The organism is Micromonospora sp. NPDC005237 (assembly GCF_040607775.1).
Lineage (GTDB): Bacteria > Actinomycetota > Actinomycetes > Mycobacteriales > Micromonosporaceae > Micromonospora.
Genome location: NZ_JBEXHJ010000011.1, coordinates 56977 through 166022 on the forward strand (window position 1 = coordinate 56977; position 109046 = coordinate 166022).

At 71.9% G+C, this 109046-nt stretch carries 94 protein-coding genes and 2 pseudogenes (1 of these 96 running past the window's edge); 54 read left to right on the top strand and 42 right to left on the bottom strand.

Annotation, left to right across the window (positions count from 1 at the left end):
* The 4 genes from ABZT87_RS27365 to ABZT87_RS27380 form a co-directional block, all read right to left on the bottom strand.
* Positions 1 to 153, bottom strand: the 5' portion of a protein-coding gene (locus ABZT87_RS27365) for a hypothetical protein (protein WP_355139117.1). It extends 2880 nt beyond the left edge of the window; only the first 153 of its 3033 coding nucleotides appear in the window; it begins with the start codon at positions 151 to 153; its stop codon lies beyond the left edge, outside the window.
* 77 nt (positions 154 to 230) lie between these two features.
* Positions 231 to 539: a cupin gene (locus tag ABZT87_RS27370; RefSeq protein ID WP_266246239.1), complete on the bottom strand. Its 309-nt coding sequence runs from the start codon at positions 537 to 539 to the stop codon at positions 231 to 233.
* Positions 536 to 1486 carry an LLM class F420-dependent oxidoreductase gene (locus ABZT87_RS27375; RefSeq protein ID WP_355139188.1) on the bottom strand — a complete coding sequence of 317 codons (951 nt, stop codon included), beginning with the start codon at positions 1484 to 1486 and terminating at the stop codon, positions 536 to 538. Before ABZT87_RS27375 ends, ABZT87_RS27370 begins: the two co-directional genes overlap by 4 nt.
* A gap of 2 nt (positions 1487 to 1488) precedes the next feature.
* Positions 1489 to 2274, bottom strand: coding sequence for an ABC transporter ATP-binding protein (locus tag ABZT87_RS27380; protein ID WP_354863214.1), 786 nt, complete (start codon positions 2272 to 2274; stop codon positions 1489 to 1491).
* A 269-nt stretch (positions 2275 to 2543) separates the two neighbouring features.
* Between ABZT87_RS27380 and ABZT87_RS27385 the strand changes: the two genes are divergently transcribed.
* Together ABZT87_RS27385 and ABZT87_RS27390 are read left to right on the top strand one after the other, a co-directional pair.
* On the top strand, positions 2544 to 3575 hold the full coding sequence (locus ABZT87_RS27385) for an ABC transporter substrate-binding protein (protein ID WP_355139119.1): 1032 nt from the start codon (positions 2544 to 2546) through the stop codon (positions 3573 to 3575).
* A gap of 100 nt (positions 3576 to 3675) precedes the next feature.
* Positions 3676 to 4536: an ABC transporter permease gene (locus ABZT87_RS27390; RefSeq protein ID WP_354863212.1), complete on the top strand. Its 861-nt coding sequence runs from the start codon at positions 3676 to 3678 to the stop codon at positions 4534 to 4536.
* A 126-nt stretch (positions 4537 to 4662) separates the two neighbouring features.
* Here the strand turns inward: ABZT87_RS27390 and ABZT87_RS27395 are convergent, their stop codons facing one another.
* A complete protein-coding gene (locus ABZT87_RS27395) occupies positions 4663 to 5844 on the bottom strand; it encodes an ABC transporter substrate-binding protein (protein WP_355139121.1) in 1182 nt (393 codons plus the stop codon).
* A 444-nt stretch (positions 5845 to 6288) separates the two neighbouring features.
* On the opposite strand from ABZT87_RS27395, the gene ABZT87_RS27400 reads away from it, so the two are divergent.
* The 4 genes from ABZT87_RS27400 (at position 6289) to ABZT87_RS27415 (ending at position 10963) form a co-directional block, all read left to right on the top strand.
* Positions 6289 to 9495: a sensor histidine kinase gene (locus tag ABZT87_RS27400; protein WP_355139123.1), complete on the top strand. Its 3207-nt coding sequence runs from the start codon at positions 6289 to 6291 to the stop codon at positions 9493 to 9495.
* Entirely contained in the window at positions 9492 to 9899 is a 408-nt protein-coding gene (locus ABZT87_RS27405) for a roadblock/LC7 domain-containing protein (protein WP_007465177.1), read from the top strand. The genes ABZT87_RS27400 and ABZT87_RS27405 overlap by 4 nt, the downstream gene beginning before the upstream one ends.
* 91 nt (positions 9900 to 9990) lie before the next feature.
* Positions 9991 to 10356, top strand: a complete 366-nt coding sequence (locus tag ABZT87_RS27410) for a DUF742 domain-containing protein (protein ID WP_007465174.1) — start codon at positions 9991 to 9993, stop codon at positions 10354 to 10356.
* Positions 10337 to 10963: an ATP/GTP-binding protein gene (locus ABZT87_RS27415; protein ID WP_354862014.1), complete on the top strand. Its 627-nt coding sequence runs from the start codon at positions 10337 to 10339 to the stop codon at positions 10961 to 10963. Before ABZT87_RS27410 ends, ABZT87_RS27415 begins: the two co-directional genes overlap by 20 nt.
* A gap of 43 nt (positions 10964 to 11006) precedes the next feature.
* On the opposite strand, the gene ABZT87_RS27420 is transcribed toward ABZT87_RS27415, so the two are convergent.
* The 5 genes from ABZT87_RS27420 to ABZT87_RS27440 are packed head-to-tail and all read right to left on the bottom strand — an operon-like array spanning position 11007 to position 18526.
* Positions 11007 to 12095: a uroporphyrinogen-III synthase gene (locus ABZT87_RS27420; RefSeq protein ID WP_354862012.1), complete on the bottom strand. Its 1089-nt coding sequence runs from the start codon at positions 12093 to 12095 to the stop codon at positions 11007 to 11009.
* Complete coding sequence (nirD, locus tag ABZT87_RS27425; protein WP_355139125.1) at positions 12095 to 12442, bottom strand: nitrite reductase small subunit NirD; 348 nt, start codon at positions 12440 to 12442, stop codon at positions 12095 to 12097. Before nirD ends, ABZT87_RS27420 begins: the two co-directional genes overlap by 1 nt.
* Positions 12439 to 14973 (bottom strand): nitrite reductase large subunit NirB, encoded by a 2535-nt coding sequence (gene nirB / locus ABZT87_RS27430; RefSeq protein WP_355139127.1) that lies wholly within the window; start codon positions 14971 to 14973, stop codon positions 12439 to 12441. Before nirB ends, nirD begins: the two co-directional genes overlap by 4 nt.
* Positions 14970 to 16409 (bottom strand): FAD-dependent oxidoreductase, encoded by a 1440-nt coding sequence (locus tag ABZT87_RS27435; RefSeq protein WP_354862007.1) that lies wholly within the window; start codon positions 16407 to 16409, stop codon positions 14970 to 14972. The genes nirB and ABZT87_RS27435 overlap by 4 nt, the downstream gene beginning before the upstream one ends.
* A complete protein-coding gene (locus ABZT87_RS27440) occupies positions 16406 to 18526 on the bottom strand; it encodes a molybdopterin oxidoreductase family protein (protein ID WP_355139129.1) in 2121 nt (706 codons plus the stop codon). Before ABZT87_RS27440 ends, ABZT87_RS27435 begins: the two co-directional genes overlap by 4 nt.
* Positions 18527 to 19040: 514 nt before the next feature.
* Here ABZT87_RS27440 and ABZT87_RS27445 point away from each other — a divergent pair.
* The 7 genes and pseudogenes from ABZT87_RS27445 (at position 19041) to glmM (ending at position 24003) form a co-directional block, all read left to right on the top strand.
* Positions 19041 to 19736: a class I SAM-dependent methyltransferase gene (locus ABZT87_RS27445; protein WP_355139131.1), complete on the top strand. Its 696-nt coding sequence runs from the start codon at positions 19041 to 19043 to the stop codon at positions 19734 to 19736.
* An 89-nt stretch (positions 19737 to 19825) separates the two neighbouring features.
* Positions 19826 to 20083: a DUF6364 family protein gene (locus tag ABZT87_RS27450; RefSeq protein WP_354855324.1), complete on the top strand. Its 258-nt coding sequence runs from the start codon at positions 19826 to 19828 to the stop codon at positions 20081 to 20083.
* On the top strand, positions 20073 to 20366 hold the full coding sequence (locus ABZT87_RS27455; protein ID WP_354855325.1) for a hypothetical protein: 294 nt from the start codon (positions 20073 to 20075) through the stop codon (positions 20364 to 20366). The genes ABZT87_RS27450 and ABZT87_RS27455 overlap by 11 nt, the downstream gene beginning before the upstream one ends.
* A gap of 156 nt (positions 20367 to 20522) precedes the next feature.
* Positions 20523 to 21377, top strand: a pseudogene (locus ABZT87_RS27460) (MFS transporter); the annotation flags it as partial.
* A gap of 209 nt (positions 21378 to 21586) precedes the next feature.
* Complete coding sequence (gene rplM / locus ABZT87_RS27465) at positions 21587 to 22030, top strand: 50S ribosomal protein L13 (RefSeq protein ID WP_007465158.1); 444 nt, start codon at positions 21587 to 21589, stop codon at positions 22028 to 22030.
* A gap of 20 nt (positions 22031 to 22050) precedes the next feature.
* Complete coding sequence (rpsI, locus tag ABZT87_RS27470; RefSeq protein ID WP_355139132.1) at positions 22051 to 22527, top strand: 30S ribosomal protein S9; 477 nt, start codon at positions 22051 to 22053, stop codon at positions 22525 to 22527.
* Between the two features lie 117 nt (positions 22528 to 22644).
* Positions 22645 to 24003, top strand: coding sequence for a phosphoglucosamine mutase (gene glmM, locus ABZT87_RS27475; protein WP_355139135.1), 1359 nt, complete (start codon positions 22645 to 22647; stop codon positions 24001 to 24003).
* Positions 24004 to 24033: 30 nt separating this feature from the next.
* Here glmM and ABZT87_RS27480 read toward each other — a convergent pair whose 3' ends face one another.
* On the bottom strand, positions 24034 to 25224 hold the full coding sequence (locus ABZT87_RS27480) for a pyridoxal phosphate-dependent aminotransferase (protein ID WP_355139137.1): 1191 nt from the start codon (positions 25222 to 25224) through the stop codon (positions 24034 to 24036).
* Between the two features lie 40 nt (positions 25225 to 25264).
* The gene (locus ABZT87_RS27485) at positions 25265 to 26071 is read right to left on the bottom strand and encodes an MmpS family transport accessory protein (protein ID WP_355139139.1); all 807 of its coding nucleotides are present in this window, start codon (positions 26069 to 26071) and stop codon (positions 25265 to 25267) included.
* A gap of 367 nt (positions 26072 to 26438) precedes the next feature.
* Between ABZT87_RS27485 and glmS the strand changes: the two genes are divergently transcribed.
* On the top strand, positions 26439 to 28352 hold the full coding sequence (gene glmS / locus ABZT87_RS27490; RefSeq protein WP_355068237.1) for a glutamine--fructose-6-phosphate transaminase (isomerizing): 1914 nt from the start codon (positions 26439 to 26441) through the stop codon (positions 28350 to 28352).
* Between the two features lie 7 nt (positions 28353 to 28359).
* On the opposite strand, the gene ABZT87_RS27495 is transcribed toward glmS, so the two are convergent.
* Complete coding sequence (locus ABZT87_RS27495; protein ID WP_355139141.1) at positions 28360 to 29934, bottom strand: alpha/beta hydrolase; 1575 nt, start codon at positions 29932 to 29934, stop codon at positions 28360 to 28362.
* Positions 29931 to 30227, bottom strand: a complete 297-nt coding sequence (locus ABZT87_RS27500; RefSeq protein WP_355139143.1) for a hypothetical protein — start codon at positions 30225 to 30227, stop codon at positions 29931 to 29933. Before ABZT87_RS27500 ends, ABZT87_RS27495 begins: the two co-directional genes overlap by 4 nt.
* A 174-nt stretch (positions 30228 to 30401) precedes the next feature.
* Between ABZT87_RS27500 and ABZT87_RS27505 the strand changes: the two genes are divergently transcribed.
* The 6 genes from ABZT87_RS27505 to ung all read left to right on the top strand — a co-directional run bounded on the left by ABZT87_RS27505 (position 30402) and on the right by ung (position 35921).
* A complete protein-coding gene (locus ABZT87_RS27505) occupies positions 30402 to 30770 on the top strand; it encodes a holo-ACP synthase (protein WP_354855333.1) in 369 nt (122 codons plus the stop codon).
* A gap of 54 nt (positions 30771 to 30824) precedes the next feature.
* Complete coding sequence (locus tag ABZT87_RS27510) at positions 30825 to 32294, top strand: NAD(P)H-hydrate dehydratase (RefSeq protein ID WP_355139145.1); 1470 nt, start codon at positions 30825 to 30827, stop codon at positions 32292 to 32294.
* A gap of 89 nt (positions 32295 to 32383) precedes the next feature.
* The gene (alr, locus tag ABZT87_RS27515) at positions 32384 to 33505 is read left to right on the top strand and encodes an alanine racemase (RefSeq protein WP_354855335.1); all 1122 of its coding nucleotides are present in this window, start codon (positions 32384 to 32386) and stop codon (positions 33503 to 33505) included.
* A 55-nt stretch (positions 33506 to 33560) separates the two neighbouring features.
* Complete coding sequence (locus ABZT87_RS27520; protein ID WP_355139147.1) at positions 33561 to 34664, top strand: alpha/beta hydrolase; 1104 nt, start codon at positions 33561 to 33563, stop codon at positions 34662 to 34664.
* Positions 34661 to 35143 carry a tRNA (adenosine(37)-N6)-threonylcarbamoyltransferase complex ATPase subunit type 1 TsaE gene (gene tsaE, locus ABZT87_RS27525; protein WP_355068245.1) on the top strand — a complete coding sequence of 161 codons (483 nt, stop codon included), beginning with the start codon at positions 34661 to 34663 and terminating at the stop codon, positions 35141 to 35143. The genes ABZT87_RS27520 and tsaE overlap by 4 nt, the downstream gene beginning before the upstream one ends.
* 76 nt (positions 35144 to 35219) lie before the next feature.
* On the top strand, positions 35220 to 35921 hold the full coding sequence (ung, locus tag ABZT87_RS27530) for a uracil-DNA glycosylase (protein ID WP_354855338.1): 702 nt from the start codon (positions 35220 to 35222) through the stop codon (positions 35919 to 35921).
* Positions 35922 to 36157: 236 nt separating this feature from the next.
* Here the strand turns inward: ung and ABZT87_RS27535 are convergent, their stop codons facing one another.
* Positions 36158 to 36862 carry a helix-turn-helix transcriptional regulator gene (locus ABZT87_RS27535; RefSeq protein ID WP_354855339.1) on the bottom strand — a complete coding sequence of 235 codons (705 nt, stop codon included), beginning with the start codon at positions 36860 to 36862 and terminating at the stop codon, positions 36158 to 36160.
* A 574-nt stretch (positions 36863 to 37436) separates the two neighbouring features.
* On the opposite strand from ABZT87_RS27535, the gene tsaB reads away from it, so the two are divergent.
* Genes tsaB through ABZT87_RS27555 form a run of 4 tightly spaced genes read left to right on the top strand, consistent with a single transcriptional unit; the run spans position 37437 to position 39904 of the window.
* On the top strand, positions 37437 to 38114 hold the full coding sequence (gene tsaB / locus ABZT87_RS27540; RefSeq protein WP_355068247.1) for a tRNA (adenosine(37)-N6)-threonylcarbamoyltransferase complex dimerization subunit type 1 TsaB: 678 nt from the start codon (positions 37437 to 37439) through the stop codon (positions 38112 to 38114).
* On the top strand, positions 38111 to 38596 hold the full coding sequence (gene rimI / locus ABZT87_RS27545) for a ribosomal protein S18-alanine N-acetyltransferase (protein ID WP_354855341.1): 486 nt from the start codon (positions 38111 to 38113) through the stop codon (positions 38594 to 38596). Before tsaB ends, rimI begins: the two co-directional genes overlap by 4 nt.
* On the top strand, positions 38589 to 39635 hold the full coding sequence (tsaD, locus tag ABZT87_RS27550) for a tRNA (adenosine(37)-N6)-threonylcarbamoyltransferase complex transferase subunit TsaD (RefSeq protein ID WP_007465128.1): 1047 nt from the start codon (positions 38589 to 38591) through the stop codon (positions 39633 to 39635). The genes rimI and tsaD overlap by 8 nt, the downstream gene beginning before the upstream one ends.
* Positions 39636 to 39649: 14 nt before the next feature.
* Positions 39650 to 39904, top strand: coding sequence for a hypothetical protein (locus tag ABZT87_RS27555; RefSeq protein ID WP_039906914.1), 255 nt, complete (start codon positions 39650 to 39652; stop codon positions 39902 to 39904).
* 22 nt (positions 39905 to 39926) lie between these two features.
* On the opposite strand, the gene ABZT87_RS27560 is transcribed toward ABZT87_RS27555, so the two are convergent.
* The 8 genes from ABZT87_RS27560 to ABZT87_RS27595 all read right to left on the bottom strand — a co-directional run bounded on the left by ABZT87_RS27560 (position 39927) and on the right by ABZT87_RS27595 (position 47522).
* Positions 39927 to 40667, bottom strand: a complete 741-nt coding sequence (locus ABZT87_RS27560; RefSeq protein WP_354855342.1) for a DUF4142 domain-containing protein — start codon at positions 40665 to 40667, stop codon at positions 39927 to 39929.
* Positions 40668 to 40835: 168 nt separating this feature from the next.
* The gene (locus ABZT87_RS27565) at positions 40836 to 41144 is read right to left on the bottom strand and encodes a DUF1707 domain-containing protein (RefSeq protein ID WP_354855343.1); all 309 of its coding nucleotides are present in this window, start codon (positions 41142 to 41144) and stop codon (positions 40836 to 40838) included.
* A 19-nt stretch (positions 41145 to 41163) separates the two neighbouring features.
* Positions 41164 to 42345: an ROK family protein gene (locus ABZT87_RS27570; RefSeq protein WP_354855344.1), complete on the bottom strand. Its 1182-nt coding sequence runs from the start codon at positions 42343 to 42345 to the stop codon at positions 41164 to 41166.
* A gap of 22 nt (positions 42346 to 42367) precedes the next feature.
* Positions 42368 to 43633 (bottom strand): ABC transporter permease, encoded by a 1266-nt coding sequence (locus tag ABZT87_RS27575; RefSeq protein ID WP_354855345.1) that lies wholly within the window; start codon positions 43631 to 43633, stop codon positions 42368 to 42370.
* Positions 43630 to 44448, bottom strand: coding sequence for an ATP-binding cassette domain-containing protein (locus ABZT87_RS27580; protein ID WP_355139149.1), 819 nt, complete (start codon positions 44446 to 44448; stop codon positions 43630 to 43632). Before ABZT87_RS27580 ends, ABZT87_RS27575 begins: the two co-directional genes overlap by 4 nt.
* 113 nt (positions 44449 to 44561) lie before the next feature.
* Positions 44562 to 45656: a substrate-binding domain-containing protein gene (locus ABZT87_RS27585; protein WP_355139150.1), complete on the bottom strand. Its 1095-nt coding sequence runs from the start codon at positions 45654 to 45656 to the stop codon at positions 44562 to 44564.
* Between the two features lie 179 nt (positions 45657 to 45835).
* On the bottom strand, positions 45836 to 46315 hold the full coding sequence (ybaK, locus tag ABZT87_RS27590) for a Cys-tRNA(Pro) deacylase (protein ID WP_355068253.1): 480 nt from the start codon (positions 46313 to 46315) through the stop codon (positions 45836 to 45838).
* Between the two features lie 10 nt (positions 46316 to 46325).
* Positions 46326 to 47522 carry a methyltransferase domain-containing protein gene (locus ABZT87_RS27595; protein ID WP_355139151.1) on the bottom strand — a complete coding sequence of 399 codons (1197 nt, stop codon included), beginning with the start codon at positions 47520 to 47522 and terminating at the stop codon, positions 46326 to 46328.
* A 262-nt stretch (positions 47523 to 47784) separates the two neighbouring features.
* Here ABZT87_RS27595 and groES point away from each other — a divergent pair, with 262 nt between their 5' ends.
* From groES to ABZT87_RS27610, 3 genes are all read left to right on the top strand, one after another.
* Positions 47785 to 48099 (top strand): co-chaperone GroES, encoded by a 315-nt coding sequence (groES, locus tag ABZT87_RS27600; RefSeq protein WP_030330046.1) that lies wholly within the window; start codon positions 47785 to 47787, stop codon positions 48097 to 48099.
* 70 nt (positions 48100 to 48169) lie between these two features.
* Positions 48170 to 49810 carry a chaperonin GroEL gene (gene groL, locus ABZT87_RS27605; RefSeq protein WP_355068452.1) on the top strand — a complete coding sequence of 547 codons (1641 nt, stop codon included), beginning with the start codon at positions 48170 to 48172 and terminating at the stop codon, positions 49808 to 49810.
* Between the two features lie 125 nt (positions 49811 to 49935).
* Positions 49936 to 51612: a molybdopterin-dependent oxidoreductase gene (locus ABZT87_RS27610; RefSeq protein WP_355139152.1), complete on the top strand. Its 1677-nt coding sequence runs from the start codon at positions 49936 to 49938 to the stop codon at positions 51610 to 51612.
* 195 nt (positions 51613 to 51807) lie between these two features.
* Here the strand turns inward: ABZT87_RS27610 and ABZT87_RS27615 are convergent, their stop codons facing one another.
* On the bottom strand, positions 51808 to 52191 hold the full coding sequence (locus ABZT87_RS27615; protein WP_234589302.1) for a WhiB family transcriptional regulator: 384 nt from the start codon (positions 52189 to 52191) through the stop codon (positions 51808 to 51810).
* A gap of 255 nt (positions 52192 to 52446) precedes the next feature.
* Here ABZT87_RS27615 and ABZT87_RS27620 point away from each other — a divergent pair, with 255 nt between their 5' ends.
* Positions 52447 to 53265, top strand: a complete 819-nt coding sequence (locus ABZT87_RS27620; protein ID WP_355068456.1) for a response regulator transcription factor — start codon at positions 52447 to 52449, stop codon at positions 53263 to 53265.
* Between the two features lie 37 nt (positions 53266 to 53302).
* Here the strand turns inward: ABZT87_RS27620 and ABZT87_RS27625 are convergent, their stop codons facing one another.
* The gene (locus tag ABZT87_RS27625) at positions 53303 to 53722 is read right to left on the bottom strand and encodes a DUF5319 domain-containing protein (protein WP_354855353.1); all 420 of its coding nucleotides are present in this window, start codon (positions 53720 to 53722) and stop codon (positions 53303 to 53305) included.
* A 186-nt stretch (positions 53723 to 53908) separates the two neighbouring features.
* On the opposite strand from ABZT87_RS27625, the gene guaB reads away from it, so the two are divergent.
* Both guaB and ABZT87_RS27635 read left to right on the top strand, forming a co-directional pair.
* A complete protein-coding gene (gene guaB, locus ABZT87_RS27630; RefSeq protein WP_354855354.1) occupies positions 53909 to 55471 on the top strand; it encodes an IMP dehydrogenase in 1563 nt (520 codons plus the stop codon).
* A gap of 27 nt (positions 55472 to 55498) precedes the next feature.
* Entirely contained in the window at positions 55499 to 56617 is a 1119-nt protein-coding gene (locus ABZT87_RS27635) for a GuaB3 family IMP dehydrogenase-related protein (RefSeq protein ID WP_354855355.1), read from the top strand.
* A gap of 90 nt (positions 56618 to 56707) precedes the next feature.
* Here ABZT87_RS27635 and ABZT87_RS27640 read toward each other — a convergent pair whose 3' ends face one another.
* On the bottom strand, positions 56708 to 60025 hold the full coding sequence (locus ABZT87_RS27640) for a ThuA domain-containing protein (RefSeq protein ID WP_355139154.1): 3318 nt from the start codon (positions 60023 to 60025) through the stop codon (positions 56708 to 56710).
* 214 nt (positions 60026 to 60239) lie between these two features.
* Positions 60240 to 61361, bottom strand: a complete 1122-nt coding sequence (locus ABZT87_RS27645; RefSeq protein ID WP_355139156.1) for a sugar phosphate isomerase/epimerase — start codon at positions 61359 to 61361, stop codon at positions 60240 to 60242.
* 393 nt (positions 61362 to 61754) lie between these two features.
* On the opposite strand from ABZT87_RS27645, the gene ABZT87_RS27650 reads away from it, so the two are divergent.
* Together ABZT87_RS27650 and ABZT87_RS27655 are read left to right on the top strand one after the other, a co-directional pair.
* Entirely contained in the window at positions 61755 to 63176 is a 1422-nt protein-coding gene (locus tag ABZT87_RS27650; RefSeq protein WP_354855358.1) for a M1 family metallopeptidase, read from the top strand.
* Positions 63177 to 63283: 107 nt separating this feature from the next.
* Entirely contained in the window at positions 63284 to 64744 is a 1461-nt protein-coding gene (locus tag ABZT87_RS27655) for a M1 family metallopeptidase (RefSeq protein ID WP_355139158.1), read from the top strand.
* 48 nt (positions 64745 to 64792) lie between these two features.
* Here the strand turns inward: ABZT87_RS27655 and ABZT87_RS27660 are convergent, their stop codons facing one another.
* A complete protein-coding gene (locus ABZT87_RS27660; protein WP_355068464.1) occupies positions 64793 to 65917 on the bottom strand; it encodes an LCP family protein in 1125 nt (374 codons plus the stop codon).
* 145 nt (positions 65918 to 66062) lie between these two features.
* Between ABZT87_RS27660 and ABZT87_RS27665 the strand changes: the two genes are divergently transcribed.
* Entirely contained in the window at positions 66063 to 67760 is a 1698-nt protein-coding gene (locus ABZT87_RS27665; RefSeq protein WP_355139160.1) for a GMC family oxidoreductase, read from the top strand.
* A 79-nt stretch (positions 67761 to 67839) separates the two neighbouring features.
* On the top strand, positions 67840 to 69396 hold the full coding sequence (gene guaA, locus ABZT87_RS27670) for a glutamine-hydrolyzing GMP synthase (RefSeq protein ID WP_354855362.1): 1557 nt from the start codon (positions 67840 to 67842) through the stop codon (positions 69394 to 69396).
* Positions 69397 to 69403: 7 nt separating this feature from the next.
* On the opposite strand, the gene ABZT87_RS27675 is transcribed toward guaA, so the two are convergent.
* Complete coding sequence (locus ABZT87_RS27675; RefSeq protein ID WP_355139162.1) at positions 69404 to 69760, bottom strand: PspC domain-containing protein; 357 nt, start codon at positions 69758 to 69760, stop codon at positions 69404 to 69406.
* A 144-nt stretch (positions 69761 to 69904) separates the two neighbouring features.
* Here ABZT87_RS27675 and ABZT87_RS27680 point away from each other — a divergent pair, with 144 nt between their 5' ends.
* The 3 genes from ABZT87_RS27680 (at position 69905) to ABZT87_RS27690 (ending at position 73168) form a co-directional block, all read left to right on the top strand.
* The gene (locus ABZT87_RS27680) at positions 69905 to 70855 is read left to right on the top strand and encodes an NUDIX domain-containing protein (protein ID WP_354855364.1); all 951 of its coding nucleotides are present in this window, start codon (positions 69905 to 69907) and stop codon (positions 70853 to 70855) included.
* 139 nt (positions 70856 to 70994) lie between these two features.
* Positions 70995 to 71885 carry an NUDIX domain-containing protein gene (locus ABZT87_RS27685; protein WP_354855365.1) on the top strand — a complete coding sequence of 297 codons (891 nt, stop codon included), beginning with the start codon at positions 70995 to 70997 and terminating at the stop codon, positions 71883 to 71885.
* A 347-nt stretch (positions 71886 to 72232) separates the two neighbouring features.
* The gene (locus tag ABZT87_RS27690) at positions 72233 to 73168 is read left to right on the top strand and encodes a CDP-alcohol phosphatidyltransferase family protein (protein ID WP_355139190.1); all 936 of its coding nucleotides are present in this window, start codon (positions 72233 to 72235) and stop codon (positions 73166 to 73168) included.
* Between the two features lie 64 nt (positions 73169 to 73232).
* Here ABZT87_RS27690 and ABZT87_RS27695 read toward each other — a convergent pair whose 3' ends face one another.
* The 3 genes and pseudogenes from ABZT87_RS27695 to ABZT87_RS27705 form a co-directional block, all read right to left on the bottom strand.
* Positions 73233 to 74486: a phosphatidylserine decarboxylase gene (locus tag ABZT87_RS27695; protein ID WP_354855367.1), complete on the bottom strand. Its 1254-nt coding sequence runs from the start codon at positions 74484 to 74486 to the stop codon at positions 73233 to 73235.
* A gap of 650 nt (positions 74487 to 75136) precedes the next feature.
* Positions 75137 to 75322: pseudogene (locus ABZT87_RS27700) on the bottom strand (hypothetical protein); the annotation flags it as partial.
* The gene (locus tag ABZT87_RS27705) at positions 75319 to 77295 is read right to left on the bottom strand and encodes a PspC domain-containing protein (protein ID WP_355139164.1); all 1977 of its coding nucleotides are present in this window, start codon (positions 77293 to 77295) and stop codon (positions 75319 to 75321) included. The pseudogene ABZT87_RS27700 and the gene ABZT87_RS27705, both read right to left, overlap by 4 nt.
* 159 nt (positions 77296 to 77454) lie before the next feature.
* Here ABZT87_RS27705 and ABZT87_RS27710 point away from each other — a divergent pair, with 159 nt between their 5' ends.
* The 8 genes from ABZT87_RS27710 to ABZT87_RS27745 all read left to right on the top strand — a co-directional run bounded on the left by ABZT87_RS27710 (position 77455) and on the right by ABZT87_RS27745 (position 87158).
* Positions 77455 to 78720, top strand: coding sequence for a PspC domain-containing protein (locus tag ABZT87_RS27710; protein ID WP_354855369.1), 1266 nt, complete (start codon positions 77455 to 77457; stop codon positions 78718 to 78720).
* A 2-nt stretch (positions 78721 to 78722) separates the two neighbouring features.
* A complete protein-coding gene (locus tag ABZT87_RS27715) occupies positions 78723 to 79409 on the top strand; it encodes a response regulator transcription factor (protein WP_354855393.1) in 687 nt (228 codons plus the stop codon).
* 190 nt (positions 79410 to 79599) lie between these two features.
* Complete coding sequence (locus tag ABZT87_RS27720; protein WP_355139166.1) at positions 79600 to 80763, top strand: thioester domain-containing protein; 1164 nt, start codon at positions 79600 to 79602, stop codon at positions 80761 to 80763.
* A gap of 666 nt (positions 80764 to 81429) precedes the next feature.
* Positions 81430 to 83070: an ABC transporter substrate-binding protein gene (locus ABZT87_RS27725; protein WP_355139168.1), complete on the top strand. Its 1641-nt coding sequence runs from the start codon at positions 81430 to 81432 to the stop codon at positions 83068 to 83070.
* Between the two features lie 149 nt (positions 83071 to 83219).
* Positions 83220 to 84146 (top strand): ABC transporter permease, encoded by a 927-nt coding sequence (locus ABZT87_RS27730; protein ID WP_354855372.1) that lies wholly within the window; start codon positions 83220 to 83222, stop codon positions 84144 to 84146.
* The gene (locus tag ABZT87_RS27735) at positions 84139 to 85098 is read left to right on the top strand and encodes an ABC transporter permease (protein ID WP_355139170.1); all 960 of its coding nucleotides are present in this window, start codon (positions 84139 to 84141) and stop codon (positions 85096 to 85098) included. Before ABZT87_RS27730 ends, ABZT87_RS27735 begins: the two co-directional genes overlap by 8 nt.
* 25 nt (positions 85099 to 85123) lie before the next feature.
* A complete protein-coding gene (locus ABZT87_RS27740) occupies positions 85124 to 86152 on the top strand; it encodes an ABC transporter ATP-binding protein (protein WP_354855394.1) in 1029 nt (342 codons plus the stop codon).
* The gene (locus tag ABZT87_RS27745) at positions 86145 to 87158 is read left to right on the top strand and encodes a dipeptide ABC transporter ATP-binding protein (RefSeq protein ID WP_354855374.1); all 1014 of its coding nucleotides are present in this window, start codon (positions 86145 to 86147) and stop codon (positions 87156 to 87158) included. The genes ABZT87_RS27740 and ABZT87_RS27745 overlap by 8 nt, the downstream gene beginning before the upstream one ends.
* A gap of 133 nt (positions 87159 to 87291) precedes the next feature.
* Here the strand turns inward: ABZT87_RS27745 and ABZT87_RS27750 are convergent, their stop codons facing one another.
* Complete coding sequence (locus ABZT87_RS27750) at positions 87292 to 87681, bottom strand: chorismate mutase (RefSeq protein WP_354855375.1); 390 nt, start codon at positions 87679 to 87681, stop codon at positions 87292 to 87294.
* 313 nt (positions 87682 to 87994) lie between these two features.
* Between ABZT87_RS27750 and pcrA the strand changes: the two genes are divergently transcribed.
* A complete protein-coding gene (pcrA, locus tag ABZT87_RS27755; protein WP_354855376.1) occupies positions 87995 to 90400 on the top strand; it encodes a DNA helicase PcrA in 2406 nt (801 codons plus the stop codon).
* A gap of 94 nt (positions 90401 to 90494) precedes the next feature.
* Here the strand turns inward: pcrA and ABZT87_RS27760 are convergent, their stop codons facing one another.
* Together ABZT87_RS27760 and ABZT87_RS27765 are read right to left on the bottom strand one after the other, a co-directional pair.
* On the bottom strand, positions 90495 to 91262 hold the full coding sequence (locus ABZT87_RS27760) for a M23 family metallopeptidase (RefSeq protein ID WP_355139172.1): 768 nt from the start codon (positions 91260 to 91262) through the stop codon (positions 90495 to 90497).
* A gap of 273 nt (positions 91263 to 91535) precedes the next feature.
* Positions 91536 to 92243 carry a M23 family metallopeptidase gene (locus ABZT87_RS27765; RefSeq protein ID WP_234590189.1) on the bottom strand — a complete coding sequence of 236 codons (708 nt, stop codon included), beginning with the start codon at positions 92241 to 92243 and terminating at the stop codon, positions 91536 to 91538.
* Positions 92244 to 92682: 439 nt separating this feature from the next.
* Between ABZT87_RS27765 and ABZT87_RS27770 the strand changes: the two genes are divergently transcribed.
* From ABZT87_RS27770 to sucD, 3 genes are all read left to right on the top strand, one after another.
* Complete coding sequence (locus ABZT87_RS27770; protein WP_354855378.1) at positions 92683 to 93087, top strand: cobalamin B12-binding domain-containing protein; 405 nt, start codon at positions 92683 to 92685, stop codon at positions 93085 to 93087.
* Between the two features lie 430 nt (positions 93088 to 93517).
* Positions 93518 to 94696, top strand: a complete 1179-nt coding sequence (sucC, locus tag ABZT87_RS27775) for an ADP-forming succinate--CoA ligase subunit beta (RefSeq protein ID WP_354855379.1) — start codon at positions 93518 to 93520, stop codon at positions 94694 to 94696.
* A gap of 2 nt (positions 94697 to 94698) precedes the next feature.
* A complete protein-coding gene (gene sucD / locus ABZT87_RS27780) occupies positions 94699 to 95586 on the top strand; it encodes a succinate--CoA ligase subunit alpha (RefSeq protein ID WP_354855380.1) in 888 nt (295 codons plus the stop codon).
* 63 nt (positions 95587 to 95649) lie between these two features.
* On the opposite strand, the gene ABZT87_RS27785 is transcribed toward sucD, so the two are convergent.
* A complete protein-coding gene (locus ABZT87_RS27785; protein ID WP_354855381.1) occupies positions 95650 to 95916 on the bottom strand; it encodes a DUF4190 domain-containing protein in 267 nt (88 codons plus the stop codon).
* Positions 95917 to 96114: 198 nt separating this feature from the next.
* Here ABZT87_RS27785 and ABZT87_RS27790 point away from each other — a divergent pair, with 198 nt between their 5' ends.
* Positions 96115 to 97434, top strand: a complete 1320-nt coding sequence (locus ABZT87_RS27790) for a DUF6350 family protein (protein ID WP_355139174.1) — start codon at positions 96115 to 96117, stop codon at positions 97432 to 97434.
* Between the two features lie 162 nt (positions 97435 to 97596).
* Here ABZT87_RS27790 and ABZT87_RS27795 read toward each other — a convergent pair whose 3' ends face one another.
* Positions 97597 to 98187 carry a DUF4190 domain-containing protein gene (locus ABZT87_RS27795; protein ID WP_354855383.1) on the bottom strand — a complete coding sequence of 197 codons (591 nt, stop codon included), beginning with the start codon at positions 98185 to 98187 and terminating at the stop codon, positions 97597 to 97599.
* 207 nt (positions 98188 to 98394) lie between these two features.
* On the opposite strand from ABZT87_RS27795, the gene purN reads away from it, so the two are divergent.
* Both purN and purH read left to right on the top strand, forming a co-directional pair.
* Positions 98395 to 99015 carry a phosphoribosylglycinamide formyltransferase gene (gene purN / locus ABZT87_RS27800; protein ID WP_354855384.1) on the top strand — a complete coding sequence of 207 codons (621 nt, stop codon included), beginning with the start codon at positions 98395 to 98397 and terminating at the stop codon, positions 99013 to 99015.
* A complete protein-coding gene (gene purH, locus ABZT87_RS27805) occupies positions 99012 to 100583 on the top strand; it encodes a bifunctional phosphoribosylaminoimidazolecarboxamide formyltransferase/IMP cyclohydrolase (RefSeq protein WP_355139176.1) in 1572 nt (523 codons plus the stop codon). The genes purN and purH overlap by 4 nt, the downstream gene beginning before the upstream one ends.
* 90 nt (positions 100584 to 100673) lie before the next feature.
* Here the strand turns inward: purH and ABZT87_RS27810 are convergent, their stop codons facing one another.
* The 5 genes from ABZT87_RS27810 to ABZT87_RS27830 form a co-directional block, all read right to left on the bottom strand.
* The gene (locus ABZT87_RS27810; protein ID WP_355139178.1) at positions 100674 to 101708 is read right to left on the bottom strand and encodes a dipeptide ABC transporter ATP-binding protein; all 1035 of its coding nucleotides are present in this window, start codon (positions 101706 to 101708) and stop codon (positions 100674 to 100676) included.
* Positions 101692 to 102729, bottom strand: a complete 1038-nt coding sequence (locus ABZT87_RS27815; protein WP_355139180.1) for an ABC transporter ATP-binding protein — start codon at positions 102727 to 102729, stop codon at positions 101692 to 101694. Before ABZT87_RS27815 ends, ABZT87_RS27810 begins: the two co-directional genes overlap by 17 nt.
* A gap of 7 nt (positions 102730 to 102736) precedes the next feature.
* Positions 102737 to 103693, bottom strand: coding sequence for an ABC transporter permease (locus ABZT87_RS27820; RefSeq protein ID WP_355139182.1), 957 nt, complete (start codon positions 103691 to 103693; stop codon positions 102737 to 102739).
* Between the two features lie 72 nt (positions 103694 to 103765).
* Complete coding sequence (locus tag ABZT87_RS27825) at positions 103766 to 104704, bottom strand: ABC transporter permease (RefSeq protein ID WP_354855389.1); 939 nt, start codon at positions 104702 to 104704, stop codon at positions 103766 to 103768.
* Between the two features lie 199 nt (positions 104705 to 104903).
* The gene (locus ABZT87_RS27830; protein WP_354855390.1) at positions 104904 to 106505 is read right to left on the bottom strand and encodes an ABC transporter substrate-binding protein; all 1602 of its coding nucleotides are present in this window, start codon (positions 106503 to 106505) and stop codon (positions 104904 to 104906) included.
* 448 nt (positions 106506 to 106953) lie between these two features.
* Between ABZT87_RS27830 and ABZT87_RS27835 the strand changes: the two genes are divergently transcribed.
* A complete protein-coding gene (locus ABZT87_RS27835) occupies positions 106954 to 107814 on the top strand; it encodes a bifunctional methylenetetrahydrofolate dehydrogenase/methenyltetrahydrofolate cyclohydrolase (protein WP_355139184.1) in 861 nt (286 codons plus the stop codon).
* 128 nt (positions 107815 to 107942) lie between these two features.
* Positions 107943 to 108893 (top strand): malate dehydrogenase, encoded by a 951-nt coding sequence (locus ABZT87_RS27840; RefSeq protein ID WP_354855392.1) that lies wholly within the window; start codon positions 107943 to 107945, stop codon positions 108891 to 108893.
* The last annotated feature ends 153 nt before the right edge of the window (positions 108894 to 109046 follow it).

A 109046-nucleotide genomic window follows, 5' to 3' on the forward strand; every position in this document is an offset into this window, starting at 1 on the left:
CTGGGCCGGCCACTGGTTGACGGTCGTGCCGGTGAAGGCGCCGGTGAGTCGGACGATGCCGAAGCCGTACGCGACGCCGAGCTGGCCGGCTCCGGCCAGCACGCTCACCCCGAGCGCCGTGAGCAGTAATCTGCCCCAGGTCCGAAAGGCCATGTCCGGCACGTTACGCACCTGGTACACCCGATCGCCACCGGCACGCCGCGCGGCGGGGCGAGGCGCGCCCGGCGGGTCTACTTGAGTTCGACCAGTCGGGCCAGGTATGTCGTGTCCCCGACATTGGTGAGCATGTGTACGGCACCGGGGTCCCGGTAGACGACTCCGCCGGTGGGCTCGTCGGCGTCGATCCGGGTGCCGTCGATGGTCTGTACGACGTTCTTCGCGCCCTGGATCGCCACCACCAGGTAGGGGTGGTCGTGCCGGTGCAGCGGCTGCCGCTCGCCCGGTTCGAGCCGGATGTGCCAGACCCGGACCCGGTCGTTCTCGTACACGATCTCCTGGCCCACCGGCCCGAGTTCGGTGCCGTCGATCACATCCGTCATCGTCCACCGTCCAGTTGGGGAAGCACCTCGGCGGCGATCAGCTCAAGGTGGTCGAGGTCGTCGAGGTCGGTCATGCGCAGGTGCACCCGGGTGGCGCCGATCTCGGCGAACTCGCCGATCCGCTGCACGAGCTGCGCGGGCGAGCCGACCACCGGGTCCTCCGGTGGCAGCGCGCTCTTCTCGTGCAGTGGCGCGGCCCGCAGCTGCGCCTCGGCGTCGGTGCGGCCGATGGCCACCACGATCCCGGCGGAGAGCACCAGCGGGACGCGGCCGGCCTCCGTCCGACCCACGCGGTCGCACGCCTCCCGCACCCGGTCGTACGCCCCGGCGGTCTCGGCCACGGACTTGAACGGCATGTTGAACTCGTCGGCGTAGCGGGCCGCCAGTTCGGGGGTCCGCTTGGGACCGCGCCCGCCCACGATGATCGGCGGTCCGGGCACCTGCGCCGGTTTGGGCAGCGCGGGCGCGTCCACCAGCCGGTAGTGGTCACCGGTGAAGCTGTACGTCTCGCCCACCGGGGTGGCCCACAGCCCGGTGATCACCTCAAGCTGCTCGGCCAGTCGATCGAAGCGCTCGCCAACGGGCGGGAACGGGATGCCGTACGAGGTGTGCTCGCGCTCGTACCAGCCGGCGCCGATGCCGAGGTCGACCCGGCCGCCACTCATCTGGTCGACCTGTGCGACCAGCACCGCGAGAGGTCCGGGCAGGCGGAAGGTCGCCGACGTGACCAGGGTGCCGAGCCGGATCCGTTGGGTCTCGCGGGCCAGCGCGGCGAGGGTCAGCCAGGCGTCCGTCGGGCCGGGCAGGCCCGGGTCGGCGCCCATCGACTGGTAGTGGTCGGCGCGGAGGAAGCCCTCGTAGCCGCCGGCCTCGACCAGTCGGGCGAACCGGAGCTGGGTGTCGTAGTCGGCGCCCCGGTGGGGCTCGGTGAAGACCGACACCCGCATGTTCATCGTCCCTCCGCGCCGGCCGCGGCCGGCTGGTCGCGTTCCATCAACAGCTCGTGCAGGTCGGCGCTGACCCGGGCGACGTCGGCGAGGTGGGCGTTGCGGCCCAGGGTGCGGGGTCGGGGGATGGCCACCTCGACCACCTTGCGGATCCGGCCGGGGCGGGGGCTCAGCACGACCACCCGGTCGGCGAGCAGCACCGCCTCGTCGATCGAGTGGGTGACGAAGACGATGGTGGGCTTGTTCTCCATGTGCACGCGCTGGAGTTCGCCGGAGAGTTCCTCGCGGGTGAGCGCGTCGAGCGCGGAGAACGGCTCGTCCATCAGCATCACCCGCGGCTCGCCGATCAGCGACCGGCACAGCGACACCCGTTGCTGCATGCCACCGGAGAGTTCGTGCGGCAGCCGCTTCTCGAACCCGGAGAGCCCGGCCACGTCGAGCAGTTGCCGGGCCCGCTCGCGGTGCTTGGCGCGGCTCCAGCCGAAGATCTCCACCGGCAGCAGGACGTTGTCCAGCACGCTGCGCCACGGCAGCAGCGCCGGCTTCTGGAAGAGCATGGCGATGTCGCGGCGGGGTCGGGTGATCGGCGTACCGGCCACGGTGATCTCGCCGGAGGTCAGCGGGAGCAGCCCGGCGATCAACCGCAGCAGGGTGGACTTCCCGCAGCCGGAGCGCCCGAGCACGGCCACGAACTCGCCCTCGGCGACGTCGAGGTCGATGCCGCGAAGGGCTTCGACCCGGCCGGATCGGCCCTCGAAGGTACGCGACACCCCGGACAGTCGGATCATCTGCGGCGTACCTCCGCTGAGTGGACGGTCAGGAATCCGACAAAGGCTAGCTGCCGCGTTGACATTCCGCACCGTCCGGGGTGGTCGTCAGGTTGTATCCGTTCCGCAACCCAATACGCCTGGCGTCGTAACTGTGGGCTTCTCGTACGCTGTGCCCGCGAAGAGTCCCCTCACGATGGCGGTGCCCGGCTTGCCCCTCCTGCCGGCACCGTCGCGACAACCCCCGCCGGTGGCCTGCGGTCCCGGTCGGAAAGGACATGGTGCTACTGATGAGAAGGCTGACCCGTACGGTCGCTACGGCCGCGCTGGCCACCGCCCTCGCCCTCGTCTCCGCCTGCAGCAGCGGGTCGGACTCGTCCGACGACGCCAAGGGCGGCAAAGGCGGAGCACTGGAGAAGGTGACCTACCTCACCTCCTTCGGCAACTTCGGCCGTGACTCCTACGCCTGGGTGGCGAAGGAGAAGGGCTTCTTCAAGGAGGCCGGCTTCGACGTCGAGATCAAGGCCGGCCAGGGCACCGGCGGCGTGATCCAGACGGTCGTCGGCGGCCAGGCGGACTTCGGGCCGATCGACCTCACCGGTGGTCTGCTCCAGCTCGGTAACGGCCAGGCCAAGGACTTCACGGCGGTGGCCGCGATCCAGCAGCGCACGATGGCCGGCATCGCCACCGTCGAGGGCAAGAACATCAACTCGCCCAAGGACCTGGAGGGCAAGAAGCTCGCCGACACCCCCGGCTCCGTGGTCCGCAACCTGTTCCCGACGTACGCCCGGCTCGCCGGTGTGGACGCCAGCAAGGTGACCTGGGTCAACGGTGAGGCGCAGGCGCTGATCGGCACCCTGGCCAGCGGCTCGGTGGACGGCATCGGCCAGTTCGTCGTCGGCCAGCCGACGATCGAGGCGGTGGCCAAGAAGAAGGCCGTCATGCTGCCGTACAGCAACGTGATGCAGGACCTCTACGGCAACGTGTTGATCACCTCCTCGAAGATCGCCAAGGAGAAGCCCGAGATGGTGAAGCGGTTCACCGCGGCGCTGCTCAAGGGCCTCGAGTACAGCCTGGCGAACTCCAAGGAGGCCGGCGAGATCCTGAAGAAGAACGTCGACGCCGCCAACCCGGTGGCCGCCGCCGCCGAGCTGGACCTGATGGCCGCGTACGTGCGTTCCGGCAACTCCGGCACCGCGATCGGCACGCTGGACAGCGGCCGGGTCGCGAAGAGCATCGCGATCCTGCAGGGCGCGGGCGCGCTCAAGCAGAACATCACCCCCGAGCAGATCATCGACTTCAGCCTCGCGCCGAAGGCCTGATCGTCCGGTCGCCACCAGGGGGTACGTCCCGCCGGATCCGGTGGGACGTACCCCCGTCGCTCGTCGGCCCCCAGGGCCGTCGGATTTCGAGGAGGACAAGATGACCGACGTGCGGTCAGTCGAGCCGGCGGTGACGGTGCCCCCATCCCCGGGTGCCGGCCCGGAGGCGGGACGGGCGGGTCGGGGCGCCGGCCTGCGCGCCGGGGTCGGGGCGGCGCTGCTGCCCGCGGCCGGTCTGCTGGTCGCCCTGGCGGCGTGGTGGCTGATCGCCCGGCTGGAGCTGATCCCGCCGGCCGCCCTGCCGCCGCCGGGGGGTGTGTTCAGCGCGTTCGTCGACAAGCCCGCCCAGATGCTGGAGCACACCGGGACCACCCTGCTGGAGATCCTGGTCGGCTTCGCCCTGTCGGCGGCCGCCGGCGTCCTGATCGGACTGTCCCTGGCCAGTTCCCGCGCCGTGGAGCGGATGTTCACGCCGCTGCTGGTCGCGGTGAACGCGGTGCCGAAGATCACGTTGGGCCCGCTGCTGGTGGTGGCGCTGGGCTGGGGTCAGAAGCCGATCCTGACCATGGTGTTCCTGCTCTGCTTCTTTCCGATCGTGCTGTCCACCGCGACCGGGCTGACCACCACGCCGGCCGACCTGGCCGAGCTGGTCCGGTCGTGGAACGCCTCCCGCTGGCAGGCGTTCCGCAAGGTGCGGTTCCCGGCGGCGCTGCCGCAGATCTTCGTCGGGCTCAAGGTGGCCATGCCGCTGGCGGCCATCGGCGCGGTGATCGGTGAGTTCCAGGCCGGAGAGAGCGGCCTGGGCTACGTCATCCTCCAATACGCGGGCGTCGGCGACTACGCCACCGCCTGGGCGGCCATCCTGCTGGTGGCGCTGGTGAGCATTCTGCTCTACTCCGCGCTCGTGCTCATCGAGCGGATCGCCCTGCCCTGGGTAAGAGAAACCACCAGCAGCCGCTAACCCCGATCGGCAGAGCTGAACAACAAAGGCAACGCGAAGGGCCGGCCCCCACGAAGGAGGCCGGCCCGTTCCGATAACGGTGACGCGGTAGGCCACAGCCCTCAACCTGGAACACGACGAGCCGAGCTACCCCGCCAACCGCCAGCGCCCGTTTCGCGCGACCAGCGTGGTGAGCGCCTGCGGCATGAGGCCGGAGTGGTTGTCGGGCGTCATGCGGATCGGGCCGGAGAGGCCGTCGATCTGGGACGTCTCCAGCACGTCGCGGATGCCGTTCCGGTCGACCTTCCCGGCCGGGCCGCCGGCCCGCAGTTCGGCGTCGGCGATCAGCTGGATCGCGTCGGCGGCGAAGGACGAGGCTCCGTTGTAGCCGCCGAAGCGGGCCGTGTAGTCCTGGAACCACTGCCGCCGGGCCGCCTTCGCCGGGGTGGTGGCGATCACGTCGTCGATCACCATGGTCTGGGTGAAGATCAGCGTGGCCCGCTCGGTGGCTCGGGCCGCGGCGCCGAGGAAGAGATCGCCGGCCGCTCCCGCGTCGAAGAACAGCGCCCCCCGGAACGAGGCCTGTTGGGCGCTGGTCGCGGCCAGCGCGGCCTGCTCCGGCGGTGTCCAGACGACCAGCGCGTCGGGCTTGAGCTTGGTGAGTTTGTCGACCTGCTGGCCGACCTCGGTGTCGGTGGTCTTCACCGACTCCTCACCGGCCACCTTGATGCTGGCCTTGGTCAGTTCGCGGCGCAGTGCGAGCATGCCTTCCCGGCCGTAGTCGTCGTTGCTGGCGAGCAGGCCCACCTTGCGGACGTTCTTGCGACGCAGTTCGGTGGTGAGCGCCGCGGCGCTGTCCGACGCGTTCGGGCCGAGTTTGAACACGTAGCGCCGCTCGGCGACCGGGCTGGCGATCGCACCGGAAGCGGCGAGCGCAATGGTGGGAATCCGCTTGTCGTTGATGATCCCGACCGCGCCGACCGCGCATTCGTTACAGCCGCCCATGACGATGGCGCTGACTTGGGAATCGCTGCTGAACTCGGCGATGTTGCGCAGTGACTCGGCGGCGTCGGAACGGTTGTCCTTGACCTTCAGATCGATCTTCCGGCCGTTCAGTGCTCCGGAGGAGTTCAACTGCTCGACCTTGAGTTTCAGGGCCCGCTGGTATGTCTGACCGACGGGGGCCGCAGCCCCGGAGAGTTCGAGATCGGCAGCGATCACGATCGGACTCGTGTCCTGCTCCGCTCCACCGAACTGGCAGCCGGTGAGCGTGGTGGCCACTACGGCCGATGCGAGCGCCGCGATGGTCGCGGAGCGGATGGGGCTCAACTCAGTCCTCCAGGTGCGGGCGCGGGCGCTGCCCGGTCACCGCCGCTAATCCGTCCTCAGTGGAGGACGGGATCTCCTCTGCCGTACGGTGTGCGCGAAGCCTGCAAAACCTTGCCAATGGCCGGCGCTGTGGTCAAGCGCGGACCCCAGTTGCATTTTCGGGACGGTCATCCCACATGCTGGGGTAACACAATGTTTGCAAAAGCTCACTTTGCATACACGCGTGACCACTCTGGAGTTACATGCCCTGTTCAGGGGCTTGCGGAAATGAAGGTATCAGTTGACCGGATCAGGGGTTCCGCGCCGTCCGACCGTTTCCTGCCTCACTGCGGCTTCCCAAACACGATCTTCTCTGATGAAATCGCGGCCGTGCCGCACGTGGTCCCCTCCGCTTACGGCACGGCTCGGCGGGCCAGGCGGGGAAGAAACGACGGAGGCGATGTCGTGAGCACCGGACCGACGACCCTGCCCGCGCTCGGCGAGAATGCTCGGCGTACGCGCCGGCGCCTGCCGAGACTGCGGGACGCCCGGATCCGGTCCAAGCTGGCGCTGATTCTGGTCGTTCCGGTGGCCGCCGTTATCGCGCTGGCCACCGTCCGGCTGATCTCGGTGGGCGAGGGCGCCTACGACGCCACCCGGGCCCGGTCGCTCACCGCGCTCTCCATCGACGTCAGCGCGCTGACCCAGGATCTCCAGGCCGAGCGGATGGCCGCGGCGGCCTACCTGGCCGCTCCCCAGCAGCCTGCCGACGCGTACAACCTGCGGGTGCGCCAGACGCAGCAGCGCGTGGACCAGTACAACGCCGAGCGGGGCCGTATCGGCGACGTGCCGGCGGCGCTGCGGGACCGGCTGGCGGCGATCGACGACCACCTGTCCACCCTGGACGGCACCCGCCAGGAGGTGCTGGACCGCCGGCAGATGGCGGTCGCCGAGGCGGTGCTGCGCTACGGCGTCATCCTCACCGACCTGGTCGCCTACGGCGACGGGCTGGCCCAGCTGCCCGGCGACGAGAGCCTGTCGGACAGCCGTCGCGCGGTCGCCGCGTTCGCCCGCGCCAAGGCGTCCGTCGCCGAGGAGGAGGCGGTCGCCTTCACGGCGCTGACCGCCGGCCAGCTCGACCCGGAGCAGTTCTCCTCCTTCGTGGCCACGCTGACCAGTCAGCAGGAGGCACTGGTCGCCTTCTCGCTCGCCGCCGACCCCGTGCAGCGGGCCCTCGTCGACAGCACCGTCTCCGGTGACGCGGTCGGCCTCTCCGACCGGGTCGCCACCGACATCACCCGCTCCGTCGGGCAGCGCCCGCTGGTCAGCGCGCAGGACGCCACCGCCGCCATCGGCGCGGTCAACGACCTGATGCGCTGGGCCGAGACCCAACTGCAGGACCGGCTGCTCGAGCAGGCCGACCAGGCGCGTTCGGACGTCATCCGGCAGGCCGTGGTCGAGTCGATCCTGGTGCTGCTCACCCTGATCATCGCGGTGTCGCTGGCCGTGGTGCTGGCCCGATCGCTGAACCACTCGCTGCGCCGGCTGCGCGAGGGCGCGCTCTCGGTGGCCAACCACGACCTGCCGGACGCCGTGCAGCGGCTGCAGAACATGGGCAGCGTGGGTGACGGTGGCGTGGACGAGATCGTCCGCCAGGTCCGGGACCCGATCCAGCTGAACAGCCGTGACGAGGTCGGTCAGGTGGCGTTGGCCTTCAACGTCGTCCACCGGGAGGCGGTGCGGGTCGCCGCCGAGCAGGCCGCACTGCGCACCAGCGTCTCGGCGATGTTCCTCAACCTGGCCCGCCGCAGTCAGACCCTCGTCGACCGGATGATCGGCGAGCTGGACGCGATCGAGCGCGGCGAGGAGGACCCGAAGCGGCTGGCCCAGCTCTTCGAGTTGGACCACCTGGCCACCCGAATGCGCCGTAACGACGAGAACCTGCTGGTCCTGGCAGGCGCCGACTCCGGCGCACCGCGCCGCGACGACGCGTTGGTCGTGGACGTGCTGCGCGCCGCGCAGTCCGAGGTGGAGCTCTACAACCGCATCGAGTTCGGCACCGTCGACACCGACATCTCGGTGGCCGCGCACGCCGTCAACGACGTGGTACGCCTCGTCGCCGAGCTGCTGGACAACGCCACCCGGTTCTCGCCGCCGAACACGACTGTCGTCGCCGACGGTCGCCGCATCCGCGACTACGTCCTGATCCAGATCGAGGACCGCGGGCTCGGCCTCACCGACGAGCAGCTCGACTCGCTCAACCGCCGGCTGGCCGCCCCGCCGAGCGTGGACGTCGCCGCGTTCCGGTTGATGGGTCTGGCCGTGGTGAGCCGGCTCGCCTCCCGCTACGGCATCAGGGTGGAGCTGCGCCGCAACGTCGAGGGCGGCACCGTCGCCCAGGTGACGCTGCCCGCCGCCACCGTGCTCCTGCCCAGCAACCGGGGCCGCGAGCAGGTGCTCACCCGTCCGCGCCAGCCGATGGCGGTCGAGCAGACGCCGCTCACCCCGGTCAACCACGCCGAGTCGTACGGCGGCGCCACCACCGCGGCGGCGACGCTGCCCGACCAGTGGCGGACCAACGCCCCGGCGCCCGCGCAGTGGCAGTCGCCGGTCGACGCGCGGGACACCGCCCCGGCCGTGCAGGCCGGCGGCTACACCGGGGCCCGCCCGACGGTGCCGCCCGCCGCCGCGCCGGCCACCCCGGTCCCCCCCGCCCGAACCGCGTACAGCAACGGCGCGGGCACCTCGGTGGGCAGCCCGACCGTGGCGTACCCGACCATCGACGCGCTGCCCCGACGCGGCTCGACGGCCGACACCACGGACGGTCGGAGCGCGCCGGTGCTGCCCGTCGGGCCGGTCGCCGGTCCCGGAGCGGTCGCCCCGCCGGCGCCGCCCGCGACGCCGGCCCCGCCCGTGCAGCCCGCCCCGCCGGCCACGCCGCCGACGCCCGCCGCGCCGGTCAGCACCCGGCCGGAGTTCCCCGCCGAGGCGCCGATCTTCCGGGAGATGGAGGCGGTCTGGTTCCGGTCGCACGGCGACGACGCCACCGCGATCTTCACCCGGCCGCAGTTCGACACACCGCCCGCGCCCGCCGACGCCGGCCTGCGGGGGGCCAACGGCGGTCAACCGGCCACCGCGTCCGCGCCGGCGACCGCGCCGGCCCGACCGCCACTGCCCACCCGCACCCCGGGCAGTTCCGAGGGCACCGGAGCGCAGAGCGTGGGAAGCATGGACGGATTCGGCGGTGCGAACACCGGCGGTCGTGGCGGTGCGAGCACCGGCGGTCGCGGCGCCTCGACGCCGAAACCACCGCCGTCGTACACCCCGCCGGCCGTCCCGACGGCGCCGGTAGCGGCCCCCGCCGCCACGGCGAGCACGCCCCCGCCGGCCACGGACCCGGACGCCTGGCGGACGGCGGCCGACGAGGGCTGGTCGCTGGCCAGCCGGGCCGCCGAGCCGGCCGCCGCCGGCACCACCCGCTCGGGTCTGCCCAAGCGGGTGCCGCAGGCACAGCTCGTGCCGGGTGGCATCGAACCGAAGGGTGGCCGGGACCGCAGCCGGCGGACCCCCGATGAAGTACGCGGCCTGTTGTCGGCCTACCACCGCGGCGTACAGCGTGGTCGGACGGCCGGCACGGACCTGAACAGCACCTCGACCAAGGAGAGCCGATGAACAGGCCAGCTGCCATGCAGGACATGGGTTGGCTGCTCACCAACTTCGCCGACAGCGTGGCGGGCATCGCCCACGTGGTGGCGGTGTCCGCCGACGGGCTGCTGCTCGCGTCCTCCCGGGACCTGCCGGGGGACCGGGCGGACCAGCTCGCCGCGATCACCTCCGGCGTGGTGAGCCTGACCGAGGGCGCGGCCCGGATGTTCAGCGCGGGCGGGGTGTTGCAGACCGTCATCGAGATGGACAGCGGTTACCTCTTCCTCATGTCGATCAGCGACGGCTCGTCGATGGCCGTGCTGGCCGCGCGGAGCTGCGATGTGGGCCAGGTGGGCTACGAGATGGCGCTGCTGGTGGAGCGGGTCGGTGCCGCGCTGGTGCCGCTGCCGAGGGACGCGGTGCGTTCGTAGCGCCGGTAGACCCGGCGCGCGGACCGCGCGCCGGAACAGGGATGGGAGGCGGTGTGGGCCGGCTCCGCTGGGGACGAGGAGGTGATCATGGATGGACCAACGGCGCGCTGACCCGCGCGGCGCTCTGGTGCGTCCGTACGCGGTCACCCGTGGTCGTACCGAGCCCCGGCAGGACATCGCCCTCGAGGCGGTCCTCACGGCCTCTCCCACTCAGGTTGCCGAGTCCCGTTTCGCGGGGCACGACAAGCACCGCATCGCCACGGTCTGCGAGGGCCGTGCACAGTCGCTGGCGGAGATCGCCGCGTACACCCGGATGCCGCTGGGCGTCGCCCGGGTACTGGTCGCCGACATGGTGGCCGAGAGCCTGCTGACGTTACACACTGCTGCTCCCGCCGAGGGGTTCGAGGAGCGGATGGAACTGCTTGGAAGGGTGCTAAGTGGACTTCGCAGGCTATGACCCCCCCGCTGGGGGGCGGCCGAGCCGGGGAATCGTCTCCGCGAAGATCGTCGTCGCGGGCGGCTTCGGCGTCGGTAAGACGACCCTCGTCGGCTCGATCTCCGAGATCACGCCGCTGACGACCGAGGCGGTGATGACAGCCGCGGGTGTCGGTATCGACGACCCGTCCAAGGTGCCGGGCAAGGAGACCACCACGGTCGCCATGGACTTCGGCCGGATCACCATGGCCCAGGACCTGATCCTGTACCTGTTCGGTACGCCGGGTCAGACCCGCTTCTGGTTCATGTGGGACGAGATCATCCGAGGTGCGGTGGGTGCCGCCGTCCTGGTGGACACCCGCCGGATCACCGACGCGTTCGCCCCGCTGGACTACTTCGAGAACCGCAACCTGCCGTACGTGGTGGCGCTGAACCGGTTCGACGGCGCTCCCCAGTACGAGCTGGAGGAGATCCGCGAGGCGCTGGCCATCTCGCCGCAGGTGCCGTTGGTGATGACCGACGCCCGGCACCGGGATTCGGTCAAGCAGGTGCTGGTGACGGTGGTCGAGCACGCGATGCTCCGGCTCCAGGCCGAGCACGGTCGGGGCTTCCCCACGCCGGTCGGCTGAACCACCGCGTCGTGGCCGGCACACCAGGGCCGGCCACGACGCGTCAGTCGACCCGGAGCCGGTAGCCGCGCTTGACCACGGTCTGCACCACGCGCGGCGCGCGCAGGCCGGCCCGCAGGCGTGCCACCGCCATCTCCACCGCGTGCTCGTCGGCGCCCCGGGGGAGGGTCCGCAGCAGCGCGGTGCGCGACAGCACCCGTCCGGGGGCCTGGGCCAGCGCCCGCAGCACCGCCATGGGGGCGGGAGCCAGCGGGCGTAGTTCCCCGTCGATCACCGCCGCGTGCCCGCGCAGGGTGAGCAGGTGCCCGCCGGCCTTGAACGTCAGGGTCCGGCGGGGCAGTTCGTCGACGATGGTCCGCACCAACGCGCCCAGCCGGGCCCGCCCGGGCGCGCTCACCGGCACCCCGTGGCGCAGCAACGGCTCGGCGGTCACCGCGCCGACGCAGCTGGCCAGCACGTCGCTGCGGAGCGCGGCCACCACCGCGTCGGTACGGTCCCCGGCGGCCCGCAGCAGCGCCTCGGCCGCCGGTGCCGAGGTGAACGTCACCGCGTCCACCAGCCGGCCGGCGATCAGGTCGATCAACCGGTGCAGCGGCGCCGGGTCGGTCGGCGGCGCCCAGCGGTAGACCGGCACCTCGATCACCGTGGCGCCGGCCGCCTCCAGCGCGAGCGTGCACTCGGGCTGCCGCTCACCGTGCAGCTGCATGGCGATCACCTGCCCGGCCACGCCACGGCGGCGCAGGTGATCGACCACCTCGTCGCAGCTCTCCGACGCCGGTGACCACTGGTCGTGCAGCCCGGCCGCGCGGATCGCGCCGCGTGCCTTCGGGCCCCGGGCGACGACGTACGAGCTGGCGAGCACCGAACGCAGTGGTTCGGCCAGCCCCCAGCCCTCGGCCGCTTCCAGCCAGCCGCGCATCCCGATGCCGGTGTTGGCCATCAGGATGTCGGGTGGCTGGTCCAGGCAGGCGCGGGTCGCCTCGCGCAGTTCCGTGTCGTCGGACAGCGGCACGATCCGCAGCGCCGGGGCGAGCACCACGCGGGCGCCCCGGCGTTCGAGCAGCGCGGCCAACTCGTCGCGCCGCCGGTCGGCGGTCACCCCGATGGTGAAGCCGGCCAGTTCTTCCCGCATCAGCCCTCCCGTCGCAACCGCACTTCGACGATCCCGTCGTGGCAGCGCGTGTCGTGCCGGGCCACGGCCATCCCGGGCAGGTCGAGGCACTCCCCGGTGCGCAGGTCGTACACCTGCTTGTGCAGCGGGGAGGCGACCGTCGGCACGCTGCCGCGGCTGCCCACGATGCCCCGCGACAGCACGTACGCCCCGGAGACCGGGTCGCGGTTGTCGATCGCGAACAGCCCGTCCACGGTGTGGAAGAGGGCGACCTGCACGCCGTCGACCAGGGCGGCGGCGCCCCGGTTCGGTTCCAGCCGGTCGAGGGGGCAGACAGCGGTCCAGTCGAGCGTGGTCGTGTGGCTCATCGCCGTACCTCCGGAAGGCCGAGCGTGACGGGCTGCCGGCGGGCGTGGGCCGGCTCGGGGCGGGTGGTCGTCAGGGCGCGGGCCGGCACCGGCTGGCCGCGTTCCACGGCGAAGGTGATCGACGGGTCGGGCACGTCGGGGGCGTTGACGAAGGAGGTGTAGCGGCGCAGCCGCTCCGGGTCGTCCAGCACGTCGCGCCACTCGTCGGAGTACGACGCCACGTGTCGGGCCATCGCCGCGTCCAGGTCGGCGCAGAGCCCCAACGAGTCGTCCACGATCACCGCGCGCAGGTGGTCCAGGCCGCCGTCCATGGCCTCGATCCACCCGGCGGTGCGTTGCAGCCGGTCGGCGGTGCGGATGTAATACATTAAAAATCTATCGATTAGTCGAATCAGTGCTTCTGTCGACAAATCAGTGGCGAACAGGTCGGCGTGGCGGGGCCGGAAGCCGCCGTTGCCGCCGACGTAGAGGTTCCAGCCGGTCTCGGTGGCGATGATGCCGAAGTCCTTGCTGCGGGCCTCGGCGCACTCCCGGGCACAACCGGAGACCGCCGACTTGAGCTTGTGCGGCGCGCGCAGCCCGCGATAGCGCAGCTCCAGCGCAACGGCCAGCCCCACCGAATCCTGCACCCCGTACCGGCACCAGGTCTCGCCGACGCAGGACTTCACCGTGCGCAGCGCCTTGCCGTACGCGTGGCCGGACTCGAAACCGGCGTCCACCAGGCGTCGCCAGATCTGCGGCAGCTGCTCCACCCGGGCCCCGAACAGGTCGATCCGCTGCCCGCCGGTGATCTTCGTGTAGAGCTGGAAGTCCCGGGCGACCTCGCCGATGACGATCAGCTTCTCCGGGGTGATCTCGCCGCCGGGGATGCGGGGCACCACCGAGTAGCTGCCGTCGCGTTGCAGGTTGGCAAGGAAGTGGTCGTTGGTGTCCTGCAACGACGCCTGCTCCCCGTCGAGCACGTGCCCACTGCCCAGCGAGGCGAGGATCGATGCCACCACCGGCTTGCAGATGTCGCAGCCGCGCCCCCGGCCGTGCTCGGCGACCAGCCGGGAGAACGTGCGGATGCCGCGGACGCGGACGATCTCGAACAGCTCCCGCCGGCTCACGTCGAAGTGCTCGCACAGCGCCGTGGACTGCGCGACCCCGGCCGCGTCCAGCAGCTGCTTCAGCATCGGCACGCAGGAGCCGCAGCTCGTGCCCGCCCGCGTGCACGCCTTCAACGCCGGCACGTCCGCGCAGCCGCCCGCGATGGCGTCGTCCAGGTCGCCGCGGGTGACCGCGTTGCAGGAGCAGACCTCGGCGGCGCCGGGCAGCGCTCCGGCGTCCGCGCCGCCGCCGTCCGGGGCGAGCAGCGCCAGCGGAGCGGCCGGCAGCGGGCCGCCCACACTGGCCCGCAACGTCGGGTACGCGCTGGCGTCACCCACCAGCACCCCGCCCAGCAGAGTGTGCGCGTCGTCGGAGAGGACCAGTTTCGCGTACACCCGGGTGGCCGGGTCGGTGAACGTGACGTCCAGGCAGTCCTCGGTGGTGCCGTGCGCGTCGCCGAACGACGCCACGTCGACACCGAGCAGTTTCAGCTTGGTGGCGGTGTCCGCGCCCGGGAAGGTTGCCGCGCCACCGACCAGCCGGTCGGCCACCACCTCGGCCGTCGCGTACCCGGGGGCGACCAGGCCGTGGCAGGTGCCGTCGACCGCCGCGCACTCACCGACGGCCCAGACGCGCTCGTCGGCGCTGCGGCAGGTCGCGTCGACGAGCACCCCGCCGCGCGGACCCAGCGGCAGGCCGGCGGCCCGCGCCAGCTCGTCGCGGGGCCGGATGCCGGCGGCCACCACGACCAGCTCGGCGTCGACCACGCGGCCGTCGGACAGCTCCAGGGCGTCGACCGCGCCGTCGGCGCCAGCCCGGATCGCGGTGGTGGCCACCCCGAGGTGGGTACGCACACCCAGCTCCTCGACGTAGCGGCGCAGCATCGCACCACCGGCCTGGTCCACCTGCACCGGCATCAGCCGGGGCGCGAACTCGACCACGTCGGTGCTCAGGCCGAGCAGGCGCAGGGCGTTCGCCGCCTCCAGCCCGAGCAGTCCGCCGCCGATCACCGCGCCGACCCGCCGGCCCCGCGCGTACGCCCGGATCGCCGCCAGGTCGTCCAGGGTCCGGTAGACGAACACGCCGGGCAGGTCGGCGCCGGGCACCGGCGGCACGAAGGGGTACGACCCGGTGGCCAGGACCAGCGCGTCGTAGCCGTACTCGCCGACGGCGGTGGTCACCACCCGCCGGGCGCGGTCGATGGCGGTGGCCGGCTCACCCAGGCGCAGCCGCACACCGTCGTACGGGGTGTGCACGTTGAGCTCGTCCTCGCTCACCCCGTCGAAGTACGCCGAGAGCCGCACCCGGTCGTACGCCGGACGCCCCTCCTCGGCCAGCACGGTCACCCGCCAGCGGCCCTGCGGATCACGGGCGCGCAGCGCGTCGACGAAGCGCTGCCCCACCATGCCGTTGCCGATGACGACCAGGTCCCGACCGCTCATCGCGTCACCTCCACCGATTCCGCTTCGGACAGCCAGTCGACGATGCCGCCGACCGCGTCCCGGCATCCGCCGCATCCGGTGCCGGCCCGGGTCCCCGCCACCACCGCGTCGACCGTCCGCGCGCCGGAGCGCCAGCACCGCACCAGCGCTCCCTTGGTGACGGTGTTGCACTGGCAGACGACTGCCGCGTCCGGCATCAGCGCCGGTGACGCGCTCGGCGCCGCGACGGCCCCGCCCAGCGCCCGGCCCAGCAGCAGGGCCCGCCGGTCGGCCGGCACCGGGTGACCCCGGTCGAAGAGCTGGATCACCGTGCCGACCGAGGGGTTGTCGCCGAGCAGGATCGCGCCGATCAGCCGCTCGTCGTGGATCCGTAGCCGGGCGTACGTGCCCCGGGCCGGGTCGGCGAAGGTCAGCTCCTCGCCCGGCCCGCCGCCCGCCGCGTCGCCCATCGCGGCCAGGTCGATTCCGGCCGCCTTGAGTCGGGTCACCACCGGCCGGGGTCGGTAGCGGGCCAGCGGGTCGGTGCCGGTCAGCACGTCGGCGAGCACCCGGGCCTGGGCCCAGGCGGGTGCGACCAGCCCGGTGATCGCGCCGTCGTGCTCGGCGCAGTCGCCGAGCGCCGAGACCCTCCGGTCGTTGGTGCGCAGCCGGTCGTCCACCACCACGCCGCGCCGCACGGTCAGCCCGGCGGCCTGCGCGAGGGCGGTGTCCGGGCGTACCCCGCAGGAGAGCACCAGCAGGTCGGCGTGCAGCGACCGGCCGTCGGCCAGGTCGAGGCGGACGCCGGTGTCGTCGGCGACGACTCCGGTCGCCGGCACCGCGAGCTGGATGGTGACGCCGAGCCGGGCGAGCGTGCCGGCGAGCACCGCGCCGGCCGCGGGGTCGAGCTGCCGTTCCATGAGGTGCCCGGTGTGGTGCACGACGGTGGTGGCGAGCCCCCGGGTGGCCAGGCCGCGGGCGGCCTCCAGGCCGAGCAGCCCACCACCGAGCACGATCGCGCTGCGGGCCCCGTCGGCGACGGCGAGGATCCGGCGGCAGTCGTCCAGGGTCCGGAAGGGAACGACCCGCTGCGGCAGGTCGGTCGGGTCGAGGCCGGGCAGCGGCGGCACCACCGCCCGCGCGCCGGTGGCCAGCACCAGGTGGTCGTAGGAGATCCGTTCGCCGTCGCCGGTGCGGACCTCGCGGGCGGGCCGGTCCACCGCGGTCACCGGCACGCCGGGGCGCCTGTCGATGCCGTGCCCGGCGGCCTCGGTCAGCTCCACGTCCGGTTCGGCGATCCGGCCGGTCAGCAGCGTGGAGAGCATGATCCGGTTGTACGCGCGGTGCGGCTCCGCCCCGAGCACGGTGACCTTCCGGTCTCCCTCGCGGGCGTGCAGCTCGGCCGCGAGCCGGGCACCGGCCATCCCGTTGCCGACGATCACCACTCGGGCCGTCATGCCTTCTCCACCCGGACCGCGCAGATCTTGAACTCGGGCATCCCGGAGATCGGGTCCACCGCGTCGTTCGTCACCGAGTTGGCTCGGCCGGCGCCGGGCCAGTGGAACGGCGCGAAGACCGTGTCCGGGCGGATCCCCGCGCTGAGGCGGGCCGGCGCGCGCAGCTCGCCCCGGCGGGACGTGACCCGCACCGGGTCGCCGTCGTCGATGCCCAGCCGGGCCGCCAGGTCGGGGTGCAGCTCGACGAACGCCTCGGGCGCGGCGCGACGCAGCGCGGCCACCCGGCGGGTCTGGGTGCCGGACTGGTACTGGGCGAGCACCCGGCCGGTGGTGAAGTGCAGGGGATACGTGGCGCAGACCTCCTCGGCGGCCGGCCGGTGCTCCACGGCGTGGAACCGGGCCCGGCCGTCCGGGGTGCCGAACCGGTCGGCGAAGAGCCGTGGCGTGTCCGGCCCGTCCTCGCTGGGGCAGGGCCAGAAGACACCGTCGGTCTCGTCGATCCGGGCCCAGTCGATGCCGGCGTAGTCGGCGACCCCGCCGGCGGAGGCGCGGCGCAGCTCGGCGAACACGGTGGCCGGGTCGGTCGGAAACCGCGCCGCCGCCGTCCCGGCGTCGCCCAACCTGGTCGCCAGGTCGGCGAGGATGGCCAGGTCGGTGCGGACGCCCGGCGGAGGCGGGCGCAGCGCCCGTCGACGCAGCACACGGCCCTCCAGATTGGTCATCGTGCCGTCCTCCTCGGCCCACTGCGCGGTGGGCAGCACCACGTCGGCCAGGGCCGCCGTCTCGGAGAGCAGCAGGTCGGCGACGACCAGCAGGTCGAGGTCGCGCAGCCGGCCCTCGATCCGGGCGGCCCGGGGAGCGGAGACCACCGGGTTCGAGCCGAACACCAGCAACGCCCGGGGGCCGTCGGGGGTGCCGAGCGAGTCGAGCAGTTGGTAGGCCGGCACGCCCGGGCCGGGCAGGTCGTCGGCCGGCACGCCCCAGACACCGGCGACGTGTTCCCGGGCCGCCGGATCCTCGATCCTGCGGTAGCCGGGGAGCTGGTCAGCCTTTTGCCCGTGCTCCCGCCCGCCCTGGCCGTTGCCCTGGCCGGTGAGGCAGCCGTACCCCGAGCCCTCGCGGCCGGGCAGGCCGAGAGCGAGAGCGAGATTGACGTACGCGGTGACGGTGTCGACGCCCTTGGCGTGCTGCTCGGCGCCGCGCGCGGTCAGGATGATCACGCGGCCGCCGGTGCCCAGCGCGCGGGCGGTCGCCTCCAGGTCGGCCACCGGCACGCCGGAGAGCTGTTCCGCGCGGGCCGGCCACCAGGCGGCGACGCTGCGGCGGACCGCGTCGAAGCCGGTGGTCCGCTCGGCCACGTACGCCTGGTCGACCCACCCTTGCGTGACCGCGATGTGCAGCAGCGCGTTGGCCACGGCGAGGTCGGTGCCGGGCAGCGGTTGCAGGTGCAGGTCGGCCTGGCGGGCGGTGGCGGTGACGCGGGGGTCGACGACGATGAGCCGGCCGCCGCCCCGGCGCTGCTCGGTGAGCCAGCGCACCAGCGGCGGCATGGTCTCCGCCGGGTTGGCGCCGACCAACAGCAGGGTGTCGGCGCGGCCGAGGTCGGCCAGCGGAAACGGCAGCCCCCGGTCGACACCGAAGGCGCGCAGCCCGGCGGCGGCCGCCGAGGACATGCAGAACCGTCCGTTGTAGTCGATGTTGCCGGTGCGCAGCGCGACCTGGGCGAACTTCCCCAGCGCGTACGCCTTCTCGTTGGTCAGCCCGCCGCCGCCGAAGACGGCGACCGCGTCCCGACCGGAGCTGTCACCGATGGCGCGCAGGCCGGTGACGATCCGGTCCAGCGCGGCGTCCCAGGTCGCCGGGCGCAGCTCGCCGCTGACCGGGTCGCGCAGCAGCGGGGTGGTCAGCCGGTCCGGGTGGTCGAGCAGTTCGGCGGAGGTCCAGCCCTTCTGGCAGAGCCCGCCCCGGTTGGTGGGAAACTGGCGGGGGAGCACGCTCACCCCGGTGTCGTCCTCGCGCAGCGTCATGCCGCACTGAAGCGCGCAGTACGGGCAGTGCGTCGCCACCTCCCGGGGCGTACGCCCCGGTCGAGTTGCCGGCCATGCACCGTCTGTCATGTCCCGAAAGCGTGCCGCCGGGCGGTTTCCGGTCCGGGTCTCTTCTGTTTCGGTCCTGTCAAGTGGGGCTCACACCGCACAGGGGCAGCGGACGTGACGGGCGGGTGATGGCGGCCCCGGACGGACGCGTGACCAGCGGCGGCGCCGGGCCTCATCTCCTGGGACGGTCAGCGGAACGATGGTTCCTGCGTGGCCAGGGCACGCCCGGTGACGACGGCGGGGCCGGTTCGGGCTTCGGCTCGGGTTTCCGATCGGGTGGCTTGTCCGGCACAGCGCTCCCCCTAACTGTCGATCTGGAAAGGGACCGCCCGTGAGTGCTCGCCCGTGGAGATCTTGGACAGTTTCCGTTAGCTCGTAACGGAAACTGTCCAAGATCTGGGGCGGGGCAAGAGCGGCCCCGGCACGAACGGGTCCGCCGGGTCTCGGGTCCTTGCCGGCCGCGCCGTCTATCGACCACCTTGCGATCAGTGCGCTTATAATGTGGGAAACTTGTCTCAATTTATGGGAGACTGCGATGAGCGTGGTGGACGTCTTCGACGCGGTGGCCGGTACCTATGACGAGGCCCGCCGACGGCTCGTGCCCTGCTTCGACGCGTTCTACGGCACCGCCGTCGAGGTGGCTGCGCCGCCGCTGCGCGCCGCGCTGGCCGCCGGCCGTACCCCCGAGGTGTTGGATCTGGGCGCGGGCACCGGCCTGCTCTCGCTGCTGCTCGCCGCGGCGGTGCCCGGGGTCCGGCTGACCCTGGTGGACGCCGCACCGGCGATGCTCGCCCGCGCCGCCGACCAGTTGAACGCGCGGTCCGTGCCACACCGAACGGTCCGGGCCGACCTGGCGGACGAGTTGCCGCCGGGCCGGTACGACGCGGTGGTCAGCGCCCTGGCGATCCACCACCTGGACGACGCCGGCAAGCGCGCGCTCTACCGGCGGGCCGCCGAGGCGCTGGCGCCAGGCGGGGTGTTCGTCAACGCCGAGCAGGTCGCCGGCCCGACGCCGGCACTGGATCGGCGCTACGACGAGGTCTGGACAGCCAGGATCACCGAGCTGGGCTCGCCTCCCGAGGAGATCGCCGCCGCCCGGGAACGGATGAGCCACGACCGCCCGGCGACCGTGGCCGACCAGTGCCGGTGGCTCGCCGAGGCGGGCCTGGTCGACGTCGACTGTTTCTTCAAGGAGTGGCGCTTCGCGGTGTTCGGCGGCCGGGCCGGGTAATCCCGGCGGAATGTACGTTTCGCCGCCCCGGGGCGAGTCGATGGGCGTGGGGATGACTGGGGGTCATACCGCTGGGTAGTCTCAGCGGCATGACTGCCAAGGTGACGTTGTCGTTCACAGACGAGACGATCGAGGAGGCCCGACGCTTCGCCAAGCGCGAAGGGCTGTCCCTCTCGGCGTGGATGGACCAGGCCGCCCGCGAGAAGGCGCTGCGCGAGGTGTTCACCGCGCACGCCGCCGCCGTGGGCCGTGCCGGCCTCGACCTGGAGTCCGCCGCCCTCGCCGACGCCCGCGAGGTCGGCATGGTCAACGATCTCTACTCCGGCGGACGGCCGCGTGCTGCGTAGGGGTGAGGTCTGGCGCATCGAGGGCGCCCGGGAACGCCTCGGGCTCGTGATCAGCTCGGACGTCTACAACTCCACAGACGTGCCCATCGTGATCGTGGTCGAGGTGGTCGAGGAATCGCTGCTGCGCGACTCACCCCTCGCCGTGCCGATGGGCCGGTACGTGGTGATGCCCGACCGGATCTCCGCACCGATGAAGAAATGGTTCACCGACTGCGTGGACGTCGCCGACACCGAGACCATGCTCCGGGTCGGCCGCGCCCTGCGCATCCTCCAGCAGCTCTGAGCCATCGGACCTCACCATCGCCGCCGGCCCGTGGTGCGGTAGGCGTTTCCGGGCCGACCCGTGACGGGCACTGCCAGGTAATCCCGCTTTCCTAGCGTTCCTCCTCGTCGCATCGACGAGGAGGAGCCGCCGTGAGCACGCTCACCAGCACCGCAGTCCGGTGGCGGCAACCTCGGCGTGCCCGCGGTGCAGCTGGTCGGGCTGGCGGTGCTCGCCACCGCCGGCGCCGCGTACCCCCCGTTGGTGCCCGCGGTCTACCTGCCGCTGATCGTGCTGGCCGCGCTGGCGGCGGCCCGCTGGCTGGACACCGTGCCCGGCGCGCGCAACGAGCCCGGGTCGCTGCGCGAGGCTGCCCGGGACCCGCACACCTGGATCATGTCGCTGCTCTACATCGGCACCTTCGGCTCGTTCATCGGGTTCGGCTTCGCGTTCGGCCAGGTGCTCCAGCTCCAGTTCGCCGAGCGGTTTCCCACAGCCGTCGACGCCGCCTGGCTGACCTTCCTCGGGCCGCTTGTGGGCTCGCTGATCCGGCCGCTGGGCGGCCACCTCGCCGACCGGCTCGGCGGAGCCCGGGTGACCTTCTGGAACTTCGTGGCGATGGCGATCGGCGCCGGCACGGTGCTGTACGCGGCCCGCGAGCGCTCGTTCGGGCTCTACCTGGCCGGCTTCCTCGCCCTCTTCGTCTTCTCCGGTGTCGGCAACGGCTCCACGTACAAGATGATCCCGGCGATCTTCCGGGCCCGGGCGGCGGACGCCGTGGCCACCGGCACACGTGACCCGGAGGCCGCCGCGCGGTGGGCGCGGCGGATGACCGGCGCGTTGATCGGCATCGCCGGCGCGATCGGCGCCTCCGGCGGGGTGCTGGTCAACATCGCCTTCCGCCAGTCGTTCCTCGGCTCCGGCAACGCCGATTCCGCCTACCTGGCGTTCATCGGCTGGTACGCGCTGTGCTGCGCGGTGACCTGGTTCGTCTACCGGCGTCCGGGGTCCCATCGGCTCGCCGGGGTGTGATCCGGGTCATGACCGGCGCGTCGCCGCGCGGCAGCCCACCCCCGTTTTGACCTGCCGATGGGGCGCCGGGTATCGTTGCCTGCTGTTGTACGACATCCAGAGGCGTGCCCTATCAGGTACGCTTGGTCGTTCGTGCGCGCTGGTCCGGCCTGCTAGATCTGGTCACCTCGGCGCGCGACCCCAGACCGACGACGAGACAAGGTAGACCTGTGCGTACGTACAGCCCGAAGCCGGGTGAGATCGAGCGTCAGTGGCACGTCATCGACGCCTCTGATGTCGTGCTGGGCCGCCTGGCCACCCACGCCGCCACGTTGCTGCGTGGTAAGCACAAGCCGACTTTCGCGCCGCACGTCGACACGGGCGACTTCGTCGTCATCGTGAACGCGGGCAAGGTTGCGCTGACCGGCAACAAGCGCCAGACCAAGGTCGCTTACCGCCACTCGGGTTACCCGGGTGGTCTGAAGCAGGTCGGCTACGACGAGCTGCTGACCAAGCGCCCCGAGCGGGCCATCGAGCTGGCCGTGAAGGGGATGCTCCCGCACAACAAGCTCGGCCGTCAGCTGATCAAGAAGCTGAAGGTCTACGCCGGTGCCGAGCACCCGCACCTCGCGCAGCAGCCGGTGCCGTTCGAGATCAAGCAGATCGCGCAGTGAGCGCGGGCGAAGGAAGCAGCATGACCGACATCACCACCGAGACCGAGGTTGCCCCCGAGGTTCCCGAGGCCACCGAGGCGCCGGCGCCCGTCGCCCGCGCGCCGCGTGGTGACCGGCCGATCCAGACCGTGGGCCGCCGCAAGGAGGCCATCGTCCGGGTCCGCATCGTCCCGGGCACCGGCAAGATCACCTGCAACGGGCAGGACCTCGAGGCGTACTTCCCGAGCAAGGTGCACCAGCAGCTCATCAAGGACCCGCTCGTCACCGCCGAGAAGCTCGACCAGTTCGACGTCATCGCCAACCTGCGTGGCGGCGGCACCACCGGCCAGGCCGGTGCGCTCCGGCTGGGCATCGCCCGCGCGCTGATCATCAGCGAGCCGGACGACCGCCCGGCCCTCAAGAAGGCCGGCTTCCTGACCCGGGACGCCCGGGTCAAGGAGAGCAAGAAGTACGGCCTCAAGAAGGCCCGTAAGGCTCCCCAGTACTCGAAGCGCTGATCTTTCCCAGCGCGTTGTACTTCTGACGGACGGCCGGTCCGCCTCCCCTCGACCGGGGAGGTGGGCCGGCCGTTCCGCTTTCTCCTTCTCGGTAGTGCTCATCGGAGGTTGGCGGGTATGGGTCGGTTGTTCGGCACGGACGGCGTACGCGGGCGGGCGAACGCGGATCTCACCCCCGAATTGGCGCTCGCGCTCGCCGTGGCCGCCGCGCACACACTCGCCGAGACGGACCGCAGCCACCCGCCGCTCGCCGTGGTCGGCCGGGACACCCGGGCCAGCGGCGAGATGCTGGAGGCCGCCGTCGTGGCCGGGCTGACCAGCGCCGGCGCCAACGTGGTACGCGTCGGCGTGCTGCCCACCCCGGCCGTGGCGTTCCTCACCGCCGAGGCGAAGGCCGACCTCGGAGTGATGCTCTCCGCGTCGCACAACCCCATGCCGGACAACGGCATCAAGCTCTTCGCCGCCGGCGGGCACAAACTGCCCGACGAGATCGAGATGCGGATCGAGGCGGCCGTCGAGACGAACGCCACCACCGCCTGGGACCGGCCGGTCGGCGCCGGCGTCGGCCGGGTGCACGACCTGCTCGACGGTGCGGACCACTACGTCCAGCACCTCGTCGGCACCGTGCCGCACCGGCTCGACGGGATCAAGGTCGTCGTCGACTGCGCCAACGGCGCCGCCGCCGAGGTCGCGCCCGTCGCGTACCGGGAGGCCGGGGCCGAGGTCATCGCGATCCACGCCGAGCCCGACGGGCTGAACATCAACGACGAGTGCGGCTCCAACCACATCGAGGCGCTGCGCGAGGCTGTCGTCGAGCACGGCGCCCACCTGGGCATCGCCCACGACGGTGACGCCGACCGCTGCCTGGCGGTCACCGCCGACGGCGACGAGGTCGACGGCGACCAGGTGATGGCGATCCTCGCGCTGGCCATGCGCGACGCCGGCACGCTCACCCAGGACACCCTGGTGGCCACCGTGATGAGCAACCTCGGCCTGCGGCTGGCGATGTCCGCGCAGGGCATCCGGCTGATCGAGACCAAGGTCGGCGACCGGTACGTGCTGGAGGAGCTGCGCGCCTCCGAGCTGGCGCTCGGTGGCGAGCAGAGCGGCCACATCGTCATGCCCGCGCACGCCACCACCGGCGACGGGGTCCTCACCGGCCTGCACCTGATGGCCCGGATGGCCGCGACCGGCAGGTCCCTGGCCGAGCTGGCCTCCGTCGTCACCAAGCTGCCGCAGGTGCTGATCAACGTCCCGGTCGGCGACCGCACCGTCGGCGCCGCCGCGCCGGCCGTCCGTGCCGAGGTCGAGCGGGCCGAGGCGGAGCTGGGCGAGACCGGCCGGGTGCTGCTGCGCCCGTCGGGCACCGAACCGCTCGTCCGGGTGATGGTCGAGGCGGCCACCGAGGCGACCGCCCGCGAGGTCGCCGAGCGGATCGCCGACCTGGTACGCACCGCCAGCCCCGCCGGGTCGTAGTCGAGTGGACCGGGGCGTTGGCCCGGCGCGTCAGCGGGTCAGGGCGCGCAACCGGGTGACCGCCTCGGTCAGCACCTCCGGACGCTTGCAGAACGCGAACCGGACCAGTCGTCGGCCGGCCTCGGCGTCGTCGTAGAAGACCTGGGTCGGCACGGCCACCACGCCGCAGCGCTCCGGCAGCGACCGGCAGAACTCCACCCCGTCCGAGCCGCCGAGCGGGGTGATGTCGGCGGTGACGAAGTACGTCGCCTCCGACGTCAGCACCTCGAACCCGGCGTCGGTGAGGCCGCCCACGAGCTGGTCACGCCGCTGTTGGAGACCGTCGCGGAAACCCATGTAGTAGTCGTCGGGCAGGGCCAGCGCCACGGCGACCGCAGGTTGCAGCGGAGCGGCGTTGACATAGGTGAGGAACTGCTTCACCCGCAGCACGGCCGAGACCAGCGCCGCCGGGCCGCTCACCCAGCCGACCTTCCAACCGGTGCAGGAGAACGTCTTGCCGGCCGACGAGATGCGCAGCGTCCGCTCCCGCATCCCGGGCAGCGCGGCCAGCGGCACGTGCGGACCGGACGCGTCCGTGAACACCAGGTGCTCGTAGACCTCGTCGGTGACCGCGTACGCGCCGTACTCCTGACACAGCTCGGCCACCAGCGCCAGCTCGGTCGGCGTGAACACCTTGCCGGTCGGATTGTGCGGTGAGTTGAGCAGCACCAGTCGGGTACGCGGCCCGAACGCCGCCCGCAGCGCCGCCGGGTCGAAGGCGTACCGGCCGTCCGCGGCGGGACGCAGCGTGACCGGCCGCCGGACCGCGCCGGCCAGCGCGATCGAGGCGGCGTACGAGTCGTAGTACGGCTCGAAGCAGACCACCTCGTCACCCGGCTCGCACAGCGCGAGGATGCTGGCCGCCACCGCCTCGGTCGCGCCCGCCGTGATCACGATCTCGCCGTCCGGGTCGTACGCCAGGTCGTGGAACCGCCGCTGGTGGGCCGCGACGGCCGCGCGCAGGGCGGGTATCCCCGGACCGGGCGGGTACTGGTTGTGCCCGCCGCGCAGCGCCTCGGCGGCGGCGGCCAGCATCTCCGGCGGGCCGTCCGTGTCCGGGAAGCCCTGGCCCAGGTTGACCGCCCCGGTCCGTACGGCGAGGGCGGACATCTCGGCGAAGATCGTCGTGCCGAACGGCCGCATCCGGGCCACCAGCGGGTCGACATCGGTGCTCGTCGTCACCTGCGCCAGCCTACGGGCACCCGGCGGCGCAACCCCAGCCTCACTCGGGCTCGCAGCGGGTCATCCAGTACCCCTGGCTTTTGTCGATCACCGGCTTTCCGGCGCCGGCGCCGGTGATCGTGATCGTGCAGTCGAGGGGCTTCTCGGCCACGCCGTCGGGCCAGGTCGCCTCCACCATGACCCGGCTCTGGCCGTTGGTCCGGATGGTCGTGCGCCACGGCAGCTTCGCGCTGTCGACGTGGATGAGATCACTCTCGGCGTCGTAGTAGGCGATGTCCGCCTCACCCACGCCGGACACCTGGTAGACCACGGTCACCGGCGCGGGCCCCGACGTCGGTTGCGTGATCGGCTTCTTGGTGGGCCCGGCGGTGGTGGTCTCCGGATCGGTGGGCGCGGTGGGCTCCGGCGCGACGCTCGGCGGCCAGCCGTCGTCGTCGAAGGGGCCGGTGTCGTACGGGTCCTCGGCCACCGGCTCCCCGACGAACTGCCCGACCAGGGGCCCGGCCACGCAGAAGCAGCCGCAGACGGCGAGGGTGAGCGCCGCGACGACCGCGACGACGATCCCGACCACGCGACCGTTGCCGCCGGAGGGGCGACCGGCCGGCGGATAGCCGGGATAGAGGTAGGGCGGTGGATAGCCGGGTGGTGGGTAACCCGGCGGTGGGTAACCCGGCGGCGGATAGGCGGCCGGGGTGGGCGCCGGCGACGGGGGTGGTGGCCAGGGAGCCGCCGCGGTGGGCGTCCACGAGGTTCCGGTGGGATCGGGTGTCCACGGCGCGGAGGGCGACGCGGGTGCCCACGGCGGTGGGGGTGCCCAGGGCTGGCCCGGGGCCAGTGGGTCGGGCATCGGGAAAGAGCCCGGCGCGGCCCAGTCGGACGGCGGCGTCGCCGGCTGTCCCGTCGTCGGATCCGGCGGCGTCGGGGTTGGCTCCGGGGGTGACGTCGGGGGCACCTCGGGTGGGGGCGCGTCGGACATGGCTGCTCCGGGCGGGAGTGGGTATGGGGCCAACGGGCCAGGGGAGCGCGCGCCGAGCCCGCCGGAAGACTGTCGTACCCGCTGGCCGTCCGCAACCCCGTCGGGTCGGTGGCACCGCGACCGGTCCGGTGACACTCGTCCCATTGCGGCCCGCCAACCACTGATCGCTCAAATTCGGTGCTTGTTTAGCCGACTTTCGAGCACCCATGCTGAGCGAAACTAAGTTAGGCTGCGGGCCATGTGTGGAATCGTGGGATACGCGGGCGCGCGCCCGGCACTGGGCATCGTGCTCGACGGGCTGCGGCGGCTGGAATACCGGGGCTACGACTCGGCGGGCGTGGCGATCGTCTGCGACGACCAGCTGCTGACCGAGAAGAAGGCCGGCAAGCTCGCCAACCTGGAGAAGGTGCTCTCCGAGCGCGCCGCCGACGACCCGACCTCCTGCGCGGCCAGCCCGATCGGCATCGGTGACGGCACCACCGGCATCGGGCACACCCGGTGGGCCACCCACGGCGGGCCGACCGACCGCAACGCCCACCCGCACCTGGCCCCCGACGGGCGCGTCGCGGTGATCCACAACGGCATCATCGAGAACTTCGCCAAGCTCCGCGCCGAGCTGGAGGCCGACGGCGTCCAGTTCACCAGCGACACCGACACCGAGTGCGCCGCGCACCTGCTCTCCGCCGCGCTGGCCGACCTGCGCGCCGCCGGCCAGCCGGACAGTCCGCAGTTGCTCGCCGCCGGCATGCGCGTCGTGTGCCAGCGGCTGGAGGGCGCGTTCACCCTGCTCGCGGTCGACGCCGGGGTGCCCGGCGCGGTCGTCGGCGCCCGGCGCAACTCGCCGCTGGTCGTCGGCCGCGGCGAGGGGGAGAACTACCTGGCCAGCGACGTGGCCGCGTTCATCGAGCACACCCGGGAGGCGGTGGAGCTGGGTCAGGACCAGATCGTCCTGATCACCGGCGACAGCATCGAGATCACCGACTTCGACGGTCAGCCCGCCAGCGGCAAGGACTTCCACATCGACTGGGACTCCTCGGCCGCCGAGAAGGGTGGCTACGACTGGTTCATGCTCAAGGAGATCGAGGAGCAGCCGCAGGCCATCGCCGACACGCTGCTCGGCCGGCTCACCGAGACCGGTGAGATCGCCCTCGACGAGGTCCGCCTCAGCGACCAGGATCTGCGCGACGTCGACAAGATCTTCATCGTGGCCTGCGGCACCGCGTACCACGCCGGCATGGTCGCCAAGTACGCCATCGAGCACTGGACGCGGATCCCCTGCGAGGTGGAGCTGGCCAGCGAGTTCCGCTACCGCGACCCGGTGCTCGACCGGTCCACGCTGATCGTGGTGATCTCGCAGTCCGGCGAGACGATGGACACGCTGATGGCGCTGCGCCACGCCAAGGAGCAGAAGGCCCGGGTGCTGGCGATCTGCAACACCAACGGCTCGACCATCCCCCGCGAGTCCGACGCCGTGCTCTACACCCACGGCGGGCCGGAGATCGCCGTCGCCTCCACCAAGGCGTTCCTCACCCAGGTCGTCGCCTGCTACCTGATCGGTCTGCACCTGGCCCAGGTCCGCGGGATCAAGTTCGCCGACGAGGTCGGCGCGGTGGTCGCGCAGTTGCAGGACATCCCGGGCAAGCTGCGCGAGCTGCTCGACCGGATCGAGCCCGTCCGTGAGCTGGCCCGGGAGCTGAAGTCCGAGCCGACAGTGCTGTTCATCGGCCGGCACGTCGGCTACCCGGTGGCCCTGGAGGGCGCGCTGAAGCTGAAGGAGCTGGCGTACATGCACGCCGAGGGCTTCGCCGCCGGTGAGCTGAAGCACGGCCCGATCGCCCTGATCGACAAGGGCACCCCGGTGATCTGCGTGGTGCCGTCGCCGGTGGGCCGGGGGATGCTGCACGACAAGGTCGTCTCCAACATCCAGGAGGTCCGGGCTCGTGGCGCGCGGACCATCGTGATCGCGGAGGAGGGCGACGAGGCCGTCGTCCGGTACGCCGACCACCTGATCTACGTGCCGCGTACGCCGACCCTGCTGGCCCCACTGGTCACCACGGTGCCGCTGCAGGTGCTCGCCGCCGAGATCGCCGCCGCCCGGGGGCACGACGTGGACCAGCCCCGCAACCTGGCCAAGTCGGTCACCGTCGAGTAGCGCGTCGTCAGCGGCCCAGCACCACGCGGGCCATCCCGTCCAGCGCCGGGTTGTCCGGCTCCCAGTAGCCGGTGTGCCCGCCGCGACCGCTGGGGAACACCCGGCCGCCGAACCCGGGGTCGGCCGGGTCGTGACCGAACCACAGCTCGTGGCCGGTCCGATCCGGCCAGCCCAGCACGGCGGCGAGCGGAGCGGCGCCCAGCAGGGCCCGGCGGCCCAGCTCGTCGACCGGCCGGGCCAGGCGGATCACGTCGTCCGGAGCGCTGCTGGCCCACACCTCTGCTGCCGGTACGCCAAGCTCGGCGGCGTGCGCCGCACCGACCCCCGGTGAGCCGACGAACATCAACGCGTCGGCCGCCAGCCCGTGCTCCCGGGCGGCGATGCCCACCACCAAAGACCCGTAGCTGTGCCCGAGCACGGTCTGCCGCGCCGGCGGCCCCTCGTGGGTGGCGCGCAGCCCCTCCTGGAAGCGGTGCAGCGCCCCGCCGGCGTCCCGGGCCTGGCCGGCCGACGCCGCCTCGGTCAGGAAGTCAGGTGCGTCGTAGTCCAGCCACAGCACCGCCGCGCCGCGCTCACCCGGCGCGAGCGTCGCGCAGCGCTCCAGCACCCGGGCCGCTCGACCCAGCTCGCCAGGGGCGTCGTCCAGCCCGGCGGTCATTCCCGGCACGTACGTCAGCACCCGGTCGGCGTGGTCCGGGTCGCCGAGCGCCACCACCACCCGACCCTCACCGGCCGGGTCCAGCCCCAGCAGGTACGCCCGCGGTTCCCCGGTCGCCAGGCGCTCGGTGAGCGTGTCCAGGCCGGCCAGCCGCGCCGCCACCGCGCGCAGCCGCAGCGACGCGAGCGGCCCCGGCGGCACCCGGGCCAGCAACCGCCGACGCTCGGCCAGCAACTCCGCGCGCCGCGCACCGAGCCGCAGGCGGTTGGCCTGGTCGCGGGCGGCCACCGGCACCCCGTCCAGGCCGCCGACGAGGGCCGGCTCGTGCCCGACCAGCCACCGTCGCTGCGCCGGGGTCAACCCGGACCACCAGGCGCGCACCAGCGCCGGCGTCGCCCCGGAGGCCGGTCGGCCGGGCGGCGGTGGGGACGCCCAACCGGTGCCGGCGGCCCGGGCCAGCTCGTCCAACCGGTCGGCGGCCTGCCGGTCCGCCGCGTCGGCCAACTCCAGCGCGCCCCGCAGCGCCGCCGCCACCCGGGCCGGCTCGGTCGGTCGGGGACGAGTCGGATCGACGCGCACGCCACCGGACCGGTCCACCACCAGGCCGGCCGCGTCGGCCCGGGCGACCGCCTCGGCGAGCCGCGCCTTCGCCACCACGAGGCACCCGGCCAGCTCGGACAGCACCTGATCGGCCTCGATCAGCGCGGGCGCCACCGAGGTCACCTCGCCCCGCAGGCAGCCCAGCCGAGCGTCCGCCGCCACCGCTGCCGCGCCGGACCAGCCGCCCCGCAACCGCCCGGCGGAACCGGCCAGCTCGCCGGCGTGCCGCTCGACCGGACCGGTCAGCCCGGCCCAGGCCGCCCCGGCCGCCCGCCAGCCGCCCGGATCGGCGGCCCAGAGCTGCCGGTAGCCGACGCCGCTCACCGGGGCAGGGCGGCGAACCGGCCGGCAGCCCGGTCGTCCACCGTCTCGTACGCCTCGGCCGCGGCCCGGACCCCACCGGCGGTCACCGCCACGTCCGCTCCCAGCCGGCAGAACCACGCGTGCGCTGCCGACTCCAGCCCCGCCAGAGCGGTGGCGGCCCGCCAACCCGGCGCCGGCACCAGCAGGCCGGGCACTCCGGCCAGACCCCACGCCAACCGGTACGCCTCGTCGTCGAGCGCACCGGCCACGGCGCGCAGCTCCTGCGGCCGGACGGCGAACGGCTCCTCGGTCATGACCCCCACCCCCGTGCACGATCGGCATCCACGCGCTGACGCTAGGCAGGGTCGGGCCGTGCCGGAGTGCCCTGTGGACAGCCGGCTGCGGCCGTACCCCGGTGTGTCCACAGGCGTTGCCCACGGCGGGCCCGACGGCTAATCTGCCGCCTCGGCCGCCGGTAGGGTGGTCTGGTGATCGTCGCTGTCGGCATCGACGTCGTCCTGGTCGACCGGTTCACCCGGTCCCTGGCGCGGACGCCGCTGCTTGCCGACCGGCTCTTCACCGCGGCCGAGCGGGCCACCCGCTCCGGCACCCCACGCTCGCCCGAGTCGCTCGCCGCCCGGTTCGCCGCGAAGGAGGCCGTCGCCAAGGCGCTCGGCGCCCCGGCCGGGCTGAGCTGGCACGACTGCGAGATCGTGCCCGATAGGGCTGGCCGGCCCTGGCTGACCGTCTCGGGCACCGTCGCGGCGGCGGCCGTCGAGCGGGGGATCAACCACTGGCACCTCTCGCTGTCGCACGACGGCGGGATCGCGTCGGCGATGGTGGTCGCGGAACGGTGACGTCGGCCGGGTGGCCGGGGCGGCCCACTCGCGAGCGGAATGGGGCACGGTGACATGAGAGCGGTGTGGCGGGCGGCCGACGTACGGGCAGCAGAGGCGGGGCTGAAGGGCACACTGCCGGAGGGCACGCTGATGCAGCGGGCCGCCGCCGGGTTGGCCCGCCGAGCCGCCCTGCTGCTCGCCGAGCGGGGCGGGGTGTACGGCGGCCGGGTGCTGCTGCTCGTCGGCTCCGGCGACAACGGCGGTGACGCCCTCTACGCCGGGGAACGGCTGGCCCGCCGGGGCGTCGAGGTGTCCGCCCTGCTGCTCGCCCCGGGGCGGGCGCACGCCGCGGGGCTGGCCGCGCTGCGCGCCGCCGGTGGCCGGCTGGTCGACCGCCCGGGCGGCCCCGTCGACCTGGTCCTCGACGGCATCGTCGGGATCGGTGGCGCGGGCGGGCTGCGGGCGAGCGCGGACGAGGTGGTCCAGCGCCTCGACGACCTGCGCGGGCGCGACGGCGCTCGGGCCACCGTGCTGGCCGTGGACGTGCCGAGCGGGGTGGCGGTGGACACCGGGCACGTGCCGCTGGTCGCGTCCGGCCGGCCCGCCGCGGTCCGCGCCGACGTGACGGTGGCCTTCGGCGCGTTGAAGCCCGCCCTGGTCGTCGGACCGGCAGCCGTCCTGGCCGGGCACGTGGAGCTGGTCGACATCGGGCTGCGGCCCTGGCTGCGGGGCACTCCCGCGCTGCGGGTCACCGAATGGTCCGACCTCGTGCAGTGGTGGCCGCAGCTGGGCGCGGCGTCGGAGAAGTACACCCGGGGTGTGGTCGGGGTGGCGACCGGCTCGGCGACGTACCCGGGCGCGGCTGTGCTCTCCGTCGGCGGGGCGCTCGCCGGGCCGACAGGGCTGGTCCGCTACGCCGGCGGCGCTCGGGCCGAGGTGCTGCACCAGCACCCCTCGGTGATCGCCACCGGGCGGGTCGCCGACGCCGGCCGGGTGCAGGCCTGGGTGTGCGGCTCGGGGCTGGGCACCGGCGACGACGCGGCGGCCGAGCTGCGGGCCGTCCTGGCCGCCCCGGTGCCGGTGGTGCTCGACGCGGACGCGCTGACCCTGCTTGTGGACGGCTCGCTCGCCGACCGGCTGCGCGGCCGGGACGCGCCGATCGTGGTCACCCCGCACGACCGGGAGTTCACCCGGCTGTGCGGGGAGGAGCCCGGCGCCGACCGGGTCGGGGCCGCGCTGCGGCTGGCCGCCTGGATGAACGCGGTGGTGCTGCTCAAGGGGGACCGCACGGTGATCGGCACGCCGGACGGCCGGGCGTACGTCAACCCGACCGGCACCCCGGCGCTGGCCACCGGCGGCACCGGCGACGTGCTGGCCGGGCTGCTCGGCTCGCTCCTGGCGGCCGGGGTGCCGGCGGACCGGGCGGCGGCCTCGGCCGCGTACCTGCACGGGCTCGCCGGTCGGGAGGCGGCCCGCGGCGGCCCGGTGACCGCGCCCGACGTGGCGACCGCGCTGCGCCCGGTCGTCGCCCGGCTGGGCTGATCGTCGCTGTTCGGGCCGGTTGGCTGGCTCGGCGGGCCGGGCCGTGCGTCGCCGCCCACCCGGATCAGGGCGGAAAGTAGGCTGGGCGTATGTGGCAGGCCGAGGTACGCGTCGATCTTGATGCGATCCGCGAGAACGTGAGCCGGCTCCGCTCCGGCACCACCGCCGAGCTGATGGCGGTGGTCAAGGGCGACGGGTACGGCCACGGGATGATCCCGTCCGCCCGCGCGGCGCTGGACGCGGGGGCCGACTGGCTCGGCGTGTGCACCCTCGACGAGGCGCTCACGCTGCGTCGGGCCGGGATCACCGCGCCGGTGCTGGCGTGGTTGCTCGCGCCGGGGCTGCCGCTGCACGAGGGGGTCGGCGCCGGGGTGGACCTCGCCGCCGCCAGCCTGCCGCAACTGGACGAGATGATCGAGGCGAGCCGGCGTGCCGGACGCCCGGCCCGACTGCACCTGAAGATCGACACGGGGCTGTCCCGGGGCGGCGCCACCGTCGCCGACTGGCCGGCGCTGCTCGACGCCGCCGCGAAGGCCCAGGCCGACGGCCTGGTCGAGGTGGTCGGCGTGTGGAGCCATTTCGTGTACGCGGACATGCCCGGCCATCCGACCACGGACCGGCAGCTCGCCGTCTTCCACGAGGGGCTGGCCATGGTCGAGCAGGCCGGGCTGCGCCCCCGCTGGCGGCACCTGGCCAACTCGGCGGCCACCCTGACCCGCCCGGACACCCACTTCGACCTGGTTCGCCCCGGGCTGGCCGTCTACGGTCTGTCCCCGGTGGCCGGCGAGACGTACGGGCTGCGGCCGGCGATGACCGCGCGGGCCCGGGTGATGCTCACCAAGCGGGTGCCCGCCGGCACCGGCGTCTCGTACGGGCACACCTACACGACCGAGGCCGACGCGAATCTCGCCGTGGTGCCCCTCGGGTACGCCGACGGTGTGCCCCGGCACGCGTCCAACACCGGGCCGGTGCAGCTCGCCGGTGCGCGGCGGACGATCTCCGGGCGCGTCTGCATGGACCAGTTCGTGATCGACTGTGGTGACGACCCGGTGGCCGACGGCGACGTGGCGACCCTGTTCGGCAGCGGTGCCGACGGCGAGCCGACGGCCGACGACTGGGCCGAGGCGGTCGGCACGATCAACTACGAGATCGTCACCCGGTTCGGCAGCACGCGGGTGCCGCGCGTCTACGACGGCGAGCGCTCGCCGTGAGCGCGAGGAGTGAGCCGGGGTTGCGAGCCCCGCAGTCGCGAACAAAGGTGACGCCGTGACGTACCGCATCCCGCGGCCGCGGACCGCCGCCGGCCGGGTCGCCGGCCTGGTCGGCGCCGCGGTCGGTGTGGCGGCGGCCGGCCTGGCCGCCGGCGTCGCGACCGAACGCACCCTGGTCCGCCGGCTCAAGGCCGACCCGGCCGACCACTACGCGCACGAGAGGTTCGGCGAGCAGCGGTACGACGACGCGTTCCGGCTGGAGCTGCCGGACGGCACCGACATCCACGTCGAGGTGGTCGAGCCGACCCGCCCGGTGCCGGGGCACCCGACGGTGGTGCTGGTGCACGGCTTCTGCCTGGACATGGGCACCTTCCACTTCCAGCGCCGGATGCTCGCCGCGCGCGGCGACTACCGTGTCGTCGCGTACGACCAGCCCGGTCACGGCCGGTCCGGCCGGTTGGAGACCGGGGAGTACGACCTGGCGGTGCTCGGCCGGACGCTGCGCCAGGTGATCGACCGGACCGCCCCGGAGGGGCCGCTGGTGCTGGTCGGCCACTCGATGGGCGGCATGACCATCATGGCGTTCGCCGAGCTGTTTCCGGAGCTGTTCGGTGACCGGGTGGTGGGCACCGTGCTGATGGCCACCTCGGGCGGGTTGATCGCGGAGACCAAGCTGGTCGCGCCGGCGCTGCTCGGCCGGGTCGGCGGGCCGGTGCTCTACATGGTCAGCAACGCCACCCGGTACGGCGGCCCGGTGATCGACAAGGCCCGCAAGTCCACGTCCAACGTGGCCTGGCTGCTCACCCGCAAGTACGGCTTCGGCACCCGCAAGCCCAGCCCGGCGCTCGTTTCGTACGTGGAGACGATGAACTCCCGGACCTCCGCCGACACGGTGACCCGCTACCTGCGGACGCTTGCCACGCACTCGCGTTTCCCGGCGCTGGCCGCGTTGGCGAACGCGCCGGTGCTGGTGGTCGTCGGCGACAAGGACATGATCACTCCGGTGACACACTCGGAGGAGATCGTCCGGCGGTTGCCGCACGCCGAGTTCATCAAGATCAAAGACAGCGGTCACGTGGTGATGCTGGAGCACGCCGACGAGGTCAACGCCGCGCTGGCGCGGTTCCTCGAGTCACTGGAGAGCATGGAGGACCGGTGAGTTTCGTCGTCAAACTGCCGACCGTCGAGGACACTCGGGAGTTCGGTCGCCGGCTGGCCGGGCTGCTGCGGGCCGGTGACCTGGTGCTGTTGACCGGTCCGCTGGGGGCCGGCAAGACCGCGCTCACCCAGGGCGTCGGCGCGGGGCTCCACGTTCTCGGCGACGTCACCTCGCCGACGTTCGTGATCGCCCGCGTGCACCGGCCCGACCCGGCCCGGGGTGGCCGGGTGGCCCTGGTGCACGCCGACGCGTACCGGCTGGGCGCCGCCAGCGACCCGCGTGCCGAGATCGACGACCTGGATCTGGACGCCTCGGTGGACGAGTCGGTGACCGTGGTGGAGTGGGGCGAGGGCCTGGTGGAGCAGTTGGTCGACGCGCACCTGCGGGTCCGTATCGACCGCCGCGACGACGACACCCGGATCGTCGAGCTGGAGCCGGTCGGTGGCGACTGGGCCCGACGGCTCGCCGAGCTGAGTTAGGGCCCGTGTCGGCGCGGCGTTGTCGGACCCGGTGCCTAGAGTGCGGGGGACCGACCCGCGCTGGAAGAGGTTCCTGATGCCCGATGACGCCCCCGCCCTGGATCTGCTGGCACTGCTGCCGGAGCAGTGGCGTGCCGTGCTCACCCCGCACCTCGATCCGGCCCGCACCGCCGCGCTGGCCGAGTTCGTCGCCCGGGAGTACGCGACGCAGACCGTCTTCCCGCCGTTGGAGGATCTCTTCTCGGCCTACCGGCTCTGCCCGCCGCAGAGCACCCGGGTGCTGATCCTCGGGCAGGATCCCTATCACCGTGCCGGGCAGGCCCACGGGTTGAGCTTCAGCGTCCGCGAGGGGGTGGCGGTGCCGCCGTCGCTGCGCAACGTCTTCAAGGAGTTGGGCGAGGACGTGGGCGTGGCCAAGCCGCGCAGCGGCAACCTCGACGGCTGGGCCGCGCAGGGCGTGCTGCTGCTCAACGCGGTGCTGACGGTGCGCCAGGCCACGCCGGGTTCGCACGCCAACTCGGGCTGGGAGGAGTTCACCGACGCCACGATCCGGGCGCTGAACGCCGCACCGGACCGGGTGGTCTTCCTGCTCTGGGGCGGCTACGCGCGCAAGAAGGCGGCCCTGGTTACCAACCCGCAGCACGTGGTGCTGGAGGCTGGCCACCCCAGCCCGATGAACCCGCGCGGCTTCCTCGGCAGTCGCCCGTTCAGCGCGGCCAACAAGGCGCTCGCCGACGCCGGGCGGCCCACCATCGACTGGGAGCGCACCGCGGGCTGACCCCCTGAGGCGTGGGCCGCTCGCCGGCTCTGCGGCGTGGGCCGTGCCGCCAGCTTGTTGGTGAGGCGTGGGCCGTGCGGCCGGCTTTTTGTTGTGGTGCGGGGGCCGTGCCGCTGACCTCTGCGGCGTGGGCCGCGTCGCCGGCTCTGCGGCGTGGGCCGCGTCGCCAGCTTGTTGTTGTGGTGCGGGCTGTGCCGCCTGGCGAGACCGCGTGGCCCTTCGCCGCGCGGCGCGGGTCAGCCCTCGGCAGCGAGTTGCCGCGCCCGGTAGCGGCGCAGTAATTCGGCGGCCCGCGGCTCGGTCAGCTCCAGCTCGACCAGCGGCACCACCCGATAGTCGCGCCCGCCGTGGCGCACCTCGATCGTCTCGGGCAGCTCGTCGCACATGGTCGCCCTGATCTCGCCGTACCGGGTCGACCAACGGTGCTCGCCCGGCTCCTCCGGCTCCAGCCACACCCCGCCGAACTCGCCCCACCGGGCGTTCCACCGCTGGCCGTAGTTCGCCTTCAGCCAGCCGGTGAACCGTTTCGAGTCCTGCCAGCGCAGGGCGATCTCCACGGCGTCCACCGGCACCGGCGCGCCCTGCAACAGGGCCGCCGTGCCGCCGGTGAGCACCTGCGGAAAGTCGGTGAGTCGGTCCAGCGTCTCATCCAGGCCCAGCTCGTCGATGCGTTGGGCGATCGGCCGGGCGGCCAGTTCGTCGATGCGGGCGTCGAGGTGCGCGTCCAGCGGCTCGACCTCGACCACCATCTGCACGTCCATCGCGGCGAACAAGCGCTCCAGCACCGCAAGGCTCGCGGCGCGGCTGCCGCTCTCGATCCGGGCAACAGCCGCCTGGGTGACCCCCGCCGCCTCTGCCAACTCGGACTGGGTCAGGTCGCGCAGGTGCCGTTGCTGGCGGACAGCCCTGCCGAGCAGGGTGGCGAGGCGCGTCGGCGGCATGCCGACATGGTGGACCGGGCATGGCCGAGGAGAAACCGCTGAGCCGGATTCACGACTGCGTGGCCTGGGTCCGAGATCCCGGCGACCCGGCGCCGTCGGGTGGGCCATTCCCTGATGAGCGGTATTCCTGTGGGTCATAAATATGACTCACAGGTATACCGCTTCTCACCGCAAGTGGCCTCCGGCCGAGCGGTGGCGTCCGCACAGGTCGACTGAGAACGGCCAGGACGGTGAGAGCGGCCAAGACGGCCAAGGCGGCCGATGCGGGCGATAGCGACAGCCCTGCTCGACGGCCTGAACGGCCGGAGTGGCCATGACGACAGTCGGAACGGCCAGGACGACCCGCTTAGAGCGGCCCAGGCGGCCGAGGATGACAGGCGGCCGGGCTTGAGCGGCCCGGCTTGAGGGGCCGGGCTTGAGGGGCCGGGCTTGAGGGGCCGGGCTTGAGGGGCCGGGCTTGAGGGGCCGGCACCCAGGGTGCCAGGGCGTCCAGGAGTGAGTGGCTGACCCTGGGCGCAGGCAGGGGGCGGGGCGTGGCCGGGCGGCGGTGGTGGGGCCGCTAGGCTGGCTAACCGTGCTCGTACTCGTGGTGGACAGCTCTACCCCCGCGGTGACCGCAGCGTTGGTGGAGATCTCGGCGGACGGCGTGACGTCCCGGGCGCACCGGTGCACGGTCGACGCCCGCGCGCACGGTGAACTGCTCGCGCCCCAGGTCGACGCGGTCCTCGCCGACGTCGGAGCGCGCCCGCGTGATCTGGGCGCCATCGTCGCCGGCCTCGGCCCGGGGCCGTTCACCGGGCTGCGGGTCGGCCTGGTCACCGCCGCCACGATGGGGCAGGTGCTCGGCGTCCCGACGTACGGCGTCTGCTCCCTGGACGGCATCGGCTACCCGGCGGCGGCCGGCGAGCCGGTGCTGGCTGCCAGCGACGCCCGCCGCAAGGAGCTGTACTGGGCGGTCTACGACGGCGCCGGTCAGCGGATCGTCGGGCCCGAAGTGTCCGCCCCGGCGGTGGCCGCCGCGCGCGCCCGGGAACTGGGGGCGACGGTCGCGGTCGGCGACGGGGCACACCGGTACGCCGAAGCCCTGGACCTGCCGGTCCGGGTCGAGCCGCGCTACCCGGAGGCCACCGTGCTGGCGCAGCTCGCCGCCGAGCGGATCCGGGCCGGCGCACCCGGCGAGCGGCTCACCCCGCTCTACCTGCGCCGTCCGGACGCCGTGGCGGCCACCGGCCGCAAATCGGTCCTGCCGTGAGCACGACGGTACGGCTGGACCCGTTCCGCTGGTGGCACATCGACGAGGCGATGCCCATCGAGGTGGACCTCTTCGGCGCGGAACACTGGTCGCCGGCGATGTTCTGGAACGAGCTTGCCAACAGGCACCACTATCGGGTCGCCACCGACACCGACGGCACCCTGCTCGGCTATGCCGGGCTCGCCGGAGCCCCACCGGACGAGGTGTGGGTGCAGGTCATCGCGGTCCGCCGGGACGTCCAGCGGCGCGGTGTCGGGCGTGTCCTGCTGGAGGAGCTGCTCGCCGAGGCGGCCCGACGTGACGCCCGCAGCACCCTGCTGGAGGTCGCCGTGGACAACGTGGCCGCCCAGCGGCTCTACGCGATGTACGGGTTCGAGCCGATCGGGGTGCGTCGCGGCTACTACCAACCGAGCAACACCGACGCGCTGGTCATGCGGCGCGACGCCGAGCCGACCGGGGACGGACCACACGACCATGGCTGACGAACCGCTGATCCTGGGCATCGAGACCTCGTGCGACGAGACCGGCGTCGGCATCGTACGCGGGCACACCCTGCTGGCCGACGCGCTCGCGTCCAGCGTCGAGGAGCACGCCCGCTTCGGCGGCGTGGTGCCCGAGGTGGCCAGCCGGGCCCACCTGGAAGCCATCGTGCCGACCATGCAGCGGGCGCTGACCGAGGCCGGTGTCACCCTGGCCGACATCGACGCCATCGCGGTCACCTCCGGGCCCGGGCTGGCCGGCGCGCTGCTCGTCGGCGTCGCCGCCGCCAAGGGGTACGCGCTGGCGGCCGAGAAGCCGGTGTACGGCGTCAACCACCTTGCCGCGCACGTCGCGGTGGACACGCTTGAGCACGGCCCGCTCCCGGAACCCGCGATCGCGCTGCTGGTCTCCGGCGGGCACTCGTCCCTGCTGCTGGTCGATGACCTGGCCCGGGGCGTCACCCCGCTCGGCGCCACCATCGACGACGCGGCCGGTGAGGCGTTCGACAAGGTCGCCCGACTGCTGGGGTTGCCGTTCCCGGGCGGCCCGCCCATCGACCGGGAGGCCCGCGCCGGTGACGCCGCCTCGATCGCGTTCCCGCGTGGCCTCACCGCCGCCAAGGATCTCGCCGCCCACCGGTACGACTTCTCGTTCTCCGGGCTGAAGACGGCGGTGGCCCGCTGGGTCGAGGCGCGGCAGCGCGCCGGCGAGCCGGTGCCGGTGGCCGACGTCGCCGCGTCCTTTCAGGAGGCGGTCTGCGACGTCCTGACCAGCAAGGCGCTCGCCGCCTGCCGGGCGCAGGGGATCGAGACGCTGGTGATCGGCGGCGGAGTGGCGGCGAACTCCCGGCTGCGGGCGCTGGCCGAGCAGCGGGCCGAGAAGTACGGCATCCGGGTGCGGGTGCCCCGGCCGAAGCTGTGCACCGACAACGGGGCGATGGTGGCCGCGCTCGGATCGCACCTGGTCGCCGCCGGGGTCGCGCCGAGCCGGCTGGACCTGCCGGCCGACTCGGCGCTGCCGTTGACAACGGTCAGCGTGTGACGGGGGCACCGGAGATGATCGTGCGGATGTGGGAGGCGCGCGCCGAGGCGTACGGCGTCGCCGACCTGATCACCTGGGTGTGCGACACCGCCCTGCCCGAGTTGGAGCACGACCCTCTGCACGTGTCCAGCGAGGTCTTCTCCTCCACCGACCACCGTGTCGTGGTCATCTCCAAGTGGCGCAGCAGCCCGCGTCCGCTGCCCGATCCACCCGCCCTGCTGGTGGCCCGCGCCCCGCACTCCTGGGATTTCACCCAGGTGGACCGCTGACGGGGGCCACCTCCACGGGTGGTCAGCTGCGGCGCAGCATCCGGTAGGTGGCGATCCCGCCGGTGCCGAGCGCGGCGAGGAAGACCAGCCAGACGACTGTGCTGCTGACTCCGACCTGTGGGCCGGCGTTCGCTCCGGCGGCGGCGAGCAGGCCGTCCTTGCCGGGGGCGGGCAGCGCGGCCGGCGGCAGTTCGGGCCACCGGACCAGTCCGGTGGACTCCAGCATCTGCATGTGGTGCTGCACGAAGGCGTTGGCGTCCTCGCAGAGCTTACGAACTGTCGCGTCGCGGGTGCTGGCACGCACCGCGCCGATCACCGGGAAGATCTTGCCGTGGGCCACGCGGAGCCGGGTCACGAAGATCTGGTCGAACCGGGCGCCGGAGGCGTTCTGCATCTCCGACAGCCAACCCTTCTGCTCGGCGGTCGGCTCGGTGGGGATGGACGCGCCGAGCTTGTTGGCGGCGTCCACGACGAGCTGGTCGAGCTTCTGGTGCTCGCCGGCGATGGCCGCGCCGATCTCCCGTACCTTCGCCGACTGTCCCTTTTCGGCGGCCATCTGACCGGCGGGCATCTCCCACAGCCCGGCCAACCGCACACCGTTGAGCAGTGTCATGTCGGCGGCGTTGAGCTGCTGCCCGCCGGAGGGGGCGGCGATGGCCACTCCGGGCAGGACACCGACCCCCGCGACGATCGCGATGAGCAACATCGCCGCGCGGTGCATCCGGTTGCCCGGCCGACGACGGGCGGATCTGAGCGGTGCCATGTCTGTGGTGCCTCCTCGGTCCGGACCGAAACGCGTCTGGACCGGGCAGCCGCACCCTGCCGGCCGCCCGTCCGCCCACTGGTACGGACTGATCGCCCGATCAGTTCATCCGCGCGCCCGGTGGAAATGCGTGCGGCGGACGAGCCGAAGCCCTCGGCGCGACGCGGATCAGCGGGTGACGGCGAGGAAGCCGCCGAGCAGCAGCAGCGTGAGCGCGGCGACGGCGAAGAGCACCAGCAGTTCCCTGCGGCCGTGCCCGATCGGGTCACCGCCGCCGGCCGTCGCGGCGGCGGGGTCGGGCAGGGCCGGCAGGTCGCGGGTCAGCGCGGCCAGGTCACCGAGGGTACGGGAGGCCCAGACCGCGCCGGCCCGCTCGGAGAACTCGTCCAGCGTGAGCCGGCCCTCGGTGGTGTGCCGGTGCAGCTCGGCGACCACCCGGTGGCGGTCGTCGTCGGAGGCGCGCAGCTCGACATCCACGCCGGACAGGGTACGCGGGTCAGCCCACGTCGAGGGGGTCGGCGAGGAGCCGTTCGAAGGCCAGTTCGGCGGCGCCGATCAGGGGCGCGTCCTCGCCCAGTTTGGGGGTGCGCAACCGGACGTGTTCCAGGCAGGCGCCGAGGGCGTTGGAGTTGAGTCGACTGCGGATCTGGGCCGCCGCGGCGAGGTAGAGGTCCCGCATGGTGCCGCCGAAGATGACCATCTCGGGGTTGAAGACGTTCACCAGGTTGGCCACCCCGAAGCCCAGCCAGTCACCGGCCTTGCGGACCGCCGTCTGGGCGCGGGCGTCTCCCCGGTCGGCGGCGTCGAAGACGGCCAGCAGCGCGTCGCGGCCCCGGGCGTCGGATCGTCCGGCCGCGCGGAGCAGGCCGTGCTCGCCGATCTCGGTCTCCCAGCAACCCCGGGCGCCGCACTCGCAGGGCATGCCGTCACGGACCACCTTCATGTGGCCGACCTCGCCGCCGTACCCGCCGTGTCCGGTGAGTCGACGCCCGCCGGCGATGATGCCGGCGCCGACGCCGACGTCGCCGTACAGGTAGATGACGTTGTCGCAGCCGGCCGCGACCCCCCGGGCGTGCTCGGCGAACGCCGCCACGTCGGCCACGTTGCCGACCGTGACCGGCACGTCGAGGCCCAGTTCGGCGCCGAGCGCGGCGCCGATCGGCTCGTCCACCCAGCCCGTGGTGGGGCCGAGCCGGACCAGGCCGTCCTCGCGGCGGACCATCCCGCAGACCGCGACGCCGGTGCCGACGCAGATCGCGTCGGCGGGCACCGCCTGCTGCATCTCCTTGACCGCACCGGCGAGCAGCGGCGCGGCCTCGGCGGCCAGCAGCCCGCGCGGTCGGTCCAGCTCCCGGCGGTCCAGCACCGCGCCGCCCAGGCCGACCCGGGCGGCGCGCAGCCGGTCCACCTCGACGGAGTACGCGTACGCGTACACCCGGGCCGACTCGGGCCGGACGACCAGTGACGGCCGTCCGGCCCGGCCGGTCTCCTTCGGTGTTCCCTCGCTGACCAGTCCGACGCCGGCCAGGTCGGCGGTGAGCGCGCCGATGGTGCTCCGGTTCAGCCCCAGGGTGGTGGTGAGTTCGGCGCGGGTGGTCGCCCCGTGGACGTGCACGTGCCGCAGCAGGGCCCCGAGATTCTGCCGCCGGACCTCCTCCTGGCTGGGTGCCGGGCGCATGCTGGTGCTACCTCCCGCGCGGTCAGCGGGTGCCGGTGGCTGCCGCGCGGCGGCGGGAGAGGGCGTCGACACTGGCCGCGAGCAGCAGCACGACACCGGTGACCACGTACTTGACTCCCGCGCTGTACCCCATCAGGCCCATTCCGTTTTCGATGACCGCGACCACCGCGCCTCCCAGGACGGCGTCGAGGACGCGACCCTTGCCGCCGAAGAGGCTGGTGCCGCCGATCACCGCCGCGCCGACCGCGTAGAGCAGTACGTTACTGCCCCCCGTGTTCGGGTCGACCGAGTTGGCCCGGCTGGCGGCGACGATGCCACCGATGGCGGCCATGGACGAGCAGATGACGAAGACCGAGATCCGGATCCGGTCGACCTCGATGCCGGCCCGGCGGGCCGCTTCCCGGTTGCCGCCGACGGCGTAGATGTGCCGGCCGTAGCTGGTCCGTTGGAGTACGAACGTCCAGATGATCAGCAGCACCGCGATGACCGGCACCACGATCGGCACACCCTTGAGCGAGACGATCAGCACGTTGCGGCTGCGCTCCAGGTTGAGGACGTACACCGCCGTGCCGAGGATGACGGCGAGCACGCCGATCCGGAGCGCCACCACCGCGAGCGGGTCGGTGATCAGGCCACGGGCCACGCGGTTGCGGTGTCGCAGCAACTGCACCGCCGCGTAGCCGACGACCGCGAGGGCGGTCAGCGCCCAGCCCAGCGCGGGGGCGAGGTTGCGGTTGGCGATGGCGACCAGCACCTCGTCGCGGACCGAGATGTTGGTGCCCTCCTTCACGAGCAGCAGCACGATGCCCTGGAAGGCGAGGAAGCCGGCGAGGGTGACCACGAAGGACGGAATGCCGATCTTCGCGACGAGCAGGCCGAGGCTGGTGCCGATGAGCACACCGGTGGCGACCGCGGCCAGCACGGCGACCCACCAGGGGTACCCGAGCACGGTGACCACATTGGCCAGCACGGCCGCGCAGACGCCGCTGGCGAAGCCGGCAGAGAGGTCGATCTCGCCGAGCAGCAGTACGAAGACCAGACCCATCGCGATCAGCGTGACCGCCGCGCCCTGGGTGAAGAGGTTGGCGAAGTTGCCCGCCGACAGGAACGACGACGGCCGCATGATCGCGAAGACGGTGCAGAGCACGACCAGGCCGAGCACCGCCGGTAACGCGCCGACGTCGCCTCCGCGTACCCGGCTGAGGTAGTTGCGGACGTGGCTCCCGACGGTCGGCGGCGGTGTGACGGCTGCGGGGCCGTCCTTCCGCACGGCGGCGGTGGTGGTCATCGGACGCCTCCTGAGATCGAGTCGGCCGGCTCCGGGCCGTCGCCGTTGCTGCCCGGGTCCGTGGCGAGGCCGAGGCCTCCCGAGCGCCCGGCGGTGATCAGCTCAACCACCTGGGCGTGGGTGATGTCGGTGGTCTTCACCTGGGCGACCATCTGGCCGAGGTACAGCGCGGCGATCCGGTCGGAGACGGCGAAGACGTCGTTCATGTTGTGCGAGATGAGCACCACGGCCAGGCCGTTGTCGGCGAGGCGGCGGACCAGTTCCAGGACCTGGGCGGTCTGTGCCACACCGAGCGCCGCGGTCGGCTCGTCCAGGATGACGAGCTTGCTGTTCCACAGCACCGCTTTGGCGATGGCCACGGTCTGGCGCTGACCGCCGGAGAGGCTGGACACGTGCTGGCGGAGCGAGGTGACGGTACGGATGGAGAGCCCCGCCAGGGTCTCGGCGGCGAGCTGTTCCATGCTCGGCTCGTCCAGGACGATGCCCCTGTGCTTCTCCCGGCCGAGGAACATGTTCTGCACGATGTCCAGGTTGTCGCAGAGCGCGAGGTCCTGGTACACGACCTCGATGCCGAGGGCGGCGGCGTCGCGGGGACTGCCGATGTGCACCTGTTCGCCGTTGAACAGGACCTCGCCGGCGTCGGTGGGGTAGATGCCGCTGATGCACTTCACCAGGGTCGACTTGCCGGCGCCGTTGTCGCCGACCAGTGCGGTCACTTCGCCCGGGTGGACGGTCAGGGCGACGTCGCGGAGCACCTGGACGGGACCGAAGCTCTTGTCGATCCCGCGAAGTTCCAGCAGGGGGGTCGCGGACACGGGGTCTCCTTCTTAAGGGAGGGTCGGGGCCCGTCCGGCGGGCGCCGCCCGGCACGGGAGGATGCTCCCGTGCCGGGCGGCGATGGTCGTCCCGGCGGGTACTGCGGCGTCGGTCAGCTGATGCCGGCGTCGGCGCAGGCCTTGGCGTACGCCGCGGTGCAGACCTCTTCCTTGGTCACGTAGCCGTCGGCGATGACGTCCTTGACGTTGTCCTTGTAGATGGCCTTCGGCGTGAGCAGCACCGAGGGGACGTCACGGCCACCCTCCGGGTCCTTCACCGTCTGGCCGGTGTCCTTCTTCTCGCCCTTGGCGAGCGCGATGGCCAGGTCGGAGGCGGCCTTCGCCTCTTCGCGGACGGCCTTGTAGACGGTCATGCACTGGTCACCGGCGAGGATGTTCTGCAGGCCCTCGGTGCTGGCGTCCTGGCCGGTCACCGGCACCTTGCCGTTGAGCTTGTTCTTCCTCAGGATCGAGATGGCCGCGTTGCCGAGACCGTCGTTGGCGGCCAGCACGCCGTCGATCTTGCCGTTGGCCTTGGTGAGCTGCTGCTCGAAGATCGTCGTGGCCTGCGCGTTGTCCCAGGCCGGCACGGCGTCCTCGGGGCCCTTGACGTACTCCTTGGAGTCGAACTTCGGCTTCAGCACCGAGTCGTAGCCGGCCTTGAACAGGGTGGCGTTGTTGTCGGTGGGGGAGCCGTTCAGGTACGCCACGACGGGGTTCTTGGCGTTCTTCTCAGTCAGGCACTTGGACAGGCCCTCGCCCTGGAGCTTGCCGACGGTCTCGTTGTCGAAGCTGACGTAGTACTGGGCGGAGCCGCCCAGGGTGAGCCGGTCGTAGTCGATGGTGGCGACGCCCTGCGACTTGGCCTTGTCGAGCACGGCCTTGCCGGTGCCGGAGTCCAGGTTGACGATCATCAGAACGGTGACGCCGCCGGTGATCATCTGGTCGGCGATGGTCTGGAAGGCGGTCTTGTCGTTCTGGGCGTTCTGGATGTCGGACTGGACGCCGGCGGCCTTGAACGCCTCCTCCAGGAACCGACGGTCCGCGGTCTCCCAGCGGACGGAGGACTTGCTGTCCGGGAGGATGACGCCGATCTTGGGGGTCTTGGCGGAGCTGGCCTTGTCGGAGCCGGAGTCGTCGCCGCAGGCGGTCAAACCGCCGGTCGCGAGCAGGCCCACGGCGGCGATGGTGAGGATCCCCTTACGCATGTGCAGGGTCCTTTCGGAGGTGGGGGAGGTGTTGTTTTGTTGTGTCCGGCAACGTATTTCGCGTCACACTGGTCCCACAAGACCGCGCAGGTGCCAAGTTTGTTGGAAGCGATAACAATTCAGCAACGCGACTGTTACTCCCCGCGTATGCCATGCGGGAGTCGACGTAACGACTGTCGTCAGTGGGTCTGCAACGGCGCGGCGCGGGCGTCGGTCAGCGCCACCAGATCCGCTGCGGCCAGTTCGAGTTGCAGACCGCGCCGACCAGCCGAGACGTAGATCGTCGGCAGATCCAGCGCGGATTCGTCCAGCACTGTGGGCAGGCGCCGGCGCTGCCCGAGCGGGCTGATCCCGCCGCGCACGTAGCCGGTGGCCCGCTCGGCGACCGCCCGGTCGGCCATCGTCGCCCGCTTGCCGCCGACCGCCGCCGCGAGCGCCTTGAGGTCCAGCTCGCCGGTGACCGGGACGACCGCCACGGTCAGGGCGCCGTCGACCTCGGTCACCAGCGACTTGAACACCCGCTCGGGTGCCACACCGAGCGCCTCGGCGACCAGCGCGCCGTAGTTCGGCGCGTCCGGGGAGACCCGGTACGGATGGGTGCGATACGCGATCCCACGCTTGACCAGTAGTGCCGTCGCCGGAGTGCCCTGTCCCGCCACAACGACGACGCTAGTGGACCGGGTGGCCGACCAACACGGTCGGGGCACCGGCGATCCGGGTGAGCACCAGGCTCGCCGCCTGGTCGCCGGCCAGCCGCAGATCCCGCCGCAACTGCTCCGGGGTGAGCGCGGAGCCCCGCTTGAGGATCTCCACCCGGCCCACCCGCCGTTCCCGCAGCAGTGCCCGCAGGCGCTTGAGCGAGAACGGCAGCACGTCGGTGATCTCCAGGCACCGGGCGTACGGGGTGGGCGTCGGCCGGTCGGCGTAGAGGTAGGCGATGCTCGGGTCACCCAGCGTGGCGTCCAGCTGGTCGGCCAGTTCGGCGACGAGGTGCGCGCGGACCACGGCCGGATCCGGGTCGTACAGGTAGCGGCGCGGTGGCCCGACCGGCGCCTCGGTGGCGCCCGAGCCGGTGAGCTGGAAACGGTGCGTCTCGGCGCCCACCTGCCGGTAGAGCGTGGCGCGGCGGGGCACCTGGGCCAGGTCGCCACACCAGAGCGCGGCCTCGACCAGGTCGCCGTCCACGCCTACCCACTCCGCCTCCGCGTCGGCCGGGATGAGCGCGTGGTCCAGGCCCGGCGCCACCTTCACCACCGTGCGCGGCACCCGTTCCGCGAGCCCGGTGACGAAGTCCCACGGTGGCGAGTAGGCGCGCGGGTCGAAGATCCGCCGACCGGTGCCGCTCGTACGTCGGGCCGGGTCACAGAAGACCCCGTCGACCCGGGAGACGTCGAACGCGGTGGCATCGCCGCACTCGACGGTGAACAACTCGGCCAACCCCGCGGCGGCGGCGTTGGCGGCGGCCATCGCGGCGGTCACCGGGTCGGCCTCCACCCCGTACACCCGGATGCCGGCGCGGGCGGCGGCGAGCGCGTCGGCGCCGAGGCCGCAGCCGAGGTCGGCCAGCGTGCGCACGCCGGCCGCGCGCAGCCGCTCGGCGCGGCGGTCGGCGACGACCCGGCGGGTGGCCTGCTCCAGCCCGGCGCGGGTGAGGAACATCCCGGCGGCGGCCGGGCCGAACTTGCCGACCGCCCGGTGGCGCAGCTCGGCCTGGGTGAGCGCCGCCGCGGCCAGCGCGGGCGGCACCCCGCCGGCCCGCAGCGCCGACGCCGCCGTCAGTGGATCACCGCCGGCCAGCTCGGCCGCCGCCGAGAGCGCGGCCGACCCCTCGGGGGTACGCAGCGCCGCCAGCTGATCGAGATCCACCCCACCATTCTCCCGGCCGAGGCGGAAATACCGGCTGGCGGGGCGCGACGCGCTGGCACTCTCCTTGACGGAGTGCTAGCCACGGAATAACCTGCGATTAGCACTCTCACCCTGAGGGTGCCAGCTTCCGGGTCTCGCGACCCGGGTGCGCACGCCAGGCGGACCGGCACCCGCGACGACGGCCCCGCCCGGTGGCATGAGGCAGATTGACGCTGGTCAGCCCCGCTGGCCGGCAACGAAACCAGTAGTACCCCAGGAGGGTATGCCCGTGACTACCGCGACCAAGGTTGCGATCAAGCCGCTCGAGGACCGCATCGTGGTCCAGGCGAACGAGGCTGAGACCACCACGGCGTCGGGCATCGTGATCCCCGACACCGCCAAGGAGAAGCCGCAGGAGGGCACCGTCCTCGCTGTGGGCCCGGGGCGCGTCGACGACAACGGCAACCGGGTTCCGGTTGACGTGCAGGTCGGCGACACCGTCCTCTACTCGAAGTACGGCGGCACCGAGGTCAAGTACGCCGGCGAGGAGTACCTGGTGCTCTCCGCCCGCGACGTCCTCGCGGTCATCGAGAAGTAAGCAACCGATCAGTGTCGCTGCCCCGGTCCGGCTCGCCGGGCCGGGGCAGCTTCGCTTCGAAGGGACATACATGGCGAAGATCCTGAGCTTCTCGGACGACGCCCGGCACCTGCTGGAGCACGGTGTCAACGCCCTCGCAGACGCGGTCAAGGTCACCCTCGGCCCGCGCGGGCGCAACGTCGTCCTGGACAAGAAATTCGGTGCGCCGACGATCACCAACGATGGTGTGACCATCGCCAAGGAGATCGAGCTCACCAACCCCTACGAGAACCTCGGCGCGCAGCTGGTCAAGGAGGTGGCGACCAAGACCAACGACGTCGCCGGCGACGGGACCACCACCGCGACCGTGCTGGCGCAGGCGATGGTCCGTGAGGGCCTGCGCAACGTGACCGCCGGGACCAACCCGGCCGGCCTCAAGCGGGGCATCGACGCGGCGGCCACCAAGATCTCCGAGGCGCTGCTCGGCCGCGCCGTTGAGGTCGCTGACAAGAAGTCGATCGCGAACGTGGCGACGATCTCGGCGCAGGACGCCACCATCGGCGAGCTGATCGCCGAGGCGATGGAGCGGGTCGGCCGCGACGGTGTCATCACCGTCGAGGAGGGCTCGATGCTCACCACCGAGCTGGACGTGACCGAGGGTCTCCAGTTCGACAAGGGCTTCATCTCGCCGAACTTCGTCACCGACCTGGAGGGTCAGGAGTCCGTCCTGGAGGACGCGTACATCCTGGTCACCACCCAGAAGATCTCGGCGATCGAGGAGCTGCTGCCGCTGCTGGAGAAGGTCCTGCAGAACAGCAAGCCGCTGCTGATCATCGCCGAGGACGTGGACGGTCAGGCGCTCTCCACCCTGGTGGTCAACTCGCTGCGCAAGACCCTCAAGGTCTGCGCGGTCAAGGCCCCGGGCTTCGGCGACCGGCGCAAGGCCATGCTCCAGGACATCGCGATCTCCACCGGCGCCGAGCTGGTCGCTCCGGAGCTGGGCTACAAGCTCGACCAGGTCGGCCTGGAGGTGCTCGGCAGCGCCCGGCGCGTCGTGGTCGACAAGGAGAACACCACGATCGTCGACGGCGGCGGCCAGAAGGCTGACGTCGACGACCGGGTCTCCCAGATCCGCAAGGAGATCGAGGCCTCCGACTCCGACTGGGACCGGGAGAAGCTGGCCGAGCGGCTGGCGAAGCTCTCTGGCGGCATCGCCGTGATCAAGGTGGGTGCGGCGACCGAGGTCGAGATGAAGGAGCGCAAGCACCGCATCGAGGACGCCATCGCGGCGACCAAGGCCGCGGTCGAGGAGGGCACCGTGCCCGGCGGCGGCGCCGCCCTGGTGCAGATCCTTCCCGTGCTCGACGACGACCTGGGCTTCACCGGCGAGGAGAAGGTCGGCGTCTCGATCGTGCGCAAGGCGCTGGTCGAGCCGCTGCGCTGGATCGCGCAGAACGCCGGCCACGACGGCTACGTCGTGACGCAGAAGGTCGCCGACATGCAGTGGGGCCACGGCCTCGACGCCGCCACCGGCGAGTACGGCGACCTGGTCAAGGCCGGCATCATCGACCCGGTGAAGGTGACCCGCAACGCGGTCACCAACGCCGCCTCGATCGCCGGTCTGCTGCTCACCACCGAGAGCCTCGTGGTGGAGAAGCCGGAGCAGGCCGAGCCGGCCGCCGCCGGTGGGCACGGCCACGGCCACGGTCACCAGCACGGCCCGGGCTTCTGACCCGGTAGCGACACCCGCCCCGGGGCACACCGTCGTACGGCGGTGTGCCCCGGTTCGTCTCCGCGATCATTACCAAGCGCTGACATGGTTGGCGACCCGGCGGATTGATCGCGCACACTGGGCCGATGAGCACCACGTCGCGGCGGTACGCCGCGCTGGCCGGAGTGACCGCCGCCGCCGTCGCGATCGGGATCGCGGAGCCGGTGGCGGTGCTGACGGGCCCCCGGTCGGCGCCACTGGTCGCGGTGGGCGGGGTGGTCGTCGACGCCGTCCCCGAGCCGCTCAAGCAGTTCGCCATCGACGTCTTCGGCACCGCCGACAAGATCGCCCTGCTGATCGGAACGGCCCTGCTGCTGGGCGCCTTCGCCGCGCTGCTCGGAATGGTGGCGGTCCGCCGGCTGGCCCTGGGCCTGGCCGGCATCGCGGCGTTCGGCGTCGTCGGTGTGGCCGCCGCGCTGACCCGCCCCGGCGCGGACGTCTTCGACGCGCTGCCGTCGCTGGTCGGTGGCGGGCTCGGCGCCCTGGTGCTCTGGCTGTTCATCGCCGGCCCGTTCGAGCTGGACCCCTGGCCCTGGACCCCACCCGCCACCTCCCGCCCGGCAACCCCGCCGGCTGCCGGTCGTGGTGAATGGCCGGTGTCGCCCGCCGGGCCGACGGAGGGCCTGCCGGTCCCGGTGACCCCCGCCGCCCCGCCGGCGCCGGTGACCCCGGCCGCGCCGGCCGCGACTGTCGATCCGGAGTCGCGCCGGCGGTTCCTGACCGGCACCGGCGTGCTACTCGGCACGGCCGCCGTGGCCGGTCTCGGCGGGCGCTGGCTGGCCGGGCGGCGCGGCGTGTCCGCCGCCCGGGACGCGATCCGGCTGCCCGCGCCGGTCGCCCCCGCACCGGCCGTGCCGGCGGGCGCGGACCTGTCGCTGGCCCAGCTCGCGCCGTACGTCACCCCGAATCTCGGGTTCTACCGGATCGACACCGCCCTGGTGGTGCCGCAGGTGGACCCGGAGACCTGGCGGCTGCGCATCCATGGCCGGGTGGGCATCGAGCGCACCTACAGCTACGCCGATCTGCTGGCCCGGCCGTTGGTCGAGCGGTACGTCACGCTGGCCTGCGTCTCGAACGAGGTCGGTGGGGACCTGATCGGCAACGCCCGCTGGCTGGGCGTACCCCTGCGGGAGCTGCTGGACGAGGTGCAGCCGGAGGAGGACGCCGACCAGGTCGTCGGCCGCTCGGTCGACGGTTGGACCTGTGGCACCCCCACCGCCGCGCTCCGCGACGGACGCGACGCGCTGCTGGCGATCGGCATGAACGGCGAGCCGCTGCCGGTCGAGCACGGGTTCCCGGTCCGGATGGTGGTGCCGGGCCTCTACGGCTACGTGTCGGCCTGCAAGTGGGTGACCGAGCTGGAGCTGACCCGGTTCGCCGACTTCGACGCGTACTGGGTGCCGCGTGGTTGGTCCGCCCAGGGCCCGATCAAGACCCAGTCGCGCATCGACGCGCCGCGACGGCGCAACCGGTTGACCGCCGGTCCGGTGACGGTGGCCGGTGTGGCCTGGGCGCAGCACCGGGGCATTCGCCGGGTCGAGGTACGCGTCGACGACGGCCCCTGGCAGGAGGCGCAGCTCGCCCCGACGGTGTCGGTGGACACCTGGGTGCAGTGGTCCTGGCGCTGGGACGCCACGCCGGGCGAGCACCGGCTCCAGGTCCGGGCAACGGACGCGACAGGCGAGACCCAGACCGAGCGCACGCAGAGCGTCGCCCCGGACGGCGCCACCGGCTGGCACACCGTCCCAGTCAACGTCCACTAACCCCCACCCCACCCCCACCCGCCTGACCCCTGGTGATCATGAAGTTATTGCCTCGATCGACGGCGTGTCGGGGCAATAACTTCATGATCGACGGGGGCAGGGGTGGGTGGGGGTGGGGTGGGGTGGGGCAGGCGCGCGGAACCGCGCTCCCGCTGGGCGGGGGCGCGGTTCGCGGTGTTCGGGGTGGGTGCCGGGTCAGGCGACGTTGCGCTGGGCCGGGACCGTCGACTTGTGCGGGCGGCCCAGTCGCGCCTCCAGGCGGGCGACGTCGACCCGGATCTGCCGGCGGTCGGCCAGGTCCTCCCAGCCGACGGCGAGCAGGCGCAGCCGCTCCGACTCGCTGAAGCCGCCCCAGACGCCGTACGGCTCGCGGACCGACAGGGCGTGCGCGGCGCACTCGGCGCGGACCGGGCAGGCCCGGCAGACCGACTTGGCGGCGGACTCCCTGCGCAGCCGGGAGGAGCCCCGCTCCCCGTCCGGGTGGAAGAACTGGGCGCTGTCCCGGCCCCGGCAGGCACCGAGCCGCTGCCAGTCCCAGAGATCGACGATGGGTCCGGGCAGTCTACGTACGTTCGACATCAGCACCCCTCCTCCCGCGCGGCACCGCGAGACTCTTGTGGCCGGCTTCCGGGCGGCGGGCCGCGCAGGCGCACCGTTCCCGGCCTGGACCTCCCGGTACCCGGGCTGCCGCCGGCTCACACGTGTGTGATCCAAAACGTCTAGCAACTCGCGGCTTTTGCCCTATCTGTCGGAAAAGTTCAGATGATTGCCGGGAACCCCCTCCCCAGCCGACGCCGTCATGGTCTGCTCGTGTGCGGAGAGGAGACCACCACAGTGCGTACCGTTCTTGTGTGCGTTCGGACACCGCTCGCGGCTCAGCACCTCACTTCTGCTGCCGCGCGGCTGGGGTTGTCCGCGATCGTCCGTACCGCCGTCTCCGATCCCGAGGTGATGCTGCGACTCGCCGAGCGCCCGGCCGACGTGGTCCTGGCCGACACGGCTCTCACCCGGCCGGACAGCGCGGGTTTCGTCCGCCGGGTGCTGGCCCGCGCGCCGCAGGCCGCGGTCCTGCTGCTCGGCGCCGAGGAGTCCGAGGCCGCCGCCGCCACCATCAGCGCCGGCGCCCGGGGTCTCATCCAGAACGCCGACCACGACCTGACCAGCGCGGTCGCCAAGGCCCTGCTGCTGCTCACCGCACCCGGCCGAGCCTCCCGGCAGCGGGTCACCGACCCGGCCCGGGACACCGCGGCGGTCGGTGGGTCGGGCCGCTCCGCGCCATCGGTACGCGGCTCCGCCGAACCCGGCTGGACGGCCGCGCCCGGCGACGGGTCGCCGGGCATGCCGTCGGTGCCGGTGCAGCGGGGTGACGACGAGGTCGAGTCGGCGACCGACGGGTCGGCAGCCGGCCAGACCGACCCGACCCGGCCCGCCCCGAGCGCCCGCCCCAACCGGGCGTCGATCGGGCTCACCGAACGGGAACTCCAGGTGCTGCTGGGCATGGCCGAGGGCAAGAGCAACGCGGAGATCGGCCGGGAACTGTTCGTGTCCGAGGACACCGTCAAGACCCATGCGCGACGGCTGTTCCGCAAGCTCGGCGCCCGGGACCGCGCCCACGCGGTCGCCGCCGGCTTTCGTGCCGGCCTGGTCTCCTGACCCACGCGGCCCCGCCCCCGGCGGGGTCAGCCAGTGGTCACTCGCCGGTGGTGGCGGTGCCCGGTTCGTCCTCGGTGCCCTCGGTCAGGGTGTCGTGCACCCCGTCGGCGTACCCACGGGCGTAGTCCCAGGTCACGTAGTGGTCCGGGTCCGGGTCGTACGCCGGCTCGTGCACCCGGGGCCGCCCCGAGTTGAGCAGGTGCCGCAGGTTGCCCCGCAGCAGGTCCCAGTCGAAGTAGTGCGGTTCCCGGCAGTCCTCGCATTCGATGACCAGCCCGCGCACCCCGATTGGCGCCAGCAGGGCCTGGTAGATCTCCAGGTCGGCGAGGTCCTCCAGCACATCCTGCCGCTCGACGTCGGTCAGCGGATCCGGCGTCGCGTCGTCGCCCGGGTCGTCCAGGCCTGCGGTCGGGTCGGCCGGGTCGCCGTTGAACGGGTCGATGGGCTCGTCGTGCACCCCCTCACCGTAGACCCAACGCGGCGCGAACGTCCGCCCCCCGGCACCGCGCCCACGCGGCCGCCGCCGACGGAGGTCGCCCAGGTCACTGGGTACGATAGGACGACGTGCCGGCACCGTGGCGTGTTCCGGTGCCCGCCCGCGCCACCTCGCTGAAGCCCATCCGAGCAGCTCAGGAGAGCAATCGTGGAAAATTCGCCCAGCACCGATCTTCCGGCCGGCGTCGAGCACGCCGATCTGGGCGGCCACCTGCCCGAGCTGCCCGCCGGCTCGGCCCGGGTCGTTCCGCTCGGGCTCACCTTCGATGACGTGCTGCTCCAGCCGGGCGAGTCGGACGTCGTCCCCAGCCGGGTCAACACCCGGACGAAGCTCACCCGCGGCATCGAACTGACCGTTCCGCTGCTCTCCAGCGCCATGGACACGGTCACCGAGGCGCGCATGGCGATCGCCATGGCCCGCCAGGGTGGCATCGGCGTGCTGCACCGCAACCTCTCCGTGGAGGACCAGGCGCTTCAGGTCGACCTGGTCAAGCGCTCCGAGTCCGGCATGATCACCAACCCGGTGACCGCCAGCCCGGACGACACCCTGCGCGAGGTCGACGAGCTGTGCGGGCGCTACCGCATCTCGGGTGTCCCGGTGGTGGACGGCGATGGCCAGCTGGTCGGCATCGTCACCAACCGTGACATGCGTTTCGTCTCCGAACCGAGCACCCCGGTCCGCGAGATCATGACCCGGACGCCGCTGGTCACCGCCACGGTCGGGGTGAGCAAGGACGACGCGCTGGCGCTGCTGCGTCGCCACAAGGTCGAGAAGCTGCCGATCGTGGACGACTCGGGTCGGCTGCGCGGGCTGATCACCGTGAAGGACTTCACCAAGAGCGAGCAGTACCCGAACGCCACCAAGGACGACGCGGGCCGGCTGCGGGTGGCCGCCGCCGTCGGTGTCGGCGAGGACTCGTACAAGCGGGCCCGCACGCTCGTCGACGCCGGCGTCGACGTGCTGATCGTGGACACGGCGCACGGGCACCAGCGGGCCGTGCTGGACATGGTCCGCCAGCTCAAGAAGGACGTCACGATCGACATCGTGGGCGGCAACGTGGCCACGTACGCCGGTGCGCGCGCGCTGGTCGAGGCCGGCGCCGACGGGATCAAGGTGGGTGTCGGTCCGGGCGCGATCTGCACGACCCGGATCGTGGCCGGAGTCGGCGTCCCGCAGATCACCGCGATCATGGAGGCGGCCCGTGCCGCCCGCCCGGCCGGCGTCCCGGTGATCGGCGACGGCGGCATCCAGTATTCGGGCGACATCGCCAAGGCCCTGGTCGCCGGCGCCGACACGGTGATGCTCGGCAGCCTGCTGGCCGGCTGCGAGGAGAGCCCCGGCGAGCTGATCTTCATCAACGGCAAGCAGTACAAGGCGTACCGCGGGATGGGCTCGCTCGGCGCGATGCAGTCCCGGGGGCAGGCCAAGTCGTACTCGAAGGACCGGTACTTCCAGCAGGACGTGCTCGCCGAGGACAAGCTGGTCCCCGAGGGTGTCGAGGGGCAGGTGCCCTACCGGGGCCCGCTGTCCGCGGTCGCCCACCAGCTCACCGGCGGGCTGCGGGCCGCGATGGGGTACGTCGGCGCGGAGAGCATCCCCGAGCTGCACCGGCGTGGCCAGCTGATCCGGATCACGGCGGCGGGGCTCAAGGAGAGCCACCCGCACGACATCCAGATGACCGTCGAGGCGCCCAACTACCACTCCCGCTGACCATCCCCCAACAACCTGGAGTCCCCCATGCGTGACGTGGTCGAGATCGGGCTGGGCAAGACCGCGCAGCGCGGTTACCACCTGGACGACATCGCCATCGTGCCGAGCCGCCGGACCCGGGACGTCGACGACGTCTCGACCGCGTGGCAGCTCGACGCGTACCCGTTCGGCATCCCCTGTGTCGGGCACCCCTCGGACGCCACGATGAGCCCGTCCTCGGCGGTCCGGCTCGGTCAGCTCGGCGGTCTCGGCGTGCTCAACGTCGAAGGGCTGTGGACCCGCTACGAGAACCCGACGAAGGTGCTGGAGGAGCTGGCCGGCCTCGACGAGGACGCCCGCGCCACCAAGCGGCTCCAGGAGGTGTACGCCGAGCCGATCCGCCCGGACCTGATCGCCGAGCGGGTCCGCGAGCTGCGCGCCGGTGGCGGCACGGTGGCGGTGCGGGTCTCCCCGCAGCACACCCTGGCGCTCGCCCCGGTCATCCTGGACGCCGGAGTGGACATCCTGGTCATCCAGGGCACCATCGTGTCGGCCGAGCACGTGTCGACGACCGACGAGCCGCTGAACCTCAAGGAGTTCATCGCCGACCTCGACCTGCCGGTCATCGTCGGCGGCTGCACCGACTACAAGACGGCCCTGCACCTGATGCGTACCGGCGCGGCCGGCGTGATCGTCGGCATCGGCGGCGACGAGTGGTCGACGACCGAGTCGGTGCTGGGCATCCGGGTGCCGATGGCCACCGCGATCGCCGACGCCGCGGCGGCCCGTCGGGACTACCTCGACGAGACCGGCGGCCGGTACGTGCACCTGATCGCCGACGGCGACATCCAGACCTCCGGTGACATCGCCAAGGCCCTCGGCTGTGGCGCGGACGCGGTGATGCTCGGCGAGCCGTTGTCGCTCTGCGACGAGGCGCCCGCCGGCGGCGCCTGGTGGCACTCGGCGGCCAGCCACCCGTCGCTGCCCCGCGGCGCGTTCGAGGTCGCCGGTGAGCCGCTCGGGTCGATGGAGCAGCTGCTCTTCGGCCCGGCGGACGAGGCCGACGGTCAGCTCAACCTGTTCGGTGGGCTGCGCCGGGCGATGGCCAAGTGCGGCTACCGCGACCTCAAGGAGTTCCAGAAGGTCGGCCTGGTCCTCGACCGCTGACCTGCCGTTCAGACGCCGGAAGGCCGGCCCCGCCACGTTGCGGGGCCGGCCTCCGTCGTACCGGGGGCGTGCCGGGGGTGGGCCGGCGCGTCAGCCCTCGGTGAACTCGACCCAGTTCAGGTTGCCCAGGCCGCTGGTCGGACCGCCCGGTACGGCGGCGTAGACCAGGTAGAGCCGGTGCGCCCCGGCCGGCTGGTCCACCGGCACCGTGGTGCTGGTGAAGGCCGAGTTGCCGGTGGTCGCGTTCACCGTCGCGGTGGCGACGAGCGGGCCGGTGGGCGAGTCGAGCCGCAGCTCCACCGCCGCCCGGGGAGTGCCGGCGGTGGCCGCCGAGCCGCCGGAGTGCCGCAGGGTCACGCTGGACACCCCACCCAGGTTGATCGGGTCGAAGGCGATGTGGTCGCCCGGGTCGATCCCGCTGACGTGCTGCCCGCCGCCGGTGTCACCCGTGGTGGCGACCTCGACGCCCTGCTTCACCTGGGCGTACTCGGCCTGCTGCCGGGGTGTCTGGATGATCGCCTGGCCGACCGTGGTGAGGGGGGCCTGGCCGCCGCCACCGAGGTCGGTGTACGAGGCGCTGATCCCGCCGTACAGGTACCCGCCGGCGTGGTCACCGCCGTCGGCCGGGGTGGCGAGGGTGCCGGTGCAGCCGGTGGTGGAGCTGTCCGGGTGGCCGTGGCTGTCGTGGCCGAGGACGAAGGTCACGGTGACCCGTGCGCAGTCCACCGGCCCGTCCTCCGGGTCGGTCACCGTGACGGTGAACGGCACGCTCTCGCCCCAGGTGAAGAAGCTGCCGCTCACCGGGGAGGTGACGGTCACCGTGGGCGCGGTGTTGCCGACCACGATCTCCTTGGTGAGCACCGCGGTCTTCCCGCTGGAGTCGGTCACCGTCAGCTTCGCGGTGTACGTCCCGTTCGCGGTGTAGGTGAACGACGGGCTCGGGTCGGCCGAGTCGACAGTGCCGTCGCTGGTGAAGTCCCAGGCGTACGAGATGGACTCGCCCGGGTCCGGGTCGTAGCTGCCGGCCGAGGAGAACCGCACCGTCAGCGGTGCCGTCCCGGAAGTCGGTGTGGCGTCGAGCTTCGCCACCGGCGACCGCTTGCCCTTGACGTAGCGGATCACCGAGAGCTGGGCGTCGGGGTTGGCCCGGAAGAAGCCGTCGCCGTACTCCAGCAGGTAGAGCGAGCCGTCGGGGCCGAACTCCATGTCCATCGGGTTGTCGAACACGACGCCCGGCAGGAACTGCTCCACGCCGGTCAGGGTGCCCTTGCCGTCGGTGCGCATCATGAAGATCTTGTCGCGGGTGAACTCACCGAAGACCACTGCGTTCTGGTAGTACTCGGGGAACTTCACTTCGGAGGTCGACGCCGGGTCGTACGAGTAGATCGGGCCGCCCATCGGGCCGACGCCGCCGGTGCCGATGACCGGCCATTTGAAGTCGCAGCCGACCGGCGGGGTCTCCAGGTACGACCCGGCACACGGGGTGCGCCCGTCGAAGGTGTACCAGAACTGCGGCTGCTGGACCTTCGGCAGCACCCGCAGGCCGGTGTTGCGGGGTGAGTCGTTGACCGGGGCGCCGCAGTTGAACGGGGCGCCGGAGGTCCGGGTGACGAAGTCGTAGTCGATGTACGGCAGGCTGGGCGAGTAGCAGTACGGCCAGCCGTAGTTGCCGGCCTTGTTGGTGGCGAACCAGCGGCCGGTGCCGTCCGGGCCGCGGGTGGCGCTGGGTACGCGGGAGTCCGGCGAGTAGTCGCCCACGTAGACCATGCCCTTGGCGTCCACGTCGTACCGGAACGGGTTGCGCAGCCCCATCAGGAAGATCTCCGGCCGCGTCTTCCCGGCGGTGTCCTGCTCCTCGGGGAAGAGGTTGCCCTTGGGAACGGTGTACGTGCCGTTGGCCCGCACCTTGATCCGCAGCAGCTTGCCGCGCAGGTCGTTGGTGTTGGCGGCGGAGCGCTGCGCGTCGTAGCCGGGGCCCTGGGTCGGCGACTCGTTGATCGGGGTGTAGCCGTCGGAGCCGCCGGCGTTGGTGTCGTCCCCGGTGATCAGGTAGAGCAGCCCCTTGCCGTCGAACTTGACCTCACCGGCCACGTGGCAGCAGATGCCACGGTCGGTGTCGACCCGAAGGATCTGCTGCTCGGTGCTCATGTCCAGGTGCGGGGTGGGGGAGTCCACCAGCTTCACCCGGGAGAGCTGGTTGTAGCCCTTGAACCTGTCCCACACGGTCGGGTCGGTGGAGGTGACCGGCGCGTCGCCCTCGTTGACGCCGGGGGTGGCCGGGTTGTCGACCGGGGTGTTCAGCTTCGGCGCGTAGTAGATGTAGACCCACCTGTTGGTCGCGAAGTCCGGGTCGATCGCCACCGACTGGAGGCCGTCCTCGTCGTGCTGGTACACGTCGACGGTGGTGATCACCGGGCTGGCGCCGGTGGCCGGGTCGTAGAGCCGGACCTCGCCGCCGCGGGTGTTGTGCAGCACCCGGCCGTCCGGCAGCACGGCCAGCGACATCGGCTCGCCTGGGTCGTCGTTGAGGGTGACCTTCTCGTAGTTGCCGAGCACGGTGGCGCCGCAGTCGCCCTCGACCACACCGGCGGACCACCGGATGCCGCCGAGCAGGTGCTCACGGAACTTCGCCGAGCGGTACGTCTCGATGCTGTGCCCGAGGCCGGTGTAGAAGGAACGGCCGCCCTGATAGTCCTTGCACCAGGTGACCGGGTGGTCGTACCCCATCGTGCCGCCGGTGTAGGTCTTCTCGTCCACGGTGGCCAGCACGTGCGCGGCGCCCCGGACGTTGCGGTCGAAGTTGTACCACTCCTCGGTGAGGGTGAGCGTGCGGGGCAGCGTCTCGGACGCCGGGTGGGCGCGGTCGGCCACGTCCACCACGCCGCGGCCGACCGGCGATGCGGCGGCCGCCTTCGCGCCGACGAGGTTCTGGTAGAAGGCCCAGTCCGGCTCGGTCTCCGCCGCCGCGTGGACGCCCACGTAGCCGCCGCCCGCCTTGACGTACGCCTCGAAGGCCGCCTCCTGGCTGGCGTTGAGTACGTCGCCGGTGGTGTTGAGGAAGACCACCGAACGGTACTTCGCCAGCTCGGCGGCGGTGAACACGGCGGCGTCGCGGCTCACCGTGACGGTGAAGTGGTTCGCCTTGGCCAGCTGCTGGATGGTGTCGACACCGTCGGTAATGGACGCCCGGCGCTCATCGGCGGTCTTGGTGAACACCAGCACCCGGTAGGTCTGCGGAGCGCGCACGGCGGCGCGGAGCGCGGCCGGTCCGTTCTCGACCACGGACGGCGCGATCGGGGGCGCGTCGTCGGCTGGCGCGGCGGTGGCGGGAACGGCGGAGGTGAGGGGGATGGTCAGGATGAGTCCAGCGGCGACGGCGAACCATCGTCGTCCGGTCGGTCGGGTCATCGTTCCTCCGGTGGTCGGCAGGCGCGTGGCATCCCCGGCCTGTTCGGGCCGGCAGCGCGACTGCGGTGGGGGATGGACCGGGCGCGTCCCGTCGCCGTACGGGAGGCGCGGGTGCGCAGGGCCGGTGCTCGACCGGCCCGTCACCACCTGCCGGCGGCTGGGCCGGCGGGGTGGGACGCGGCCGGCGTCGGACGGACGCCGGCCGCGCCGGGGGTCACTTCTTGAGGTAGATGGTCAGGTCCGACATGTTGCGGTAGCTGAGCGCCGCGAAGTCCAGCGACTGGGCCCGGTTGGCGGTGCCGCCGGGGGCGGTGTCCATCTCCCAGTTGGCGTGGTGGAAGTCCCGCTCGCCGATGGTCTGGAAGAACTGCTGGAAGTTGATGTCGCCCTCGCCGAGCGGGGTCATCTGGTGACCGTTGGGCACGCTGGTGTCCCGGTCGCCGTCCTTGGCGTGGAAGAGCGGGAACCGGGTGGTCCGGTCGGCCACGTTGAGGATCGGGTCGAACAGGTCGGTCACCTCGTGTCCGGCCGGGTCGACGTACTTCTGGTGCTTGTAGCGGGCCACGTAGCCCCAGTAGATGTCGAACTCGAAGAAGACGTACCGGGGGTCGGTCCTGCCGAAGAAGTACTCCAGCCGCCGGATGCCCGACGAGCGGGTCGGGCGGCCCTGCGCGTCCAGCGGCCCGGAGTCGAGCAGGAAGCTGTACGCGACGTCGTGGTTGTGCGTGTAGAGGCGCATGCCCCGGGCGTGCGCCTGCCGGCCCAGCTCGTTCCAGGTGTCGGCGGCGGCGTCCCAGTCGGCCTTGTACGCGCTGTTGGTCGGGTCGCTTCCGGTGCCGATGTTCTTCATGCCGAGTTCCTCGGCGATGTCCAGCTGCTGCTGGAACGTGGCCGCCTGGATCGAGGCGTGCGTGCCGTTGGCGACCAGGCCGTTGTCGTCGAGGATCTTGCGAATCTCGGTCGGGGTGATCTGCCGGCCCAGGATCTCGGTGTTCTGGGTGTAGCCGGCGAACTCGATCTCCTTGTACCCGATCTCGGCGAGCCGGGCGAGGACACGCTCGAAGCCGTACGGCACGCCGCTGTCGTCGGGGGCGGCGGTGATCCGGTCCCGGACGCTGTAGAGGATGATGCCGCGGTTCTTCGACGGAATCAGCGGCTCGACCCGCAGCTTGCTCTTGCCCTTGTCCTTGGGGTGGGCGAGCGCGGGGGTGCCGGTGGCGAGGACCGGCAGGCCGGCGGCGCCGAGCGCGGCGGCGGCTCCGGCCGACGCGGCAAGCAGGGAGCGGCGGCTGAGCCGACCGGCAGATGAGGCGTTGGGTGCGGTGTGATCTGGCATTGTTCCACCTTTCGCGACGGTGGTGGCCGTCGATGACGATCAGCAGAGGTGCGACGAGGGGTCAGGTCGCGGGCGCCGCCGAGCGCCCGATCCGCGTCCCGGTGAAGCCGAGGGCGTGCCCGGGTACCGCGAGTCGAAGGGGCAGTTTCCACGCCGTCGCTGCGGCGTGGTGGTGCGGGACGCCGGTCCCGTCCATGGACACGATCGGCTTGAATGTTCCGAGCGCGTTACATCTTGGAGACAGACACTAACGTCGGTCGAAGCCAAAAGAAAGCATCGATCCGCACGAACTTTTGTTTGTTTAAGCGAAAGTAACCGATGATCGTCAATATGCGCGTCGGGTCCGATGACGCTGGCTACGCTCGTCGTGACCGAGGGACGAAGGAGTCGTGCATGGTCCTGACCGGACGCACACCGTCCCGCAGGCTGGCCGCCGCCCTCACGGTGCTGAGCTGCGCCGTCACGCTGACCGCCGCCGGGTGCACGGGCGACGACGACGGCGGGTTCCGACCCGGCGCCGCGGACGTCGGCGACCCGTACGTGCCGGGCCATGGCAACGGCGGTTACGACGTCACGCACTACGGGCTGGACGTCCGCTACGACCCGAAGACCGACCGGCTCACCGGTCGGGCGACCATCACGGCGACGGCCACCCAGGATCTGTCCCGGTTCAACCTGGACCTGGTCGGCCTGGACGTCGGCGCGGTCACCGTCGCCGACGAGCGCGCCAAGCACCGCCGCGATGACGGCGAGCTGGTGGTCACCCCGCGCGACCGGCTTCCGCGCGGCCGGACCTTCACCGTGGCGGTCGACTACGCGGGAGTGCCCACCGCCGTGACCGACGGCGAGCTGGGCAGCGGCGGCTTCCTGCACACCGACGACGGGGCGATCGCTCTCGGTCAGCCCGACTCCGCGGCCACCTGGTTCCCGGTCAACGACCACCCGTCGGACAAGGCCAGCTACGACATCGCGGTGACCGTCCCGGACGGACTGTCCGCGCTGAGCAACGGGGTGCCCGGGCCGAAGAGCAGCGCCGACGGGTGGACCACCTGGCGCTGGTCGGAGCGCACCCCGATGGCGAGCTACCTGAGCACCCTCGTGATCGGAAACTATCGGGTGGTCAACGGCGAGCACGCCGGACGACCGCTGGTCACCGCGGTCGCGGCGAGCCTGCCGGCGAACGGTGGGGCGGCCGGCTCCCTGGCCCGCACCGGCGAGATCGTGGACTTCCTGGCCAGCCGCTTCGGCCCGTACCCGTTCGACTCGTACGGCGGGATCGTGGTCGCCGACGACCGGATCGGGTACGCGTTGGAGACCCAGTCCCGGCCGGTCTACGGGCCCGCCTTCTTCACCGACGACCATCCCAACCCCGGCGTGGTGGCACACGAGCTGGCCCACCAGTGGTTCGGCGACAGCGTTTCCCTGCACCGGTGGAGCGACATCTGGCTCAACGAGGGCTTCGCCAGCTACGCCGAGTGGCTGTGGGAGGAGCACGACGGCGGTCGGACCGCGCAGCGCAACTTCGAGCTGCAGTACGCGTCGACCGACTGGTCCCAGCCGTCGGTCGAGCCGGGACGGGAGCGGATGTTCGGCACCGCCGTCTACAAGCGCGGCGCGCTCGCCGTGCACGCGCTGCGCCGGACTGTCGGTGACGACACCTTCTTCCGCATCCTGCGTACCTGGACCACCGAGCGGGCGGGCGGCACCGCCACCACCTCGGACTTCGTGGCGCTGGCCGAGCGGGTGGCCGACCGGCAGCTACGGCCGCTCCTCGACGCGTGGCTGGTGGGCGGAGCGGCACCGACCCTGCCGTGACGACCTCGTGATCATCTGTCGATAGGCTGCCGCCTGCGATCAGGCAGGAGCGCCGGTCGCGCGGGGTGGCCAGGCCCCCCGCACCGGGTGTACGGGGAGGGTTCGTGATGCGGGGAACGCGGCGCAGGCTGCGGGTGGGTGCCGGTCTGCTGGTGACCGGGGCGCTCGTGCTGTCCGGATGCGACTCGTCCACGAAGGAGGCTGCGGCCCCGACGCCGAGCGCGTCCCCGACGCCGTCGCGGACCTTCACCGCCGGGGCGGCCGGGCTCGGGGACGCGTACTTCCCGACGTACGGCAACGGCGGGTACGACGTCGGGAAGTACACCGTGAAGGTGCGCTACGACCCGGCGAAGGACCGGCTGACCGGTACGGCAACCGTGCAGGCCACGGCGACGGCGGACCTGTCGACGTTCAACCTCGACCTGGCCGGTCTGACCGTCAAGACGGTCACCGTGGACGGCGCGCCGGCCACCTACACCCGGGACAAGAACGAGCTGGTGATCAAGCCGGCGGCCGGCCTGATCACGGGCAACGGTTTCGTCGCGGAGATCGTGTACGAGGGGGTGCCGAAGCCGCTGAAGAACGAGGTGCTCGGCGAGGGCGGGTTCCTGCACACTGCCGACGGCGCGATCGCGCTGGGCCAGCCGGAGTCGGCGAGCACCTGGTTCCCGGTCAACGACCACCCGTCCGACAAGGCCGCGTACGACTTCGAGGTCACCGTCCCGCAGGGCCTGACCGCCGTCAGCAACGGCGTGCCGGGCGGCAACACCACCAAGGACGGCTGGACCACCTGGAAGTGGTCGGAGAAGTCGCCCATGGCCAGCTACCTGAGCACCGTGGTGATCGGCAAGTTCCGGATCACCACCGGCCAGCACAAGGGGAAGCCGGTCTACAGCGCCGTCACCACCAAGGTGGCCAAGGGCGCGTCGGACGCGTCGATCGCGCAGACCGTCAAGGTGGCCGACTACCTGGAGAGCGTCTTCGGGCCGTATCCGTTCGACGCGTACGGCGGTGTGGTCGTCTCGGACAGCCGGATCGGGTACGCGCTGGAGACGCAGAGCCGCCCGGTCTACTCCGCCGGCTTCTTCCGGCGTGGCGAGAACACCGAGGTGGTCGCCCACGAGCTGGCCCACCAGTGGTTCGGCGACAGCGTGGCGCTGGCCAAGTGGGAGGACATCTGGCTCAACGAGGGCTTCGCGACGTACGCGGAGTGGCTGTGGGCCGAGCACACCAAGCAGTACACCGCGAAGCAGGCGTTCGACATCCGCTACGAGCGGGTGCCGGCCGCGGTGTGGAAGACCCCGCCGGGCAAGCCGGGGGTGAAGGACCTGTTCAGCGAGTCGGTCTATCAGCGTGGCGGGATGACCCTGCACGCGCTGCGGGTGGCCGTCGGCGACAAGGCGTTCTTCCAGATCGTCAAGACCTGGGCGGCGGAGAAGCGCAACGGGACCGCCACCACCGCCGAGTTCGTGGCCCTCGCCGAGCGGATCTCCGGCAAGCAGCTCGACGCTCTCTTCGAGGCGTGGCTCAACGGCACCAAGAAGCCCGCCCAGCCCAAGAAGCTCTAGGAAGGTGTGCCGGGGGCCTCGGTCGAGCCGAGGGCCCCGGGGCGCGGGTCAGGTCTTGACGACCAGCTTGGGGTGGGCCGCGAGGTACGCGTCCGCGCGTCCGGCCCGGAGTTCGGTGATGAACTTCCGGCCCTCGCTGGTGAGTTGTTCGCCCTGGTAGGCGCTGCCCTTGCCGACACCTGAGCCGGGCAGGCCGACCAGGACGAACTTGTTCTCCGGCACCCCGCTGAGCGCGTACGCCAGGTCGACGATCCGGTTGCCGCCCACGTAGATCAGGGTGTCGCCCAGCGCGGCGACCACCTGGTCGACGCGCTCCGGCTGCCGGGCCAGGCCCTCATCGAGGATCTTGCGGGTCAGCGCTCGGACGAGCTGCTGCTGGTGGCGCTGGCGGGCGTAGTCGCCGCCGGTGATGTAGCGCTGCCGCGCGTAGTCCAGGGCCTGCCACCCGTTGAGGTGCTGCTCGCCCTTCTCGTAGACCTGCTGCGGCCCGGTGTACCCGCCGGGGGCGCTGTCCCGGTACTTGCCGTCCGGCTTGCGGTGCAGGGAGGCGACCCGCTGGTCGACGTAGATGTCCACCCCGCCGAGGGCGTTCACCAGCCGGTCGAACCCGGCGAAGGTGAGCACCGCCCCGGCGTCGATCCGCAGCCCGGTGTATCCGCTCACCGTGCTGCGCAGCAGCTCGTACCCCTGGGCGGTGCTCGGCTGCTTGGGCTTGCCGGGCACCCGGCTGCCGAAGCTCATCGAGTGGGTGAGCTTGGTCTTGCCACCCTTGTAGCCGGCCTTCGGGAACGCCGGAATGTCCACCAGCAGGTCGCGGGGGAGCGAGAAGAGGTACGCCCGGCCCAGCCCCTTCGGCACGTGCAGCACCAGCACGGCATCGGAGTGCGGCTCCCAGCCGGGAACGCTGACCCGGGTGTCCACCCCGACGAGCAGCAGCGTCAGCGGGCCGGTGATTTTCGCGCCCGGAGGCGGGCCGCTCGGGCTGGGCGTGGGGGTGGGCGTGCCGACCGACGACGGGCTCGGCGAGCCGGCCACCGGAGTGCCGGCGGGCGAGTCGCCGCCGGTCAGGCGGGTGATCACCACAGTGCCGCCAGCGATCAGCGCGACGACGGCGAGGGCGGCCAGCCCGAGCACCAGCCACCGCCGGCGCGGCTCCATCGACCCCAAGATCATCTTCGTTTCCTTCCACCCGTATCCGGCACAACGCTCCGACGGGTGCTCCGGGTTGCGGCCGGAAGGCGCCGGGTCGGTCGGCCGGTGCATGATCGCGCGAAAACTGCCGCTGGCGCGAGCGCTACTGACGGGTAATGATGCGTCCATGCGGTACGACGTGGTCGTCATCGGGTCCGGCTTCGGCGGCAGCGTCACGGCGCTCCGCCTGGCCGAGAAGGGTTACTCGGTAGGCGTCCTGGAGGCCGGCCGCCGCTTCGCCGACGACGAGTTCCCGCAGACGTCCTGGCGGGCCCGCCGCTTCCTGTGGGCACCGAAGCTGGGCTGCTACGGCATCCAGCGGCTCACCCTGCTCCGCCCCGCCGAGCGGGGATCTGGCGGCGGCGTGCTCGTGCTCTCCGGCGCGGGGGTGGGCGGTGGCTCGCTCGTCTACGCGAACACCCTCTACGAGCCGCTGCCGGCGTTCTACACCGACCCGCAGTGGCGCGACATCACCGACTGGCGCGACGAGCTGGCCCGCCACTTCGACCAGGCGAAGCGGATGCTCGGCGTCACCACGTACCCGATGGACACCGGCGCGGACCGCGCCATGCGGGCGGTGGCCGACCGGATGGGGGTGGGCCACACCTTCCACGCCACCCCCGTCGGCGTGCACATCGGCCGCCCCGGCCAGCGCGTCGCCGACCCGTACTTCGGTGGCGTCGGCCCGGAGCGCACCGGCTGCCTGCACTGCGGCTCGTGCATGACCGGCTGCCGGCACGGGGCCAAGAACACGTTGGTCAAGAACTACCTGTGGCTCGCCGAGCGGCTGGGCGCCACCGTGCACCCGCTGACCACGGTGACGGCCGTCCGGCCGGCCGCCGACGGCGGGTACGAGGTGCACACCGAGCGCACCGGCGCCTGGCTGCGCCGACGGCGGCAGGTGATCCACGCCGACCAGGTGGTCTTCGCCGCCGGGGCGCTCGGCACCCAACGGCTGCTGCACGGCATGAAGACCGACGGCGCCCTGCCGCGGCTCTCACCCCGCCTCGGTGAGCTGACCCGGACCAACTCGGAGGCGATCCTGGGCGCCTCGGTGGACCACCGGCGGGCCCGGTCCGAGCGTCTGGACTTCACCGAGGGGGTGGCGATCACCAGCTCGTTCCACCCGGACCCGCAGACCCACATCGAGCCGGTCCGCTACGGGCGCGGCTCCAACGCCATGGGGCTGCTCCAGTCGCTGCTTGTCGACGGCGGCCCGCACCGGGTTCGGCGCTGGCTGGGCAGCATCGTCCGGCAGCCGGGGCTGGCCGCCCGGATGCTGTCCGTGCGCGGCTGGTCGGAGCGGACGGTGATCGCCCTGGTGATGCAGTCGGTGGACAACTCGCTGACCACCCGCTGGCGGCGCGGCGTGTTCGGTCGCCGGCTGGTCACCGCGCCCGGCCACGGCACCCCGAGCCCGACCTGGATCCCGGCCGGCAACACCGCGACCCGGCTGCTCGCCGAGGAGATCGGCGGTACGCCGGGCGGCTCGCTCACCGAGCCGTTCGACATCCCGATCACCGCGCACATCCTGGGCGGCGCGGTGATCGGCGCCACCGAGGCCGACGGGGTGATCGACCCCTGGCACCGGGTGTACGGCCACCCGGGGCTGCACGTGGTGGACGGCGCGGCCGTCTCGGCGAACCTGGGCGTGAACCCGTCCCTGACGATCACCGCACAGGCGGAACGGGCGATGTCCTTCTGGCCCAACCGGGGAGAGCCGGACCCTCGGCCCCCGCTCGGAGATCCGTACCGGCGGCTGCCTCCCGTACCCCCGCTGCACCCGGCGGTGCCGGCGGACGCCCCCGGCGCGCTGAAACCCTGACCCCGGCGGGCTGTGACCCTGACCCCGGCGGGCGAGCCGGTGCCGGGGACGGCGGTGACTGTCGGTAGGCTTTGTGCACATGAGCCTGCCTCGCCCTGTCCTCGTGGTGGACTTCGGAGCCCAGTACGCCCAGCTCATCGCGCGCCGGGTCCGCGAGGCGAAGGTCTACTCCGAGATCGTGCCGCACTCGATGCCGGTCGCCGAGATGCTGGCGAAGAACCCGGCCGCGATCATCCTCTCCGGTGGTCCGGCCAGCGTGTACGCGCCGGACGCCCCGCAGATCGACGCCGGCGTGTTCACGGCCGACGTGCCGGTCTTCGGCATCTGCTACGGCTTCCAGGCGATGGCCCAGGCGCTGGGCGGCACCGTCGCGCGGACGGGCAACCGCGAGTACGGCGGCACGCCGCTGCGCCCCCGCCTCCTCGAGCCGGGTGTGCTGCTGCGCGACCTGCCGGCGGACCTGCCGGTCTGGATGAGCCACGGCGACTGCGTCACCGAGGCCCCCGAGGGCTTCACGGTCACCGCCGAGTCGGCGGGCGCGCCGGTGGCGGCCTTCGAGGACGTGGCCGGGCGTCGGGCCGGCGTGCAGTTCCACCCGGAGGTCGGGCACACGGCGCACGGTCAGGAGATGCTGACCCGCTTCCTGTACGACATCGCCGGCATCGAGCCGACCTGGACGCCCGAGAACATCATCGACGAGCAGGTCGCCCGGATCCGCGCCCAGGTCGGTGACAAGGAGGTCATCTGCGGCCTCTCCGGCGGGGTGGACTCGGCGGTCGCCGCCGCGCTGGTGCACAGGGCGGTCGGTGACCAGCTCACCTGCGTGTTCGTCGACCACGGTCTGCTGCGGGCGGGCGAGGCCGAGCAGGTCGAGAAGGACTACGTGGCGGCCACCGGCATCAAGCTGAAGGTGGTCGACGCCGCCGACCGGTTCCTCGGCGCGCTGGCCGGGGTGACCGATCCGGAGCAGAAGCGCAAGATCATTGGCCGGGAGTTCATCCGGGTCTTCGAGGCCGCCGCCCGCGAGATCGCCTCGCACGGCGACGTGGAGTTCCTGGTCCAGGGCACCCTCTACCCGGACGTGGTGGAGTCCGGCGGCGGCACCGGCACCGCCAACATCAAGAGTCACCACAACGTCGGCGGCCTGCCGGAGGACCTGAAGTTCGCCCTGGTCGAGCCGCTGCGCACCCTGTTCAAGGACGAGGTCCGGGCGCTCGGCCTCCAGCTGGGCCTGCCCGAGGCGATGGTCTGGCGGCACCCGTTCCCCGGCCCCGGCCTGGCCATCCGGATCATCGGCGCCGTCGACCGCGAGCGCCTCGACCTGCTGCGCCGCGCCGATCTGATCGCCCGCGAGGAGCTGACCGCCGCGGGCCTGGACCGGGGTGTCTGGCAGTTCCCCGTGGTCCTGCTCGCCGACGTGCGCAGCGTCGGCGTGCAGGGTGACGGGCGCAGCTACGGGCATCCCGTGGTGCTGCGCCCGGTCTCCAGCGAGGACGCGATGACCGCCGACTGGTCCCGGCTGCCCTACGACGTGGTGGCCCGGATCTCCACCCGGATCACCAACGAGGTCGCCGAGGTCAACCGTGTGGTGCTGGACGTGACCAGCAAGCCGCCGGGCACCATCGAGTGGGAGTGACCGCGGCTCACGCGGCCGGCGGCGTGTGGGACGGGGTCGTCGGCGGGTAGGGCGGCGTCGGCGCGTACCCCGGCTGCGGTCCGCCGGGCGCGGGCCCGGCGGTGGGCTGCGGCGCGGCGCCCGCCGGGTGCGGCCAGGCCGGCGCGCCGGTGGGCTCCTCGGGCATCAGGAACCACATGATGGGGTACGCGAACAGCGCGAGCCCGCCGGTGAGCAGGCCGGTGACCGCGAAGGCCACGCGGACCACTGTGGGGTCGACGTTGAAGTAGCGGCCGAGGCCGCTGGCGACCCCCGCCACCATGCGGTCGGTGGTGGGTCGCCGGAGCTGCTTGTACGGGGCGTGCGGAGCGGCGGTGGATGTCATGTCTCCACGGTCCGCGCCGGTGCCCGGCCCGCCCTCGGTGACCGCCCGGATCCTTACCCTGACCGATCCCTGAGCGGGTAGCAAAGAGTCAGGAATCCGACTCTTTTCCGTCCCGGTAACCCGTCCCGGGGAGAATTTGGTCCCGTGACCACCTTGCTGGAGCCGCTTCGCAGGATCGCGGCATACGCAGTTTGTGCTGATTCAGACGGCCGAGTGTTGCTGGTCCGCGCATCGGAGCGCTCCGGCACCCCGGGCACCTGGTCGCTGCCGGGCGGAGCGGTCGACCACGGTGAGGACCCGAACCACACAGTCGTCCGCGAGACCGCCGCCGAGACGGGCCTCTCGGTCGCCGTCTCGGGCCTGGCCGACGTGCTCGCCGACATGCGGGCGCTGCCCGAGCGCGGCATCACCATCCACACCGACCGGCTGATCTACCGGGTGGCGGTGCGGGGCGGCACCCTCGCCGACCGGGTCGGCGAACGCCCCACCGACCTGGCCCGGTGGTACACGCTCGACGAGGCCCGCGAGTTGCCGCTGCGCTCGTTCACGGCCCGCGCCCTCGGCCTGCCCGCCTCCTCGGCCGACGTGGTGCCCGACGAGGTGCCCGAGTTCCCCTCCTTCTACGCGGTGCCCGGCCCGGACGGGCTGCACCGGGCGCAGCGCTTCGCCGCGTACGCCGTGTGCACCGACCCGGCCGGTCGGGTGCTGCTCACCCGGATCTCCGACGGCTACCCGGGCGCCGGCTGCTGGCACCTGCCCGGCGGCGGCACCGACTACGGCGAGCAGCCCGGCGCGGCGCTCATCCGGGAGCTGGTGGAGGAGACCGGCCAGTCCGGCCGCCTCGTCGAGCTGCTGGGTGTGGCGAGCCACCGCGACGCCGCCTCGCTCGGCCCGGAGGGCTACCCGATCGACTGGCACGGCGTCCGCGCCTTCTACCGGGTCGTCGTCGACGAGCCCAACGCGCCGACGATCACCGACGTCGGTGGCTCCACCTGCGAGGCCCGTTGGTTCGCCCGCGAGGAACTGGGCGCCCTCCCGACCGACCGCCTGACCGAGGTGACCGCAGAAGCAGTCCAAGCAGCCCAACTAACCTAACCCCCACCCCACCCCACCCCGCCCCCGGCCTCCCTCGTCGCGGCGATCATGAAGTTATTGTCGGGACACGCCGGGATGGACGGCGATAACTTCATGATCACCGGCCTGAAGGCGGGTGCGGGGGAGCGGGGGCCTGGTTGTGGAGCTGGTGCGGCGGGTTGCGGCTTATGGTCTGTTGTCGGCCTCGGGGCGAGTTCTGGTTGTTCGGGGGGCTGTGGGGGCGGTGTGGTCGCTGCCTGGGGGGCCGGTCGCGCACGCCGAGCATCCTGAGCGTGCGGCCGTGCGCGCGGTGGGCGAGCAGACCGGGCTGACCGTGTCGGTGGGCCGGTTGCGGGCCGTGGTCGCTGACGTCAGCACCCTCGCGCAGGACGGCGTCTCGCTGCACACCGACCGGTTGCTGTTCGAGATGACCGTTGACGGCGATGCGCCGGGCGACACCGGAGACGGCACGATCGAGGCCCGCTGGGTCAGCCCAGAGGACGCGGCCCGGCTGCCGTTGACGCCGTTCAGCGCCGAACTGCTCGGACTGCCGGTCACCCCGCTCCCGGCCGACGCGCACCCGTCCGCCGAGCCGCTCCCGCCGCCGCACCCGGATCGCCGGCTGCGCTTCGGGGCGTACGGGCTGGTCACCGACCCGGCCGGGCGGGTCCTGCTCACCCAGATCGCCGACGGCTATCCCGGGGCCGGCAAGTGGCACCTGCCCGGCGGTGGCACCGATCACGGCGAGCAGCCGACCACCGGGCTGCTCCGTGAGCTGGTCGAGGAGGGCGGTCAGGTGGGCCGGGTGGTGGAGCTGCTCGGCGTGGACAACCTGCACAACCCGGCCGCGCTCGGCCCGGAGGGCCGTCCGCTGGACTGGCACGGCGTTCGGGTGATCTATCGGGTGCTCGTGGACGTACCCACTGACGCGGTGGTGACCGAGTCCGCCGGTGGCTCGACCGCCCGGGCGGGCTGGTTCACCATCGCCGAGACAGCTGACCTGCTGCTGACCGGCATCGCTGCCTCGGCAATCGGACAGCTGGGTCGATAGCACCCGGCTCGGCGAGCCGAGATGGTGACCCTCCGGTACAGTCAGAGACGGGAATGGTGGAGGAAACGGGCGATGAGGCCCGGGATGGGAATAACAAAGCGGTTCGCGCGGTTTGCACCAGATATAAGTACCGCCGGCAGCTATCGCCAAGCCACGTTCCCCTATGCGATGGTGTACTCCGCAAAACGGCTGCCGGGCCACGCAAGGTCCGGCACGAGACAGCCGGACATCCGCCCCAAACGGCGGCAAGCCGATCCGGTGATGGAGGAAACGTGCCGAGAGCCCCATGGCGCCGGCGTCGTACGACTGACAGTCCGCGCCCCGCAGGGCGTCGCTGGGCGGGCCCGTTGCGCCGCAGCAGCACGTTCGCCCGCCAGGTGCTGCTGGTCCGGGTGGGTCGCCGTGACGGCGACCTGCGGACCACCGACGTGACACTGCCCGAGCACCGGTACGCCGACCGCCAGCGCCGCCGTTACGGCCTGGACCGGCTCGGCCGTCCGCCGCTCGCCGCCACTCGCGCCGAGATCGAGGCGGTCATGCCGGTCAGCCCGGCGCTGCCGCCGATGGCGCACGCCGACGAGGCGTCCCGGTCGATCCCACTGCTGCCCGGCGAGCACACCGTCGCCCGCCGGATGAAGTTCGGCCTGGTCAACGCCTGCACCCTGGCCAGCCTCATGCTCGGCATGCTGGCCATCTTCCTCGCCATGCAGGGCGAGGTGCGCATCGCCGCCCTCTGCCTGATCGCCTGCGTCGGCTTCGACGGCCTCGACGGAGCGTTGGCTCGCCGGCTCGGCGTGGCCAGCCCGTTCGGTGCTCAGATGGACTCGCTGGCCGACATGTGTTCGTTCGGCCTCGCCGCGCCGGTGGTGGTCTACGCCTCGCTCGCCGGCTCCGTGTCGACGGCTGCGGCCGCGGTGGCCTGCGCCCTGGTCGCGGCGTGTGCGGCGATCCGGTTGGCCCGCTTCAACGTCTCGCCGAAGGACGGCCGCTTCTTCTGCGGTGTCCCCACCACCATGGCCGCGGCCGTGCTCGCCGTGACCGTGGCGATCGGCCTGCCGGTGCCCGGCCTGGTGCTGGTCGCCGGGGTGGCACTGCTCGCCTTCGCGATGGTGTCCAGCTTCCCGTACGCCAAGCTCGCGCGCCTGGTGAAGCTGCCGCCGTGGCTCTGGCTGGCCCCGGTGCTCGGCGCACTCGTCGACATCCGGCTCACGTTCGCCCTGATCGTGGTGGGCTACCTGGTCAGCGGGCCGGTGCTCTGGCTGCGCCAACGTCGTACCGCCTGATCCGACACACGACACACGAAAAGGGGCGCCGCGGACAGCGGCGCCCCTTTTTCGCGTCTTGGCGTCAGCGCCAGCGGGCGATGACTGTGGAGCCGCCGACCACCTTGTCGCCCGGCCCCACCAGCGGGTCCGCGGCCTCGGCCGGCAGGTAGACGTCGGTCCGCGAGCCGAACCGGATGAGCCCGAAGCGCTCCCCCTTCGCCAGCAGCGCGCCGATCGGCGCGCGCTGCACGATGCGGCGGGCGATCAGGCCGGTCCGCTGCGCGACCACCACCGTGCCACGGCTGGTGTCCAGGACGGTGTACGCGGCGACGTTGTGCTCGGCGTCCGGCTTCATCGCGTTGACGAAGCCGCCGTCGGCGACGAAGTAGTCCACCACCTTGCCGGCGACCGGAGCCCGGTTGACGTGCACGTCCAGCACGGAGAGGAAGACCGCGACGCGCAGCCACTCACCGTCGCCGAAACGCTCGTCGTGCAGGCGCTGCACCGACAGGACCTTGCCGTCCGCGCTGGCCACCACGGCGTTCGGGTCCTCCGGGACGTCCCGCTGGGGATCGCGGAAGAACGCGGCGACCGGCCCGGCGGCCAGCGCCGGCAGCAGCCACAACTTGGACGACGGACGCGCCACCCGGGCCAGCGCCGCCAGACCCAGTGTGATGCCCGCCGCGGCCACCCCGTTGGAGTCGATGTGCATTCCCCGGGTCAGCGGCACGCTCGACGGCCGGTACGCCGGGGCCAACCGGTCGGCCGTGGCCGGGCTGGCCGGGGTGAACCGGAGCCGGTAGACCCGTACCGGCGGTGTGTTCCGCAGCACCAGGTCCCCACCGACGCCGTAGAGGGCGTCCTGCCGGGCCAGCTCGCTGGCCGCGCCGGTCGTCCGGCCCGGCGTCGCGGTGGTCGCCACGCTCAGCACCCCGCCCTCGGTCAGGTACTTGGACAACCCGTCGATGCCGCTCCGGGTCTCCTCGGCGGTGCCGATGAACGCCTCGCCGGCGATGACCACGGCGGCGGCCTCGGCGTCGGCGAGCGAGTCGACCACGCGTACGCGGTCGGCGACCCACCGGCCCTGGGCGGTGACGTGCTCGCGGAGCACGGGGGCGCCGGACGAGTCGGCGGGCACCACGGTGAGCTGGTCACCGGGGAGCAACGCCTCGATGGCCGCGGCCAGCACCGCGGACTCCGGGCTCGCGCCGACCAACAGGGCGGCCTTCGGGTCGTTCATCCGGGCCAGCTCGGTGACGAGGGTACGGGCGGCTCGCTCGCCGATGCGGACCGGACCGGACCGGCCGGTGGTACGCACGGCGGGGGACTGCGTCATGTCGGGCGGGCTCCTGACGGGGTAGAGACGGGAATCGCGGCGGGGCCGCCATGGCGGGGACGGGCCGGCCGGCGGAGGCGAGATCTCCACCGGTCAGCATATGCGCCTGCCCGCGCCGGCCGCACCGCCGTGGAGGTGGTGCGGGCCGCCGCGGGCAGGTGGCCGGGTCAGGATTCCCGCCGTCGGCCCTCCCGCTCGTCCGCCGGATCGTCGCCGGTCGCCGTGCTCGGGTGGTCGGGCCGGGGCTGCTCGTCGGCCCCGTCGCCGGGCCGGTCGGAGACCGGCGCCGCCTGCGACTCCGACGCGACGTGCGCCAGCCAGGCGGGGTGGATGGCGTCCGCCGACGCCTCCGGTGCCCGGATCTCGGCGGTCGACGCCTCCGGCAGACGCATCTCGGCGGTCGGCGCCTCCGGTGCCCGCAGAGCCACGGTGGGTGCCTCTGGCGCCGGTCCCGGCAGGGGAGCGTCCCAGGTGGAGTGTTCGGCGGTCCAGGCCGGAAGGCCCGCGCCGGAGGTCGGGGCGGGCACCCCGGAGGTCGGCACGCCGGGCTCGGCGGCGCCCGTGACCGGCCCGGACGCCGAGGTCGGCGTGCCGGGCTGCTGGGCCGCGATGGTGGCCGGGTCGGCGACGTCGTTCGGCTCCGGGCGGCCGGAGCGGCCGGAGCGCAACGCGCCGACCAGACCGAAGATCCCGATCAGGATCAGCGCGCCGGCCAGGAACCAGCCGACCGGCGGCAGCGCCAGCCCGAGCAGTTGGGCGAGCAGCCACCAGGCCGACAACGCCAGGAACACCAGCCCGAAGGCGAACGAGAGCAGGTCCGTACGGTGAGCCTTCACCGGGTCACCTCCAGGTTGCCGGCATTGACGTGGATGTACAGGCGCAGCTTCCCGCCGCCGGGACCGTCCGCGCCCAGGTCGGTGGACTCCCGCAGGCGGCCGTCGATCCCGCCGGAACGGTTGCCGAAGATGGTGGCGTCGCCGGCGTTGACGTCGGCCACGGTGGTGACGTCCACGTTCGGCGGTACGACAACCGTCGCCTGCCCGAAGTTGATCGCGACGGTCACCTCGCTGTCCTGCTTCGTGAAGTCGATGCCCCGCAGGTCGAGCACGGCGTCACCGAAGCTGTTCTCGTACCGGTTGGCGAGGTCGCGGTAGTCGGTGGGCGCCCAGGTGACCGCGCCGTCCACGCCACGGATGCGGTCGTAGGACTCGGCGACCGTGGCGGTTCCCAGAGCCGCGGCGGTCACCAGGCCGAGCGCGATCAGCCAGCGGGCCCGCCCGAACCAGGTGCCGACCAGCAGCCCCAGCCCGATCGTGGCCAACGCGGCCGCGAAGTACGCCGAGGCGCCGACGGCGAAGACGTCCAGCAGGTCGAGCAGGGCGACCACGCCGAGGGCCAGGAAGATCAGCGAGAAGGTCACCGCGCCGAGCGGTGAACGCTCCCGGGGCCGCTTCGGCGGCTTCGGTGGTTTGGGCGGCGGATACGCGGCCGGGGCCGGCGCGGCGTACGGGCCGTGTGGCGCGAACGGTGGGCGGTACCCGCCCGGCGTCGCCGCGGTCGGGTAACCGGACGGACCGGCGGGCACTGCGGTCACCGGCGCCGACGGCCAGCCGGCGGTGGGGGTGACCTCGGTGGCCGTGCCGCTGCCCGGCCAGCCCTGCTCGGGTGCCGGCCAGGTGGCCTCCTGCGGCCCGGTCGTGGCGCCGGCCGGCTGCCCGGACACCGGCCCCGCCCCGGACGACAGCGCCGCCCCGGACACCGACTGCGCGCCGACGAACGGCTGCGTGGCGGTGGCCGGCTGGGTGCCGTGGACGGGCGCGGGTGCGCTCGGCGTCTCACCCGGCGCCGCGGCGGCGTACGCCGGAGCGCCACCGGCCAACGGCGCGGTCGCCAGCGGCCCGGTGGACGGCACCGCGCCGTACGTCGGAGCGGGCCAGGCGACCGGCGGGACCGGCCCGGGTGGCGTACCGGTCGGGTTGGGCGGCACCGGTCCACCCGGGGCGCCGGGCTGTGGTCCACGACTGTCCCGGTTGAGCAGCAACGCGCCGCCGATCAGGATGGCCGCGCCGAGCAGCACCGCGCGGAAGGCGTCGGTGACGATGTAGCCGAAGCTGGCCGCCACCAGGATGCCCAGCACGATCACGGTCACCGGGGACATGCTGGAACGGCCGCGCCCCAGCATCGACTCCACCGGGGATGCCGTGTCGCCCTCGTTCGGGATGATCAGCCAGGCGGCGACGTACACCAGGATGCCGATGCCGCCGAAGAACCCGAGCACCGCGAGCAGCACCCGCCAGAGCACCGGATCGGTGTTGGTGGCTCGTCCGATCGCCGCGCAGACCCCGGCCAGGTAACGGCCGTCGCGCGGTCGGACCAGCCCGTACCGCGAGGTGAAGCCGGTGCCGCCCAGCGGCCCCACGGACGGCCCCGGCCCACCGGGCCCTCCAGGCGTACCCGCGCCCCCGCCGGGCCCGTAGCCCGCACCGGTCGTACCGCCGCCGGGCCCGTAGCCCGCACCGGTCGTACCGGCGGGCCCGTAGCCTGCGCCCGGCGCGAAGCCGGCGCCGGGCGCGTAGCCCGCAGCGGGTCCCTGGCCCGTGCCGGGCGTGTAGCCGGCGCCGGGCGTGTAGCTCGCGCTCGGAGGCTCGTACGCGCCCGGCGTCGGTTCGGCGGTCGGGCCGGTGTCGGCGGGCGGGCCGAACGTGGTGGGCTCGGTCCAGCCGGCGGGGGTCCCGGCTGGTGCGGGCGGTGCTGAACCGCCCGGCTGTGCCGACCCGGGGCGGGGCGGCGGGGCAGCTTCCTCGGTCATGCCTCGATCCTGCTGCCCGCGTCGCCCGAACGACCTCAGGACCCGACCCTGACCCCACCCTGAGATCCGGGCGGCCGGAATGTCGGGGGCGTCCCCGTGGTCGGCGGACGCCGCAGCGTGTGACGATCGGACTCACCGACCTCCGGACAGCCCACCACCGTGACCAGGGAGCCTGCGATCAGCACCGTGACCCCGCCTCCGCGCCTGTACCGCGCCCCCGAGCATCGGATGGCCGCTGGCGTCGCCGCCGGTATCGCCGACCATCTCGGCATCTCGGTGCTGCGCGTGCGGGTCGCGTTCATGGTGCTGCTCGGGCTGAGCGGGCTCGGACTGCTGCTCTACGCGGCCTTCTGGGCGGTGGTGCCGCTGCGCCCCGGTGACACCGCGGTGCCGCCCCGGCGCGACGTGGCCCAGCTCCTGCCGTTCGTCGGGATCGGGCTCGGTGTCCTGCTGATCCAGGTGATGGTCTTCGACTCGGTCGGCGCGGCGGGCACCGCCGGTTGGCTGGTGGCCATCATCGCGGTCGGCGCCGGGGTCATCTGGCACCAGTCGGCGCCCGAGCGGCGACGGCGCTGGGGCGACACGATGCCGGTCCCGTGGCTCGGGGCGGTCGTCGAGGAGAGCGACCGGCGGGCCTTCGTCCTCCGGTTCATCGGCGGCGGGGTGCTGGTCGCGGTCGGCATCATCGGTGTCGCGGCGGTCTACTCGCCGGCACAGAACTTCGACGCGGTGATCAACGGGGTGATCTTCGCGCTGGTCGGGTTGGCCGGGGTCGGGGTGGTCACCGCGCCGGTGCTCTGGCGGACGTACAGCCAGCTCCGCGCGGAGCGCGAGGGGCGCATCCGCGAGCAGGAGCGGGCCGAGCTGGCCGCGATGGTGCACGACCAGGTGCTGCACACGCTGGCGCTGATCCAGCGCAACGCCAGCGACGTCAAGACGGTGCAGCGGCTGGCCCGGGGGCAGGAGCGTTCGCTGCGCAACTGGCTCTACAAGCCCACGGCGTCACCGAGCGAGCGCTTCGCGGCCGCCCTGGAGCAGGCCGCCGCCGAGGTCGAGGACACCTTCGCGATCACGGTGGAGACCGTGGTGGTGGGCGACCGGGAGACTGACGAGAAGGTCGGCGCGCTGGTCGCCGCCGCGCGGGAGGCGCTGGTGAACGCGGCCCGGCACGCCGGCGTGCAGACCGTGTCGCTCTACGCCGAGGTGGAGCCCGATCAGGTCAGCGTCTTCGTCCGGGACCGGGGCAAGGGCTTCGATCCGGATACGGTGGAGGACCACCGGCACGGCGTACGCGGTTCGATCATCGGACGGATGAAGCGGCACGGCGGACGGGCCGAGATCCGGTCCGGCCCGGGGGAGGGGACCGAGGTCCGGTTGATCCTGCCGATCTCCCGGGACTCGTCCGCAGCGGAGAGGAACAAATGACCATGGCCGAGCAGCCGATGGAGCACCTCGACCCGGCGACCAGCCGCCCGGAACGCCTGCGGGTTTTCCTGGTCGACGACCACGCGATGTTCCGTGCCGGGGTGCGTGCCGAGCTGGGCGCCCACGTCGAGGTGGTGGGTGAGGCGAGCACGGTGGCCGAGGCGGTCACCCGGATCGCCGCCACCGTTCCGGACGTGGTGCTGCTCGACGTACACATGCCCGACGGCGGTGGCCGCGCCGTGCTGGAGGCGATGCGGCGCAGCCATCCGCAGGTCAAGTTCCTGGCGCTGAGCGTCTCCGACGCGGCGGAGGACGTGATCGGGTTGATCCGGGCCGGCGCCCGGGGGTATGTCACCAAGACCATCTCCCCGGACGAGCTGACCGCGGCGATCCGTCGGGTCGCCGACGGTGACGCGGTGTTCAGCCCCCGGCTCGCCGGGTTCGTGCTGGACGCCTTCGCGGCCCGGCCGGACGCCCCGGTGGCCGACCCCGAGTTGGACCAGCTCACCAACCGGGAGCGGGAGGTGCTGCGCCTGCTCGCCCGGGGGTACGCGTACAAGGAGATCGCCAAGGAGCTGTTCATCTCCATCAAGACGGTGGAGACGCACGTGTCGAACGTGCTGCGCAAGCTCCAGATGTCCAACCGCTACGAACTGTCCCGCTGGGCGGCGGACCGCCGGCTCGTGTGATCTATTCCTCCGCCCCGGCATTTCGGGCAGATGCCACGGATGCCGCCGGGCGGGGCTGACAAACGATCACCCGTCGTCCCATACTGCCCCGGTCCCGTTTCCGCGCGTGGGTGTTGGCATCCCGCGGAGGCGGCGGCTTACGCGTGCCCGCGGTAGCGGGTCACCCCTGGGGGAGAGGTACACAATCTTGATGTTGGGACAACGAGGACGACACTGGGCGCGGGTCGCGTTGGCGGCCGTCGCCGGCGGCGCGCTGTCGCTCGGCGTGGCGGGTGCCGCAGCCGCTGCTCCGGCCACCGGTGTGGCCAAGGTGGTCGATGGCACCGAGGTCACCCTGAAGCTCGACGGCAAGACGCGCACCACGTCTGCGCTCGCTCTGAAGATCGACGGCAAGCTGGTGCCGGCGTTCTGCATCGACTACCACACCAGCGTGAAGCTCGACGGCAAGTACGAGGAGGGCAGCTGGGACGAGTCCGAGGTGCGGAACCTCGGCAAGGTCCAGTGGGTGCTCACCCACGGCTACCCGAACGCCGACTCCACCGCGCTTCTCGCCGCCGCCGGCGTGGAGACGAAGGTCGGTAAGAAGCAGCTGGAGACGCTGCTCTACTTCGGCACCCAGACCGCCGTCTGGCACTTCAGCGACGGCATCGAGCTGGGCGCCTGGGAGAAGGACCTGCAGGCCCGCAACCAGTACGAGGTGATCACGAAGGTCCGTGACTACCTCATCAAGAACGCCACCGACCAGCCGGAGCCGCGTGCCGAGCTGTCCGTCGACCCGGCCAGCGCCACCGCGACGGTCGGCGGCAAGGCCGGTCCGTTCACGGTGAAGGGCCCGGCGGGCGCCATCACCGTGGCGGCCACCGGCGGCACCGCCGTCGACGCCGAGGGCAAGCCGGTCACCACGACCACCAACGGCGGGCAGTTCTGGCTGGCCGCTGAGGCCGCTGGCGCGGTCAACGTGACCCTGACCGCGCAGGACTCGGTCTCCTTCGGCCGGGTGTTCCTGTTCACCGGCGCCAAGAAGGCGCAGAAGCTGATCCTCGGCGGCAGCACCGGCGCCACCGTCACCACCCAGGCGGCGGCCACCTTCACCGCCGTCCCCACGACGCCGCCGACCACCCCGACGGCGACCCCAAGCGCGTCGGCCTCGCCGACCACCCCGTCGGCCACGCCGTCGGACTCGGCGCAGCCGGCCAGCCCGGCCCCGTCCACCTCGCCGGCGAGCAACGGTGGCGGCCTGCCGCTGACCGGTTCGCCGATCGCGGCGGCGGCGACCGCCGGTCTGCTGCTGCTCGCCGCGGGTGCGGTGGCCGTCCTCCTGGTGCGTCGTCGCAAGGTCCGCTTCACCGCCTGATCCATCCCCGCCACACCACCGGCCCCGGCCCCGCCTCCAGGCGGCGCCGGGGCCGGTGTCGTCGCAGCCGCCGCGGTCGCTCTTCGGTGATCAGAAAACCGTCCGCGGCACCCTCGTCCACCCAGCCGGCCATGGTGCCCGTGCAGCCGACGTTGACCTCGTCCGGACGGGTAAAGAAAGTCGAGCCCGCGTTAGACGTCGGACCGCGTGGTCGTCAAGCGAAAAAGCTCACATAAGCCGAGCCTGAGCGGGGCGCGAGCGTCCCAGCAGGTCAGGTACTTCCAGGTCGGAGACACCTGGACTGACCGTTTTGTGATCATTTTTCAAGTATCGGCAACGTGGCGGACAACTAACGGCTTGATAACGGCACCTTCACGAAAGCGGCCAGTGGGTGTCACAGTGGCAGCACCTCACCCTCGGTGTGTGGCACTCCGCACGGCCCACGACCACGGCCTCCGCTGTTTTCCCGGCGGGTTCGTGGCTGTGCCGCCTGCGCAGAGTCGCGCCTCGTCGGGTGAGGGAGCCCGGCGGATCGGAACATCAGGGGTGTCCCCAACTTCCCTGTGGTCCCGGCGACCCCCGCCCCGGGGTGGTCGGGCGGTGTCACCCCCAAAACGTGCGTGAAACCCACGACGGAACCAGGTTAGAAAGAGGAGGCCCCTCGGAATGAGAGTCTCGAAGCGGGCGACGAGCGCGATCGCGCTCAGCGCGGCTGCCGCGCTTGTCGCGAGCGGTTGCTCGAGCGGTGACGGCGACGGCGACGCCGCCGCCAGCAAGGATGGCGCGATCGTCATCCACGGCGTCCAGCCGGAGAACCCGCTGGTTCCGTCGAACACCACGGAGACCGGCGGTGGCAAGGTCATCGACTGGCTGTGGACCGGCCTGGTCGAGTACCCCAACGACGGTGGGGCCCCGCGCAACGCGCTGGCCGAGTCCATCGACACCAAGGACTCCAAGGTCTTCACGATCAAGATCAAGAAGGGTACCAAGTTCCACGACGGTACCGAGGTGAAGGCGAAGAACTTCGTCGACGCCTGGAACTGGGCGGCGTACTCGCCGAACGGCGCGCAGAACGGCTCCTTCTTCTCGGACATCGCGGGCTTCGACAAGACCTACACCGAGGACCCGGACGGCCCGGACGGCCCGCAGAAGGCCCCGACCCCGACGGCCGACAAGCTCTCCGGCCTGAAGGTCATCGACGAGCAGACCTTCGAGGTCACCCTCGCCGCCCCGACCGCGGTCTTCCCGACCAAGCTCGGCTACAGCGCGTTCATGCCGCTGCCGGACGTGTTCTTCACCATGAAGCCCGAGGAGTTCGGCAAGAAGCCGATCGGCAACGGCCCGGTGAAGTTCGTGTCGTGGCAGGACAACGTCCTCATCAAGCTGACTCGTTTCGACGACTACAGCCTGCGCGACAAGATGAAGATCAAGGACGTCGACGTCAAGCTGTACCAGGACGAGACGGCGGCCTACGCCGATCTGCTGGCCAACAACCTTGACTTCATGGAGGTTGTCCCCACCTCGGCGCTCGCCGGCGACAAGTGGAAGACCGACCTCGGTGACCGTGGCCTGAACACCGTCACGCCGTCGACCGCGTTCATCGCGTTCCCGATCTACGACAAGCGCTTCCAGAACCCGAAGCTGCGTCGCGCGGTGTCGCTGTCGATCAACCGGCAGGAGATCTCGGACAAGATCTTCTTCGGTACCCGCAAGCCGGCCGACAGCTGGGCGAACCCGCTGACCCCGGGCGCCAAGCCGGGTAACTGCACCGCCTGCAAGTTCGACCCGACCACGGCCAGGCAGCTGCTGACCGAGGCCGGCGGCTTCACCGGTGAGATGGTCTTCTACTACAACTCGGACTCCAGCCACAAGGACTGGATGGACGCGGTTGCGCAGCAGGTCAAGACCAACCTCGGCATCGACGCGAGGGCCGAGGGCATCCCGACCTTCGCGGTGTTCCGCCAGAACATCAACGCCCACAAGATGGCCGGCCCGTACCGTGCCGCCTGGCAGCAGGACTACCCGGACGTGGAGAACTGGGTCAACCCGCTATACGTCAAGGGTGGCTCGTCCAACGACGGCCTGTACAGCAACCCCGAGGTCGACACCCTGGCCAAGCAGGCCAGCGCCGCGCCGAGCCTGGAGGCCTCGCACGAGGCGTTCGCCAAGGCCGTCGAGGTTGTCGACCAGGACGTCCCGAGCATCCCGGTCTACTTCTACGGCCAGCAGTCCGGCCACTCGGAGAAGATCAAGAAGCTCGAGCTGAACAACGTCGGCGAACTCGACATCACCTCGGTCGAGCTCTGATCCGAACGGTCTGACCCCGGGTCGGGCTCGCCACATCCGGTGAGCCCGACCCGGGGCCGTTCCGCGAGTGGGTGCCACAGCACTCCACTCGCCACGTTGTCACCACCGTGTCGGCCGTCCGACGCGCCCCCTGTCTGGAGGACCACCCCATGGGCCGTTATCTGTTGAGACGGCTGCTCCAACTCGTGCCGGTCTTCATCGGCTCGACCTTCCTGATCTACTGGCTCGTCTGGTCCGTCCCGGGCGACCCGTTCGCCGGCAAGTGCGGCGAGCGCCGCTGCCCGGACCAGTACGTCGCGTACATGACCGAGAAGTACCACCTGGACCAGAACGTCTTCGTGCAGTACGGCAACTACATGAAGAACCTGCTCCAGGGCGACTTCGGCCAGACGTTCTCGCAGCGCGACATCGGCGGCATCATCGCCACGGCGTACCCGAACACGCTCAAGCTGGCCCTGGTCGCGCTCGCCATCGAGGCCGTGATCGGCCTCGGCGCCGGCATCCTGACCGGTCTGCGCCGCAACGGCTTCCTGGACAACCTGGTCCTCGTCTCGACCCTCTTCCTGCTCGCGCTGCCGGTGTTCGTCGTCGGCTTCGTGCTGCAGTGGCTGCTGGGTGTGCAGTGGGGCATCGTCAAGCCGACCGTCTCGTCCGAGATGCGATTCTCCGAGCTGATCGTGCCGGGCTTCGTGCTCGGTAGCGCGTCGGTGGCGTACATCGCCCGGGTGGCCCGAACGAGCATCGCGGAGAACCGCCGTGCCGACTACGTGCGCACCGCCATCGCCAAGGGCCTGCCGATGCGCCGGGTCGTGGGTGTGCACCTGCTGCGCAACTCGCTCATTCCGGTCGTCACCCTGCTCGGCACCGACCTCGGCGCCCTGATGGGCGGCGCGATCGTCACCGAGGGCATCTTCGGCATCAACGGAATCGGCCGCGAGGTCTACCGCGCGATCGTCACCAAGGAAAGCGCTACCGTGGTTGGCATCGTGGTCGTACTGGTGGTCGTCTATCTGCTGATGAACCTGTTGGTCGACCTGCTCTACGCCGCCCTGGACCCGAGGATCCGTTATGAGTGACCCAAGCACCGCATCGATTGTCAGCACCCCTCCCGCACAGGTGACGGACACCCCGGCCACCTCCGGGCCGCAGGGCAACGAGAAGCCGCGTGGTCTGCTCGGTGACGCCTGGCGGGACCTGCGCCGTAAGCCGCTGTTCTGGATCTCGGCGACGATCATCGTCGTCTTCCTGTTGATGGCGGCCTTCCCGTCGCTGTTCGCCCCGGGCGACGCGGTCAACGGATCGCTGTCGCGCAGCCTCAACAAGGCGTCCGGCAACGCGTGGTTCGGGTACGACCTGCAGGGCCGGGACGTCTACGCCCGGGTCATCTACGGCGCGCGTGCCTCCATCGTGGTCGCCGTGCTCTCCGTGGTCGGCACCCTGCTGATCGGTGGTGCCATGGGCATCATCTCCGGATACCTCGGTGGCTGGGTCGACACGATTCTCAGCCGGGTCGCGGACGTGTTCTTCGGAGTGCCGTTCGTGCTCGGCGCGATCGTCATCCTGACCACGTTCAACGGTTCGGGCAGCAGCAACAGCAAGGCCGAGATCATGGGCCTGGTGATCATCTCGCTGATCGTGCTGAGCTGGCCGGTCGTGATGCGGTTGATGCGTTCCTCGGTGCTCTCCACCAAGGAGGCCGACTACATCGTGGCGGCGCGTGCGCTGGGTGCCGGCAGCGGCCGGATCATCCTCAAGCACCTGCTGCCGAACTGCCTGGCCCCACTGCTGGTCTACGGCACGATCATGGTCGGCTCGTTCATCGGCGCCGAGGCCACCCTGTCGTTCCTGGGTGTCGGCCTGAAGTCGCCGGTGGTGTCCTGGGGCATCATGATCAGCGAGGGTAAGGATTTCATCCGGGTCGCGCCGGGGCTCGTGTTCTTCCCCGCCGCATTCCTCGTCGCCGCGGTGCTGAGCTTCGTGATGCTCGGTGAAGCGGTCCGCGAGGCTCTCGATCCGAAACTCCGCTAGGGGAGATCCAGTGTCCGACATTCTCGTGTCTGAGCAGTCCGCGCCGGGATCCGGCGGGTCCGGGCGCCCCTCCGGCCGGCTGCTCGAGGTCGACGACCTGCGGGTGGAGTTCCGTACCCGGGACGGCGTCGCAAAGGTCATCAACGGGGTCACGTACCACGTCGACGCGGGGGAGACCCTCGCCGTGCTCGGCGAGTCCGGCTCCGGTAAGAGCGTCACGGCGCAGACGATCATGGGCATCCTCGACACGCCCCCCGGCTTCGTCACCGGTGGGCGGGTCCGCTTCCACGGAAAGGACATGCTCCGCATGTCCGCCGAGGAGCGCCGCCGCATCCGCGGTGAGGGCATCGCGATGATCTTCCAGGACGCGCTCTCCGCCCTGAACCCGGTCTTCACCGTCGGGTTCCAGATCGCCGAACAGTTCCGGGTTCGGCGGGGTCTGGGTCGCGCGGAGGCCAAGAAGCGCGCGATCGAGATGCTCGACCAGGTCAAGATCCCGAACGCCAAGGGCCGGTTCAACAACTATCCGCACCAGTTCTCCGGCGGTATGCGGCAGCGCGCGATGATCGCGATGTCGCTGGCGCTCGACCCCGAGGTGCTGATCGCGGACGAGCCGACCACCGCGCTCGACGTGACCGTGCAGGCCCAGATCATGGACCTGCTCGCGGAGCTCCAGCGTGAGCGGCAGATGGGCATGATCCTGATCACCCACGACCTCGGTGTGGTCGCCGACGTCGCCGATCGGATCGCCGTCATGTACGCGGGCCGGATCGTCGAGGAAGCCGACGTGTACGACCTGTACGCCAAGCCGGCGCACCCGTACACGCTGGGTCTGATCGACTCGATCCCGCGTCTGGACGAGAAGGGGCAGCAGCTCCGGACGATCAAGGGCCTCCCGCCGAACCTGATGAACATCCCGCCGGGCTGCCCGTTCAACCCGCGCTGCCCGATGGCGCAGCCGGTGTGCCGGGAGAAGGTCCCCCCGCTGCTCCAGGTGGGCCCCGCCCGGGCCAGCGCCTGCCACTTCGCCGAGGAGCTGGTGAACCGTGTCTGAGAACATCCTCGAGGTCCGTGACCTGGTCAAGCACTACCCCGTCACTCAGGGTGTGGTGTTCAAGAAGACGGTCGGTCAGGTCAAGGCCGTCGACGGGGTCTCGTTCGGTCTGCGGGCCGGCGAGACGCTCGGTGTCGTCGGCGAGTCCGGCTGCGGCAAGTCGACCCTCGCCCGGGTTCTGATGAACCTGGAGAAGCCGACCGCCGGCAGCGTGGTCTACAAGGGCCAGGACATCTCCAAGCTCTCCGGTGGGGCGCTGCGTCGGCTGCGTCGGCAGATCCAGCTGGTCATGCAGGACCCGTACACCTCGCTGAACCCGCGGATGACGGTCGGTGACCTGATCGGGGAGCCGTTCGAGATCCACCCGGAGGTGGCGCCCCGGGGCAGCCGTCGGGCCAAGGTCCGCGAGCTGCTCGACCTGGTCGGGCTCAACCCGGAGCACATCAACCGGTACCCGCACCAGTTCTCCGGCGGTCAGCGTCAGCGCATCGGCATCGCCCGCGCGCTCGCGCTGCGGCCCGAGGTCATCGTCTGCGACGAGCCGGTCTCGGCGCTGGACGTCTCCATCCAGGCCCAGGTGATGAACCTGCTGGAGAAGCTGCAGACCGAGCTGGGGCTGTCGTACATCTTCATCGCCCACGACCTGTCGGTGGTCCGCCACCTGTCGGACCGGGTGGCGGTGATGTACCTCGGCAAGATCGTTGAGATCGGCACCGAGGACGAGATCTACGAGCGGCCGACCCACCCGTACACCCAGGCGCTGCTCTCGGCGGTGCCGGTTCCGGACCCGACCCAGCGGAACAACAAGACGATCATCCGGCTCACGGGTGACGTGCCGTCGCCGATCAGCCCGCCCTCGGGCTGCCGGTTCCGGACCCGCTGCTGGAAGGCGCAGGAGGTCTGCGCCGAGCAGGTCCCGCTGCTGGAGATCCGGCGCGACTCGGACCACCCGAGCGCCTGCCACTTCGCGGAGCGGCGCGAGATCGTCGCCACCCACGAGGTGTGAGTCACCGGAACCGCCTGCCGACGTCACCACGACGACGGCAGGCGGTTTCGTCTGTCCGGAGCCCTCTGAGCGGTTCGCCACGCTCCCGCACCGCCGGTCGGTGACGACCGCACCGGCGGCCCACCGAGGCGCCTCAGAGCGGCCCGCGGCCCGCGCGCAGCAGCAGCAGCGCCAGTTGGGTGCCGTCGGCGCCGAGCGCGAGCCGGAAGCGCTCCAGGATGTCCCGTTCGCGGGAGAGCACCAGGCGGGTTCCACCGGAGGCCATCCGGGTCGCCCCGACCTCCTGTGACAGCGCGGCCCGCTCCTGCCAGAGCGCGATCAACGCGTGGTCGATCTCGTCGATCCGTTCTCTGATCTGCACGATCCGCGCAGCGGCGGTCGGCTCCACGGTGCCGGTCCGTGCCTCGGACGGGTCGCCGGTCCGCACCGAAGGCACCACCTCCGGCACGCTCCCGCTCGCCGACGGCTGTCCGGCCTCCGGTCCGGCCGGGCCACCGTTCTGCTCCACCACGTCTGTCATCATCGGGTACCTCTCGCGCTGTGGTGCCCGGTGCCCGGAACCCGGGACGAAAAAGCCCCGGACTCCAGGAGCCCGGGGCTTTTCGCAGGTCTGTCGATCAGGCGCGACCTACGGCAGCCGGACTCCCGGTGCCGTAGTAAAAGTAGTAGCGCGCAGCGATCACGCCGTCGAGTATGCCCACGCCGGTGGCCGGCGCGCAAGGATTCCGGCGCAAAAGGGCGGCCCGGCCGTGTGCTCCAGGCGCAGGCACGGCGACCCGGCCTGGCGGACGGCGCGGTCGGGAAGTGTCCGGCTGGCGGCATAGACTTGGTGCGCGATGCATCCTCTCTTCGACATTCCCGCGTCCCCGCCCGCGCCGGAGTCCGCGCCGGCCCGTCCGCACCGGCCCGGGTCGGCCTCCGTCCGCCTCGATCCGCAGCAGCTGCTCGCCGGGCTGAACGGGCCGCAGCGCGACGCCGTCAGCCACGCCGGTTCCCCGTTGCTGATCGTGGCCGGCGCGGGGTCCGGCAAGACCCGGGTGCTCACCCACCGGATCGCCTACCTGCTCGCCGCACGGGACGTGCATCCCGGTGAGATCATCGCCATCACCTTCACCAACAAGGCGGCCGGCGAGATGAAGGAGCGGGTCGCCGCGCTGGTCGGCCCACGGGCCCGACTGATGTGGGTGTCGACGTTCCACTCGGCGTGCGTCCGCATCCTGCGCGCCGAACACGAGCACGCCGGCCTCAAATCGACGTTCTCGATCTACGACGCGGACGACTCCCGCCGACTGATGCAGCTGGTCACCCGCGAGCTGGATCTCGACCCGAAGCGCTACCCGGCGCGTGGTCTGGCCGCCCAGGTCTCCAACCTCAAGAACGAGCTGGTCGACCCGGAGCAGTTCGCCGCGCGGGCCAGCGGGCCCAACGAGCGGGCGCTCGCCGAGGCGTACACGCTGTACCAGCGCCGGCTGCGCGAGGCGCACGCGCTGGACTTCGACGACCTGATCATGACGACGGTGCACCTGCTCCAGTCCCACCCGCACGTCGCGGAGAGCTATCGGCGGCGGTTCCGGCACGTGCTGGTGGACGAGTACCAGGACACCAACCACGCCCAGTACGTCCTGATCAAGGAGCTGGTCTCCGGCACCGACGGGCTGGAGCCGGCCGAGCTGTGCGTGGTCGGTGACGCCGACCAGTCGATCTACGCGTTCCGGGGCGCGACGATCCGCAACATCCTGGAGTTCGAGCGGGACTTCACCGACGCGCGGACGATCCTGCTGGAGCAGAACTACCGCTCCACCCAGACCATCCTGAACGCGGCCAACGCGGTGATCGACCGGAACACCTCCCGCAAGCCGAAGCGGCTGTGGAGCGAGGCCGGTGACGGCGAGCGGATCGTCGGCTATGTGGCCGACACCGAGCACGCCGAGGCGGACTGGGTGGGCCGGGAGATCGACCGGCTGGTCGACGCCGACGAGACACGCCCCGGTGACGTCGCGGTCTTCTACCGCACCAACGCCCAGTCCCGCGTCTTCGAGGAGGTGTTCATCCGCGCCGGCCTGCCGTACAAGGTGGTCGGCGGGGTGCGCTTCTACGAGCGCAAGGAGGTCCGCGACGCGCTGGCGTACCTGCGCTCGGTGGTCAACGACGACGACACGGTGAGCCTGCGGCGGGTGCTGAACACCCCCCGCCGGGGGATCGGCGACCGCGCGGAGGCGTGCGTCGAGGCGCTGTCCAGCCGTGATCGGATCTCCTTCGGCGCGGCGCTGCGCCGGGCCCGGGAGGCGCCCGGCATCTCCACCCGGGCGGCCAACGGCATCGCCGACTTCGTGGCGCTGCTCGACGGCGCGCGGGAGCTGGCCGAGACCGGCACCCCGGAGGAGGTGCTGGAGGCCCTGCTGACCCGCTCGGGTTACCTCACCGAGCTGGAGGAGAGCCTGGACCCGCAGGACGCGGGCCGGGTGGACAACCTCCAGGAACTGGTCAGCGTCGCCCGGGAGTACACCGAGCGGATCGAGGCGACCGGCGCCGACGGGGAGCGCGCCACCCTGGCGGGCTTCCTGGAGCAGGTCGCGCTGGTGGCCGACGCCGACCAGATCCCCTCCGACGACCCCGACCACCAGGGCGTCGTCACCCTCATGACGTTGCACACCGCCAAGGGCCTGGAGTTCCCGGTGGTCTTCCTGACCGGGCTGGAGGACGGCGTCTTCCCGCACCTGCGCTCGCTGGGCGACACCCGCGAGCTGGAGGAGGAGCGCCGACTGGCGTACGTGGGCATCACCCGTGCCCGACAGCGGCTCTACCTCTCCCGGGCGGTGACCCGCTCGGCCTGGGGGCAGCCGTCCTACAACCCGCCGTCGCGGTTCCTGGAGGAGCTGCCGCCGGAGCTGGTGCGCTGGGAGCGCACCGAGGGGTCGTACACCTCGTGGGCCGGCGGGGGCGGCGGCGTCGGCGGTCGTGCCGACCGTGCGCCCGGCGGTCGGGGCACCTTCACCGGCGGCACCCCGAAGGCGGCGCAGCTGGCCCAGCGGCTCGGCGTGGACGGCAGCCGCCTCACCACGGCCAGCGAGTTGCCGCAGGGGCCGAAGGTGGCCGCCGGCGACCGGGTCAACCACCAGCGCTACGGGCTGGGGCGCGTGCTCGCCGTGGAGGGGCACGGCCCGGGCGCCCGCGCGCAGATCGACTTCGGCGACCAGACCATGTGGCTGGTGCTGCGACACGCCCCGGTCGACAAGCTCTGACCCGCAGCGGGGCGCGAGCACGATCCGCGCTGGTTGCTGAAAACAGTGGCCTCCGCCAGGGCGGAGGCCACTGTTTGCACGATGGTGCGCTGGATCAGCAGCCCAGGTCGACGCCGTGCGCCCGCATGAACGGCGCGGGGTCGACCTGATTCCACATGCCCTGGTGCACCTCGAAGTGCAGGTGCGGGCCCGTGGCGTCGCCGGTGGCGCCCTCGTAGCCGATCACCTGGCCGGCCTTGACCTTCTGCCCGACGGTGACCGCGATGCGGCTCTGGTGGGCGTAGTGGGTCAGGTAGCCGTTGCCGTGGTCGATGAAGACGGAGTTGCCGTACCCGTCCGCGGCGTCACCGGCCTGGGTGACCGTGCCGGCGGCCGCGGCGCGGATGGGGGTGCCCGAGGGCAGCGCCAGGTCGATCCCGGCGTGCAGGGTGCCCCAGCGCTGGCCGTAGCAGGAGGTGACCGCGGCGCCCGGCATCGGGTCGACCCAGGCGGCCGTCGGCCTGGTGGTCTTCTTCGGCTTCGGCTTCGGCTTGGCGGTGGCCGTCTTCGTCGGTGTCGGGCTGGCGCTGGCCGTCGACGGGCTTACGGTCGGGCTGGCCGACGCCGACGCCGGCGCGCTCGACTCGCGGGTCGAGCGGTCGGCCCGGCTGGCGGCCTCGGCGCGGGACTGGGCGTCGAGCGAGACGGCGGTGGGCGCCGGCCGGTCGGGGCCGGAGGTGGCGACGGCGACCCCACCCAGGCCGAGGGCGACCAGCGCGGCCGCGCCGGCCACGATCAGGCGGTTCCGCCGGCGGGCACGTCGCGGCTGCTCGACGGTGGTGTCGGGGGTGTTCTCGTTCTGGACGGGGCTGTCTTCCTGCACGGCGAACCTTCACAGTCGAGGGGCACTTGACCTCGAAATACTGGTGTCGGGCCGAGCTGGACGACCGTCCGGGACCGGGCGTCCGAACCGGGGGCGGCAGCCCGGCTGACCTGGTATGCGCCGGTCTGAAACGCTCCGTCCGGAAAAGTGATCATGCCGTGGCGTGCGGTCGGTCACAGTCCATGCTGTGATCCAGCAGACATCAGCCGCAGGCCGGGCAGGAAAAACCGCCCGGATCGACAGATCCGGGCGGTCAACGGGCGGTACGCAGCGTCAGGAACCCGCTACCTCGCTGTAGATTGCCTCGACTTGCAGCTTGATGTCCACTCCGCGCTCCTGGAGGTACGGAACGGGGTCGATCGGCGCGCCCTTGACATGAAGCTCAAGGTGCAGGTGGGTGCCGTAGGCGTGGCCGGTCTGGCCCACCAGGCCAAGCTGGTCGCCCGCCTTGACCTGCTGGCCCTCCTTGACGCTGAGCGCGGAGGAGTGACCGTAGATGGCCTCGCTGCCGTCGGCGTGCTGGACGATCACCGCGTAGCCGTAGCCGCCGAACCAGCCGGCCTTGGTGACCAGCCCGTCGTGGACCGCCACGTACGGCGTGCCCTCGGGGACGACCAGGTCGACGCCGGTGTGCAGCTTGCCCCACCGCATCCCGTACGGGGAGTTGAAGTCGTAGCCCTGCAGCGGCAGCATCCAGACCTCGGGCTCGGCCGCTTCCTTCGTGCGGCTGTCCCGGGAGGCGCGCTCGGCGTTGTCCGCACGGGCCGCGACGTCCTGACTGGTGATCGACGCCTGCTTGAGCTCGTCGAGCACGGTCGGGCTGACGTCCTTGGCGTCGGGCAGGGCCGACGCGCCCAGCGCGACGATGCCCGCGCCGACGAAGGCGGTGGTGACGACGGCCGCGTAACGGCTACGTGGGGGGGTGGGTACGCGGCGGCGACCGCGATATCGATCGGGCTCAGACGACAGGCGCTGGCGCACGCACACCCTCCGTTGTCGGGGTTCCGAGGCGGCCGGTGGACGTCCGTGAAGCTCCGGTGAACGTCTGCCGACCGCGTCGTCACCCGTCCATGGACCTGATGACAACCGTGGACACGTTAACCAACCACCAGGCGACTCACAAGCCAGAGCGCCAAATTGGCGTGTCGATCTGTCCGTTTGCGTCCGAGATTGTCATGCATCGCGCCGTCGAACGGTGCCCCCGTAACCACCCGTTCGTCGCCGAGCGTGACCGATCCGGCGGAGTCGTCCGGCTTGACGCCGGGGCCCGGGTAAGACGGCCTCGATCGACAGTGCCGGAGGCCGTGCCTGGGCACGGCGGAATGTCGTACGTGTTTCCGGCCCGGATTTCCCGGCCCCGGCCGGGCGGGTTACCGTTCGTTCAGGTGAAGGCCGTGAAGCCGGTGAAAGGTGTGCGCTGATGAGCTCTCGTATTCGGGTCGTCGTCGCGAAGCCAGGTCTCGACGGCCACGACCGTGGCGCGAAGGTCGTCGCACGCGCCCTGCGCGACGCGGGGATGGAGGTCGTCTACACCGGCCTGCACCAGACGCCCGAGCAGATCGTGGAGACGGCCATCCAGGAGGACGCCGACGCCGTCGGTCTCTCCGTACTCTCCGGCGCGCACATGACGCTCTTCCGTCGGGTGCTGGATCTGCTGGCCGAGCGTGACGCCCGGGACATCGTCGTGTTCGGTGGCGGCATCATTCCCAACGGCGACATCCCCGAGCTGGAGAAGCTGGGCGTCGCGAAGATCTTCACGCCGGGCGCCACCACCCAGGCGATCGTCGAGTGGGTCCGGCAGAACGTCGCGCAGCCGGTCGCCTGAGGCGCCGGTCGGCTGCGCCGACCGGATCTGGGCACGGGGGAGGGGCCGGACGCACCCCTCACACGTCCGGCCCCTCTATGCACGATGCCCCGCCGCCACCCCTCGACCGACAGGGCATCGGCCGTATCCCGTCTTTGCGCTGATCAGCGCGCCGACACCTGACTCAACGACGCCCCGACGGGCGGGTTACGGACCCCCGGCAACATCGTCCGGACGATTGACGCCGCCCACGGCGCGGCCGGAATCAGCCCCACTCGGCACGGGGGTTGTGCATTACCGCACACCGTGCACCCGCTCGGTTGCCGGCGGTGCCCACCTCGCTAGGCTGCCGCCAATGGCCTGTTTCAACTGATGACAGGCGTCAAACTGTTTTCTGAACGCTGGTGGCGGCGCGACGGCGCGCCGCGGAGACGGGACGGGACGCGCAATCGTGGACCTGTACGAGTACCAGGGGCGGGACCTGTTCGAGCGGCACGGCTTGCCCGTGCTGGCCGGCGGCGTCGCCACTACCCCGGAAGAGGCCCGTGCGATCGCCGAACGCCTCGGCGGTCGCGTGGTCGTCAAGGCGCAGGTGAAGGTCGGCGGCCGAGGTAAGGCCGGCGGCGTCAAGCTGGCCGAAGGCGCCGAGGAGACGGTGGCCCGCGCCACCGACATCCTCGGCATGGACATCAAGGGCCACACCGTCCACAAGGTCATGATCACGGTGACGGCGGACGTGGCCGAGGAGTACTACTTCTCGTACCTGCTCGACCGGGCGAACCGCACCTTCCTCTGCATCGCCAGCGTGGCCGGCGGTATGGACATCGAGCAGGTCGCCGCCGAGACCCCCGACCGCGTGGTGAAGGCGCCGATCGACGCGAACACCGGCGTCGACGAGGCCAAGGCGCGGGAGATCGTCACCGCCGCCGGCTTCCCGGCCGAGGTCGCCGACCAGGTCGTCGAGGTGGCCGTCGGCCTGTGGCAGGCGTTCGTCGCCGAGGACGCCACCCTGGTCGAGGTGAACCCCCTCGCGAAGAACGGCGACGGGCGGCTGCTGCTGCTCGACGCGAAGATCACCCTGGACGAGAACGCCGCGTTCCGGCACCCGGACCACGAGGCCCTGGTCGACCAGGCCGCCGTGGACCCGCTGGAGCAGGCCGCCAAGGCCAAGGACCTCAACTACGTCAAGCTCGACGGCGAGGTCGGCATCATCGGCAACGGCGCGGGTCTGGTCATGTCGACCCTCGACGTCGTCGCGTACGCGGGTGAGCGGCACGGCAACGTCAAGCCGGCCAACTTCCTCGACATCGGCGGCGGCGCGAGCGCCGCCGTGATGGCGAACGGGCTGGAGATCGTGCTCTCCGACCCGGCCGTCAAGAGCGTCTTCGTCAACGTCTTCGGCGGCATCACCGCCTGCGACGAGGTCGCCAACGGCATCATCCAGGCGCTCGCCCTGCTGGAGCAGCGCGGCGAGAAGGTCACCAAGCCGCTCGTCGTCCGGCTCGACGGCAACAACGCCGAGGCCGGCCGGGCGATCCTGGACGGCGCGAACAACCCGCTGGTACAGCGGGTGGACACCATGGACGGCGCGGCCGAGCGGGCCGCCGAGCTGGCAGCTGCGGGGGTCTGATCATGGCTATCTGGCTGACCAAGGACTCGAAGGTCATCGTTCAGGGGATGACCGGCTCCGAGGGCTCCAAGCACACCCGGCGGATGCTCGCCGCCGGCACCAACGTGGTGGGCGGCGTCAACCCGCGCAAGGCGGGCCAGAAGGTCGACTTCGACGGCACCGAGCTGCCGGTCTTCGCGTCCGTGGCGGACGCCATGGCCGAGACCGGGGCCGACGTCTCGGTCATCTTCGTGCCGCCGCAGTTCACCAAGGCCGCCGTGGTCGAGGCGATCGACGCCGCGATCCCGCTGGCCGTGGTGATCACCGAGGGCGTGCCGGTGCACGACACCGCCGCGTTCTGGGCGTACAACCTCGCGCAGGGCGAGCGGACCCGGATCATCGGGCCGAACTGCCCCGGCATCGCCTCCCCGGGCGCCTCCAACGCCGGCATCATCCCGGCCGACATCACCGGCTCCGGCCGGATCGGCCTGGTCAGCAAGAGCGGCACGCTGACCTACCAGATGATGTACGAGCTGCGCGACATCGGCTTCTCCACCTGCGTCGGCATCGGCGGCGACCCAATCATCGGCACCACGCACATCGACGCCCTCAAGGCGTTCGAGGCCGACCCGGAGACCGACGCCATCGTGATGATCGGTGAGATCGGTGGCGACGCCGAGGAGCGGGCCGCCGAGTTCATCAAGGGCAACGTCACCAAGCCGGTGGTCGGCTACATCGCCGGCTTCACCGCGCCCCCCGGCAAGACCATGGGTCACGCCGGGGCGATCATCTCCGGCTCGGCCGGCACCGCCGAGGCGAAGCAGGCGGCGCTCGAAGCCGTCGGCGTCAAGGTCGGCAAGACGCCGACCGAGACCGCGAAGCTGATGCGGGAGATCATGTCCGGCAGCTGAGCCGGCACGGCAACACCGAAGGGGTCGACCGGAACTGGTCGGCCCCTTCGTCGTACCGCCGGATCAGTCGTTGTTCCAGAACGGGTAGTTGCCGGTGAGGCGCAGGATCGCGCCGCCGATGATGTTGATCACGCCGAACGCGATGGCGAGGTAGCCGAGAACCGGCGACTGGCCGTTGCGCCGCGCGTCGCGCAGTGACAGGTAGCCGAAGATGATGCCGAGGATGCCGCAACAGATCAGGCCGAGGACGATGCCCAGCACGCCCCAGAGTGTGGTGCGGTCGCGTCCCCGGGCCGGCGGTGGTGGGGGCGGCGGGTATGCGGTCGTCACGGCTACCTCCGGGCGGTCGTGGGCGGCGAACCCCGGGCCGCGACCGGCGAACGAGACCCGGTTGGCGACGACGGCCACCCCCTCTGGCACGACGCTAGACCCGACGGGACGGCTCCGGCCCCGGTTCGCCCAACTCGCCGCCCTCCGGGGCGGGTTAACGGACTGCCCCCGCCCGCGCGACGTGCCAGAGTAGAGCGGATGTCCCCCGTCACCCCTGACCCACCCAGCCGTGCCGGCGGCGTACGCGCCGACGACCGGCCGGTCGACCGCGCCGCGCCGCGTCGGCGGGTTCCCGCGCCGCGCGCCGGTGGGTCGCCGCGTGGGCGTGCGCCGCTGGCCGTCGCGGCCGGGGTGGCCGCGGCCGGGGCGGCTCTCACCTCGTACCTGCCGGTCGCCATCGTGCTCGGCCTGGTCCAGCTCGGCGCGGATTCCACCACGCTGGGCGGCACCCTGCGCACCGCGCTCGCCGGTTGGCTGGTGGGGCACGGGGTGCCGCTGCACACCGAGGCGGGCCCGTTCGGGCTCGCCCCGCTGGCGCTCACCGTGCTCGCGCTCTGGCGACTGACCCGGGCCGGCGTGCACGTGAGCCGCGCGATCGGCGCCCGCGACACCCGCTCACCGCGTCGCGCGCTGATCGCCGCCGCAGCGGTCGGTCTGGCGTACGCGCTGCTCGGCGCGCTCGCCGCGGTGCTGATCGGCGCGGGCGGGCCGCAGGTGTCCCCGGTGCGGGCGGCGGCCACGTTCGCGGTGGTCGGCACGCTCGGCGCGCTGGTCGGTGCGATCCGGATCACCGCAGTGACCCGGCTGCTCGTCACCCGGATACCCGGCCCGCTGCGCGACGGCGTACGCGCTGGGCTGGTGGCCGCGCTCCTCCTGCTCGGGGCGGGCGCCGGCGCGGCCGGCCTGGCCGTGGCCATGGGCGGCGGTGACGCCGCGGACATGATCGGCGCGTACCGGACCGGAGTGGCCGGGCAGGCCGGGATCACCCTGGTCAGCATGGCGTACGCGCCGAACGCCGCGGTCTGGTCGACCAGCTATCTGCTCGGGCCGGGCTTCGCGGTGGGCGTCGACACGGCCGTGCGCACCAGTGAGGTGTCGGTCGGCGCGCTGCCGGCCGTACCGTTGCTCGCTGGCCTGCCGCGCGGCCCGGTGGACGGCCTCGGCGCCCTGCTGCTCGCGGTTCCGGTGCTGGCCGGGATGGTCGCCGGCTGGTTGCTCGCCCGCCGGCTGGCCCGGTCCGCCGGGTCGGAGCGGCCGCCGCGGCGCTGGGCGGAGCTGTTGGCGCCGGCGGTGCTGGCCGGGCCGGTGGCCGGCGTGCTGCTCGGCGTCGCCGCCGCGGCCTCCGGTGGGCCGCTCGGCGCGGGACGGCTGGCACAGCTCGGGCCGGTGGCCTGGCAGGTCGGCGCGGTGGCGGCCGGTGTCGTCGCGGTCGGCGCGCTGCTCGGCGCCGCCGCCACCCGGGTGCTCGCCCGGAGCCCGCGCGCCGCTCAGACACCGCCGGTGCGCCCCGGAGTCTGACCGTCCGGCTGCGCGGCCGACGGTGGCTCGACCGAGGCTGGGCACGGCCGACGGCGGCGCGGCCAACGGCGGTACGGCCAACGCGGCGCGGCCAACGTGGCGCGGAGACGACGCGGGGCGCCCCGGACGGATCCGGAGCGCCCCGTCGGGAGCAGGGTCTTCTCAGGGCTCGGTCGGCAGGTTGACGTTCGCCACGATGCTGATGATGAGCAGCAGGATGCCCAGGCCGACGCCGACCGCGCCGCAGATCAGGCCAGCCTTGGCCTGGCCGGCGTTGCTGGCCTGGCCCTGGGCGACCTTCTGCTTCGCGAGGTAACCGGTCACCACGCCCGCGATACCCACCGGGATGCCCAGGTAGAGGCAGCAGATCAGCGGGATCGACGCGATGCCGAGGATCATCGACACCAGGCCCAGGGTGTTGTTCTGGCCCTGCTGCTGCGGGTAGCCGGCGTTCGGGTACGTCGGGGTGCCACCGTAGGGCTGCTGCTGGCCGTACGGGGCCTGCGGTGCGCCGTACGGGTCCTGCGGCTGCTGGCCGTACGGGGCACCGGGCTGCTGGCCGTAGGGAGCCGCCGGCGGCTGGCCGTACGGCTGGCCCGAGGTGGGCTGGCCGTAGGGCTGACCCGAGGTGGGCTGCTGGCCGTACGGGGCGGCCGGCGGCGGGGCGTACGGGTCGTGCGGCGGCTGGGGGGCGGTCGGGTCCTGGTTGGGCTGCTGGCCGTACGGGTCCTGACCGGGGTTGCCGGGCTGCATTCGAGAAGCTCCTTGGACTGGTTCCGTCAGTTGCTGCTGTTGTTCCCATCCATGATCGCGGTCAGACCACCGCAGGCACAGCACAGCAGCGCGACGACATACCGCGCATTACCTCCGATAACTATTCAGTCCGCCCGTCGGTCACTGTCCCAGATCGGCGAACCGCCCAACCGAGGGGCGTCCTGACCTGCCCGATAGGGTGGCCCGGTGACCGAGCCCGCGTCCGCCGCCCGCATCGTCGTCCTCATCTCCGGCTCCGGGAGCAACCTGCAGGCCCTGCTGGACGCCGCCGCCGACCCCGCGTACGGCGCACAGGTCGTCGCGGTCGGCGCGGACCGCGACGGCATCGCGGGCCTGGACCGGGCCGAGGCCGCGGGGGTGCCGACCTTCGTCGAGCGGGTCCGCGACCATGACAGCCGGGAGGACTGGGACCGCGCGCTCACCGCGCACGTCGCCAAGCACCAGCCCGACCTGGTCATCTCCGCCGGCTTCCTCAAGCTGGTCGGCCCGCACTTCCTCGCCGCCTTCGGCGACCGCTACCTGAACACCCACAACACACTGCTGCCAGCGTTCCCCGGCATCCACGGCCCGCGCGACGCCCTCGCCTACGGCGTGAAGCTCACCGGGGCCACGCTCTTCTTCGTCGACGCCGGCATGGACACCGGGCCGATCGTGGCGCAGGTCGCGGTGCCGGTGCTCGACGACGACGACGTGGACGCGCTCACCGAGCGCATCAAGGAAGCCGAACGGCGCCAGCTCGTCGAGCAGGTCGGCCGCCTGGTCCGCGAAGGCTGGACCATCACCGGAAGGAAGGTCACGGTTCCGTGAGTCCCACTCAGGACGGACGTCGCCCGATTCGGCGGGCGCTGGTCAGCGTCTACGACAAGACCGGATTGGTCGAGCTGGCCCAGGCCCTGCACGCGGCCGGTGTCCAGATCGTGTCCACCGGCAGCACGGCGAGCACCATCGCCGCCGCCGGGGTGCCGGTGACGCCGGTGGAGACGGTGACCGGGTTCCCCGAGGTGCTCGACGGCCGGGTGAAGACCCTGCACCCGAAGGTGCACGCCGGTCTCCTCGCCGACCTGCGCAAGGACACGCACGTCGCCCAGCTCGACGAGCTGGGGGTGGCCGCGTTCGACCTGCTGGTCTCCAACCTCTATCCGTTCCAGGCGACCGTCGCCTCCGGCGCCGGCGTCGAGGAGTGCGTGGAGCAGATCGACATCGGTGGCCCGGCGATGGTGCGGGCCGCCGCCAAGAACCACGCCTCGGTAGCGGTCCTCACCGACCCGGCCGGTTATCCGGCGCTGCTCGGCGCGCTCGACGAGGGTGGCTTCACGCTGGCCCAGCGCCGCGCGCTGGCCGCCCGCGCGTTCGCCGACATCGCCGAGTACGACGTCGCGGTGGCCCAGTGGTGTGCCCAGGAGCTGGCCCCGGCCGACGACTCGTGGCCGACGTTCGCCGGGTCCGCGCTGCGCAAGTCGACAGTGCTGCGCTACGGGGAGAACCCGCACCAGCCCGCCGCGCTCTACGTCGACCCGGACGCCCCGGCGGGGCTGGCCCAGGCCGAGCAGCTGCACGGCAAGGAGATGTCGTACAACAACTACGTCGACGCCGACGCCGCCTGGCGGGCCGCCAACGACTTCGCCGACCAGCCGGCGGTTGCGATCATCAAGCACGCCAACCCGTGCGGCATCGCCGTGGGCGCGGACGTGGCCGAGGCGCACCGCCGGGCGCACGCCTGTGACCCGGTGTCGGCGTTCGGCGGCGTGATCGCGGTCAACCGGCCGGTCTCGGTCGAGCTGGCCCGGCAGGTCGCCGAGATCTTCACCGAGGTGGTGGTCGCCCCCGGCTTCGACGAGGGCGCGGTCGAGGTGTTGCAGGGCAAGAAGAACATCCGGCTGCTGCGGGCGCCGGCCTGGAGCCCGGCGAAGGTCGAGTGGCGGCCGGTGACCGGTGGCGTGCTGACCCAGGTCGCCGACCGGGTGGACGCTCCCGGTGACGACCCGGCGAACTGGCAGTTGGCGACCGGCGAGGCCGCGGACGAGGAGCTGTTGCGGGACCTCGCGTTCGCCTGGCGGGCGGTGCGCGCGGTGAAGAGCAACGCGATCCTGCTCGCCAAGGACGGCGCCACCGTCGGGGTCGGCATGGGTCAGGTCAACCGGGTCGACTCCGCGCGGTTGGCGGTCGACCGGGCCGGCGCCGACCGCGCCCGGGGATCGGTCGCCGCGTCGGACGCGTTCTTCCCGTTCGCCGACGGCCCGCAGATCCTTCTCGACGCCGGCGTCCGCGCCATCGTCCAGCCCGGCGGCTCGATCCGCGACGAAGAGGTCATCGCAGCGGCCAAAAAGGCCAACGTAACGATGTACCTAACGGGAACCCGCCACTTCTTCCACTGACCCTCGTCTGCACCCCGTCGATCATGAAGTTATTGCCCTGACACGCCGATGTGCAGGGCAATAACTTCATGATCAACTGCCCCTTTGGGGTCAGGCTGGCGTGACCGGGCGGAGTTCGGCGAAGTGGCAGGCCGAGGGGTGCGGGTCTGCCGCTCTCGGGACCGTCTGGGGGTCCTGGGTGGCGCAGATGTCCTGGGCCTTCCAGCAGCGGGTGCGGAAGTGGCAGCCGCTCGGCGGGTCGGCCGGGCTGGGCACGTCGCCGACCAGCCGGATCATGTTGCGCTGGTCGCGTACCTCCGGGTCCGGCACCGGCACGGCCGAGAGCAGCGCCTGGGTGTACGGGTGGGTGGCACGCTCGTAGATCTCGTCCTCGGTGCCGATCTCGACGATCCGGCCGAGGTACATCACGGCCACCCGGTCGGCGATGTGCCGGACCACGGACAGGTCGTGCGCGATGAAGATGTAGGAGAGCCCGAGCTCGTCCTGGAGCTGCTCCAGCAGGTTGATCACCTGGGCCTGGATGGACACGTCCAGCGCCGACACCGGCTCGTCGCAGACGATGATCTCGGGCCGCAGGGCGAGCGCCCGGGCGATGCCGATGCGCTGGCGCTGACCGCCGGAGAACTGGTGCGGGTACCGGTTGATGTGCTCCGGGTTGAGCCCGACCAGGTCCAGCAACTCCTGCACCCGCTTGGCCTTGCTGCCCTTCGGTGCGGCGTCCCGGTGGATCTCGAACGGCTCACCGATGATGTCGCCGACCGTCATCCGCGGGTTCAGCGAGGTGTACGGGTCCTGCATGACCATCTGCATGTTGCGGCGCAGCCGGCGCAGCTCGCCCCCGGAGGCCTTGAACAGGTCCCTGCCCTCCAGGGTGGCCCGGCCCGAGGTGGGCGTCTCCAGCCGCATCAGCAGCCGGGCGAGGGTGGACTTGCCGCAGCCGGACTCGCCGACCACGCCCAGCGTCTCGCCCCGGCGCAGCTCGAAGCTCACGCCGTCGACGGCCTTGACGGCGCCGATCTGCCGCTGGAACAGCACACCCTGACTGATCGGGAAGTGCTTCACCAGGTTGTCGACGGAGAGGATGGTCTCGCCCCGGACCTTGGTGGAGCTAGCGGGCGCTGTCATCACGAACCTCCTGCGCGAAGTGGCAAGCGCTGGTCCGGCCGTCGCCGAGGACCAGGTCGTGCGGCACCACGTCCACGCAGACCTGCTGCACGTACGGGCACCGGGGGTGGAACGGGCAGCCGGAGGGGATGCGCATCAGGTTCGGCGGCAACCCCTTGATCGTCGACAGTTCCTGGCCGCGGACGTCCATCCGCGGGATCGACTCCAACAACCCCTTGGTGTACGGGTGGGCCGGCGCCTTGTAGAGCGAGCGGACGTCGGCGTGCTCGACGATCCGACCCGCGTACATGACCGCGATCCGGTCCGCGACGCCGGCGACCACACCCAGGTCGTGGGTGATCAGGATCATCGCCATGTTGAGGTCCCGGCGCAGGTCGGCCAGCAGGTCCATGATCTGGGCCTGCACCGTGACGTCGAGCGCGGTGGTGGGCTCGTCGGCGATCAGCACCTTCGGGTCCAGCGCCAGCGCCATGGCGATCATGACGCGTTGCCGCATGCCGCCGGAGAACTGGTGCGGGTAGTCGCCGATCCGCTTGGCGGCACCGGGGATCTTGACCAGGTCCATCAGCTCGACGGCCCGGCGGCGGGCGTCGCCCCGGGACATGCCGGAGCGCTGGCGCAGCGTCTCGCCGATCTGCCAGCCGACCGGGAAGACCGGGTTCAGCGCGGAGAGCGCGTCCTGGAAGATCATCGCGATCTCCTTGCCGCGGACCTGCCGGCGCTGCTCTTCGGACGCCGTGAGCAGGTCCTGACCCCGGTAGAGGATCTGGCCGGAGCGGACGAACGCGGGCGGCGTGTCCAGGATGCCCATGATCGCCTGGGCGGTGACCGACTTGCCCGAGCCGGATTCGCCGAGCACCGCCAGGGTCTCCCCGGCGTCCAGGTGGTACGACACGCCGTTGATCACCCGGGCCACGCCCTCGTTGGTCCGGAACTCGACGTGCAGGTCCCGCAGTTCCAGCAGGTGGCCGCCCTCAAGGGTGGGGGAGGCGGGGGTGGGTTCGACGGTGGAGTGGGTCATCAGAGAGTCACCGCAACTTCGGGTCGAAGGCGTCACGGATCGCGTCGCCGAGCATGATGAACGCCAGCACGGTCAGCGCGAGGAAGGCCGACGGGACGATCAGCGGCGTCGCCGCCTCCCGCATGTGGATACGGCCGGTGTCGATGTCCTGGCCCCACGAGATGGTCGGCGCCTTGAGGCCGATGCCCAGGAAGGAGAGCGTCGCCTCGGCGGCGATGAACGAGCCGAGCGCGATGGTCAGCACGACGATGGCCGGGGCCAGTGAGTTCGGCAGGATGTGCCGCCACATGATCCGGCCGTTGCCGGCGCCGAGCATCCGGGCCGCCGCCACGTAGTCCTGCTCCTTGGCGGTGATCACCGAGGAGCGCACCACCCGGGCGGCGGTGGTCCAGCCCAAAATGGCCAGCACGAAGATCACCGCGGCGATCCGCGCGTTGTCGCTGCCGCTGGACACCCGCTTGAGCAGCACGATCGCGGCCAGCAGCAGCGGGATGCCGAGCACCACGTCGATCACCCGGGAGAGCACGGCGTCGACCCAGCGACCGAAGTACCCGGCCAGCATGCCGATGACCAGCGCGATGATGCCGGTGCCGAGCGCGGCGAGCGCGCCGACCAGCAGCGAGGCCCGCGTGCCGTAGACGGCCCGGGAGTACGTGTCGCAGCCCTGGAAGTCGTACCCGAAGATGGCCCCGCCGGACGGCCCGGCGTGCTGTCGGGACAGCAGGCAGTCGTTCGGGCTGTTCGAGGTGAACACGCCGGGGGCCAGCGCCATCAGGGTGAAGATGACGACCAGTGCCAGCGAGATCCAGAAGATCGGGTTGCGGCGCAGGTCGCGCCAGGCGTCGCCGGCCAGGCTGCGCGGCTTCTGCGGCGCGCCCACCTGGTTCGGGGCGCCCGGCTCGCCCGAGGGGCCACGTCGTGCGGCCTGGTTCTCGGTGGCCGCCACAGTCTCAAAGTCACTCATGCCTGCACCTCGCTGCGCTCGGCGCCGGCATGAGAGCCCAAGCACGCTGCGCTGATGATTCGTTCGCTGCGCTCACTCATAGCGGATCCTCGGGTCGAGTACGGCGTACAGGACGTCCACCACCAGGTTCGAGACCAGGTAGACCACGACGAGCACGCTGACGATGCCCACCACCAGGGGGCCGTCCTCGGTGCGGATGCCGCGGAAGAGGTTGAAGCCCACGCCGGGGATGTTGAAGACGCCCTCGGTGATGATCGCGCCGCTCATCAGGTTGCCCAGCTCCACACCGAGGAAGGTGACCACCGGGATGAGCGAGTTGCGCAGCACGTGGACGGTGACGATGCGGCGCTTGACCAGGCCCTTGGACCGCGCGGTCCGGACGTAGTCGGCGCGCAGGTTCTCGGCCACCGAGGTACGGGTCAGCCGCAGCGCGGTGGCCAGCGACAGCGAGCCGAGCACGATGCCCGGCAGCAGCAGCGCGTAGAACGTCGGCTGGGAGCCGGCGGTGGGCGGGAAGAGCTGCCACTTGACGCCCAGGAAGTACTGGGCGAGCGGCGCCAGCACGATGGTCGGGATGCCCAGCACGAGCAGGGTCAGCACCAGCGTCGAGTTGTCGAAGATGCTGGCCCGGCGGATGCCGGCGACCACGCCGGCGCTGACTCCGAAGATGATCGCCACGGCGAGCGCGATGAGCGCGAGCTTGAGGGTGACCGGCCAGGCCGCCTGCAGGATGTCGCCGATCTGGCGGCCGGTCAGGGACTGGCCGAGGTCACCCTGGAGCAGGTTCTTGACGTAGTCGAAGTAGCGGTAGAAGAAGCCGCCGACGCCTGTCGCGTCGAGGTGGTACTTCTCCGTCAGGTAGGCCCGTTGGGCCGGCGTCACCGGGCGTTCGCCCGCGAGGGCCTGGATGGGGTCGCCCTGGCCGGCGAACATCAGCGCGTAGACGATCAGGGTGGTCCCGAAGAACGCCAGGACCATCTGCAGTAGGCGCCGCAAGATGTAGCGGAACATGCTTAGCAGTCTCTCCGGAAATATGCGAAAGGGTCGCAGGACGGCATCTCTGGTCGTACCCGAAATATCCGAGACGTGCCGTCCGGCCCGGGGGAGGCCGGCGCCACCGACTCCGGGCCCACGCGTGGGTCCGCGCCGGACAGCGCGGTCCGGGCCACCCGGGCGTCGTCGCCCGGGTGGCCCGAATCCGTTGGTCAGCTCAGCTGGCCGCTTCGATCTTGATGAGGTTGACCCGCTGGAACAGGTCCATCTGCACGTTCTTGACCTTGGACGAGGTGCCGTACACGTTCTCGCCGAAGCGGAGCGGGATCACCGGCATGTCCTTGGCCAGGATGTCCTCCGCCTGCTGGTACTTGGCGATCGCCTCGTCCTGCGTCTTGGCGGCGGAACCCTCCTTGACGAGCTTGTCGAACTCCGGGTTGCTGTAGCCGTAGTAGTTCGACGAGCCGTTGGTGCTGTACAGCGGGCCGAGGTAGTCCTCCATGGAGGGGTAGTCCATGACCCAGCCCAGCCGGAACATGCCAACCGGCTGCTTCTTCTCGACCTTGGTGAGCAGGTCGGCGAACTTCGGCTCGGCCGAGCCGACAACGTCCACGCCCAGGTTGGCCTTCAGCTGGTTGGCGGTCGCGTCGACCCAGTCCTTGTGACCGCCGTCGCCGTTGTAGGAGATGACGATCTTCGACGGTCCGCCGGCGGCCTGGTAGAGCTTCTTGGCCTCGGTCGGGTTGAACTCACCCGACGCGCCGGTGGTGTTCTCCCGGTAGCCCGGCAGGACCGGCGAGACGAAGGAGCGCGCCGGCGTCTGCGAGCCCTTGAAGACCGACTTGGTGATCTCGTCACGGTCGATCGCCATCGAGATGGCCTTGCGCACGTCCGGGTTGCTGAAGTTCTTGTCGAACGTCGGGAAGGCCAGGAACTGGAACGACGACATCGGGCTGGTCTGGTACCGGTCGCCCAGGTCGGTCGGCGCGTTGCCGAGGCTCTCGGTCGGGATCGTCGGGAGCACGTCCAGGTTGTCGCCCAGCACGTCCGCGTAGGCCGCGGTGAGCTGCTGGTAGACCCGGAACTCGACGTCCTGCACCTTGGGCTTCTCGCCCGGGTAGGCGTCGTACCGCTCGACGTCGATCTTGCTGTCGTGCTGCCAGGTGCCCTTCATCTTGAACGGGCCCTGACCGATCGGTGCCTGCTCGTAAGAGTCCTTGAGCACGCCCGGAGCCGAGAACGCGGCGTCCGGCAGCGGGTAGAACGCGTTGTATCCGAGCATCGTCTTGAAATCGATGTACGGAGCGCTGAGCGTCACCTGGAAGGTCAGGTCGTCGACCTTCTTCAGGCCGGACATCTCCTTGGCCTTCGGCTTGTCGCCCTGCAGGTCCTGGTAGCCGGCGATCTTCTCGAAGAAGTAGCTGCCACCCTGGCCGTTGGGCGCGTAGGCGCCGTAGTTCCACGCGTTGATGTAGTCCTCGGACGTGACCTTCTCGCCGTTGTGGAAGGTGTAGCCGTCCTTAAGCTTGATCGTCCAGACCGTGTTGTCGGACGAGGTGATCGACTGCGCGGCGACCTCGTACGGCTTGTTCTGGGCGTCGTAGTCGACGAGCGGGCTGAACAGGCCGGCGAGCACCTGCGACCCGGACGTCTCGGTGGTGTTGGTCGGAACCAGGTGCTGGGGCTCGGCGATCTGAATGCTGACCGCCGAACTGCCGTTGCCGCCGGATCCACCGTCTCCGCCGCTGCCGCAGGCCGCGAGGCCCAGCGTCACCGCGAGCGGGAGGGCGGTCCAGGCGGCGAGTCTACGAACTCGCATAGAGCCTCCTCATCTCCTCACGCTGCGCAGTCAGGCCCGACGCTGGGTTTACGCTGCGCAACAAGCGGTAACGGTAGGTCGAGATACCGGCCGTCGACAACGGCCCGGTTGCGGGTGCGTAACGGTCCGAGGACGTCTTCCTTGCGCGGCTCCCTCGTGCGTGCTAGCCCAAACCGGACAAGCGGCTCTGGGCTGCACATTCGCCAACAAGGCCGAAGTGTCGTGGGGTCTGCTGGCAGGGATTCGGCCGCCTCCGGCGGGTCCGTCCGGTATCCGCCGCGTGCGCAGACGGCGACCGTTTTCTCGGTGACAAGGTCCACAAATTGTCACCCAGAGTGATGAGCAACACGTAACTCATCGTGACCTTCGGTGGTGTGGCCGGTGCCTCGGCGGCCGTCCGGAGTGAGGTCGCCGGAACGGCACGTGCCGGACATGAGACGATCTGGTGGTGACGGCGACGCTTCTGGACGGCAAGGCGACCGCGGCGGAGATCAAGGACGAGCTGCGGATACGGGTGAAGGCTCTCGCGGAGCGCGGCATCACCCCCGGGCTCGGCACGGTCCTGGTCGGGGCCGACCCGGGCAGCCAGGCGTACGTCAACGGCAAGCACCGTGACTGCGCCGAGGTGGGCATCGCCTCGATCCGCCGGGAGTTGCCGGCCGACGCCACCCAGCAGCAGGTCGACGACGTCCTGGCCGAGCTGAACGCCGACCCGGCGTGCCACGGCTACATCGTCCAGCTGCCGCTGCCCGCCCACCTGGACACCCAGCGGGTGCTGGAGCTCATCGACCCGGCCAAGGACGCCGACGGCCTGCACCCGGTCAACCTGGGTCGTCTCGTCCTCGGCTACGACGGTCCGCTGCCCTGCACCCCGCGCGGCATCGTGGAGCTGCTCCGCCGCCACGACGTGGCGCTGCGCGGTGCCACCGTGGCGGTCGTCGGCCGGGGCAACACCGTCGGCCGTCCGCTCGGCCTGCTGCTCACCCGTCGCAGCGAGAATGCCACCGTCACCCTGTGCCACACCGGCACCCTCGACCTCGCCTCGCACACCCGGGCCGCCGACATCGTCATCGTCGCGGCCGGCGTACCGGGGCTGCTGACCGCCGACATGATCAACCCGGGTGCCGTCGTCGTGGACGTCGGCATCACCCGGGTGATCGGCCCGGACGGCAAGGGCCGCTACACCGGCGACGTCGCTCCGGAGGTGGCCGAGACGGCCGGCGCGCTGGTTCCGATGCCCGGCGGCGTCGGCCCGATGACCCGCGCCATGCTGCTGACCAACGTCGTGGAGCGCGCCGAGCGCGGCTGACGCGTCGACGCTGTCCCACGAGTGCCGTTCGCGTCTGTCCGGTCATAACTGTCCGCCCCTGGCCCGATCAGTGCCAGGATGGCTGATACGGTCCGGAAAACCGACTGGTATCAGGGAGTGGGACGACCATGGGTAAGAAGGTCACTGTCGTCGGGGCTGGCTTCTACGGCTCCACCACCGCACAGCGCCTGGCCGAGTACGACGTCTTCGACACCGTTGTGATCACCGACATCGTGGAGGGCAAGCCCGCGGGCCTCGCGCTCGACCTCAACCAGTCGCGGGCCATCGAGGGCTTCGAGACCAAGGTCGTCGGCGTGACCACCGGCCCGAACGGCGAGGGCTACGAGGCCATCGAGGGCTCCGACGTCGTCGTCATCACCGCTGGCCTGCCCCGCAAGCCGGGCATGAGCCGGATGGACCTGCTGGAGACCAACGCCAAGATCGTGCGGCAGGTCGCCGAGAACGTGGCCAAGTACGCCCCCAGCGCCGTCGTCATCGTCGTCTCCAACCCGCTGGACGAGATGACCGCGCTGGCGCAGCTCGCCACCCAGTTCCCGAAGAACCGGGTGCTCGGCCAGGCCGGCATGCTCGACACCGCCCGGTTCAGCAACTTCGTCGCCGAGGCGCTGAACGTGCCGGTGGCGTCGGTACGCACGCTGACCCTGGGCTCGCACGGCGACACCATGGTCCCGGTGCCGTCCAAGAGCACCGTCAACGGCAAGCCGCTGCGTGACGCGATGCCGGCCGAGCAGATCGAGGAGCTGGTCGTCAAGACCCGCAACGGTGGCGCCGAGGTGGTCGCGCTGCTCAAGACCGGTTCGGCGTACTACGCCCCGTCCGCCGCCGCGGCGCGGATGGCGAAGGCCGTGGCCGAGGACTCCGGCGACGTCATGCCGGTCTGCGCCTGGGTCGACGGTGAGTACGGCATCTCCGGCGTCTACCTGGGTGTCGAGGCCGAGATCGGCCGCGAGGGTGTCCGTCGGATCGTCGAGACCGACCTGGACGCCGACGAGCTGGCCAGCCTCCTGGCCGCCGCCGAGGCCGTCCGCGCCAAGCAGGGCGACATCTCCAGCATGTAGTTCGTACCCAACCCGCAGGAGGGGGGGGGGGGGGCCGCCGCCCCCCCCCCCCCGCCCCCCCCCCCCCCCCCCCCCCCACACGACAAAAAACAACGACACAAAAAAAAACCAAACAAACCACAGCGGGTAAGGGGTGAGGGGGGAGAAAGTGGG

Excerpts from the sequence above, each read along its gene's own strand:
- ABZT87_RS27385 (WP_355139119.1), top strand. The coding sequence starts at position 2,544 with ATGAGAAGGCTGACCCGTACGGTCGCTACGGCCGCGCTGGCCACCGCC.
- ABZT87_RS27720 (WP_355139166.1), top strand. The coding sequence starts at position 79,600 with ATGTTGGGACAACGAGGACGACACTGGGCGCGGGTCGCGTTGGCGGCC.
- ABZT87_RS27420 (WP_354862012.1), bottom strand. The coding sequence starts at position 12,095 with ATGCGGGAAGAACTGGCCGGCTTCACCATCGGGGTGACCGCCGACCGG.
- ABZT87_RS27575 (WP_354855345.1), bottom strand. The coding sequence starts at position 43,633 with ATGACCACCACCGCCGCCGTGCGGAAGGACGGCCCCGCAGCCGTCACA.
- ABZT87_RS27485 (WP_355139139.1), bottom strand. The coding sequence starts at position 26,071 with ATGCCCGACCCACTGGCCCCGGGCCAGCCCTGGGCACCCCCACCGCCG.
- ABZT87_RS27410 (WP_007465174.1), top strand. The coding sequence starts at position 9,991 with ATGGACCAACGGCGCGCTGACCCGCGCGGCGCTCTGGTGCGTCCGTAC.
- ABZT87_RS27640 (WP_355139154.1), bottom strand. The coding sequence starts at position 60,025 with ATGACCCGACCGACCGGACGACGATGGTTCGCCGTCGCCGCTGGACTC.
- rpsI (WP_355139132.1), top strand. The coding sequence starts at position 22,051 with ATGACCGACATCACCACCGAGACCGAGGTTGCCCCCGAGGTTCCCGAG.
- ung (WP_354855338.1), top strand. The coding sequence starts at position 35,220 with ATGCCCGATGACGCCCCCGCCCTGGATCTGCTGGCACTGCTGCCGGAG.
- ABZT87_RS27815 (WP_355139180.1), bottom strand. The coding sequence starts at position 102,729 with ATGACCCACTCCACCGTCGAACCCACCCCCGCCTCCCCCACCCTTGAG.
- ABZT87_RS27390 (WP_354863212.1), top strand. The coding sequence starts at position 3,676 with ATGACCGACGTGCGGTCAGTCGAGCCGGCGGTGACGGTGCCCCCATCC.
- glmM (WP_355139135.1), top strand. The coding sequence starts at position 22,645 with ATGGGTCGGTTGTTCGGCACGGACGGCGTACGCGGGCGGGCGAACGCG.
- ABZT87_RS27715 (WP_354855393.1), top strand. The coding sequence starts at position 78,723 with ATGGCCGAGCAGCCGATGGAGCACCTCGACCCGGCGACCAGCCGCCCG.
- ABZT87_RS27730 (WP_354855372.1), top strand. The coding sequence starts at position 83,220 with ATGGGCCGTTATCTGTTGAGACGGCTGCTCCAACTCGTGCCGGTCTTC.
- ABZT87_RS27440 (WP_355139129.1), bottom strand. The coding sequence starts at position 18,526 with ATGACAGACGGTGCATGGCCGGCAACTCGACCGGGGCGTACGCCCCGG.
- groL (WP_355068452.1), top strand. The coding sequence starts at position 48,170 with ATGGCGAAGATCCTGAGCTTCTCGGACGACGCCCGGCACCTGCTGGAG.
- ABZT87_RS27555 (WP_039906914.1), top strand. The coding sequence starts at position 39,650 with ATGATCGTGCGGATGTGGGAGGCGCGCGCCGAGGCGTACGGCGTCGCC.
- ABZT87_RS27535 (WP_354855339.1), bottom strand. The coding sequence starts at position 36,862 with ATGCCGCCGACGCGCCTCGCCACCCTGCTCGGCAGGGCTGTCCGCCAG.
- ABZT87_RS27820 (WP_355139182.1), bottom strand. The coding sequence starts at position 103,693 with ATGAGTGACTTTGAGACTGTGGCGGCCACCGAGAACCAGGCCGCACGA.
- ABZT87_RS27450 (WP_354855324.1), top strand. The coding sequence starts at position 19,826 with ATGACTGCCAAGGTGACGTTGTCGTTCACAGACGAGACGATCGAGGAG.
- ABZT87_RS27405 (WP_007465177.1), top strand. The coding sequence starts at position 9,492 with ATGAACAGGCCAGCTGCCATGCAGGACATGGGTTGGCTGCTCACCAAC.
- ABZT87_RS27510 (WP_355139145.1), top strand. The coding sequence starts at position 30,825 with ATGAGAGCGGTGTGGCGGGCGGCCGACGTACGGGCAGCAGAGGCGGGG.
- ABZT87_RS27660 (WP_355068464.1), bottom strand. The coding sequence starts at position 65,917 with ATGATCTTGGGGTCGATGGAGCCGCGCCGGCGGTGGCTGGTGCTCGGG.
- ABZT87_RS27810 (WP_355139178.1), bottom strand. The coding sequence starts at position 101,708 with ATGACAGCGCCCGCTAGCTCCACCAAGGTCCGGGGCGAGACCATCCTC.
- ABZT87_RS27370 (WP_266246239.1), bottom strand. The coding sequence starts at position 539 with ATGACGGATGTGATCGACGGCACCGAACTCGGGCCGGTGGGCCAGGAG.
- ABZT87_RS27750 (WP_354855375.1), bottom strand. The coding sequence starts at position 87,681 with ATGATGACAGACGTGGTGGAGCAGAACGGTGGCCCGGCCGGACCGGAG.
- ABZT87_RS27695 (WP_354855367.1), bottom strand. The coding sequence starts at position 74,486 with ATGACGCAGTCCCCCGCCGTGCGTACCACCGGCCGGTCCGGTCCGGTC.
- ABZT87_RS27585 (WP_355139150.1), bottom strand. The coding sequence starts at position 45,656 with ATGCGTAAGGGGATCCTCACCATCGCCGCCGTGGGCCTGCTCGCGACC.
- nirD (WP_355139125.1), bottom strand. The coding sequence starts at position 12,442 with ATGAGCCACACGACCACGCTCGACTGGACCGCTGTCTGCCCCCTCGAC.
- ABZT87_RS27770 (WP_354855378.1), top strand. The coding sequence starts at position 92,683 with ATGAGCTCTCGTATTCGGGTCGTCGTCGCGAAGCCAGGTCTCGACGGC.
- ABZT87_RS27500 (WP_355139143.1), bottom strand. The coding sequence starts at position 30,227 with ATGACCGAGGAGCCGTTCGCCGTCCGGCCGCAGGAGCTGCGCGCCGTG.
- ABZT87_RS27665 (WP_355139160.1), top strand. The coding sequence starts at position 66,063 with ATGCGGTACGACGTGGTCGTCATCGGGTCCGGCTTCGGCGGCAGCGTC.
- guaA (WP_354855362.1), top strand. The coding sequence starts at position 67,840 with ATGAGCCTGCCTCGCCCTGTCCTCGTGGTGGACTTCGGAGCCCAGTAC.
- pcrA (WP_354855376.1), top strand. The coding sequence starts at position 87,995 with ATGCATCCTCTCTTCGACATTCCCGCGTCCCCGCCCGCGCCGGAGTCC.
- ABZT87_RS27840 (WP_354855392.1), top strand. The coding sequence starts at position 107,943 with ATGGGTAAGAAGGTCACTGTCGTCGGGGCTGGCTTCTACGGCTCCACC.
- ABZT87_RS27790 (WP_355139174.1), top strand. The coding sequence starts at position 96,115 with ATGTCCCCCGTCACCCCTGACCCACCCAGCCGTGCCGGCGGCGTACGC.
- ABZT87_RS27570 (WP_354855344.1), bottom strand. The coding sequence starts at position 42,345 with ATGCGCCCGGCACCCAGCCAGGAGGAGGTCCGGCGGCAGAATCTCGGG.
- ABZT87_RS27560 (WP_354855342.1), bottom strand. The coding sequence starts at position 40,667 with ATGGCACCGCTCAGATCCGCCCGTCGTCGGCCGGGCAACCGGATGCAC.
- nirB (WP_355139127.1), bottom strand. The coding sequence starts at position 14,973 with ATGAGCGGTCGGGACCTGGTCGTCATCGGCAACGGCATGGTGGGGCAG.
- sucD (WP_354855380.1), top strand. The coding sequence starts at position 94,699 with ATGGCTATCTGGCTGACCAAGGACTCGAAGGTCATCGTTCAGGGGATG.
- ABZT87_RS27615 (WP_234589302.1), bottom strand. The coding sequence starts at position 52,191 with ATGTCGAACGTACGTAGACTGCCCGGACCCATCGTCGATCTCTGGGAC.
- glmS (WP_355068237.1), top strand. The coding sequence starts at position 26,439 with ATGTGTGGAATCGTGGGATACGCGGGCGCGCGCCCGGCACTGGGCATC.
- ABZT87_RS27705 (WP_355139164.1), bottom strand. The coding sequence starts at position 77,295 with ATGACCGAGGAAGCTGCCCCGCCGCCCCGCCCCGGGTCGGCACAGCCG.
- ABZT87_RS27735 (WP_355139170.1), top strand. The coding sequence starts at position 84,139 with ATGAGTGACCCAAGCACCGCATCGATTGTCAGCACCCCTCCCGCACAG.
- groES (WP_030330046.1), top strand. The coding sequence starts at position 47,785 with ATGCCCGTGACTACCGCGACCAAGGTTGCGATCAAGCCGCTCGAGGAC.
- ABZT87_RS27650 (WP_354855358.1), top strand. The coding sequence starts at position 61,755 with ATGGTCCTGACCGGACGCACACCGTCCCGCAGGCTGGCCGCCGCCCTC.
- ABZT87_RS27725 (WP_355139168.1), top strand. The coding sequence starts at position 81,430 with ATGAGAGTCTCGAAGCGGGCGACGAGCGCGATCGCGCTCAGCGCGGCT.
- ABZT87_RS27645 (WP_355139156.1), bottom strand. The coding sequence starts at position 61,361 with ATGCCAGATCACACCGCACCCAACGCCTCATCTGCCGGTCGGCTCAGC.
- ABZT87_RS27435 (WP_354862007.1), bottom strand. The coding sequence starts at position 16,409 with ATGACGGCCCGAGTGGTGATCGTCGGCAACGGGATGGCCGGTGCCCGG.
- ABZT87_RS27675 (WP_355139162.1), bottom strand. The coding sequence starts at position 69,760 with ATGACATCCACCGCCGCTCCGCACGCCCCGTACAAGCAGCTCCGGCGA.
- ABZT87_RS27795 (WP_354855383.1), bottom strand. The coding sequence starts at position 98,187 with ATGCAGCCCGGCAACCCCGGTCAGGACCCGTACGGCCAGCAGCCCAAC.
- ABZT87_RS27655 (WP_355139158.1), top strand. The coding sequence starts at position 63,284 with ATGCGGGGAACGCGGCGCAGGCTGCGGGTGGGTGCCGGTCTGCTGGTG.
- ABZT87_RS27825 (WP_354855389.1), bottom strand. The coding sequence starts at position 104,704 with ATGTTCCGCTACATCTTGCGGCGCCTACTGCAGATGGTCCTGGCGTTC.
- ABZT87_RS27830 (WP_354855390.1), bottom strand. The coding sequence starts at position 106,505 with ATGCGAGTTCGTAGACTCGCCGCCTGGACCGCCCTCCCGCTCGCGGTG.
- ABZT87_RS27380 (WP_354863214.1), bottom strand. The coding sequence starts at position 2,274 with ATGATCCGACTGTCCGGGGTGTCGCGTACCTTCGAGGGCCGATCCGGC.
- alr (WP_354855335.1), top strand. The coding sequence starts at position 32,384 with ATGTGGCAGGCCGAGGTACGCGTCGATCTTGATGCGATCCGCGAGAAC.
- tsaD (WP_007465128.1), top strand. The coding sequence starts at position 38,589 with ATGGCTGACGAACCGCTGATCCTGGGCATCGAGACCTCGTGCGACGAG.
- ABZT87_RS27635 (WP_354855355.1), top strand. The coding sequence starts at position 55,499 with ATGCGTGACGTGGTCGAGATCGGGCTGGGCAAGACCGCGCAGCGCGGT.
- ABZT87_RS27375 (WP_355139188.1), bottom strand. The coding sequence starts at position 1,486 with ATGCGGGTGTCGGTCTTCACCGAGCCCCACCGGGGCGCCGACTACGAC.
- ABZT87_RS27445 (WP_355139131.1), top strand. The coding sequence starts at position 19,041 with ATGAGCGTGGTGGACGTCTTCGACGCGGTGGCCGGTACCTATGACGAG.
- ABZT87_RS27610 (WP_355139152.1), top strand. The coding sequence starts at position 49,936 with ATGAGCACCACGTCGCGGCGGTACGCCGCGCTGGCCGGAGTGACCGCC.